Source organism: Chitinophaga niastensis (genome assembly GCF_003014755.1).
Taxonomy (GTDB): Bacteria; Bacteroidota; Bacteroidia; order Chitinophagales; family Chitinophagaceae; genus Chitinophaga; species Chitinophaga niastensis.
Window position 1 is genome coordinate 345,559 of sequence record NZ_PYAW01000002.1, and the last position, 115,343, is coordinate 460,901.

Annotated in this window: 85 protein-coding genes, 9 tRNA genes and 1 other RNA gene (2 of these 95 only partly in view); 72 read left to right on the top strand and 23 right to left on the bottom strand. The window is 43.0% G+C overall.

The window, feature by feature from the left end:
- Nucleotides 1–1,664: the 5' portion of a translocation and assembly module lipoprotein TamL gene (gene tamL / locus CLV51_RS09995; RefSeq protein WP_158266968.1), read on the bottom strand. 718 nt of this gene lie to the left of the window's left edge; the window shows 1,664 of its 2,382 coding nt (coding positions 1–1,664); the start codon lies at nt 1,662–1,664; the stop codon falls past the left edge of the window.
- A gap of 153 nt (nt 1,665–1,817) precedes the next feature.
- Between tamL and CLV51_RS10000 the strand changes: the two genes are divergently transcribed.
- From CLV51_RS10000 to CLV51_RS10010, 3 genes are read left to right on the top strand one after another with little or no spacing between them, the layout of a single operon-like run.
- Nucleotides 1,818–2,558 carry a TrmH family RNA methyltransferase gene (locus tag CLV51_RS10000; RefSeq protein ID WP_106527899.1) on the top strand — a complete coding sequence of 247 codons (741 nt, stop codon included), beginning with the start codon at nt 1,818–1,820 and terminating at the stop codon, nt 2,556–2,558.
- A gap of 6 nt (nt 2,559–2,564) precedes the next feature.
- Nucleotides 2,565–3,593 (top strand): hypothetical protein, encoded by a 1,029-nt coding sequence (locus tag CLV51_RS10005; RefSeq protein WP_106527900.1) that lies wholly within the window; start codon nt 2,565–2,567, stop codon nt 3,591–3,593.
- The gene (locus CLV51_RS10010; RefSeq protein ID WP_106527901.1) at nt 3,559–5,874 is read left to right on the top strand and encodes a hypothetical protein; all 2,316 of its coding nucleotides are present in this window, start codon (nt 3,559–3,561) and stop codon (nt 5,872–5,874) included. The genes CLV51_RS10005 and CLV51_RS10010 overlap by 35 nt, the downstream gene beginning before the upstream one ends.
- On the opposite strand, the gene CLV51_RS10015 is transcribed toward CLV51_RS10010, so the two are convergent.
- On the bottom strand, nt 5,875–7,110 hold the full coding sequence (locus CLV51_RS10015; RefSeq protein WP_106527902.1) for an ABC transporter permease: 1,236 nt from the start codon (nt 7,108–7,110) through the stop codon (nt 5,875–5,877).
- A gap of 90 nt (nt 7,111–7,200) precedes the next feature.
- On the opposite strand from CLV51_RS10015, the gene CLV51_RS10020 reads away from it, so the two are divergent.
- Nucleotides 7,201–8,493: a type IX secretion system plug protein gene (locus CLV51_RS10020; RefSeq protein WP_106527903.1), complete on the top strand. Its 1,293-nt coding sequence runs from the start codon at nt 7,201–7,203 to the stop codon at nt 8,491–8,493.
- 81 nt (nt 8,494–8,574) lie between these two features.
- Here CLV51_RS10020 and CLV51_RS10025 read toward each other — a convergent pair whose 3' ends face one another.
- The 5 genes from CLV51_RS10025 to ffs all read right to left on the bottom strand — a co-directional run bounded on the left by CLV51_RS10025 (nt 8,575) and on the right by ffs (nt 13,765).
- Nucleotides 8,575–9,888: an NAD(P)/FAD-dependent oxidoreductase gene (locus CLV51_RS10025; protein ID WP_106527904.1), complete on the bottom strand. Its 1,314-nt coding sequence runs from the start codon at nt 9,886–9,888 to the stop codon at nt 8,575–8,577.
- A gap of 591 nt (nt 9,889–10,479) precedes the next feature.
- On the bottom strand, nt 10,480–11,190 hold the full coding sequence (locus CLV51_RS10030; protein ID WP_106527905.1) for an MIP/aquaporin family protein: 711 nt from the start codon (nt 11,188–11,190) through the stop codon (nt 10,480–10,482).
- A 37-nt stretch (nt 11,191–11,227) separates the two neighbouring features.
- Complete coding sequence (glpK, locus tag CLV51_RS10035; RefSeq protein WP_106527906.1) at nt 11,228–12,721, bottom strand: glycerol kinase GlpK; 1,494 nt, start codon at nt 12,719–12,721, stop codon at nt 11,228–11,230.
- A gap of 153 nt (nt 12,722–12,874) precedes the next feature.
- Nucleotides 12,875–13,525: a fructose-6-phosphate aldolase gene (fsa, locus tag CLV51_RS10040; protein ID WP_106527907.1), complete on the bottom strand. Its 651-nt coding sequence runs from the start codon at nt 13,523–13,525 to the stop codon at nt 12,875–12,877.
- Nucleotides 13,526–13,665: 140 nt separating this feature from the next.
- Nucleotides 13,666–13,765, bottom strand: an RNA gene (ffs, locus tag CLV51_RS10045) — signal recognition particle sRNA small type.
- A gap of 252 nt (nt 13,766–14,017) precedes the next feature.
- Between ffs and CLV51_RS10050 the strand changes: the two genes are divergently transcribed.
- Entirely contained in the window at nt 14,018–14,458 is a 441-nt protein-coding gene (locus CLV51_RS10050; protein ID WP_106527908.1) for an RDD family protein, read from the top strand.
- A gap of 37 nt (nt 14,459–14,495) precedes the next feature.
- Here CLV51_RS10050 and CLV51_RS10055 read toward each other — a convergent pair whose 3' ends face one another.
- Nucleotides 14,496–15,239 carry an RDD family protein gene (locus CLV51_RS10055; RefSeq protein WP_106527909.1) on the bottom strand — a complete coding sequence of 248 codons (744 nt, stop codon included), beginning with the start codon at nt 15,237–15,239 and terminating at the stop codon, nt 14,496–14,498.
- Nucleotides 15,240–15,362: 123 nt separating this feature from the next.
- Between CLV51_RS10055 and CLV51_RS10060 the strand changes: the two genes are divergently transcribed.
- From CLV51_RS10060 to CLV51_RS10080, 5 genes are all read left to right on the top strand, one after another.
- Nucleotides 15,363–16,358: a stage II sporulation protein M gene (locus CLV51_RS10060; protein ID WP_106527910.1), complete on the top strand. Its 996-nt coding sequence runs from the start codon at nt 15,363–15,365 to the stop codon at nt 16,356–16,358.
- Between the two features lie 2 nt (nt 16,359–16,360).
- Nucleotides 16,361–17,152 (top strand): hypothetical protein, encoded by a 792-nt coding sequence (locus tag CLV51_RS10065; protein ID WP_106527911.1) that lies wholly within the window; start codon nt 16,361–16,363, stop codon nt 17,150–17,152.
- Nucleotides 17,149–18,375 carry a DUF4350 domain-containing protein gene (locus CLV51_RS10070; protein WP_146151264.1) on the top strand — a complete coding sequence of 409 codons (1,227 nt, stop codon included), beginning with the start codon at nt 17,149–17,151 and terminating at the stop codon, nt 18,373–18,375. The genes CLV51_RS10065 and CLV51_RS10070 overlap by 4 nt, the downstream gene beginning before the upstream one ends.
- A 3-nt stretch (nt 18,376–18,378) precedes the next feature.
- Complete coding sequence (locus tag CLV51_RS10075) at nt 18,379–19,359, top strand: AAA family ATPase (protein WP_106527913.1); 981 nt, start codon at nt 18,379–18,381, stop codon at nt 19,357–19,359.
- Between the two features lie 113 nt (nt 19,360–19,472).
- Nucleotides 19,473–20,825, top strand: coding sequence for a DUF58 domain-containing protein (locus CLV51_RS10080; RefSeq protein WP_106527914.1), 1,353 nt, complete (start codon nt 19,473–19,475; stop codon nt 20,823–20,825).
- Here the strand turns inward: CLV51_RS10080 and CLV51_RS10085 are convergent, their stop codons facing one another.
- The 6 genes from CLV51_RS10085 to gatC form a co-directional block, all read right to left on the bottom strand.
- Nucleotides 20,826–21,512: a hypothetical protein gene (locus CLV51_RS10085; protein ID WP_106527915.1), complete on the bottom strand. Its 687-nt coding sequence runs from the start codon at nt 21,510–21,512 to the stop codon at nt 20,826–20,828.
- Between the two features lie 39 nt (nt 21,513–21,551).
- Entirely contained in the window at nt 21,552–22,547 is a 996-nt protein-coding gene (locus CLV51_RS10090) for an NAD(P)H-dependent flavin oxidoreductase (protein ID WP_106527916.1), read from the bottom strand.
- A gap of 69 nt (nt 22,548–22,616) precedes the next feature.
- Nucleotides 22,617–23,207 (bottom strand): riboflavin synthase, encoded by a 591-nt coding sequence (locus CLV51_RS10095; protein ID WP_106527917.1) that lies wholly within the window; start codon nt 23,205–23,207, stop codon nt 22,617–22,619.
- A 21-nt stretch (nt 23,208–23,228) separates the two neighbouring features.
- Nucleotides 23,229–23,789, bottom strand: coding sequence for a cob(I)yrinic acid a,c-diamide adenosyltransferase (locus tag CLV51_RS10100; protein WP_106527918.1), 561 nt, complete (start codon nt 23,787–23,789; stop codon nt 23,229–23,231).
- A 64-nt stretch (nt 23,790–23,853) separates the two neighbouring features.
- Nucleotides 23,854–24,561, bottom strand: a complete 708-nt coding sequence (locus CLV51_RS10105; protein ID WP_106527919.1) for an ABC transporter ATP-binding protein — start codon at nt 24,559–24,561, stop codon at nt 23,854–23,856.
- A gap of 5 nt (nt 24,562–24,566) precedes the next feature.
- Nucleotides 24,567–24,857 carry an Asp-tRNA(Asn)/Glu-tRNA(Gln) amidotransferase subunit GatC gene (gene gatC / locus CLV51_RS10110; RefSeq protein ID WP_106527920.1) on the bottom strand — a complete coding sequence of 97 codons (291 nt, stop codon included), beginning with the start codon at nt 24,855–24,857 and terminating at the stop codon, nt 24,567–24,569.
- Nucleotides 24,858–25,052: 195 nt separating this feature from the next.
- On the opposite strand from gatC, the gene trpS reads away from it, so the two are divergent.
- The 10 genes from trpS (at nt 25,053) to CLV51_RS10160 (ending at nt 38,624) form a co-directional block, all read left to right on the top strand.
- Nucleotides 25,053–26,057 (top strand): tryptophan--tRNA ligase, encoded by a 1,005-nt coding sequence (gene trpS, locus CLV51_RS10115; RefSeq protein WP_106527921.1) that lies wholly within the window; start codon nt 25,053–25,055, stop codon nt 26,055–26,057.
- A 48-nt stretch (nt 26,058–26,105) separates the two neighbouring features.
- Nucleotides 26,106–26,741 (top strand): deoxynucleoside kinase, encoded by a 636-nt coding sequence (locus CLV51_RS10120; protein WP_079470695.1) that lies wholly within the window; start codon nt 26,106–26,108, stop codon nt 26,739–26,741.
- 167 nt (nt 26,742–26,908) lie between these two features.
- Nucleotides 26,909–27,706, top strand: a complete 798-nt coding sequence (locus CLV51_RS10125) for a hypothetical protein (protein ID WP_106527922.1) — start codon at nt 26,909–26,911, stop codon at nt 27,704–27,706.
- Entirely contained in the window at nt 27,673–29,739 is a 2,067-nt protein-coding gene (locus tag CLV51_RS10130) for a ComEA family DNA-binding protein (protein WP_106527923.1), read from the top strand. Before CLV51_RS10125 ends, CLV51_RS10130 begins: the two co-directional genes overlap by 34 nt.
- Before the next feature lie 751 nt (nt 29,740–30,490).
- A complete protein-coding gene (locus CLV51_RS10135; RefSeq protein ID WP_106527924.1) occupies nt 30,491–33,697 on the top strand; it encodes a SusC/RagA family TonB-linked outer membrane protein in 3,207 nt (1,068 codons plus the stop codon).
- A gap of 20 nt (nt 33,698–33,717) precedes the next feature.
- The gene (locus tag CLV51_RS10140) at nt 33,718–35,208 is read left to right on the top strand and encodes a SusD/RagB family nutrient-binding outer membrane lipoprotein (RefSeq protein ID WP_106527925.1); all 1,491 of its coding nucleotides are present in this window, start codon (nt 33,718–33,720) and stop codon (nt 35,206–35,208) included.
- Between the two features lie 26 nt (nt 35,209–35,234).
- A complete protein-coding gene (locus CLV51_RS10145) occupies nt 35,235–35,741 on the top strand; it encodes a lipid-binding protein (protein WP_106527926.1) in 507 nt (168 codons plus the stop codon).
- Nucleotides 35,742–35,823: 82 nt separating this feature from the next.
- Entirely contained in the window at nt 35,824–36,138 is a 315-nt protein-coding gene (locus tag CLV51_RS10150) for a DUF3467 domain-containing protein (protein ID WP_106527927.1), read from the top strand.
- 11 nt (nt 36,139–36,149) lie between these two features.
- Nucleotides 36,150–37,223: an Ldh family oxidoreductase gene (locus tag CLV51_RS10155; RefSeq protein WP_106527928.1), complete on the top strand. Its 1,074-nt coding sequence runs from the start codon at nt 36,150–36,152 to the stop codon at nt 37,221–37,223.
- Nucleotides 37,224–37,301: 78 nt separating this feature from the next.
- Nucleotides 37,302–38,624 (top strand): aspartate kinase, encoded by a 1,323-nt coding sequence (locus CLV51_RS10160; RefSeq protein ID WP_106527929.1) that lies wholly within the window; start codon nt 37,302–37,304, stop codon nt 38,622–38,624.
- Between the two features lie 123 nt (nt 38,625–38,747).
- Here CLV51_RS10160 and CLV51_RS10165 read toward each other — a convergent pair whose 3' ends face one another.
- The 4 genes from CLV51_RS10165 to dinB form a co-directional block, all read right to left on the bottom strand.
- Nucleotides 38,748–39,206, bottom strand: a complete 459-nt coding sequence (locus tag CLV51_RS10165) for an RES family NAD+ phosphorylase (RefSeq protein ID WP_106527930.1) — start codon at nt 39,204–39,206, stop codon at nt 38,748–38,750.
- 21 nt (nt 39,207–39,227) lie between these two features.
- Nucleotides 39,228–39,680, bottom strand: coding sequence for a type II RES/Xre toxin-antitoxin system antitoxin (parS, locus tag CLV51_RS10170; RefSeq protein ID WP_106527931.1), 453 nt, complete (start codon nt 39,678–39,680; stop codon nt 39,228–39,230).
- A 45-nt stretch (nt 39,681–39,725) separates the two neighbouring features.
- The gene (locus CLV51_RS10175) at nt 39,726–42,677 is read right to left on the bottom strand and encodes a DNA polymerase III subunit alpha (protein WP_106527932.1); all 2,952 of its coding nucleotides are present in this window, start codon (nt 42,675–42,677) and stop codon (nt 39,726–39,728) included.
- A gap of 70 nt (nt 42,678–42,747) precedes the next feature.
- Complete coding sequence (gene dinB, locus CLV51_RS10180; RefSeq protein ID WP_106527933.1) at nt 42,748–43,962, bottom strand: DNA polymerase IV; 1,215 nt, start codon at nt 43,960–43,962, stop codon at nt 42,748–42,750.
- Nucleotides 43,963–44,277: 315 nt separating this feature from the next.
- Between dinB and CLV51_RS10185 the strand changes: the two genes are divergently transcribed.
- Nucleotides 44,278–44,955, top strand: a complete 678-nt coding sequence (locus tag CLV51_RS10185) for an SdpI family protein (protein WP_106527934.1) — start codon at nt 44,278–44,280, stop codon at nt 44,953–44,955.
- Nucleotides 44,956–45,054: 99 nt separating this feature from the next.
- Here the strand turns inward: CLV51_RS10185 and CLV51_RS10190 are convergent, their stop codons facing one another.
- Complete coding sequence (locus tag CLV51_RS10190) at nt 45,055–45,510, bottom strand: hypothetical protein (protein ID WP_106527935.1); 456 nt, start codon at nt 45,508–45,510, stop codon at nt 45,055–45,057.
- A gap of 108 nt (nt 45,511–45,618) precedes the next feature.
- On the opposite strand from CLV51_RS10190, the gene CLV51_RS10195 reads away from it, so the two are divergent.
- The 20 genes from CLV51_RS10195 to rpoC all read left to right on the top strand — a co-directional run bounded on the left by CLV51_RS10195 (nt 45,619) and on the right by rpoC (nt 63,200).
- Nucleotides 45,619–46,374, top strand: a complete 756-nt coding sequence (locus tag CLV51_RS10195; protein WP_106527936.1) for an XRE family transcriptional regulator — start codon at nt 45,619–45,621, stop codon at nt 46,372–46,374.
- 262 nt (nt 46,375–46,636) lie between these two features.
- Nucleotides 46,637–46,963 carry a cupin domain-containing protein gene (locus CLV51_RS10200; protein ID WP_106527937.1) on the top strand — a complete coding sequence of 109 codons (327 nt, stop codon included), beginning with the start codon at nt 46,637–46,639 and terminating at the stop codon, nt 46,961–46,963.
- Nucleotides 46,964–47,033: 70 nt separating this feature from the next.
- Nucleotides 47,034–47,231, top strand: a complete 198-nt coding sequence (gene rpsU / locus CLV51_RS10205; RefSeq protein WP_079470678.1) for a 30S ribosomal protein S21 — start codon at nt 47,034–47,036, stop codon at nt 47,229–47,231.
- A 90-nt stretch (nt 47,232–47,321) separates the two neighbouring features.
- Nucleotides 47,322–48,260 carry a tyrosine-type recombinase/integrase gene (locus CLV51_RS10210; protein ID WP_245898676.1) on the top strand — a complete coding sequence of 313 codons (939 nt, stop codon included), beginning with the start codon at nt 47,322–47,324 and terminating at the stop codon, nt 48,258–48,260.
- A 161-nt stretch (nt 48,261–48,421) separates the two neighbouring features.
- Nucleotides 48,422–48,721, top strand: coding sequence for a ribosome hibernation-promoting factor, HPF/YfiA family (gene hpf, locus CLV51_RS10215; RefSeq protein WP_106527939.1), 300 nt, complete (start codon nt 48,422–48,424; stop codon nt 48,719–48,721).
- 234 nt (nt 48,722–48,955) lie between these two features.
- A tRNA-Thr gene (locus CLV51_RS10220) sits at nt 48,956–49,029 on the top strand.
- Nucleotides 49,030–49,114: 85 nt separating this feature from the next.
- Nucleotides 49,115–49,199, top strand: a tRNA-Tyr gene (locus CLV51_RS10225).
- Between the two features lie 191 nt (nt 49,200–49,390).
- Nucleotides 49,391–49,463, top strand: a tRNA-Gly gene (locus CLV51_RS10230).
- 22 nt (nt 49,464–49,485) lie between these two features.
- Nucleotides 49,486–49,557 (top strand) — tRNA-Thr (locus CLV51_RS10235).
- A 113-nt stretch (nt 49,558–49,670) separates the two neighbouring features.
- A tRNA-Lys gene (locus CLV51_RS10240) sits at nt 49,671–49,745 on the top strand.
- 72 nt (nt 49,746–49,817) lie between these two features.
- A complete protein-coding gene (gene tuf / locus CLV51_RS10245) occupies nt 49,818–51,005 on the top strand; it encodes an elongation factor Tu (protein ID WP_106527940.1) in 1,188 nt (395 codons plus the stop codon).
- A gap of 101 nt (nt 51,006–51,106) precedes the next feature.
- Nucleotides 51,107–51,177, top strand: a tRNA-Trp gene (locus tag CLV51_RS10250).
- Nucleotides 51,178–51,287: 110 nt separating this feature from the next.
- Entirely contained in the window at nt 51,288–51,488 is a 201-nt protein-coding gene (gene secE / locus CLV51_RS10255; protein WP_106527941.1) for a preprotein translocase subunit SecE, read from the top strand.
- Nucleotides 51,489–52,055 carry a transcription termination/antitermination protein NusG gene (gene nusG / locus CLV51_RS10260; RefSeq protein ID WP_106527942.1) on the top strand — a complete coding sequence of 189 codons (567 nt, stop codon included), beginning with the start codon at nt 51,489–51,491 and terminating at the stop codon, nt 52,053–52,055.
- A gap of 417 nt (nt 52,056–52,472) precedes the next feature.
- Entirely contained in the window at nt 52,473–52,916 is a 444-nt protein-coding gene (rplK, locus tag CLV51_RS10265; RefSeq protein ID WP_106527943.1) for a 50S ribosomal protein L11, read from the top strand.
- A 44-nt stretch (nt 52,917–52,960) separates the two neighbouring features.
- Nucleotides 52,961–53,650, top strand: coding sequence for a 50S ribosomal protein L1 (rplA, locus tag CLV51_RS10270; RefSeq protein ID WP_106527944.1), 690 nt, complete (start codon nt 52,961–52,963; stop codon nt 53,648–53,650).
- Between the two features lie 58 nt (nt 53,651–53,708).
- Nucleotides 53,709–54,236 (top strand): 50S ribosomal protein L10, encoded by a 528-nt coding sequence (gene rplJ, locus CLV51_RS10275; protein ID WP_106527945.1) that lies wholly within the window; start codon nt 53,709–53,711, stop codon nt 54,234–54,236.
- Between the two features lie 136 nt (nt 54,237–54,372).
- On the top strand, nt 54,373–54,744 hold the full coding sequence (gene rplL, locus CLV51_RS10280; RefSeq protein ID WP_106527946.1) for a 50S ribosomal protein L7/L12: 372 nt from the start codon (nt 54,373–54,375) through the stop codon (nt 54,742–54,744).
- A gap of 221 nt (nt 54,745–54,965) precedes the next feature.
- Nucleotides 54,966–58,775 (top strand): DNA-directed RNA polymerase subunit beta, encoded by a 3,810-nt coding sequence (gene rpoB, locus CLV51_RS10285; RefSeq protein WP_106527947.1) that lies wholly within the window; start codon nt 54,966–54,968, stop codon nt 58,773–58,775.
- A 129-nt stretch (nt 58,776–58,904) separates the two neighbouring features.
- On the top strand, nt 58,905–63,200 hold the full coding sequence (rpoC, locus tag CLV51_RS10290; protein WP_106527948.1) for a DNA-directed RNA polymerase subunit beta': 4,296 nt from the start codon (nt 58,905–58,907) through the stop codon (nt 63,198–63,200).
- Between the two features lie 135 nt (nt 63,201–63,335).
- Here rpoC and CLV51_RS10295 read toward each other — a convergent pair whose 3' ends face one another.
- On the bottom strand, nt 63,336–63,935 hold the full coding sequence (locus tag CLV51_RS10295; RefSeq protein WP_106527949.1) for a hypothetical protein: 600 nt from the start codon (nt 63,933–63,935) through the stop codon (nt 63,336–63,338).
- Between the two features lie 133 nt (nt 63,936–64,068).
- On the opposite strand from CLV51_RS10295, the gene CLV51_RS10300 reads away from it, so the two are divergent.
- The 11 genes from CLV51_RS10300 to CLV51_RS10350 all read left to right on the top strand — a co-directional run bounded on the left by CLV51_RS10300 (nt 64,069) and on the right by CLV51_RS10350 (nt 73,916).
- Nucleotides 64,069–64,764 carry a DUF4397 domain-containing protein gene (locus CLV51_RS10300; protein ID WP_106527950.1) on the top strand — a complete coding sequence of 232 codons (696 nt, stop codon included), beginning with the start codon at nt 64,069–64,071 and terminating at the stop codon, nt 64,762–64,764.
- 233 nt (nt 64,765–64,997) lie between these two features.
- Nucleotides 64,998–65,609 carry an OmpH/Skp family outer membrane protein gene (locus tag CLV51_RS10305; protein WP_106527951.1) on the top strand — a complete coding sequence of 204 codons (612 nt, stop codon included), beginning with the start codon at nt 64,998–65,000 and terminating at the stop codon, nt 65,607–65,609.
- 78 nt (nt 65,610–65,687) lie between these two features.
- Nucleotides 65,688–67,112: an APC family permease gene (locus tag CLV51_RS10310; protein WP_106527952.1), complete on the top strand. Its 1,425-nt coding sequence runs from the start codon at nt 65,688–65,690 to the stop codon at nt 67,110–67,112.
- Between the two features lie 635 nt (nt 67,113–67,747).
- A complete protein-coding gene (locus tag CLV51_RS10315; RefSeq protein WP_106527953.1) occupies nt 67,748–68,353 on the top strand; it encodes a DUF4254 domain-containing protein in 606 nt (201 codons plus the stop codon).
- A gap of 11 nt (nt 68,354–68,364) precedes the next feature.
- On the top strand, nt 68,365–69,402 hold the full coding sequence (locus CLV51_RS10320; RefSeq protein WP_211301981.1) for a glycosyltransferase family 9 protein: 1,038 nt from the start codon (nt 68,365–68,367) through the stop codon (nt 69,400–69,402).
- A 109-nt stretch (nt 69,403–69,511) separates the two neighbouring features.
- Nucleotides 69,512–69,585 (top strand) — tRNA-Gln (locus tag CLV51_RS10325).
- Nucleotides 69,586–69,814: 229 nt separating this feature from the next.
- Nucleotides 69,815–72,487, top strand: coding sequence for a T9SS type B sorting domain-containing protein (locus CLV51_RS10330; protein WP_106527955.1), 2,673 nt, complete (start codon nt 69,815–69,817; stop codon nt 72,485–72,487).
- A 68-nt stretch (nt 72,488–72,555) separates the two neighbouring features.
- The gene (locus tag CLV51_RS10335) at nt 72,556–72,897 is read left to right on the top strand and encodes a TfoX/Sxy family protein (RefSeq protein WP_106527956.1); all 342 of its coding nucleotides are present in this window, start codon (nt 72,556–72,558) and stop codon (nt 72,895–72,897) included.
- 167 nt (nt 72,898–73,064) lie between these two features.
- Nucleotides 73,065–73,457, top strand: a complete 393-nt coding sequence (locus CLV51_RS10340; RefSeq protein ID WP_106527957.1) for an acyl-CoA thioesterase — start codon at nt 73,065–73,067, stop codon at nt 73,455–73,457.
- A gap of 52 nt (nt 73,458–73,509) precedes the next feature.
- A complete protein-coding gene (locus CLV51_RS10345; RefSeq protein ID WP_106527958.1) occupies nt 73,510–73,713 on the top strand; it encodes a hypothetical protein in 204 nt (67 codons plus the stop codon).
- A 132-nt stretch (nt 73,714–73,845) separates the two neighbouring features.
- Nucleotides 73,846–73,916: transfer RNA gene (locus tag CLV51_RS10350), tRNA-Gln, on the top strand.
- 77 nt (nt 73,917–73,993) lie between these two features.
- Here the strand turns inward: CLV51_RS10350 and CLV51_RS10355 are convergent.
- Nucleotides 73,994–75,595, bottom strand: a complete 1,602-nt coding sequence (locus CLV51_RS10355; protein ID WP_106527959.1) for an NAD(P)/FAD-dependent oxidoreductase — start codon at nt 75,593–75,595, stop codon at nt 73,994–73,996.
- Between the two features lie 314 nt (nt 75,596–75,909).
- The gene (locus tag CLV51_RS10360) at nt 75,910–76,761 is read right to left on the bottom strand and encodes a hypothetical protein (protein WP_106527960.1); all 852 of its coding nucleotides are present in this window, start codon (nt 76,759–76,761) and stop codon (nt 75,910–75,912) included.
- A gap of 121 nt (nt 76,762–76,882) precedes the next feature.
- Here CLV51_RS10360 and CLV51_RS10365 point away from each other — a divergent pair.
- The 3 genes from CLV51_RS10365 (at nt 76,883) to CLV51_RS10375 (ending at nt 79,173) form a co-directional block, all read left to right on the top strand.
- A tRNA-Gln gene (locus tag CLV51_RS10365) sits at nt 76,883–76,953 on the top strand.
- 386 nt (nt 76,954–77,339) lie between these two features.
- Nucleotides 77,340–78,656 (top strand): hypothetical protein, encoded by a 1,317-nt coding sequence (locus CLV51_RS29085; protein ID WP_106527961.1) that lies wholly within the window; start codon nt 77,340–77,342, stop codon nt 78,654–78,656.
- Between the two features lie 16 nt (nt 78,657–78,672).
- Nucleotides 78,673–79,173, top strand: a complete 501-nt coding sequence (locus CLV51_RS10375; RefSeq protein ID WP_106527962.1) for a hypothetical protein — start codon at nt 78,673–78,675, stop codon at nt 79,171–79,173.
- 237 nt (nt 79,174–79,410) lie between these two features.
- On the opposite strand, the gene CLV51_RS10380 is transcribed toward CLV51_RS10375, so the two are convergent.
- Entirely contained in the window at nt 79,411–81,786 is a 2,376-nt protein-coding gene (locus CLV51_RS10380) for a discoidin domain-containing protein (RefSeq protein WP_106527963.1), read from the bottom strand.
- Between the two features lie 200 nt (nt 81,787–81,986).
- On the opposite strand from CLV51_RS10380, the gene CLV51_RS10385 reads away from it, so the two are divergent.
- The 17 genes from CLV51_RS10385 to CLV51_RS10465 form a co-directional block, all read left to right on the top strand.
- On the top strand, nt 81,987–82,556 hold the full coding sequence (locus CLV51_RS10385) for a Crp/Fnr family transcriptional regulator (RefSeq protein WP_158266969.1): 570 nt from the start codon (nt 81,987–81,989) through the stop codon (nt 82,554–82,556).
- 75 nt (nt 82,557–82,631) lie between these two features.
- Nucleotides 82,632–83,369, top strand: coding sequence for an SDR family oxidoreductase (locus tag CLV51_RS10390; protein WP_106527965.1), 738 nt, complete (start codon nt 82,632–82,634; stop codon nt 83,367–83,369).
- Nucleotides 83,370–83,557: 188 nt separating this feature from the next.
- Nucleotides 83,558–84,109, top strand: coding sequence for an RNA polymerase sigma factor (locus tag CLV51_RS10395; RefSeq protein WP_106527966.1), 552 nt, complete (start codon nt 83,558–83,560; stop codon nt 84,107–84,109).
- Nucleotides 84,110–84,188: 79 nt separating this feature from the next.
- The gene (locus tag CLV51_RS10400; RefSeq protein WP_106527967.1) at nt 84,189–85,259 is read left to right on the top strand and encodes a FecR family protein; all 1,071 of its coding nucleotides are present in this window, start codon (nt 84,189–84,191) and stop codon (nt 85,257–85,259) included.
- Nucleotides 85,260–85,382: 123 nt separating this feature from the next.
- Complete coding sequence (locus tag CLV51_RS10405; protein WP_211301982.1) at nt 85,383–88,739, top strand: SusC/RagA family TonB-linked outer membrane protein; 3,357 nt, start codon at nt 85,383–85,385, stop codon at nt 88,737–88,739.
- A 12-nt stretch (nt 88,740–88,751) separates the two neighbouring features.
- The gene (locus CLV51_RS10410; protein WP_106527968.1) at nt 88,752–90,155 is read left to right on the top strand and encodes a RagB/SusD family nutrient uptake outer membrane protein; all 1,404 of its coding nucleotides are present in this window, start codon (nt 88,752–88,754) and stop codon (nt 90,153–90,155) included.
- Nucleotides 90,156–90,192: 37 nt separating this feature from the next.
- A complete protein-coding gene (locus CLV51_RS10415) occupies nt 90,193–91,233 on the top strand; it encodes a cyanophycinase (protein WP_158266970.1) in 1,041 nt (346 codons plus the stop codon).
- A 25-nt stretch (nt 91,234–91,258) separates the two neighbouring features.
- The gene (locus tag CLV51_RS10420; RefSeq protein WP_106527970.1) at nt 91,259–92,299 is read left to right on the top strand and encodes an isoaspartyl peptidase/L-asparaginase family protein; all 1,041 of its coding nucleotides are present in this window, start codon (nt 91,259–91,261) and stop codon (nt 92,297–92,299) included.
- A gap of 429 nt (nt 92,300–92,728) precedes the next feature.
- Nucleotides 92,729–93,328: an RNA polymerase sigma factor gene (locus tag CLV51_RS10425; protein WP_106527971.1), complete on the top strand. Its 600-nt coding sequence runs from the start codon at nt 92,729–92,731 to the stop codon at nt 93,326–93,328.
- Nucleotides 93,329–93,432: 104 nt separating this feature from the next.
- On the top strand, nt 93,433–94,440 hold the full coding sequence (locus tag CLV51_RS10430) for a FecR family protein (RefSeq protein ID WP_106527972.1): 1,008 nt from the start codon (nt 93,433–93,435) through the stop codon (nt 94,438–94,440).
- A 413-nt stretch (nt 94,441–94,853) separates the two neighbouring features.
- Nucleotides 94,854–98,498 (top strand): SusC/RagA family TonB-linked outer membrane protein, encoded by a 3,645-nt coding sequence (locus tag CLV51_RS10435; protein WP_106527973.1) that lies wholly within the window; start codon nt 94,854–94,856, stop codon nt 98,496–98,498.
- An 11-nt stretch (nt 98,499–98,509) separates the two neighbouring features.
- Complete coding sequence (locus CLV51_RS10440; RefSeq protein ID WP_106527974.1) at nt 98,510–99,997, top strand: RagB/SusD family nutrient uptake outer membrane protein; 1,488 nt, start codon at nt 98,510–98,512, stop codon at nt 99,995–99,997.
- 46 nt (nt 99,998–100,043) lie between these two features.
- Entirely contained in the window at nt 100,044–100,943 is a 900-nt protein-coding gene (locus CLV51_RS10445) for a zinc-binding metallopeptidase (protein WP_106527975.1), read from the top strand.
- A 35-nt stretch (nt 100,944–100,978) separates the two neighbouring features.
- Nucleotides 100,979–102,277, top strand: coding sequence for a DUF4302 domain-containing protein (locus CLV51_RS10450; RefSeq protein ID WP_106527976.1), 1,299 nt, complete (start codon nt 100,979–100,981; stop codon nt 102,275–102,277).
- Nucleotides 102,278–102,309: 32 nt separating this feature from the next.
- Nucleotides 102,310–111,252: an Ig-like domain-containing protein gene (locus tag CLV51_RS10455; RefSeq protein WP_106527977.1), complete on the top strand. Its 8,943-nt coding sequence runs from the start codon at nt 102,310–102,312 to the stop codon at nt 111,250–111,252.
- Nucleotides 111,253–111,270: 18 nt separating this feature from the next.
- On the top strand, nt 111,271–111,624 hold the full coding sequence (locus CLV51_RS10460; RefSeq protein WP_106527978.1) for a T9SS type A sorting domain-containing protein: 354 nt from the start codon (nt 111,271–111,273) through the stop codon (nt 111,622–111,624).
- A 28-nt stretch (nt 111,625–111,652) separates the two neighbouring features.
- A protein-coding gene (locus CLV51_RS10465) for a PKD domain-containing protein (protein WP_106527979.1) crosses the window boundary here: on the top strand, nt 111,653–115,343 show its 5' portion. 443 nt of this gene lie beyond the right edge of the window; 3,691 of the gene's 4,134 nt are visible here — the first part of the coding sequence; the start codon lies at nt 111,653–111,655; its stop codon lies off the right edge, out of view.

Sequence of the window (115,343 nt, forward strand, 5' to 3'; positions counted from 1 at the left end):
ATCCTGAAATAGCTATAGTGGCGCTGATGCAGTAAATCCTGGTTGCTGTAGATATAAGACACACTCTCACCACCTATCAACGCAGGTTCAAAGCTGCGTTTAAGGTATGGATTGGTATTTACTACCGAATCTCTGAATTCCTGGTTCAGAATAACGCCTACATAGTTAAGGGTGAAAGGCCTTACTATCCAACGTTTGTACAGGCTCTCATTCCAATCGTATCCATAGGACATATTGATGCTGGTGATATCAAATTTGTCTATACGTGAAAGGTAATTGGCACCCAGTGTTAATCGTGTTTTTACATTTGATCTGCTGGATTGCCGGATATTAAAGGGCAATGCAAACCGTGGCCAGGTAAGACTTACCTCTCCTCCAAATTGTTTGGATTGCAGTTCCCAGCCACTGCTCTGAGGGCGAATCAACTCAATACCGGTATTGAGGGCCATTCCAAACTGGGCAGCCGTATTATTCAGATTAATATGCCGGTAGTTGAGTGTAATACCCGAACCCAGCAGATAGTCGCTACTGTTGCTCACCTCAAAACTTAGTCCCAGCTCCTGTTTACGGCGTGGCGTAAGGAACAGGTAAGCATCGAGCGCATTAGCAGTATCCTTGCGCTCTTTATATTGCAGCGTAACAAACTGCCATATACCGATATCATACAATTTGTTAACCGTGTTATTATACTGTTGCAGGGAATAAGTTTCTCCGGGTCTTAGCAGGATAGACTTAGACAGGATCTTGGGTTTGAGCATTTCCTGGTGAAAGCGGATAGTAATATATTTCCGGGCATCCTGTTTAAGGGAGCTGTCATTAGGATTACCATTCAGCGAAAAATCAGGGTATGCATATATTTTACTGATGTGATATAATTGCCAGTTGCTGGTGGAGTCTTCCGGATTTTTGATACGCACTTCCACGTCCATGGTCAGTTTTTCCCGGCCTTTGTTTTCATTAAAGATATTAACAAATCCTTCAAAGGGGTTGAGGCTATTACGGAACAGGGCTTTGTTAAGCGTGTCCACACTGTATTCTATCGCATCGCGGGTAAATTTGTAGTAGCCGGCATCTTTGATGACGCGGGTGAGCCTTTCTCTTTCGCCAGACAGGGTAGCTGATTTAAAGGCAACACCTTTTTTAATCAGTGATAATTTTTCGTTGTTTTTTACAACATTCAGTATCGCGGTATCCGGTATATCGTAGGTGATTTTATCTATCACAAAATTTCTGCCTGTATTCACGTTGTAGGTAACGCTTGTTTTACGGCGCTTTGTTTTAGCCGTGTAACCTACTGTAGCATAAAAGAATCCCTGGTTGCGCAGGTAGCTGGTCATGCGGTCTACAGATTCTTTTGATTTGGTAGAATCATATACCACTGCTTCCTCCAGGTTTCTTTTGGACAGGAAGATATTCCAGAACCAGTTTGATTTTTCTTCATTATACTTCTGGTTATAGAGCCATACTTTTATGCGGGAGTTGAGCAGCTTTTTATTGGGTTGCTGCGTCATCAGTGATTTGGAAGAGAGTGAACTGCGGAGATCCTGTTTTTCTGAGTTAAGGATTTCCCCGGTTACAGCTACCTTGCTACTGGTGTATAATGTTTGGTCCTTTTGCAGGTACCTGGTGTTGGAACAGGCGCCCAATGTTAGTACTACAGCCAATAGCAGCAAGTATTTCAGCAGTAGAGTAATAGAATTGGGAAGCAGCTGCATCACGGGCGAAAACGTTATTTATATTTTAAAAGCTAATTCTGAACAGACTGGATACCACGCCTCTTCTTGGCTGATTAAAAGAAATCGTGTAGGTTTGGCCCCATGTTGTCAAAGGCGCAAATTAAATATATTCAATCATTACAGCACAAAAAAAACAGGCAAAAATCCAGCCAGTATATAGCAGAGGGTGATAAGATTGTGCAGGAGCTGCTACAGGCGGGCATGCCCGTGAAAGCAATTTATGCTACACATGATTGGTTGGAGCAGCATACTCCATTGCCAGGTAGTTTACCGGCAGATGCGGTGGTGGAGGTAGATGCGTCTGTACTCAAACAATTATCTTCTCTTACTACACCCAACAGGGCCATGGCTTTGCTGGATATGCCTTCAGGCGCGGATCAGTTGCCGGCTGCAGGTACAGTGGCACTGGCGTTGGAAGCTATTCAGGACCCCGGCAATATGGGTACACTTATTCGTATAGCCGACTGGTTTGGTATTCCTCAGATCATTTGCTCCCCGGATTGCGTGGATGTTTACAATCCTAAAACTATACAAGCCACCATGGGCAGCATTGCACGGGTACGTATAGCCGAACACGATATAAAAGAGTTGTTACAGCAAACAAAGCTACCATCATATGCTGCTACCTTACATGGTAAGAATATCGCCGGCTTTCCAATGATGAAAGAGGGCATTATTCTTATTGGCAATGAAGGCAGAGGATTAACAGAAGAAGTAATAGCGCTGGCTACCCATCGGATCACCATTCCCCGCATTGGCGGTGCTGAATCATTAAATGCCGCTGTGGCCGCCGGCATCATTTGCGGCCGCCTGCTTATTTAATTAATTATGACTCCCCGCATCCTGCTTATTTGTTTGTTATTGTTATGTGCTGCCTGTAATACTCATGTACAGCGAAAAGTAACGCCTGCATTTTATTACTGGAAACAAACATGGACCGGCAATACTACCGAACTGCAATATGTGCAACAGCTGCCGGCAAAGCGGCTATACATCAAAATGTTTGATGTAGACCTTGATGAGATAACAAAGGAACCTGTGCCAGTAGCCATTTTCCGGCAACGTGCGCCCTTCCCGGACAGTGTGGATATAGTGCCGGTTGTTTTTGTGATGAATGAAGTATGGGAAAAAGCGGATAGCAACCTGGCGCCGAAGATAGCCCGGCTGCTTCAACAGCTGTGCGACAGCATTCCGGCTGCCCGTATGCCGGAAATACAGTTGGATTGCGACTGGACTAAAACTACCCGCGCTAACTACTTCTCTTTTATACAACAGATCAAAAAACAACCATTTTTTCAGCATCGCCAGTTATCTGCCACCATCCGCATGTACCAGCTGAAATATCTGACCAGTAGCGGTGTTCCACCAGTTGATAAAGGGTTGCTGATGTGTTATAATATGGGGGATCTGCATAAGCCTGGTGATCATAATTCTATTTTGGATGTGGCTACTATGACCAGCTACATAGGAAACGACCGCATAGCAGGATATCCCCTACCTTTGGATATTGCTTTACCACTGTTTGAATGGAGCGTGTTATTCCGAAATGGCCAGTATATAGGTATTTTAAGAAATGTGGGAGAGAAGGAGTTGCGTAATACCCTTCTTTTTACCCACAGCGGCGAACGTTTATATACGGTGCAAAAAGACACTTTAATAAGCGGTTATCCACTACAGAAAGGTAATGTGGTACGGCGCGAAACCAGTGACCATAAGGCTTTGGAAGCATCGGCACGTTTAGTGGCGCAACAGCGGCAGGCGTATGACCCGATCATTATTTTTTATCATCTTGATTCAGTAACCCTTCATAATTATCCCCTGGATGAACTACAGAAAATTTACCGTCTTTTTAATTAGTGTTTGTGTGTTGTTCTTTGGGAACGCCATTTACACATTTTCCTGCGGCGGCGGCGATTTTGACCCTTACGATTATTATGTGTCATTTTTCAAACCTGGTTTGAGCACGCCAGGATATGAGCCATTTTATTACACGCAGGTTGCTCCCTTTTATGAGGACCCTACTCCGTCAGAGGAAACTGCTAATGTGGCCGATTGGCAAAGGTTTACCGGAGATAAGGTAACGGCAGCGGATATACGCGAATGTATTTACGAATACAGCCATGATCAGCTGGCAGTTATTGCAGCCGGGAGTACCATATTACCGGATAGCGTAAAACGGAATACTTTTGTACAGTTTTTATTGAAAGATAAAAACCAGGAAGTGAGCAGGTATTTATTGTTTGCCAAAAGCTGTGAACCGGCTGCAACCAATATAGATAGATGGTCTCCGCCGAATCAGACCTATTCTTTTCTCGACAGTTTACAAAGAGAGGGAGAAGCGTTGTATAATAAAACAAAGGATAAAGAAATCCGTGAACGTTATGCTTTTCAGTTAGTAAGACTGCAGCATTACAGTAAAGAATACGCGGAAGCAATCAAGTCTTTCGATAAATACTTTACTCACAAGAGTACGCCATCATTGGTGTATTATAAAGCGCTGTCGCTTAAAGCCGGTGCTATGTTGCGTTTGAAAGACAGTGTGCAGAGTGCGTATATTTTTTCGCGTGTTTTTGAAAAAGCACCATCCCTGCGTATCAGCAGCTTTACAGGGGTGATGTGGGGCAACACAACGGAAGCAGCTATTTATCCGTTATGTAAGGATAACCACGAAAAGGCCATCGTAGCTGCTATCTACGGGTTTTCTTCTCTGGAAATAGGTCCGGGATCGTTGAATGCAGTATGTACATTGGACCCCGCCTCTCCTGCATTGAGTATATTATTATCCAGGCAGATAAATATTCTGGAAGATAAATACCTCAATCCGTATATCACTGACAGTCTGTATTACGGGAAGGTAGGACGCATATCTGACTTTCATCTGCCGGTGCAGCAGGAAGTAAAATCATTGCAATCATGGGTGGATAGTATTATCGATAGAGGAAAGATTAAAGACGTGGACTTATGGCGTGTTTCCTCTGCTTACTTATCCTACATGCAACGAAACTATCCGGCAGCAATAGCACAGCTGAATAAATCAGCAGGCGTAAAAGACCCGGGTATAAAAGACCAGTGGGAAATCGTAAATCTGCTGGTAAGTATCAATCAACAAAAGACCATTGATAGTGCATTTGAATCCAGGCTGCTGGCCTCTTTCAAATGGCTCGACAGCAAACAGGGCAAACGAGGCAGGGAAGATAACTGGCAGTCGCCCGACAGTGTATTTTTCTTCAATAAAACCTATCGTAACCTGTTGTTTGCTATTCTGGCTCCACGCTACAAGCAGCAGGGGGATATGGTAAAAGAAGCATTGATCAGGGCGCGCGCTGATGTGTTGGATATGAGCCTTTATACCGGATCAACAGCTGTTTCACTTATCAAAGATGATATGAAATCAGCGGAGCTACTTCAACTGAACAGCTTTCTGAAGAAATCTTCCAAAACCCCGTATGAGTCTTATCTGTCAAGGTTTTTCCCGAAAAAAGTAAATTTAGACAGAGTGATAGGCGAGAGTTATATGCGGGTACATGATTTTAATAATGCGTGTACCTGGTTGAAAAAAGTACCTACCGCCAGCCAGGCCGCTTCTTACCTCGTGTTCCAGGAGCAGCTGCAGGATTTTGGGCAGGATACCAGTGAAGAGGATTATAAGACAACTATTACCGAGTATCAGTTTTGCAACCGTATGGTACAATTACAGGCGAAGATGAAGATCACGCCGGTACCTGCAAAAGTATATTACGATTATGCGTCTGCCTTATTCAGTATTTCTTACTATGGCAAAACATGGTACTTTGTAAAAGACGCCCGTCCAACAACAGCCTGGTATAGTTCTTCCTGTGATAAAGACCCGTTTGAGAAACAGTATTTTGGTTGCTACGAAGCAGAAAGTTATTATCTGAAGGCCGCGCAGGCGAGCACAGACAGGGAGTTTAGGGCAAAATGCGCATTTATGGCAGCACGTTGTTCACAAAAACATATTCCAGACACTAAGAATAATGATATGTACATGTCTGCGTTGATCCATAACCGTTACTTTCCACTGCTGACCAATAATTTTGGACAAACACAGTTTTACCAGGAGGTATATGGCCAGTGCAGCTATCTGCGTGACTATGTGAGAAGTACCCGGAAAAAGTAATCACTTAAACTGGATAGCCTTTACCGGTGTAATCCGCCGGATGATCAAAGAAGGCACCAGCAATATGACGGTGCAGATGGCAAACGTACCAATGTTAATCAGCAGTATCTCTACCCAGTGTATGGATACTGCTGCTACTGACATGTAATAGGATTCTTCCGGTAGCTTGAACAATCCTGTGCTTTGCTGCAGGAAAGCGAGTCCCAGCCCAAAGAAATCACCAATCAGTACACCCAGCAGGATAATGTAGCCTGCCTGATAAACAAATATTTTCTGAATAGCCCAGTTGCGCATACCCAGTGCTTTGGAGATGCCTATCATGTTGGTACGTTCCAGTATCAGTATCAGTATGGCTGTAATCATGTTGATGATGGCCACTATTGTCATGATGGCAATAATAATTATTTCGTTCTGGTTCTGTAATTGCAGCCAGTCAAAGATGTTGGGATAGATATCACGGATAGTGCGTGTAAACAATTGATCCGGCAATAGGTGGTTATCGATATACCGGCTTATGGAATCCATATTATGGTAATCATTAAGGGTAATCTCGTAACCGCCTACCTGTGTGGGTTCCCAGTCGTTGAGCTTTCGTACCAGGTTGAGGTCACCGATCACGAAGGTTTTATCGTATTCTTCGATGCCGGTTTTAAATATGCCCGTTACCGTTAGCTTGCGTGCGCGGGGAGGTAATCCGCCGCCTTGTATAAAATAGATGATCGTTTTATCATTCACTTTTACCTGCAGCTCTTTGGACATATATTCGGAGATCATTATTCCCGGTGCATAGCTGGTATCGTTAAAGGAGAGCAGCTTTCCTGATTGCATGAAACGCTGCAGCTGAGGCCAGTCGTAGTTTTTATCTACTCCTTTAAAAATAATACCGTCTATTTCCTTATCAGATTTAATGATAGCAGATTTGGTAGCGTAGTTGCTGATGGTTTTGATGCCGGGTACCAGCTTAATGCTATCCAGCAGGGTGGGGCTGCTGGTAAATGGAAGCTCTTCTGTTAAGGGGCCGGCATTGGGTTGATATTGATTGATATGAATATGACCCCAGAAGCTGAATATTTTTTCCTGTATTACTTGTTGAAAACCGTTTACCAGTGCAGTTGCCAGTATCATTACCGCTACGCTCACCGCGGTAGCGGCTACTGCTATATTGATAATGAATTTGGAAAAAGAAGATGCTTTGTTGAAAGCAATCCGTCTGGCGATAAAAAATGATAAACGCATGTCGCAAATATAGTAATTGCTTTTATCTTCGCCCTGATGGCTTTATGCTTTCAGCTTTAAATCGTAACTTGAATACATCAATCACCTCATATGCGTACAGCAGCATTATTTCTTATGGTGGCCCTCTTTTCTGGTCTGATCAGTGGCAGGGTAACAGCCCAGGTAAACTCCATCACCCCGGACCATGTTTATTACAATAATATCAAATCAGTAAAATTTAACCAGGCAGGTGATCCGCTTAGTATGCCGATGTATACCATAGGTGGCGGGGAGAAACTGGAATTATCTTTTGATGATATGGATAATGATGTAAAAAACTATTATTATTCGTTTATCTTATGTAATGCAGACTGGACGCCGGCGCAGGTGAATCAGTTTGATTACATGCGCGGGTTTTCGGAAACAAGAATACTTGATTACCGGTTGTCGAGTGTGTCTTTACAGCGGTATACGCATTACAGTGTGCAGTTGCCGGGCACCAATAGTTACCCGGTAAAATCAGGCAACTATCTGCTTAAAGTTTACCTGGACAGCGACACCTCTCAACTGGCATTTACACGCCGCATGTTTGTGGTGGAAAATAAGGCCGGATTAGCCGGATATATCCAGCAGCCTATCACTCCTAAATTATTCCGCACTCACCAGAAGATCAATTTTGAAGTAAATACAGGATCATTAAATATCCAGAATCCTTTTGATCAGTTAAAAGTGGTGATCCTGCAAAACTATCGCTGGGATAATGCCATCACTAATCTGAAACCACAATTTATTAATGGAAATGTTATCAAATACAATGCAGAACAGGATTGTATTATGCCGGCCGGAAAAGAGTACCGGTGGATAGATCTGCGCAGTTTCCGTTTGCAAACAGAAAGAGTACAGCGATCGGAATATAAAAGAAACAGCACGGATGTATTTGCAGTAATGGACTATGAAAGAGCGGATAAGGTATACCAGTTTATTAAAGATGTGAATGGCAGATATTACCTCGCCACACTGGATGATTACAATCCCAATTTTGAAGGTGATTATGCTGCTGTGCATTTTTCTTTTGCCTCGCCGGAACCATATGCAGGATATGATATGTACATATATGGAGAGCTCACCAACTACGAATGCAACGATAAAAATAAGCTCACATATAATGGTGCCAGTCGCGCTTATGAAGGCACCCTTTTCTTAAAGCAGGGATATTATAACTACATCTATGGCACGGTAGATAAAACAAAGCCCAATGCTAAATTCAGTACAGAGTTAACAGAAGGGGATTATTGGGAAACAGAGAACAACTATACCATTTTGCTGTATTACCGCGCGTTGGGAGGGAGGTCTGATGAGTTGGTATCGAGTATAACATTGAATTCTATATTGAATAGAAAATAGAACTATGATTTTTGTGATTAGTATGATTATCCTGAAATCTCCGCTCATCAGGATAATCATACTAATCACAAAAATCATAGTTCAGACACCTACACTTTGCCGCAGCTTCACAATATTTGCCGCGCCACGTTTAATGATAATCCGCGTACCTCTTTCATAAGTAAAGTAGCGATAGAACCAGTTGATAAATACCACCAGTTTATTTCTGAATCCGAGTAGACTCATGAGGTGTACAATCATCCATACGATCCAGGCGAAGTAGCCGTTGAGGCGCATGCCTGCAAATTCGGCTACTGCCCTGTTACGGCCTATAGTGGCCATACTGCCAAGGTCTTTATAATAGAAGTCTTTCATGGGTTTATTTTCCAGGGCAAGGCGTATGTTGTGAGCTACGTTTTTACCTTGTTGTATGGCTACCTGTGCTACCATGGGGTAGCCTTTAGGGAAACGGGGATCGTTTGTCATCTGTGCGATGTCGCCGATAGCAAGAACGTTGGTGTATCCTTTCACCTGGTTAAATTCATTTACAAGTATACGACCGTTGGGCAGGAGTATTTCCGGTGGTAAACCTGCTACCGGTACGCCTTTTACGCCGGCAGACCAGAGGAGCGATTGTGTTTTGATATGTTCACCCGTACTGAGGGTAATGGTTTGTCCGTCGTATTCTTTTACACCGGTATTGATCATTACACGCACGCCCAGGTGGTGTAATGCTTCCAGCGTTTTTTTAGATGTTTGTTCACTGAAGGAAGCGAGTAATTTAGGGCCTGCTTCAATGAGGTATACATTCATTAATTCCTGAGGAAGATCAGGATAATCTTTGGGCATGATATATTTGCGCAACTCTGCAAAAGCGCCGGCCAGCTCTACACCTGTAGGGCCGCCACCTACCATTACAAAATTGAGTTTAGGTTTTATTTCTTCCGGATCTTTTAGCAATAAACTTTCTTCAAACTGTTTTATTACATAGTTCCGGATCTGCACTGCTTCTATAAGGGATTTCATACCAATGGCATTTTCTTCGATGCCTTTGTTTCCGAAAAAGTTAGTGTTACTACCTGTTGCAAAAACGAGGTGGTCATATCGGATTTCACCGATACCTGTTTCCAGGATATTTTCTGAAGTACGGATACCGGTAACCTCTGCCATGCGAAATACCAGGTTATGTTGTTTTTTGAAAATACCGCGCAGTGGAAAGGCAATACTATCAGGCTCCAGGCCGGCAGTAGATACCTGGTATAGCAAAGGTTGGAAGAGGTGATAGTTGTTTCTGTCCAGTAAAACTACCTGAACGGGTGCATGTTTGAGCTGTTTGGCAAGATTTACGCCGCCGAATCCGCCGCCTACTATAACTACGCGCGGTTTCGTGGTTTCCGGGATGTTGGGCTGAATCATAATTCGTCTTTTTATATTGTACAGCAAGCTGCAGATGATATGATAATCCTTTTACTTTAACACATTCGCCGGTTAGCTGTTCGATAAACGGTGTACCAGTGTTTAATATTATCAAAGTTACGAAACTTTCAGAAAAAAATGAAAGTTTTGAAATGTCTTTCACAGGATTAGGCTGATTATACTGATTACCCTGATTTTCTTTTGCTGATTTTGAAAGATTTAAAAAGATTGGCGGAGATTTCAGCGGGTATTTTACTTTTTTTTGATTTTAAAAGATTAGCGAAGATTTCAGCGGATATTGTCTGAACCAGGATTTAACGGATTGAATGGATTACCATGATGGATGCCGAAGATCATAGCGAAGATATTCGCATATATCTTCCAGATAAAACAATATAACATCCATCAAGGTAATCCATTCAATCCGTTAAATCCTGGTTCAGACAATATCCGCTGAAATCTTCGTTAATCTTTTAAAATCAAAAAAAATAAAATACCCGCTGAAATCTCCACTAATCTTTTTAAATCTTTCAAAATCAGCAAAATAAAATCAGGGTAATCAGTATAATCAGCCTAATCATGAGAAAGACATTACTGTAAACAATATTTAAAGATCAGCGTCGCCGCCGCAGCACCTGTCAATGGCCCAAGAATGGGTATCCATGCGTAGCTCCAATCGCTGTCGCGTTTACCGGGGATGGGCAGGAGAAAGTGCATCAGCCGTGGGCCCAGATCCCTGGCGGGGTTGATGGCATAACCCGTAGGACCGCCCAGCGATAAACCAATAGACAGCACCACAAAAGCCACCGGCAATGCGTCTAATGAACCAATGCCTGCAGTAGGACCAGTGAGATAAAATATAGCCAGAATAAATACCAGCGTAGCAACAAATTCAGTGAGGAAATTATACCGGTTGTTTCGTATAGCTGGCATGGTACAGAATACGCCCAGCTTGGTTTCTGCGTCTGTGGTGGCATCAAACTGTTTTTTGTAACAGAGCCATACCAGCAATGCTCCCAGCATAGCGCCAGCCATTTGAGCGGCTACATATCCGGGTACTTTTTCCCAGGGAAAATCTCCCATCATGGCTTTTGCCAACGTAACAGCAGGATTAAGATGGGCGCCACTGTATTTTCCGGCGCAATACACGCCTATAAACACTGCCATGGCCCAGCCCATAGTGATGACAATCCATCCGCCCTGGTTGCCCTTGGATTTGTTGAGAATTACATTGGCTACTACACCATCTCCCAGGGCAATGAGAAATGCAGTTCCAACTATTTCGGCTAAATAAGGTGACATAAGTTGAAGGAATGAATATTGATGAATGAAGGAAAAATTATTCTTCAGTCCAGGCTTGTGCCGCTCTGATAGCACGTTTCCAGTCGCCGCACAATTTATTCCGTTGTGAAGCTTCCATAGTGGCATCAAAGGTGGCATCTATTTTCCATTGCTGTGCAATCGTTTCAATGCTGTCCCAATAGCCTACCGCCAGTCCTGCGAGGTAAGCTGCACCGAGTGCCGTGGTTTCCGTAATAACGGGACGGACTACACGAACATTCAGCAGATCAGCCTGGAACTGCATGAGCAGATTATTTTTTGTTGCACCACCATCTACCCGTAATTCGGTGATAGGCATGCCTGCATCGGCTTCCATGGATTTAAGTACATCCATTGTCTGAAAGGCAATGCTGTCTAATGCTGCCCGTGCAATGTGTGCAGCGCTTGATCCGCGGGTAAGTCCTACCATAGTGCCGCGTGCGTGTTGATTCCAGTAAGGGGCTCCTAAACCGGCAAAGGCGGGTACCAGGTAAACACCGTCGCTGTCGGCAACAGTAGCAGCGAGTTTTTCCACATCGGCAGAATGGCGGATGATGCCGAGGCCGTCACGGAGCCATTGTACCACAGCGCCACCAATGAAGATGCTGCCTTCCAGTGCATAATTCGTTTTTCCATTGATTTGCCACGCTACGGTAGTCAGCAAATTATTTTTAGAGGGGATCGGTTTTTCGCCGGTATTGAGCACCATGAAACAACCGGTACCATAAGTGTTTTTGATCATACCCGGTTGCGTACACATTTGCCCGAAGAGGGCCGCCTGCTGGTCGCCGGCAATGCCTGCAATGGGAATACGATAGGGTGTAAGATTGGCTTCCGAGTAGCCGTACACTTCGCTCGATTGTTTTACTTCCGGTAACAGGGAAGCTGGTATTTCAAAGAGAGACAATAATTCGTTGTCCCATTTCATATCGTGGATATTAAACAGCAAAGTGCGGGAGGCATTGCTCACATCGGTAATGTGTAGTTTGCCGTTGGAGAAGTTCCATGCCAGCCAGCTGTCAACCGTACCAAAGGCGAGTTCGCCGTTATCCGCTTTTTTGCGGGCATCGGGTACATTGTCCAGGATCCATTTTATTTTGGTAGCGGAAAAGTAGGCGTCTATTCTGAGACCGGTCTTTTCTTTTACGAATGGTTCTTTACCTTCTTTTATCAGTGCATCGCAGAAGGCGGCGGTGCGGCGGTCCTGCCATACGATGGCATTGTGAATAGGTTTACCTGTTTTTCTATCCCATATGATGGTTGTTTCCCTTTGATTGGTAATGCCAATAGCGGCAATATTTTCACCGGAGGTACGTGCTTTCAGGATGACTTCTGCTGCCACACTCGCCTGTGAAGTCCATATTTCCATGGCATCGTGTTCTACCCATCCGGGTTGCGGAAATATTTGTTTGAATTCTTTTTGGGCGATTGCTTTGATACTGCCTTGATGATCAAAAATAATAGCGCGGGAGCTGGTAGTGCCTTGATCTAATGAAAGAATATATTTTCCCATCGGGTTTTCTTTTTTGCGTGGATATTATGATTGAATTTAATTCTTTTATCCAACAAAACACAATCATCTCCCAAAGGGATGGGCATCTGCAAAAAAAAATCCCCGGCGCAATAACTGCACCGGGGACACACCATCTAAAAAATATCTTAAAGACTACATTTTCTTTGCATCTTCCAGGAATTTCGCCAGGCCGATATCCGTTAACGGATGTTTTAACAATCCAAGGATAGACTCTAACGGGCAGGTACATACGTCAGCACCAACTTCAGCACATTTTACAATGTGGAGTGCACTACGGATAGATGCTGCGAGAATTTCAGTTTTGTAACCCTGTAAGCTGTAGATCTGTGCAATTTGTGCGATCAGTTCTACGCCATCCCAGTTGGTGTCATCAATACGACCAATAAAAGGAGATACGTAAGCAGCGCCGGCTTTAGCTGCCAGGATAGCCTGACCAGCAGAAAATACCAGTGTACAGTTTGTTCTGATGCCGTTGTCTGTAAACCATTTGATGGCTTTCACACCGTCTTTGATCATCGGAACTTTCACCACAATATTTGGGTGAATAGCTGCCAGTTTCTTGCCTTCTTCGATAATAGATTTGAAATCTGTAGAAAGTACTTCCGCACTTACATCACCATCTACGATAGCGCAGATATCTTTGTAATGTTGCGTAATAGCTGCTTCGCCTTTAATACCTTCTTTGGCCATCAGGGTAGGATTGGTGGTTACACCGTCCAGTACGCCAAGATCATGAGCTTCCTGTATTTGCGCCAGATTAGCTGTATCGATAAAGAATTTCATACTATACTAGAATTAGTTTGTCAGGAATAATGTGTCACGTGAGTCACTTAGTGGAGTACGCTGTCATTAGTGAAAGAGGTGGAGAAAATAGCAACCAGATACTATTGACAAGCAACTAATGACCTTTGGAAAAAAGAAAAAAAAGGCAAGTTACTTATATCGCACCGCTACAACCACTTACCCTTGCTACATTCCTGTCCTGGGGGAGTTCAGTAGGAGCTGGTCGTATAAGACTTGCCGGTTGCAAAGGTAATATAATGTGTTGAATCTCCAAATATTATGAGAGAAAAATTTCAAAAAAGATTTCAGAACGTATTTACACGCACACTTTTTATGTTAGGAATGTAGGAACTATGTATATACAACGGAAAAATATATATTTGTATATACAGTGGCCCCGCCGGTGATCTAACCCACCTATATGATGATGTGAATACAATCGGCAAAACCATCTGATGAAGTTAATTATTAAACCTATACACACTTTCACTTATGGAATCATTTAAACAAACTACCCCTGATGACTTGCTGGGAGATTTGCAGGATGGAACCGTTCAGGAACCAGCCACTAAATCACAGCGGTTCGGAAATTTTATTATTGATTATGTTATTGCAATGGCTGTATTAATGGCTATTGCATTCATGCTTGGTTTACAGCAGATTGTATTAGCAGAATACGAATATCAGCTGATCTTTGTTTTGCTGTATGTTGGCTATTGTTTTATTATGGAAGCCTTTGCAAATGGCCGTACTATTGGTAAAATGATCACTAAAACCCGTGTGGTAAGGTATGACGGGCAACCACTGAGTCCCTTAACCGTTTTAGGCCGCTCGTTTTCACGGATAGTACCGTTTGAGGCCTTCTCTGGTTTGGGGGATGCTCCGTGGCATGATAAATGGACAAATACTGAAGTTATTAAGGATAAGAAATAATTTAAAGAGGCGTCCCGGTTAAAGGACGCCTCTTTTTTTAATTATCTTTTGTCGTATAATAATTATAATCATTGAGCACTGTTTCGAGGAAACTGGTATGTGGCATATCTGTTTGTATCTGTAATACTTCTTTCACCCGGAACGCCACCCTGGCCGCCAGTTCTTCATCCCTGGCCTTTAATGCGCGATCCAGCAGGTCCTTTACCTTGTTCATATCCCTGTCAGATAATTTCATAATCTGTGGAAATTGCGGCTGGTAGCCAATGTTAGACATGTCTCTGAATATGGTTTCTTCTATACTGCCTTTCCTTTTGGTACTGATCACAATCGTACCGGCAATCAGATCACCCAACCGCTGACTGTAAGATGTGCGCATAATGGCTACTATCGGGATGATCACCGGTATAAAGAATATGTAAAACAGCAGCGGAGATTCTACCATCCGGAATATCCATCTTATCAAGTGTTGACTGATGCTTGGACGATTACCCACCATACTTACTACTTTCACATGCATTACTTTTTTTCCGGGTGTTTGCCCACCCATTGCTATTTCTGCAATAGGAAAATAAAACAGGATCGGTAACACGATAAGAAACATATAAATGATCAGATTGTCTGTATACTCCATCCGGAAAGAAGTTAATACCAGGTATCCCATCAGGAAATAACATAAACGCACAGCTAAATCAATCAGCCAGGCAATGAACCGTTTCATTATATCTGCTGATTCAAACTCAAGGTCTATGTTAAAGGAAGTTGGTATTTTTATCTCTGCCATACTCAAATTTACATATTAGTTTATATATTGTTTATCGATTTAGTATGTTTGCCGATATTTTCCCCATAAGTAACCCCGTTACTGTAGGTAATTATCTGTATTTTAAAAGGGAAAGAACTCGCTATGAGAGAATCGCTGTTTATCAAGAAAAATTTGTCCCGCTGGAAACAATACCAGGAGGAACAAACAGATGACCCTGATGAGATGGCAGAAAGATTTGTATCTGTATTAGATGATCTGTCTTATGCCAAAACCTTTTACAGTTTTAGTAAAGTAACCCATTATATAAATGGCCTTGCTGCCGGCATCTATCAACGTATTTATCAGAACCGCAAGGATGATGTAGGTCGCTTTCAGTTGTTTTTCAAATATGAGCTACCCTTGTTGTTCAGGAGGTATCACCGGTTGTTGCTGTTTACGCTGTGTTTCTTCCTGCTCTTCTGTATTATTGGTGCTTTTTCCTCGGCGCACGATGAAACTTTTGTGCGCGGGGTACTGGGAGATGAGTATGTAAATATGACGGAGCGTAACATTGCCAACAATGATCCTTTTGGCGTGTATAAAGAAGGCAACCCGCTCCTGATGTTTGTAATGATCGCTTATAATAATATCAAGGTTTCTTTCTATTGTTATGTAGGCGGTATTTTCCTGGGTATAGGTTCGCTTTATCTGTTGATCCGCAATGGTGTAATGTTGGGTGTATTTCAATATCTTTTCTTTACACATGGTCTTGGCTGGAAATCTATACTGGTGATATGGATACATGGTACACTGGAAATATCCAGCATCGTAATTGCTGCCTGTGCAGGCATTATTCTGGGTAACAGTATACTATTCCCCGGCACGCGTAAGCGCGTGGATTCATTGCGTAAAGGCGCAAAAGACGGCATCAAAATCATGATAACGTTAATGCCTATATTTATTGTAGCTGCTTTCCTGGAAAGCTTTGTTACCAGGCATACGGGCATGCCATTGTGGTTAAGTCTTTTTATTCTCCTCGTTTCGCTGAGCTTTATACTGGGCTATTTTATTTTTTATCCCATCTATCTGTATCGCAAAGGATATCGTTTGAGTGCGGAAGGAAAGGTATTAACGCCGTTTACCGTTTCAAAGCAGTAACCATGAAATTTTTTGAACTGAAAATGTATCTGATAAAAGGGTGGTTGCTACTATTACTCTGTTTGCCTTTAACAGGTATTGCACAGGAGCAGGTGGATACTGCCATTGATACGATAGCAGTGGATAGTACGTCTTCCGCCGCAGTGCAGGGTAATAGCACTGCGCAGCATGGTGAAGAGCAGGATATCACTGTGTATGAAATGAGAAAAATACCTGGTGCTATGGTGAAAGAGTTGCAGGAAGATAAAAGACTGCAATACCGTGATAAAGAAGAGAAAAAACCAGTTGATAACACCTGGGCAGCACGTTTTATCCTTGGATTGATCCAATTTATCTTTACCATTCGCTATGTGCTGATGGCTTTACTCCTGCTTGGTTTAGGGTTTATGCTCTATATTTTTATGAAGAACAACGGGATGAGCATTTTTCGTAAACCACAGCTCATAGGTGGTTTGGAAGAAATACAGGAAGAAGAACTACACAGTGCGGAAGAATATGAAGGAAAGATCAATGCAGCTATTAAATCTGGCGACATCCGGCAGGCGATCCGCTGGTGGTATTTGTATACACTGTTTCAACTGGCCAGCCGGCAGCTGATTATAGCGGGCAGAGAAAAAACGAATAACGATTATCTCCGTAGTATGCGGGAGTCTCCTTACTATAAAAAATTTGCAACACTGACATTGGACTATGAATATATCTGGTATGGTGGATTTGAAGTGAGCGAGGAAAACTTCAGGGATATTAATCAGCAGTTCAGAGATTTTAATAACACATTAGGAAAAGCTTCGTGAAGACCAGAATAATTTATATCGTCTCAGCTGTAGTACTGTTGCTGGTCATATTATTGATCGCTGGTGGTAATCTCTCCCGTAATATGGGAGATCAGTCCACCGAAATGAGCAAGTCTACTTTTTCCAATAAAGATAAAAAGGCAGGCGGCGTATATGCGGCGTTTAAACTGCTGCCCCGGCTATTTTACAAGAATTCACTACAGGTGGTTACCAAACCTTTTGCCCGCACCTATGAAAGGGAAAAGGAACTGAAGTATACCGGCAATGCTTACATACTGGTAGCAGATGAATTGTTTACCACCGAAAAAGATATTGAGGCGATGCTGGATTATGTATCGCCCGGGAATGAATTATTTATTGCGGTGAATACGCCCGATCCTGCGCTGGCAAAGCAGTTGAACTTCACCACTGTTGATGGTACAAATTTGCAGAAACAGAAAGTGGGATATGTACAACAATATGTAGATAAAACAGTACCGATAGATACCAGCTTCAATTATGACGGCATGATCAGCGGCAGCTATTTTTCCCATATTGATAGTGCCAACACCACTGTACTGGGTGCCAATTACAAGAACAAGCCGAATTTTATCCGTGTTTCACATAACAGTGGCTACTTTTATATTTTATTAAATCCTTACACTTTCACCAACTATTTTGTACTGCATAAAAATAATGTGGCGGCACTGGAAACACAGCTGTCATATCTGCAGTATGATGCCAACAATGTATACTGGGACGATTTTTACAACAGCCAGGATGGCCCACAGTCGGGCGACTTCAGCGAGTGGCAGGTATTAATGCGTTATCCGGCAATGCGTTGGGCACTCTGGCTGGCGGCGGCATTAGTACTGCTGTATGTTATTTTTGAAAGTAAGCGCAGGCAGAGAATTATTCCTGATAAACCAGCACTCACCAATACCTCACTCGAATTTGTAGATGCAATAGGACAGTTGTATTATCAACAACATAATAACTTCAACCTGGCGCATAAAATGATTACGCATCTGCTGGAGTATATACGTACCCGTTATTACATCAATACCAACCTGCTGAATGAAGAGTTTATCGCAAAATTGTCTAAGAAGTCTGCCGTATCTGAAACAGATATACGCGAGCTCTTACAGATGATGCATCATATACAGCTGGAAGGAAATATAAGTGATGATTATCTCAAAGAATTTTACAAACGCATTCAACTATTTTATCTAAATACGAAATAAGTAATGGACAGCAATGCATTTCAACCCAGAACTGATTTTTCTGCCTTGCATGAAGGTGTAGAGGCTATCAGGGCGCAAATAGGAAAAGTAATTGTAGGACAGCATCAGATGGTAGACCTGCTGATAGCGGGGGTACTTACCCAGGGCCATGTGCTGATAGAAGGGGTGCCGGGTGTAGCTAAAACGCTTACCGCCAAACTGCTGGCGCAATGCGTGGATGCTGACTTTAGCCGTATTCAGTTCACGCCGGATCTGATGCCGGCAGATGTATTGGGTACTTCTGTTTTTAATCCGCAAACGAGAGAGTTTGAATATAAAAAAGGACCAATTTTCAGCAACCTCGTACTGATTGATGAAATAAACCGTGCCCCTGCAAAAACACAGTCGGCTTTGTTTGAGGTGATGGAAGAAAGGCAGATTACCAATGATGGTGTTACCTATAAACTGGATCGCCCTTTTATGGTAATTGCTACCCAGAACCCTATTGAGCAGGAAGGAACTTACCGTTTGCCGGAAGCGCAGCTGGATCGTTTTCTTTTTAAGATAGAAGTTAAATATCCGGATCTCAAGGAAGAAGTAACCTTGCTGCAAAGCATTCATCAGTTTAATGGTGAAACAGATCTTACTAAAATGGTAAGCCGGGTAGTTACTGCCACGCAGATCATTGAATTTCAGAACCTGGTACGCGAGGTACGTATTGATGAGAAATTGCTGCATTATATAGCGGCTATTATTAATGAAACACGTATGAACGCATCGCTTTACCTGGGCGCTTCTCCGCGTGCATCCATTGCCGTTATGAATTGCTCCAAAGCTATTGCGGCTATGCGCAACCGGGATTTTGTGATTCCTGATGACGTAGTGGAAATGGTGCCGCATGTATTGCGTCATCGTATTATGCTGACTCCTGAAAAAGAAATGGAAGGTATCAGAACAGATGATGTGATTGCACAGATCATCAAGATGGTGGAAGTACCGAGATAAGCTGTTATAAGCTATTAGCCTTTAGCTATTAGCTTTTAGCAAGTTTGTTCCAAAAAGATATCTGAATTTTTAGTAGCTAAGAGCTAACTGCTAAGAGCTAAAAGCTAGAATAAATGTCTGCAACTGTAAAGAACAATTTATACCAATTACTTTTTTTCACAAACAGGTTGTACCTGTTGTTGAGCGTGAATGTGCTGTTATTTATAATTGCCTTTTTCTTCCCGCGCATGTACAACATCGCTATCATTTCTTTTATAGTAATGATAGCGTTGTTATTACTGGATATGGTATTGGTATTGCTGCGTCCATCAAGTATTATATCATTGGAACGTAAAGCCAGCGTGCGTTTCAGTAATGGTGATCAAAATGAAGTAGTACTGACATTGCATAACCAGTATCCTTTTCCTGTATTTGTATCTATTATTGATGAGTTACCTTTTCAGTTCCAGGAACGTGATTTTTCTTTGAAAGGTAAGGTGGGCACAGGTGAGCAGCAACGATTTCATTATAATTTACGACCTGTTGAAAGAGGTGTGTATCAGTTTGGCTACAGCAATGTATTTATAAAAAGTGCATTGGGTATGGTGAGCCGCCGTTTTGTTTTCGACAATGAACAAACGGTGAGCGTGTATCCCAGCTTTCATCAGCTGCGGCATTATGCATTGTATTCCTACATGAACCGGTTAAATGAAATAGGCGTGCACAAACGCCGTGTAATTGGGCATAGTATGGAGTTTGATCATATCAAGCCATATACAAAAGGAGATGATGTGCGTATGCTCAACTGGAAAGCTACTGCCCGTACAGGTAACCTGATGGTAAATAACTATGTAGAAGAAAAATCGCAGCAGGTATACTGTGTAATTGATAAGGGCCGCACTATGAAGATGCCCTTCAATGGCCTGTCATTGCTGGATTACGCCATTAATGCTTCGTTGGTATTCAGCAATGTAGCGGTGAATAAAGGAGATAAAGCAGGGTTAGTTACTTTTACAGAAAAAAAGATTGACGTACTGGCTGCCAGTAATAAAAAAGTGCAGCTAAATAAAATACTGGAAACATTGTATTCGCAGGAAACGCAGTGGCAGGAAAGTGATTACGAAGCGTTGAGTGTGCAGTTGCGCAGCAGCTTATCCACACGTTCTTTACTGATGTTGTTTACCAATTTTGAGTCGATGTCCAGTTTGCAGCGGCAGCTACCTTTTTTGCGTCGCCTGGCGCGTTATCATTTGGTACTGGTAGTATTTTTTGAGAATACGGAATTGAAGAAAGTAACAGAACAACCGGCTTACGATATAGAAGGTATTTACAAACAAACCATTGCACAAAAATTTGCGTACGATAAAAAGCTGATCGTAAAAGAGCTGGCGAAATATGGCATTATGTCGTTGTTAAGTCCACCTGAGCATTTAACGCTGAATGTGGTGAATAAGTACTTGGAGTTGAAAGCGCGGATGCTGATATAATTAATGTTTACCTCTCTTTTTATACAGATCCCTGGTGTCATTGATAATTTTGGAATCATCATCCGGGGCTTGTTTCACAGGTATTACAGAGCGGAGGTACATATTGGGATTGTGTTTATACCAGGCTTCTACCGTTACTGTCTTTGATGTATCTGCTTTATCCAGTAATAGGTCCTGCCCTATAATTTTTCCGGTAGAAGTACCAAACCGGAGCACTGATGTGTCCAGCGGAAATATCTTACCACTACTGAATTTTCCTTCTACATTTAAGTAATACCGGATATCGCGTTTAATGCTATCTGCATAGTGATTGAATCTTATGCCAATCACATGCGGCAGGGTTAGTGACGTTTGTATAGGTGTATTATCCGGGAGTGTAACGGTGAAGGTAATACGATGATGTTCTTTTTCCAGCTGTTGCCTGTTGAAATGTAAAACACCATTTTGTATACTGCCGTTGCTGGTGCTGATATTTATTTTATTCCAGCGGTAATCGCCGTGTAAGAGGCCTGTTGTTTGTGCGGTGCTGCTGTCACTATAGATGAGCTGTAAACCAATAGCCACGCGGTTATACAATTCTGCCACTGCAGTAGTATCATAGCTGGTGATTATCCTTACTACTTTTGCCTGCTGGGCATTTGCCATCAGGGAGGTGAATAAAGCGAAGATGACAAGGTGTAATTTCAAGCTATTGTTTTTTATGACAGCAGAAAAAATCGTTCCGGGTTAAATTTTCCAGGCAGCTACTGACTGGATTTCTGCCTGTAATTCGCGTATCAGGCGTTGTACAATATCATCGATGCTGCTGATGTCGTGTACCATTTCCACACTTTGACCGGCCCCCCACAATTGTTGATAGGAGCCAGGTTTGATGGCTTGCTCCAGCTTTTTCATGCCACGCAGCTGTACCAGCATTTTAAAATATTTGCGGGTACGGGCATTGTTGCTCAACATTTTTTCTATCCAGTTTTGTCGATATCCCATTTTTTGGGCAACAGGTGTATTGATGATATTGCTGGGAGTACCGGATAATCTTTCCGTGAGTACGATGTCTTCCATGCCGTAATCCACAATCGCCTGTTTATATTCATTACTCACAGCCGCTTCTTTGCTGGCAATAAAACGTGTGCCAATAGAAACACCGCGGGCGCCCAGTACCATTGCGCTGGCTATTTGCTGACCGGTGGCAATGCCTCCTGCGGCTACAATTGATTTACCGGGAAATTCTTTTTGCAGGGCAGGTACCAGGATGTGCATGGGATAAGGACCTGCATGTCCGCCGGCGCCGGTGGTAACAGCAATGAAGCCATCGCAGCCTTCTTTAGCAGCTTTAGCAGCGTGTGCTATGTTGGTTACATCGCACAATACTTTGGCGCCGTAGCTATGTGCTGCCTGGATCACTTCCCGCGGATTGCCGAGGGACGTGATATAAAAAGGTACTTGTGCTTCCACACATTCCTGCAATTGTTTTACGTACAGTGGATTTGTTTTTTGTACGATAAGATTTACACCGTAGTTACCCTGTTTGCCGTTGAGCTGTGCTTTATGTGCATTCAGATTGGCCAGTACAGTTTTTAGCTCTCCTTCCTTCCTGTAATTCAGCGTAGGAAAAGTACCTGCTATTTCATTGTCCATACCAGCTTTCACCATAGCTTCATTGCTCACGAGGAACATGGGTGCCATAATGATGGGATAGCGTATCTGTAGATCAGCTTTTAGCATGAGGCTTTTAGCTTTTAGGAATTAAATAAATCAGAGGAGATAAAAATTGATAAAGCTAAAAGCTAACGGTTAATTTCTAACAGCTAACTGCCTGGCTACATATTTACCAAGAATATCAAATTCCAGGTTGACCAGGTAGCCGGGTTTTATTTTTGATACATTGGTATGCTCGTAAGTGTAAGGAATGATAGCTACCGAAAACTCATTAGCGGTAACATCAAAAACCGTGAGACTGATACCATTCATGCAGATGCTTCCTTTTTCCACAATAAGGGCTGCAAATTCCTTCGGGTAACGAAAACGGTATAACCAGCTGCCACTTTGTTCCTGGCAGGAAATACATTCTCCTACGCTATCTATATGGCCCTGTACGAGGTGGCCGTCGATGCGCCCGTTGAATACCATGGCTCTTTCCAGGTTTACGTATTGTGTGGGGGAGAGTTGACCGAGGTTGGTTTTTTGCAGGGTTTCCGCTACCGCAACGGTTTCATAGGTATTGCCCTGTATATTGGTAACAGTCAGACATACCCCGTTGTGTGCTACACTCTGGTCTATTTTTAATTCGCCTGCAAGGGCTGTTTGTATCGTTATTACCAGGTTTCCGCCTTCCTTCCTGGTAGATACTACTTCTGCTAGTGTTTCTATGATTCCTGTGAACATACGGCTAATTTAAGAAAATTTCTATACCCTCGGCTTCCAGGGAATTTCATCTACACCTAATTTGTGCCCTACCCAGCGGGCCAGTACAAATAAATAATCACTGAGCCGGTTAATATATTTCAGTACCAGTGGCTCAATGAACATATGTTGCTCCTGCATGCCTACACAAAGACGTTCCGTACGGCGGCATATACAACGGGCAATGTGGCAGGTAGATACAGCTACGTGGCCTCCGGGCAATATAAATGACTTCATCACGGGAAGATCTTCATCCATCTGATCCATACTCTTTTCCAGCAGCGTAATATCTGCTTCGTGGAGATCCGGGATCTTCAGTTTCGTTTCTTTATCCGGATCACAGGCCAGTGCGGCGCCAATGGTGAAGAGGCGGTCCTGTATTTCTTTAAGCAGATTTTTTGTATCTGGATCGGCGATATGATCATTGACGAGGCCAATGTAGGAGTTCAGCTCATCTACAGTGCCATAGGCATCAATACGGATATCGCTTTTGGGAACTTTGGTGCCTCCGATCAGGGATGTTTTCCCTTTGTCGCCTGTTTTGGTATATATTTTAAAAGACATTTGTTAGCGGGTTGTTCTGTTGCAAATTACGAATTTGCAGGGAGAGAGGGGAGGCCCTTACTCACTAACTATAGGAGGTTACTTTTGCGTTGACAAGGTCAGATTCAATGACACCATCGCGCAAACGTATCACCCGTCTGGCATGATCGGCAATATCTTCTTCGTGTGTAACCAATACTACGGTGTTACCGGAATCATGGATACTCCCGAATATTTCCATAATTTCTATAGATGTTTTCGAGTCCAGGTTACCGGTGGGTTCATCCGCCAGTATCAGGGAGGGATTATTGACCAGGGCACGGGCAATGGCCACGCGCTGGCACTGTCCGCCGGAAAGCTCGTTGGGTTTATGTTTAGCGCGATCGCTCAATCTCACTCTTTCCAACATGGCGTGAGCCCTTTCTTCTCTTTCTTTTTTACTGACGCCGGCATAAATCAGTGGGATAGCTACATTTTCCAGGGCTGTCAGGCGCGGCATCAGGTTAAACTGCTGGAATACAAACCCGATCTCCTTTCCGCGCACGGTGGCCAGGGAATTGTCATCCATTTTACTCACATCGTGTCCGCTCAGGATATACCTGCCATCGGTGGGCGTATCCAGGCATCCCAGGATATTCATCAGCGTAGATTTTCCGGAGCCGGAAGGCCCCATGAGGGCCACATATTCGTTCTTAAAAATGTCCAGCGTTACCCCTTTGAGTACTGGCAGTTCATTTTTTCCGAGAAAATAACTTTTCCTGATTTCTTCCAGGTGGATAACAGACTTTTGCATGTGGGTTATTTCTTTATAATTTTCGGCACTTTGAAATATTCCTTTGTTGCTGCAGGTGCATTCTGCAGGGCTTCTTCCCGGCTGATGGAAGGGATCACCTTATCTTCCCGGAAAACATTATAGTCAACTGTCAGGTGTAGCAGCGGCTTCACATGCGTAGTATCCAGTTCATTCAGTTTCTCTACAAAGGTGATCATCCGTTGAAGATCTCCGCGTATTTCAACTTTTTCCTGCTCGTTAAACTCCAGTCTTGCCAGATCCGCTAACTGTTGCACCATGGCGTCGTTCACTTCCATAATCAAATTAAATCAAAAGATAATGAAATATAAATGGTAAATATGATAGTAAATCAAAATTAGGGATAAACGGCCAGAAATTCAGCTTTTAGCCTTTAGCGATCAGCTTTTAGGCATTATGTTAGAAATTTCTTACAAAAACACTAAAGGCTAAAGGCTAAAAGCTAACAGCTATTCTTTAAATTGCGCCCTGTTATGGCTATTCAAAAAGAAATTGTGGTAAGCGGAATCCGCCCCACCGGGAATTTGCACTTAGGCAACTATTTTGGCGCCATCCGTAATTATATCCGGATGCAGGAAGATTTTAACTGCTACTTTTTTGTGGCAGACTGGCATTCATTGACCACTCACCCGGATCCTAAGGATCTGCCGGGCAATGTAATGAGTGTGCTGGCGGAGAATATTGCGTCAGGGCTGGACCCGGAAAAGGTGTCGCTGTACGTACAAAGCGATGTGCCTGAGATAGCAGAATTATATCTGCTGATGAATATGCTGGCCTATGTGGGTGAGTTGGAAAAAGTGCCCACCTTCAAGGATAAAGTACGTTTACAGCCGGAAAACGTGAATGCAGGATTGCTCACCTACCCGGTGTTGATGAGCGTGGATATATTGATCCAGCGTGCAGCAAAAGTGCCTGTGGGTAAAGATCAGGGGCAACATCTGGAGATGGCCCGCAACTTTGCACAGCGTTTTAACCACCGTTATGGCGATTTGTTCCCGGAACCGGAAGCCTTTAACTATGGTGATAACCTGGTACGCATTCCCAGCCTGGATGGTAAAGGAAAGATGAGTAAAAGTGAAAATGAGATGGCTACTATATACCTGGCCGATGAAGATGACAAGATCCTCAGTAAAATAAAGAAGGCTAAAACGGATACAGGCGCAGGTGAACCCGGCGCACCTATACCGGAATCAGTACAAAATCTGCTGGACCTGATGAAACTGGTGTCTGCTCCGGATGTAGTACCATTCTATGAAGCGGCTTATCATAATCAGTCTATCCGCTACGGTGATCTGAAAAAACAGCTGGGCGAAGACATGGTGAACTTCGTTGCCCCTATTCGTGAAAGGGCGAAAGCGTTGCAGCAGGACACCGAATATTTAAAGAAAATAATGAAAGCCGGTGCAGAGAAGGCCAGGGCAAATGCGGCACAAACTTTGCAACAGGCGAAAAAACTAATCGGGATAAATTATTATTGAAAAAGTCATCAACTGTAGCTATTTTCAGTATTAACCACCTATCATCGCATGGCAAAACAGAATAAGATCAAACATATAGCCATCGCCGGTAATATCGGCGCAGGCAAAACTACACTCACGGAAATGCTTTGCAGGCACTACAAATGGCACCCGCAGTATGAAGATGTAGAACATAACCCATATCTGAACGATTTTTATGAAGATATGCCCCGCTGGTCTTTTAACCTGCAGGTATATTTCCTCAACGGCCGGTTAAAGCAGCTGCTGGAAGTACAGAACGGCAAAGAAACGGTGATTCAGGATCGTACCATCTACGAAGATGCACACATCTTCGCTCCCAACCTGTATGAAATGGGGTTGATGACCAAACGGGACTTTGATAATTATTTCAATTTTTTTGAAACGCTGAAAAGCATGGTGAAACCTCCGGACCTGCTGATCTATTTGCAGGCATCCGTTCCTACACTGGTAGCGCAAATTCAGAAGAGAGGAAGAGAATATGAAGAAAATATCCGCCTGGACTACCTCAAACGCCTGAACGAATATTATAACAACTGGATCGAGAAATATAAAGAAGGTCCGTTGCTCATTATTGATATCGATAAAAATAAATTTCCTGAAAGCGACGAAGACCTGGGTGAGATTATCTCCAGGATTGATTCGCAGCTATACGGTCTTTTTTAGCAGATACAAAGCCTTCAGCAAACGCTGAAGGCTTTTTTTATTTCGTTTATGTTTCATTAACATTTCCCCGATCTCCACTTCCTACATTTGTTATTATTGGTAGCGTTTTGTTGACCCAATCACATCGACTATCAGCCTGATCTTTTATTGTTAAACCCGATCTTCAGATGAAACAGTACTTGTTGACCTTTGTTGCTATGCTGTTGATAGCTATGCTATCCGCGCAACCCTTCATCGTGCCCATTGGAAGAAACCCGGGCATCGGTACCTATAGTCGTCATTTCCAGGATGTAATGACCGCCTGGACAAACCCCGCCGGGTTATCCTGTTTGCCGCTGCTCACCGCAGGTATTTATGCAGAAAACAGGTTCCTTTTAAAGGCTACTCCGCTGTATGTTGCCATGATTGCAGTTCCTGTACACACAGGTGCTTTTGGTTTGAGCCTTGCACGCTTTGGCAATACGGCCTATCACCAGCAAAAAATCAGTGCTGCTTACGGGCTCCCCTTAGGACGGAAAATAGGTATCGGACTGCAGCTTAATTATGAGGCAATCGCTGTACAGGGATTCGGTACATCCGGTATGCCCGGCTTTGATGCCGGATTGTTATGGCATATGAATGAAAAGCTGCACACCGGATTACATGTGCTCCGATCCGCCTATATGCCGGTAGTATACAGTGCCGGCGTGGGTTTTGAAGCCTCTCCTGATTTTTTACTGACTGCAGAAGTGATGGGTACAGGTACAAATGACATTTATATTAAAGCGGCTACTTATTACAGGATCGTACAGTCGTTGGCGTTACAGCTGGGTGTGGCTTCCAGACCACCGTATAATAATGCAGCTGTCATCTTTCATGTACATGCCCTGCAAATAGCTGTAGCAGCCAGTTTTCATCCGCAATTAGGTATCACGCCTTCAACTACACTCATATGGCAACTATCTTCACAGCCGGTAGCAGAATAATTTGTTGTGCCCTGTTGTTGTGCATATGCCTGGAAACAAAGGCCCGACAGCAGGAGGAGCCGCTGCCGGCTATTATGGAAAGTAACCTGGAAAATGAAACAGCCGGTACGGATGTCGTGTCAGAAGATGATGCGCAATGGCAGCGGTTAAATGCATTGGCGCGACATAAAATTCCGCTGAATGTGGCTGATGAAGCCACATTGCAGTCGCTCGGTTTATTAACGCCTTTACAGATCAGCAGCTTTATGAGCTACCGCCGTTTATTGGGCGATTTGCTCAGTATCTATGAATTGCAGGCCGTGCCTGGCTTTGAGCCGGAAGTGATCCGGCGTATTTTGCCTTATGTAAGCGTAGGCAACGACCTGGAGCCGCATTATACGCTGCACGATTACCTGTATAAAGGAGATCATGTGTTACTCCTGCGTTATGGGCAACCACTGGAAAAGGCCAGGGGATATTTGCACACAGACAGCACCTTACCTTACTACCACGGGAGCCCGGGAAAACTGTTTATGCGTTACCGTTATAGTTTTCCCCGTTATGCCAGTTGGGGCGTGGTGATGGAAAAAGATGCAGGTGAATCTTTTTTTAAAGGTGCGCAAAAGCAGGGATTTGATTTTTATAGTGCGCATGTTTTTATAAAAAATTACAGGAAGATAAAAGCCTTCGCCCTGGGCGATTACACGATTAACTTTGGTCAGGGCTTACTCAACTGGCAATCACAAGCTTATGGAAAAGGAGCAGCGGTGATGCAGATAAAAAGGGAAGGAGAGGTGTTGCGGCCGTATACTTCCGCCGGCGAATTTTATTTTTACAGAGGCGGTGCTATCACACTGCAGCAGGAAGCCTGGCAATTAACTGCGTTTGCATCATACCGTAAACTGGATGGCAGCGCAGATACCTTAATGGATGAAGTTACTGCTACGTCACTGATCAGCAGCGGTTATCATCGTACTACCGGTGAAATAGCAAAACGCGGTATCATACAACAGCTGAGTGCCGGCAGTAATATTCGCTACATCGCCCGCCGCTGGCAGCTTGGCGGCAATGTTATCTATCATCATTTTTTTCCGGTTATTCAAAAAGTAGTGGTGCCCTATAATCAATTTGATTTTAACGGAACGCAGTTACTGGGTGCCAGTATTGATTATGCAGGTAGCTGGAAAAATGTACATTTATTTGGAGAAGCAGCTGTCAGCAATAATGGTAAACCAGCTATTGTGCAGGGATTGCTCACCAGTGTAGCCCCTGCAGTAGATATAGCTATCGTATATCGTTATTACGATATGGCCTATCAGTCGCTGTACGCTAAAGGTTTTGGAGATAGTTACCGCACGGCAAACGAAAGTGGTTTTTATACTGCATTCACAGCAAAACTAAATGCCCGTCTGAGGCTGGATGCATATGCAGATATTTTTCATTTCCCCTGGCTGAAATACCGTACCAATGCACCGGCAGACGGAAAAGAATTTTTTTTGCAAAGCACTTATTCACCAAACAAAAAAACAACTGTATTGCTGCGATACAATTATCGTCAAAGCAGTGAAAATACATTGTTGCCGGAAAATCCTGTAAAAGTATTGATGCCGGTATCGTTAACGCATATACGAATACAGTGGAGTTTACAGGTAAATAAGCAGTTCGGCGCTAAAACAAGGTTGGAATACAGCAGGTCCCGGAAAGTAGCAGGGGTGCAGTATGGCTGGATGATATACCAGGATGTGAATTACCGGTTTAAGCGTATACCCTTTACCGTGAATGGCCGAATTGCCTGTTTCCGGACCGGTGGTTATGATGCGCGTATCTATGCGTATGAAAGTAGTGTGTTGTATGAAAATTCAGTAGCGCAGTTGTATGGCAGTGGATGGCAGTATTTTGCAAATATAAAATGGAAAGTGAATCACCGGCTTTCTTGCTGGCTTCGTGTGCATCAGACACTTTATACAGGTGTAAAGCATATTGGAAGCGGGGCTGAGGCTATTGATGGGAATAGAAAAACGCTATTTCAGTTGCAGGTACAACATTTTTTTTAAGGGAATTATGCAATTAAACTTTACAAGTGATTATTATTTTAAAAATTAAAATGTTGATTGTCACTTGATTGATTCTTAAATGCAACATCCTGTTAAAATAATGTTAAGCGGAAATGATTTAGCATTCTTTTTTTTTCTAACTTGTGGTTATCAACCGAAATCTAAATTTATATTGCTTTATGAGGGAGTCGCTTCTACAAGGCCATGAGCCTGGGATGTTGGCCCGAAAACCCGCTAATGATTTTTTACAAGGAATAGTTTTTATTGTTAGTACTGCTTGTATAGCGTAAGTGCTGACTCAATCAGTATTTAATTTTACCAGACCCTGGTTGCTGATATTATTTGCCAATTGAATGATGTAGACAGCCGACAGTTGCCTATTGATGATTAGCCTGATTTGTTACTAAAATAAATTTATTATTTCTTCTACCGAAACCTGAATTTGTTTATGAAAAAAGAGTTACTCCTTTTTGCCATGCTTCCTGATGTGGTAACCTAGTGCCAGGATTGATTCTAACAGCGGAAGGTTACACGCGCTGTAAATGAATGATCATTATATGTTTTTATTGTTTGTATCATACGTGTGCTGGAGCTAATGTTAGTAATCCAAACAATATTGCTGTGCCATAAATTTCGCGGGCTATATCAACAGTAGAAGATAGCGCAATACACCTGCCTGTCAATACTGAACTATGCATATTAGCGTAACTAATTTTTATTTATTTTTTTTCAACCAAAATCTGAAACTTTTATGAAAAAGGTGCTACTCCTTTTTGCCATGCCTATGGCAGTTGTCAGCCTTGCCTACTCGCAGCAGCGGCAGGTTACAGGCACTGTAAAGGGAAGTGACGGCAACACAATCTCGTTTGCCACCATTCAAATCAAGGGAACCTCTACAGGTACCACCGCTAATGCCAGCGGCTTTTTTCAACTGGGTATTCCTGGCGACAAAACTATTCTTATAGTGAGAAGTGTTGGGTACAAAACCCAGGAAATTAGTGTAGGAGGTAATTCCACGCTGTCGGTATTACTTGTTTCAGATAATACGAATCTGCAGGAAGTAGTAGTAACGGGGTTAGGTTTATCAAGAGAAAAGAAAACTGTTGGTTATGCCACTACTAATTTTGCGACAGAGCAAATTAACAGAGTAGCGCCTGTGAGTATGATGGATGGCTTGTCCGGTAAAATTGCCGGAGCAGAAATATCTACTACCAGCGGTGCTCCCGGAGCTTCCAATAAGGTTATCCTTCGTGGTTATTCTTCTCTGCAGGGAAGCAACCAGCCATTGTATGTAGTGGATGGCGTACCGTTGAATAATGATCGTCCCGGATCCACAGACATCAAAGGATCTAATGTCATGGGTGGCTATGATTTTGGTAACAATGCCAATGATATCAATCCCAATGATATAGAAGCTATCAGCATACTGAAAGGAGCCGCTGCTACCGCTATCTATGGTTCCAGGGCTGCGAGTGGTGTGGTATTGATTACTACAAAGAAAGGTAAAAGTGGTAAACTGAAAGTTGATGTGGCATCTTCTGCTAACTATTCTAAAGTAGGAATGCTGCCTACTATGCAGGATCAATTTGGTCAGGGCTGGGGTGGAACTTTCATCCTCTCAGAAAATGGCAGCTGGGGTCCGCGTTTAACTGGTGAAGACAAGAAATGGGGTTCCATCGTAAATGGAGAGCAGCAATCAAAGCCATTTTCTTTTGTGAAAAATAATGTGCGCAACTATTTTACTACAGGAAAAGAGTATAATAACACTGTTTCTGTGAGTGGTGGCAATGAAACCTCCACCTTCCTGCTTTCTTATGGAAATGTTTATAGCGATGGCGTATTACCAACAGATGCAGATTCGTATAAACGTAATACTTTCTCTGTAAGGGCTACTACAAAGTATAATAAATTTTCTGCTTCCGCGTCTTTCAACTACGTAAATAAAGTTGCAAAAGCAGCGTCTACCCGCAGTGAGGCCGGATTGGGATCTTCATTGTTTGAAGATATCATACAGATCCCGGTAGATATGGATATCTCTAAATTCAAGGATTACAAAGGGAAGTTTTATAATGTAGATAACTATTTTACACCGTATGCGGAAAACCCTTATTACTCGCTTTATGAAAACGGTAATAATCTTAGAAGCAATCGTGTATTTGGTAATATTGGTTTAAAATATGCTATCAATGATTGGTTAAATGCAGAATGGCGTGTTGGTGCAGACATCACCAATAGTGGTTCTAAAACCTACAAAGCTAAAAACAGACCTAGCGCCGGAAGCTGGAATGATGGTGCGAACGTAGAAGGTCAGACAAGACAGGAAGATGTAGGCTATGTACGTGAGAATAGCGATTACAGGGGAGAGTACAACTCCGACCTTATGCTCACCTTAAATAAAAAATTAAATGCTGATTTTACCCTTGACGGAGTAGCAGGTTTTAACTTAAACCAACGTGAAGGAAAAATATTTAATTCTTCGGTGAAAGGACTGACCATCCCGGGATTCTACGTTATCTCCAATTCCCCTAACACACCAATTTCAAGCACACAGGAATTTGTCCGCAGATTATACGGACTTTATGCACAGGCTACATTCGGCTTTCGGGAGTACCTGTTCGTAACCTTAAATGCACGTAACGACTGGTCCTCTACCTTGCCAGATAAAAGTAATAGCTACTTCTATCCGGCGGTGAATGCTGCATTTATTTTATCTCAGGCACTGAAATTGGATCCAAGTGTGATTTCTTATGCCAAACTACGCGCCAGCTGGGGCAAAACGGGTAATGATGCATTACCGTACCTGACCAAAACAGTGCTGAATACCGGACAAGTTGTAAGAATTCCTTTTGGAACATTGGATTTCCCTTTTAATGGTATACCCGGGTATACTGTAGGGGATAATATTGGTAATCCTGATCTCAAACCTGAAATCAGTTCTGAATATGAAGTAGGGGGTGAATTAAAACTTTTCCATAACAGATTGGGTTTTGATGTGGCATTCTACAACAAACTAACCAACGGTCAGATCCTGGCGGTGCCTATTACACCCAGCTCTGGTTATTCAAGCATTACCCAGAATTTTGGTAAAGTAAGAAACAAAGGAATAGAGCTCTCTGCTATGGTAGTACCGGTTGAAACAACCAATTTTTCCTGGAATATCAACTATACGTTTGCACGTAACAAAAACATTGTAGAAGAATTACCGGCAGGTTTAGACCAGGTGGTATTGAATAGTGTTTATGATGCAAAATTTGTAGCCCGCAAAGGACAACCATTAGGTGTTTTTTATGCACCGGTAGCTGCTACTACACCAGATGGGAAAACAATTGTGGATGCAAAAGGGTTGCCGATAGCAGCACAGACTGACGGCTACTATGGCACATCACAACGCGATTTTACGATGGGCCTTGTGAATACTTTCCGATATAAAGATTTCACACTGGGCTTTTCTATTGACTGGAGAAAAGGGGGAGTATTTTATTCCGGTACTGCTGATCTTACTTATTTCGTAGGAAACGCTTATCAAACCACCTTTAATGACAGAAGAGCTTTTGTGATACCCAACTCTGTTCAGCAGATAGGTACAGATGCGCAGGCTAAACCCGTTTATGGAGAAAATACGATCCCGATAACAGATGATAATTATGATGCTTATTGGTATCACACTACCAACAAGGGAGATGCTTACAAACAAAGGATCATCGATAAAACTTTCCTGAAACTTCGTGATATCACGCTTTCATATAATCTGCCAACTTCTGCAGCCAGAAGGATTGCCGCCAATAACCTCTCGCTTACTGTATTTGCACGCAATCTTTTTATATGGACGCCATCAGGCAATACTTTCATTGATCCGGAAGTATCCAACTATGGTAATGATCTGAACAGTGAATTGGGTGAATTCAGGTCCATGCCTAGTACTAAATCCTATGGTGTTTCCCTGAAGGTATCATTCTAATCTTCTAAATTTTTGATATCATGAAAACGAACAGTAATAAATATATACTTATCATTCTTTCAGTGGTAGCTGTTTTTAGCTTCTCCTGTAAAAAAGCACTGGATATAAACGAAGATCCCAATAACGCACCGTTGGATAAAGCCACACCTTACGTATTGTTTCCTCCTGCAACCTTGTCTACTGTAGGCCGCATTGGTACTGATGGAGCGGTAATAGGTGGTATCTGGGGACAATACTGGACACAGAGTAATGCTTCCAACCAGTATAAAACAATTGATGCCTATAATATTCAGCGCGGAGATTACAATGACTTGTATACACAGTTGTTCTCCGGTGCACTGCAGGATTATAGCCTGATGTTGAAGTTGTGTGACAGTTTACACGATAATAACTTCGGCCTGATGGGAACGGTTATGAAAGCCTATACTTACCAGGTATTGGTAGATCTCTATGATCAGGTGCCTTATAAGGAAGCATTTGGAGGACTGAATCAGCTACAACCCAAATTTGATGACGGCTACAGTATCTACGAGTGGCTGCTGGCTGATTTGAATAAAGCATTGGCAAAAGACCTGACAGTACCTATTTTAGCGGAAAACCAGCCGCTTGATATGGTCTATCGGGGCGATATGACCAAATGGGTGAAGTTCGCCAATACCCTGAAGTTAAAAATGTACCTGCGTATGGTCAACGCAAAACCAGCGGAGGCAACAGATAGTATCAAAAGCCTGATTAGTAGCGGAGCAGCCTTTCTTACAGACGTGGACGCTTCGGTAAGTAATTTTAAAAATGCCCCGGGTCAGGATAATCCTTTGTATGAATCCAATATAAGGGATCTGAATACTACTACAAACATCCGTGCCAGCAATACCATGCTGCTATGGTTGCAGAAAAATAAAGATACCCGGATACCGAAAATTTTTAGAGCCGGATCCGGATCAGGCGGTGTTTATTATGGTATTAACCAGGGAGATTATACCAGTATCTCACAAACCTATAACGTAGCGGCCACTTACAGACAATCGCCGTTAGATACTGTCTACATTATATCCAGGGCAGAAACTTATTTCATGCTGGCAGAAGTAAATGAACGCTATTATGCAGGCGCAAATGCCAAGGCGATGTATGACAATGGTGTGTTGGCGGCCTTTCAGCAACTTAAACTGAATGGCTCCGCTTTCATTGCTGCCGGGGGTGCTTATGAATATCCATCAGGCGGCACTTTCGACAAAAAACTGGAAGCCATCATTACACAAAAGTGGGCCTCTTTCCCAGGATGTCATGCGCTGGAAGGTTATCTGGAACAAAACAGGACCGGCTACCCTAAATTTAGCCCGGTATATTCTACTGATCCTGCTTATGTGCCTGGTCAGTGGGTGTATTCCCGCAACGGCGTTACCGGTGCAGGTAAGTTCCCCAAAAGGATGGTTTTCCCGGATGTAGAAAGAAGTCGCAATAAGAACACACCGGCGGAAGTTCCTATTTATCAGAAAGTTTGGTGGTCTTTATAATGTAAACGGACTTAAAATTATTTGCTATGATAACAATAATGCATAAACGATATCTCACAGGAATATTAATGGCAGCTGCTTTCGTCTTCTCTTTTTCTTCCTGCAAAAAAGAATTGCCTGTAGTTGGAAATACAGCTGTAGTAAAGATGGCAGGTACCTGGTGGGTAACCATGAGCCTGAATGGTGCGCCACAATTGGCAGGGAAACATGCTAAAATAAATACCTTTAATGCTACTGCTGATGACGGAAAAGAATTGTGGATACAGGATACAGGTGATCTGGGCTTCGGTTTCCAATCCAAGGCAAATGTAAACCTGGCTGATCTTACTTTTACGGCTACCAATGCAAAGGATGTTAACAGTGCTGCTACTGTTACTATTACTGCTGGTAAGGTTTTCACCGGGCAGGGTAAGTCAAAGGGAGGACATGTAACAGACAGTATCTACATGGAATTGCAGATATCTTCTAACCCTGGAAATAAGTATGTGGTGTCCGGTATTTTGCGTACAAAATTTGATGAAGACGACTACTAATTTCATTTAATATCCTGTTTCTAAAAAAAGAGGGCTCATTTGAGCCCTCTTTTTCTATTTTTGTACCGTTAAATCATATAACATGGAAAATCAGCATGAAGAACAGAATCAGCTTAATATAGAGTTGAATGAAGAAATCGCCGAAGGACAATACGCGAATCTTGCTATCATCACCCATTCTAACGCAGAGTTTGTAGTGGATTTTGTGAATGTGATGCCCGGTCTGCCTAAAGCAAAAGTCAAATCCCGCATAATACTTACCCCACAGCATGCCAAGCGCTTCATGAAGGCTATGCTCGATAATATCAAGAAATACGAATCTGTACACGGTGCCATCCAGGATCAGGAGCAGGTTTCTTTGCCGTTGAATTTTGGCGGTCCAACTGCTCAGGCCTAACTAAATACCAGATGGAACATATTTATTCTTATCACCATTTAAGGGAATTTACCCATGAGGTATTTATTCACATGGGTTGCAGCCTGGTGCATGCTGCATTAGCCAGCGAGGTGCTGGTATCAGCGGATTTACGCGGTATAGATTCACATGGCATAGCCCGGCTATCGGGATATGTGCGTTTATGGGAGGCTAAGCGTATCAATGCACGCCCCAACATCCGCATTGTCCACGAAACCCCCAGCACGGCTGTAGTAGATGGAGATGCTGGCTTGGGTCTTATAGTGGCGCCTTTTGCCATGGAATTAGCCATGCAAAAAGCTGCGGCAGTAGGCACTGGCTGGGTAAGTGTGAAAAATTCCAATCACTTTGGGATTGCAGGTTATCATGCCATGAAAGCGCTTGATCAGGATATGATAGGCATGGCTATGACCAACGCCAGCCCGCTGGTAGCGCCTACTTTTTCTACAGAACGCATGCTGGGTACCAATCCTATCGCAGTGGCGATTCCTGCAAAGGAGCAACCGGCTTTTGTTGCCGACTTCGCCACCACTACGGCTGCTAACGGTAAACTCGAAATTTTACAGCGTAAAAACGAGGAAGCCCCCTACGGCTGGATTCAGGATAAAGAAGGTAACCCAAGTAACAACCCTCATGAACTCAAGACTGGCGGGGCTTTGCTGCCTTTAGGCGGCGATCGTGAACACGGAAGTCATAAAGGGTATTGTTTGGGAGCAATTGTTGATATATTTTCGGCCGTTCTTTCAGGAGCCAACTACGGACCGTGGGCGCCTCCTTTTGTAAGTTTTCTGCCTTTGGCACCTGATCCGGTAGGAGAGGGACTGGGACATTTCTTCGGCGCTATGCGTGTAGATGCGTTCAGGCCGGCAGATGAGTTTAAAACAAACATGGACACCTGGATCAGCCGCTTCAGAGCCGCTACACCAGTAGCCGGCAAAAAAGTACTGATACCCGGAGATCCGGAAAGAGAAATGCAGCATCACCGGCTGGAAAACGGTATTCCCGTGATAGCCGCTGTGGTAAAAGATATGCAGGAAGTAGCTGCTAAATTTAAATTGAATTTTTAAATCTCAATCGTTCATATAAATCGCCGGGAATAAGGCCAGTGCTGGATTTCAGGTGCAAAGCAAAAACAAAACATTCAGATGAAAGTGTTAAAATTTGGTGGAACCTCCGTGGGAAAACCAGAGCGTATGCAGTCGGTATCGCAACTGATCACAGCAGATAATGATCAGAAAATTGTGGTGCTGTCCGCACTGTCGGGCACCACAAATTCTCTTGTGGAAATTAGTCAGTCACTGTCAGAAGGTAAGAAGGAACAGGCTAAACAGCAGATAGATAAGCTGGAAAATCATTACCGTACCTTTTGTGATGAGCTGGTGAAGCAGGAAGCCGGTCGTGCAAGTGCCAAGGCTGTTGTGGATGAACACTTTGAATTTCTGAATATCATACTCAAGATATCTTTCAACGAAGCGCTAAATAAAGATATTCTCGCACAGGGTGAATTATTATCTACCCGCCTGTTCTGCGTTTATCTCGAAGAAGCGGGTATTCCTGCAGTACTCATTCCTGCACTGGATTTCATGAGCATTGATGAATTTGAAGAACCTGAAATTCCAAAAATAAAAATCAAACTGGCTACCCTGATTGATCAGCATAAAGGTCAGTATATCTTCATCACCCAGGGTTATATCTGCCGCAACGCAAGGGGCGAAGTAGATAACCTGAAACGTGGTGGCAGCGACTATTCCGCGTCATTGATCGGTGCTGCTATCCAGGCTTCTGAAGTGCAGATCTGGACAGACATCGATGGTATGCACAACAACGACCCCCGTGTGGTGAAAAAAACTTTCCCCATTGAGCAGTTGTCTTTTGATGAAGCAGCGGAACTGGCTTACTTTGGAGCCAAGATCCTTCATCCTGCTTCTATCTGGCCTGCACAGCATTTCAACATCCCGGTGAAATTGCTGAACACTATGCAGCCGGAAGCAAGAGGTACCATCATCACAGAAATGCCTAATGGCAATGGCGTAAAAGCAATTGCTGCAAAAGATGGTATTATCGCTATCAAAATCAAGTCCAGCCGCATGTTGCTGGCATATGGTTTCCTGCGTAAGATTTTTGAAATATTCGAGAAATACCGCACTCCTATTGATATGATCACTACTTCTGAAGTAGCGGTATCTATCACGATCGACAACCAGCAATACCTGGATCAGATACTGAAAGAATTACAACCATTTGGTACCGTAGAACTGGATCATCATCAAACCATCGTATCTATTGTAGGTAACGAGGTGGCCGCTACTCCTTCTATCATTACCAAATTATTTGCTGCCATGGAAGAAATTCCGTTGCGCATGATTTCTTATGGTGGTAGCAGACATAATATCTCTATCCTGATCAATGGTCAGTTTAAAGAAAGAACCCTGCAGGTGCTGAATAAAGGATTGTTTGGATTAGAATAGCTATTAGCCTTTAGTCATTAGCTTTTAGTAAAATGCAGCGGAGATATAAGTAAAGCCTTCATTAAAGACTACGCTTATATCTCCGCTGCATTTTACTAAAAGCTAATGACTAAAAGCTAAAAGCTATTTCTTCAGCCGCTGGTCAAATAAAAACGGCTGCGTATTTATGATAGTAATATTTTCTGCATCCGGATGTAGCGGATTAAAGAGGTAGTTATATTCGTCTGCAATCACTACAGACGGGATTCTTAGCACCGCATATTTGGCGGTATCTATCCATTCATCACCTATGCATTGCAGCTCCGGTTCGGGGGCAAGGGATTGCCAGCCGGATGGCAGATCGTATTTTGTTAATACTTTGATGGCAATGTTATCCGGTATATGAATAGTAGCAATACAGAAATCCTGTACTATATTTTTCAACGGAATATGCACCAGTACTTCCAGCGCTGATAGCGCCCTGCTGCCGGCAGTGTACACAATGGAGTGTCCCGGACTATTCCAGCGGCCTCCGTAAAGACGCGCACCTGTTCCACTCAGATCATTGATGTAAGCGCACTTACTGATCCTGTATACTTCCATGTCTGGCGATTCGTTTATTTTTTATGCAAATAGGCCATGCTCAATTCGTCCCAGCTCATCTTGAATAAGCTGAAACCCAAAGGTGGTGTCTAAAAGCGAAATAGGAGTTTGATAGTTGAAGGCAGGTAATGGTGTTCTCATCCATTCCTTGAAGTTTTCGAGCTGACCGAATACTTCTGTGCCCCGTTGGTAAAGCTGGGATAGCAAAATGGCCCGCTCTGACGTGTCGGCAGAGAGTTTGGCATCATCTGCATAACGCTGTAAAGTTCTTTCTGAAACGTGCAGCACTTGCGCGAGTTCTGACAAAGAAAAAGAAAGCTGACGGCTCAGATTTAATAAAGCCGTTTTAATGATCCCACTACGGGAAAGCTTTATAAAATCGAAGTAGCCACTCCCTATAATATAAGCAGCACCCGGCTCTTCTACTATCATCAATGCATTTTCCTGCACGCGGTATCCTTTTATATGTTTCATAAAAATCCCGACATTTGTCGCAAAAATACAACATTTTGTCTTAAATCAGAACTTTTTATCTTCAAAATACCCGATTTTACGCATTTGGTTGATTTCCAGCGATAAAACATCATACTCGGAAGCCACCTTGCCTTGTAAAATATAAAATCCATCCTTTTGAAAGGGATATTGCCGCAGACTGTCAGGAAAATGAACGGTATCTATAAAGGTGCCATCCTTATCCAGAAAAGTGCCGAAACACATTGGTTCTCCTTTACTGCTACGCAAAAATTTAGTGGTAACCAGGTAACCCAGCGTGGTAACGGAGTGGCCAACATGTTTCCCGAACTCACAGGCAGGCATATACGTACTTTGATCATGCTGTAATACGCTGAAAGGCGAATCCAGCGGAAAGCCCAACAGATCTATCTCATCAAAAGCATCTTCATGCGCATGGTAAGCCAGTTGGGGCAATTCACAGTCAACCGTTGCCGGCGCAAATAACGGGATCGCATGTACGCTGTTAGGGTCCTTGTTTTTTACCAGCAAACTGCTTTTCCACAATAATTCTTTTTTAGTGTGGCCGGTAAAGTTGAAACAACCAATACGGATCAGTAGTTCCAGTTGTTCCGGTCCGGGTGCTATCCTGGCAGTAAAATCTTCCAGGTGCAGAAATGGGCCGTAGTTTTTCCGTTCTTCCAGGATCTTCTCTGCCAGTAATTGTTCCAATCCCTCTACGTGGATGAGCCCTACATATACATCCCGTCCTTTAATTTTCGTAGGGTAGTCACTGTTATTAATACAGGGAGGATGCAGCTGCACGCCGGTTTTTTGTAGTTCCCGGAAATATAACTCCCTGTTGTAAAATCCGCCGAAGTTATTGATCACCGCTACCATAAATTCAGCGGGGAAATAAGTTTTCAGGTACAAACTCTGGTAGCTCTCTACCGCAAAACTGGCAGAATGTGCTTTGGAAAAAGAGAAATTGGCGAAGCTGGCTATTTGTCGCCATACCTCCATACTCACGTGTTCGGGATGTCCCTTTTCTTTGCAATTGGTGAAGAACCTTTTTTCTATCTGCTGAAAATCATTCGATCCTCTGTATTTGCCTGCCATAGCGCGACGTAGACTATCAGCATCTGCCAGTTCCATATTAGCATACTGGTGTGCTACTTTAATTACATCTTCCTGGTATACCATAATACCAAAGGTTTCTTTCAGTAATTCTTCGATAACCGGGTGCAGGTAGGTTACCTCGTTAGGTTTCCTGTATCGTTGTATGTATTGTTTCATCATGCCGGATTGTGCTACACCCGGGCGTATAATAGAGCTGGCAGCTACCAGCGAGAGGTAATTATCACATTCCAGCTTTAGCAGCAACTGCCGCATGGCAGGGGATTCTATGTAAAAGCAACCAATGGTATTTACAGTTTTCAGGTTGTGTTTTACACGGGTATCTATTTGAAATGCTTTTACATTATGGATATCAATGTCCACGTGCCTGTTTTCCTTAATGATATCAATGGCATCACGGATATGTCCCAGGCCGCGTTGACTCAGGATATCAAATTTATATAGCCCTATATCTTCTGCCTGGAACATGTCCAGTTGCGCTGTGCTGAAGCCTTTGGGTGGTAAGTGGGTAGTGCAGTAATGATGTATGGGTTCTTCACTGATGAGTATTCCGCCGGCATGTATGCTCAGGTGATTGGGGAATGATTTTTCGGTATCCATCAGTTTACTGAAATGCAATATTTTCTGTTGGATGTTGTCTCCGTCCAGTTTAATATTAAAGCCGTTTTCCAGTATTTTATCAATTTCTTTTTTAGGGAGTCCGTACACTTTTCCCAGTTCCCGTATAATAGCATTGGTTTGAAAGGTGGTTACCGTTCCAAGCAATGCTGTATGGGCTTTGCCGTATTGTTGAAAAACATATGCTATGATTTCATCGCGGTCGCGCCAGGAAAAATCAATATCAAAATCCGGTGGAGAGGAGCGATGGAGATTCAGAAAACGTTCGAAGTACAGATCTAACGCTATCGGATCTACGTCGGTTATTTTTAAACAATAGGCGATGATGGAATTGGCGCCACTGCCGCGCCCTACATAAAAGAAGCCGCGTTCCTGTGCATACCGGATAATATCCCAGGTGATGAGAAAATAGGCTTCAAAATTCAGTTGTGCTACAACGGCCAGTTCTTTTTCTATGCGGCTAAGTGCTGTTGTGTTATCATCTCCATAACGGTATTGCATACCTGCTAATGCCAGCTGTCGCAGCTTTTGCCGGTCTTCTTCCACACTACCCGTGAAAGTTTTTTTGTTACGGGAGATATGAAGATCCATTTCCACATTACATGCTTCCATTATTGTTAGCGTGTTTTGCACAATATGTGGATAAGCTTCAAAATGTTCCACGAGTTTTGCCGGAGGAATAAATTTTTCATCCGGAGAAGCGGTGGTAGTGGGTTGTAGCTGAGAGATGAGTATGTTTTGATCTACTGCACACAGCAAACGATGCAGTTCATAATGTTCATCATCCTGGAAGGTAACCGGATGCATGATCACCAGTTTGTCTTTAATAGCCAGGGTATCTACACGAAATAATTTATTGATATCGCGCGGCTTTATGCCGAGTAGCTCATGTGGTGCTAAGGTAGTGGCGGCGCGGCTTCCCCAGGCATATACTACAAATGTATCAGGCAGGTGCGGGGCCTGATCCGGGAATGGAATTTTCTCATGCAGGTATTCGGAGAGAAAGCAGTTGATGTGGTACCATCCTGCCTGGTTGCGTGCCAGTAAAATGTATTTAAAGTCAGACTCATTCCTGCATTCCACTCCCAGTATGGGTTTGATAAGATGTTGCCTGCACCGGTTTACAAAGTCCCATGCGTCGGAAGTCATATTGATATTGGTCAGTGCCATGCTGGTAACACCCATTTCGTGTGCTTGCTGCAGCAGGGTTTCCGCAGGCATGGTGCCGTAACGCAGACTGAAAAAAGTTTTGCAGTTGAGATACATAATATATAATAAGTAATACAAAGAATGATGCCTGACGGGCATTTGCTGGTAATAGCCGTTGCTATGAATACTATACTTTAAAATAAGGCATGATATCCTTTTTAGGTGCTTCGCGGCCCTTTCTGTCAGGAGGTATTACATTGGTGCCTTTCATCAGGTATTCCCAGCCAAAGCGGTTTTTGATCTGGTCAATGGCCTGATACAGGGCAATCATTTCCTGGCTGTCGTCGAAAATGCTGATCTGGTAATTGCCTTGTACGAGATGGCTGAAACGCACACCTATCAGGCGTACCAGCAACCGGCGGTCATATAGTTTTTTAAACAGTTCTTTCGCTTTTTCCAGCAGCACATGGTCGGAACAGGAATAGGGAATGGACATCTGTTTGGTAACGGTTTCAAAATCTGAATAGCGGAGTTTTAAAATAACGCAGCCGGTAAGTTTGTTTTGTTGTCGTAGTTCAAAAGCTATTTTTTCTGTCATACGCACCAGTTCTGCATGGAGAAATTCCATATCAATGGTATCTGTCGGAAAAGTACTTTCAGTAGAGATGGATTTTTGTTCATAGAAAGGCACTACGGGTGATTCGTCGATGCCATTGGCTTTTTTCCAGAGAGCAATACCGTTTTTTCCCATCCATGCTTCCAGCAGGGAGATGGGCACTTCACTGAGTGTTTTCACGGTTTCCACGCCCCGGCGTCTTAGGAGCGCCCCGGTTTCACGACCTACCATCGGGATCTTTTCTACGGCCAGCGGCGCTAAAAATGATTTCTCTTCACCAAAGAGTATTTCCAGTTGTCCGTTGGGTTTGGCTTCATCTGTGGCCACTTTGGAAATCAGTTTATTAGAGGCCAGTCCAAATGAAATAGGCAACCCGGATTCTTTCATGATGGCCTTTCTCAGCTCGGACGTCCATTTCAGCGAACCAAAATATTTATCCATGCCGGACAGATCGAGATAGAATTCATCGATGGATGATTTTTCATACAGAGGAGCTTTACTGGCAATGATATCGGTTACTTCCCGTGACTTCTCGCTGTACTTGTCCATGTCGCCGCTGCGCACAATAGCATGTGGACAAAGCCGCAGTGCCGTTTTCATAGGCATAGCGGAATGAATACCATAGCGCCTGGCCTCATAGCTACAGGCGGCTACCACCGCACGATCGCTGCTGCCGCCCACGAGTAGCGGTTTGCCTTTCAATCCGCTATCCTGCTGGCATTCCACTGACACAAAAAAACAATCCAGGTCAAAATGCGCAATAGTACGCTGTTGTAAAGCAATCATAAATACGTTGGTTTATGGATAAACAAAGGACGGAACAAACAAGCCGGTATAAAAGCGATACGGATGGCAGGCCGGGCGTAGGCAGGATAGTAAGCAGCAGGGTCTGCCAGCCGGAATCACTTTGCTTTTCGACTACTAAGGTACTAATAAATTTAGTATTACTAATAAATTTAGCAATTTTTATGTTGATTTATCTCTTTTTCAATTTTCGTAACTTTAACACAACATATCGGGCATACAATCTGTAGTAGATAAGAGAATGGAAATGAATTGAAAAGGGAATTAGTGAGCGATTACATTTAAACTATCTTCCCCATGAAACAACCGGATTATACCAAAGAATTACTTATCCTGGCTTTGTTGCTTGTTCCAATGGTATATTTGGCCATTATCTGGAATTATTTACCAGCCGTTATTCCAACAAATTTTAATGCAACGGGTGTACCTGAGCGGGTGGGGGCTAAGAGCGACTTCCTGTTGCTGATGATCTTTCTGTTCTTCACCAATGCCCTGATCTATTTTCTGTTTCGTTATATCCCCAAAGTGGATGAAACACAGGTAGTACCAGCCTCAACAGAAGCGGAGCTGAACAAGGAATATTACCGTATCCGTTTTCTGATTCATTCCTACCAGGCTGTATTTACCTGTATCATCATCTTTATGGTAAGTAAGGGGCAACCTTTTGTAATGGAGCATTGGGCGTTTGTTGGAGTAGGGTTGTTGATTGTTGGTATTGGTTATTATCTCCGCAAACTTAAACCCAATAACTATGTAGGGGTAAGAACGCCATGGACCCTTCAGAGCAGTGAAGTATGGACAGAAACGCATCGTATGGCCAGTAATTTATGGATCAGTGCGGGCGCGGTGATTATCGTAGCGGGCTTTTTTCTATCGCTGATAACAGGGGTTTTCATCATCTTCTTTGTGGCCATAGTGTTGGCAGCATTGCCTTATATTTATTCGTTCCGGTTGTATAATAAGGATAAAGGTTAACCCGGAGTTTAGCTTATTCAGTGGTCAATCAATACATAAAAAAAATGGCGGCACTAAAAGGGCCGCCATTGGTTTTTAGCTAATAGCTAAATGTTTTATTTAAAACCATCCTTTACCCAACGCTTCGCGGAAAGGCCATGGAATAAGTACAAATATCAGTACGAGTGCAATACCGAAAAATATCAGCGCCAGTTTGTGTTTTTGCGCATCAGTAGCAGCTTTCTTTACTTTGGATTTACCAATGTGCACCAGTGCAATGGCAATAACCGCCATGAATTCATGTTCCACTGTAAAGAATCTTAATGTCGGATTCTTCATCGCCGCCGCCATATCAGACATCCCGGCTTTTGCCAGGGGGCTGATAAACAAAAGGATAAGACCTACGAGTAACTGCAGATCACAAAAGATCATAAAAAAAAGTCCTGCCTTACTATCTGCACCGGTAAATGGTGTTTTGCCGGTAACGCCTTTTAATGCGCGGATAACTGCCCAGATCCCTGTCAGTACTATTGCCCATCTTAAAATTGAGTGAACATGTATTACGAAATCGTTCATATCGAGTTGGATTTTACCGGGCAAAAATAAGGAAGCAACACGAATATATTTTTTAATTCATAAAAATATTTGCTAATTTTGTTAGCAAGGTACTAAATTATTTAGGTTATGTCCGTAGTATGCCAGAATTTGAAATATCTGCGTAAGCAAAAAGCCTGGACGCAGCAAGAGTTTGCCGATAAACTCGGTATCAAACGTTCCCTGCTGGGTGCATATGAGGAAGAACGCGCAGAGCCACGTACAGAAATACTGGAACAGGTCAGTGACATGTTCCGGGTATCTATTGATGATCTGCTCCGTCGTGATCTTGGCTCCCAGAAAGATAATTTCCTTGAAAAGCGCCGCCAGCTAAAGCTGGGAAGCGCCCGCCAGTCTGCTATCCAGTTTGTGCCGGTAAAAGCTGCTGCGGGTTATCTCGCCGGCTATAATGATGAGGAATTTATTGAAGAGTTAAATACGTTTACACTGCCTATGCTGGGCGCAGGTGATTACCGTGCTTTTGAAATTGCCGGAGACTCCATGCTACCGGTTACTTCCGGGTCTGTTATTGTTTGCCATAAGGTAGATGGCTGGGAGGAAATAAAGAACAATGAAACCTACGTGGTGATTACTTCCCGGGAGGGTATTGTTTTTAAACGTATCCTCAAAAACAACCGCACGAAGGCTAAGATCACACTTGTGTCAGATAATCCACAGTTTGAACCCTACGGCGTAGAAATGGAAGAAGTGCTGGAATTATGGCAGTCAGACGCGGTTATCAGTAAAGCCGGCCAGCAAAGCCGTATGAGTGTGAACCACCTGGCAGACATGGTGAGTCACCTGCAGGACCAGGTAAGCCTGTTGAAGAAGAAGCTGAAGGACTAATAGCACATATTTATATGATAAATGATGATTGACGGTTATAAGCGGGGCGCTTCGGGCCGTCAATCATCATTTGCTATATGTAATTAACCCCTTAACTGCTCATTGCGTCATTCTTTATTCGCAATGTTTAATGAGATTCCCCCTACCCATTACCTGTTTATAGCCATTGTACGCCATTCACTACTCGTTATGGGTGGTTGTTGTCCATTAACTGTAAAAACGCTAATTTAGGGTATCTCAGACACGTAAATCAATCATCAGGATGAGGTTTCATGTTACTCTTACCGAGGCATTAAGACAACTGCAGAAAAGCGACGACGACTTTGCAGTATTGTTTGAACACGGTTCCATGCGGGGAATTATATTCGGTCCGGATGAGCTGGATGCACAGGAACCACATATTCAGGATGAGATTTACCTGGTTATGCGTGGAGGCGGAGAATTTGTAATGGAAGATAAAATTGTGACAGTAGGGATGGGAGATTTCCTGTTTGTCCCTGCTGGCGCGGAACACCACTTCCGAAACTTTACTCCCGACCTGTTATTATGGGTGATATTCTATGGTCAGGAAGGAGGAGAGAAAGAATAATTGGCACTGTATTTTGTTTTTCTGAAATCTTGTTTTATCTTTGCGATCCTAAAAATAAGAGGCAAAAATTATGTTGATCATTGATTCTAAAGATTGCGAAAACATAGACAAGGCGCTTAAAAAGTATAAAAAGAAATTTGAGAAAGCTCGCATATTATTGCAGCTGAGAACGCGCCAGTCTTTTACTAAACCTTCTGTTAAACGTCGTAACCAGGTGTTGAAAGCCGTTTACAAGCAACAGTTGGCTACCGGTAAATTTGAAGATTAATATTGTATTTAGCAATTAGCTAATTACGACTCAAAATATTTGATGATTGTAAGGTTATTTGATAACTTTACAATCATCAATCTTTTTGCGTTGAACGAACCATTATATTCCTTAGCAGAGCGGTTTATCTCCTATATTCAGCTCGAAAAGCGATACTCAGGACATACCTGTACGGCCTATCGCAATGATCTCTTCCAGTTTATAGACTATGTTACCCTTAGTTACAGCAGCATGCCTGTTGAAGATCTTACGCATGTAATGATCCGCAGCTGGTTATCCAGGCTAATGGAAGACGCCATGACGGCCAAAAGTGTAAACCGGAAAATCTCCACACTAAAATCCTTTTTCAAATATTGTCTGCGACAGGGGCTGATCAAACAATCGCCCATGATCAAAGTAATTGCGCCCAAGATAAGCCGGCGACTGCCCGGATACATTGAGGAAAAGGGTATGCGTGCCATTGAGGACAACGTAAGTCCGGTATCTGTTACGTCGCTCCACATATTTGCAGACGATTTTGAAGGCGCCACACATCGTCTCATCTTCGAAATCTTTTACCAGACGGGCATCCGGCTGTCGGAACTGATCTCTTTACTGGAATTCAGGGTAGACAAGAGTAACCTGTCTATAAAAGTAATGGGTAAGGGTGGGAAGGAACGGATTATCCCCATTAGTGCGGAGCTGAGTGCCCAAATAAGCAGCTATATGGACCAGAAGCGCAGTAACCTGGAAGAATTTGAAGGGGGCGTATTGCTGGTACACCCGCATAGCGGACAACGTTTGTATCCAAAATATGTGTACTTAACGGTGCGCAAATACCTCACTGAACATCAAATCACTACTTTAAAAAAGAAAAGCCCGCATATTTTGCGTCACACTTTTGCTACTCATCTGGCTAACAATGGAGCAGACCTGAATGCTATCAAAGAATTGTTGGGGCACTCCAGTCTCGCGGCCACACAGGTTTACACGCATAATACGATAGAGCAGTTGAAGAAGGTTTATAAACAGGCGCACCCAAAGGCGTAGTAGTATTTGGGCCTTTTAACAAAATATTACGCGCTGAAATAGTATTGCATTGCAAAAGTGACTATATTAGTAATCAAGTTCTTTCACACTAAACGAGAATGCCTATGACCGTAGTTTACGAACTAGAACCTAGATTGTTAAATATTTAAAAAAATAGTGCTATGAACGTACAAATCCAAACTGTGCATTTTGATGCTGATTCAAAATTGATTGATCACGTGAACAAAAAAATTCAAAAACTCAACACTTTTTATGATCGTATTGTCAGTGTAGATGTATTTCTCAAGTTGGACAATTTTGCGCATCAGGTCAAAGATAAAATAGCCGAGATAAGAGTACGAATACCCCGCCAGGATCTCTTTGTGAAGCACGAATCCAAGTCGTTCGAAGAGTCCTTTGACTTAGCTTTTGACTCCCTTGTTAGCCAGGTTAAAAAGCAGAAGGAAAAGAAATTTCAATAATTTTCTAAAATAATTTTGGAAATATTAATCTCTTTGCTACCTTTGCCATCCCGATTCAAAAAGAGGGTCGGTAAAGGTAGCAAAGTTCTTTATGGTAGGGCGTTTTAGGGGAAACAAATAAATTTTTAAATATTTGTAACAAACTGAAAAAAAGATTTTGAGAATTGAAAAAATCTCTTAATTTTGCGCTCTCTTTCAACGAGTTACTTTTTGAGAGAATGTTTTTTGAAAGATGCCAGCATAGCTCAGTTGGCCAGAGCTACTGATTTGTAATCAGTGGGTCGGGGGTTCGAATCCCTCTGCTGGCTCATCGATTTAGATTTGTTGTTTTGAGATGCAGGTATTGCATATTTGGATCTCAAAATAACAATATCAGGAAATCAAAAAATGTTAGGGCAGGTTCCAGAGCGGCCAAATGGGGCGGACTGTAAATCCGCTGACTACGTCTTCATAGGTTCGAATCCTATCCTGCCCACCAAAACAGCGTGTTCCGCTTTTGCCCTTCGCAGAGGCGGAACATAGTTGTTGAGAGGAGGTGAGTAATTCAGAAGTTTTAGCAGATTACCCTAGCCCTGTGGTACAACAGCCTTTTAAGTTCTTATTTTTATTCTGATAATTCTTAAGTGGAAAGTTTCAGTATTGTTTCTGGAAGCTTAATGAATTAAACATGCGGGAGTAGCTCAGTTGGTAGAGCGACAGCCTTCCAAGCTGTAGGTCGCGGGTTCGAACCTCGTCTCCCGCTCGTATTAAATGCAATTTTTCAAGCTGTTGTAGCTCAGGGGTAGAGCACTTCCTTGGTAAGGAAGAGGTCGTGAGTTCAATTCTCATCAACAGCTCAAGAATTTTAGAAGAATAGTTGTCGTGAGTAGTTATATCGCATCAACAAACTCCATAAAATTCGAATTTCGGAATTCGAATTTGTAAATTCCGCACTCCGAAATTAAAACTTAGCGTTGTAGCTCAATGGATGAGCAACCCATTTTTATTTAGGGGAAGGGCATGAGTTCAATTCTCATCAACGGTACAAGTTTGTAAAACCGTTTTTAAAAAACAACTATCAATACAATCTTTACAAACCATCTAAAAAGAAAATACAATGGCAAAAGAAACCTTCAAGCGGGATAAACCCCACGTAAACATTGGTACCATCGGCCACGTGGATCATGGTAAAACTACTTTGACTGCTGCCATTACCATGATTTTGGCAAATAAAGGTCTGGCAGAGAAGAGAGGATATGATGAGATCGATGCTGCTCCTGAAGAAAAAGAAAGAGGTATTACTATCAATACAGCTCACGTTGAGTATTCGACAGTTGCTCGTCACTACGCTCACGTTGACTGTCCTGGTCACGCGGATTATGTGAAGAATATGATCACCGGTGCTGCTCAGATGGACGGTGCTATCCTCGTGGTGGCAGCTACAGATGGTCCTATGCCGCAAACAAGAGAGCACATCCTGCTGGCTCGCCAGGTAGGTGTACCTCGTATCGTGGTATTCATGAACAAAGTTGATCTGGTAGACGATCCTGAACTGCTGGAACTGGTAGAAATCGAAATTCGTGATCTGCTGTCTTCTAACGGTTTTGATGGTGATAACGTTCCTGTAATCCAGGGTTCTGCAACTGGCGCTCTCGCTGGTGACGAAAAATGGGTGGCTGCTATCGACCAACTGATGGACGCTGTAGATTCTTACATTCCACTGCCTCCACGTCCGGTTGATCAACCGTTCCTGATGTCTGTAGAGGATGTATTCTCTATCACAGGTCGTGGTACTGTAGCAACTGGTCGTATCGAACGCGGTCGCATCAAAGTTGGTGAGAACGTTGAGATCGTAGGTCTGCTGGACGAACCACTGAAATCTACTTGTACTGGTGTTGAAATGTTCAAGAAATTGCTCGACGCTGGTGAAGCAGGTGATAACGCTGGTCTGTTGCTGCGTGGTATTGAAAAGACTCAGATCCGTCGTGGTATGGTTATCTGTCAGCCAGGTACCATCACTCCGCACACTGAATTCAAATGTGAAGTATACGTACTGAGCAAAGAAGAAGGTGGCCGTCACACTCCGTTCTTCAACAAATACCGTCCTCAGTTCTACTTCCGTACTACTGACGTAACAGGTGAAGTTGAATTACCAGCTGGTGTTGAAATGGTTATGCCAGGTGATAATGTTGGTCTGCAGGTTAAACTGATCCAACCAATCGCAATGGATAAAGGTCTGAAGTTCGCTATCCGTGAGGGTGGTCGTACAGTAGGTGCTGGTCAGGTTACTGAAATTCTGAAATAAGCAGCTATATAATATTAAAAGCCATTAGCTTTGGCCATTAAAAATCAGCTTTTATTAATATATTTGCTGACTGCTGAAAGCTTAAGCTAATGGCTTTATACACGGGTATGGTGCAACGGTAGCATACGGGTCTCCAAAACCTTTGATCTGGGTTCGAATCCTAGTACCCGTGCAAGGTTGAATAAATAATTAAATGGTTGAATTGTTGTTTTTTACAAAATAAAACAACTCAACCATTTTTTAGGCTTTAAACAATTGACCATAAAAAGTTAACTTTATATAATGAATAAGATCAGAAACTACTTCCGCGAGTCTTATCATGAATTGGTTTACAAGGTGTCCTGGCCTACCTGGCAAGAGCTCCAGTCATCTACCATGATTGTGCTGATAGCAACAATTTTTGTTACTGCGCTGGTTTGGGGCATGGATGCCGCTTCCAACTTCGTGTTAACACACTATTACGAAATATTCAAAGCTAAATAAATGGATGCAGCCAATATTCCTGCTCAGGAAACAAAGTGGTATGTACTCCGCGTTGTTAGTGGCAAGGAAAAAAAAGTGAAGGAATACCTGGATATTGAAGTGCGCCGCTCTGATTGGGGTAACGTAATCAGCCAGATTTTCCTGCCGGTAGAGAAAGTTTATAAAGTGGTGGCTGGTAAAAAGGTGATGCGCGAGAAAAACTTCTACCCCGGTTATGTGATGATTGAAGCCGTTGACGGTAAAATGACTGATGAAGTAATACAGGCTATACGTAATGTATCCGGTGTTATTCACTTCCTCGGAAAAGATAAACCTATCGCACTCCGTAAAGTTGAAGTAAACAAAATGTTAGGTAAGGTGGATGAACTGAGCGATCAGGGAATGACCATGAGCGAGCCTTTCATTGTTGGCGAAACCATTAAGATCATTGATGGTCCGTTCAACGACTTTAACGGTGTGATCGAAGAAGTAATTGAAGACAAGAAAAAACTGAAAGTAACTGTAAAGATCTTTGGTCGTGCTACCCCGGTAGAGCTGAATTTCATGCAGGTAGAGAAACTTTCGTAAGCCGTTATAAATTTTTTGTAAGAACCGTTCTGATCTTCAGAATGGTTCTTTTTCATTTTATTCCTTATTGCATTATGTATGAAACATGGCCTGATGGCCGGAGATAAAGGAGGAGTACGCTTTTATTATTAAATAGATCAGGGCAGGAAGGCTGTTTCAGAAAGCATTATGTAAGAAACTTGTATTTTAGATGTACCTTTGCGTACTCCGAATAATAAGGAAAATTTCCGGGAAATGCAATGAATTTGTAAAAAAAAGATGATCCAGAGCAAAAAGGATGCCCAATTTCAAATACTTTTTGACAATTTCATAATAATATATACCTTTGCATCCCCTTTAAAAGGTTATTTTAGTTCCTTTTAGTTTTGGGAGTCCTCTGTTTTGCAGCGGGCGTTTAACCAAATTAAATCAAAAAACATGGCAAAAGAGATTTCAACGTACGTGAAATTGCAGGTTAAAGGCGGCCAGGCCAACCCTGCACCTCCAATTGGTCCCGCACTGGGTTCCAAAGGTGTGAACATCATGGAGTTCTGCAAACAATTCAATGCCCGTACCCAGGATAAAATGGGTAAAGTATTGCCTGTGTTGCTGACTGTTTACACCGACAAATCTTTCGACTTCGTAATTAAGACTCCTCCTGCTGCTGTACAGTTGCTGGAAGCTGCTAAATTGCAAAGTGGTTCCAAAGAACCAAACCGTAACAAGGTGGGTAAAGTTTCCTGGAATCAGGTAGAAGCTATCGCACAAGATAAAATGGCTGACCTGAATTGCTTCACAATGGACAGCGCTATGAAAATGGTTGCCGGTACTGCACGTAGCATGGGTATTACTGTTGATGGTAAAGCCCCTTGGGAAAACTAATTGTTTCACCCTGTTGAGGCAGGATCTTAAAATCATTTTGACAAATGGCAACTAAAAAGAGAAAAGTCGCTGAAGCTAAGCTGGACAAAAACAAAGTGTACAGCCTGAAAGAAGCTTCTAACTTAGTTAAAGATATTAACTGTACTAAATTCGACAGTTCTGTCGATTTACATATCCGCTTAGGCGTTGATCCTAAGAAAGCTGACCAGGCTATCCGTGGTTCCGTTACGCTTCCGCACGGTACTGGTAAAACTAAAAAAGTTTTGGTGCTTTGCACACCAGATAAAGAAGCTTCTGCAAGAGAAGCGGGTGCTGATTTCGTTGGTCTGGATGAATTTATCCAGAAGATCGAAGCTGGCTGGACTGATATCGATGTAATCGTAGCTACTCCTGCTGTAATGCCGAAAATCGGTAAACTGGGTAAGATCTTAGGTCCACGTAACCTGATGCCGAACCCTAAGACTGGTACCGTTACTAACGATGTAGCAGCTGCAGTGAATGAAGTAAAAGGTGGTAAAATTACCTTCAAGGTTGATAAAGCTGGTATCATCCATGCTTCTATCGGTCGTGTATCTTTTGCTTCCGATAAAATTGAACAGAATTCTCTGGAGCTGATCAATGCTATTATCAGGCTGAAACCAGCTACTGCAAAAGGCGTATACCTGAAAGGTCTGTCTATGGCAAGCACTATGAGTCCTGGTATCGTAATCGACACTAAAACTGTTCAAAACTAATTGATCACGAGTTGTAGCCGTTATCTGTAAAGATGGGGCTTGCTACAAACGTTTTAATATGAATAAAGATCAAAAATCTGAAGCGATCGAACTGTTGAAAAGCAAGTTCGCTCAATATAGCAACTTTTACATCACCAACACTGAGTCATTAAGTGTTGCGCAGGTGAATGATTTAAGAAAGATTTGCTTTGATAAGAAAGTGGAAATGAAGGTGGCTAAAAACACCCTGATCCGCAAAGCATTGGAATCACTGGATAGCGAAAAATATGCTGGTGTTTTTGATGCCCTGAGTGGTGTAACTGCCCTGATGTTCTCTGACAGCCCGAAAGAGCCGGCTTTGATCATCTCCTCTTTCCGTAAAGCGAACAACAAACTGGAAAAACCTGTATTGAAAGCTGCATTTGTAGCTGATGAAATATATGTAGGCGACAACCAGTTAGTAGCGCTGACTAACATCAAGACCAAGAACGAGCTCATTGGCGAAGTTATCGGTCTGTTGCAATCTCCTGCAAAACGCGTTATCGCTGCTTTGCTGGAAAAAGGCAAGAAAGAAGAAGCTGCAGTGGAAGCACCAGCAGCAGAATAAAGCTTTTAGCCTTTGGCCATTAGCTTTTAGTTTAACTAACTGCTAAAAGCTAACCGCTAAGTGCTCTCAAAAATTTGGCTTCCAAGTCACAATATAATTAACAAACATTACAAACATTACATTAAAACATTATAAAATGGCAGACGTAAAAGCATTAGCTGAACAATTAGTAGGTTTAACTGTTAAGGAAGTACAGGAACTCGCAGATGTACTGAAATCTGAATATGGTATCGAACCAGCTGCTGCTGCAGTTGTAGTTTCTGCAGGTGGTGGCGAAGCTGCTGCTGTTGAAGAAAAAACCGCATTCAACGTAGTTCTGAAAGCTGCTGGAGCAAGCAAACTGAATGTTGTAAAGATCGTTAAAGATCTGACCGGCTTAGGTCTGAAAGAAGCGAAAGAACTGGTTGACGGTGCGCCAAAATCTATCAAAGAAGGCGTAAGCAAAGCTGAGGCAGAAGACCTGAAAGCTAAGCTGACTGAAGCTGGTGCTGATGTTGAAATTCAGTAATTCTTTGCTTAAGTATACATCTTTTACAAGGTCAAAAGTGCTTTTGCACTTTTGGCCTTATTCCCTTTGGGAAAGTGTCTTTTTCAGAGAGTCAAAATGGGGAATCACTAAATAAGGTGACTTTGACAATGTGCAGAAGGCATAAATAAATTAGGATGGTATTGGCAAAGAAATCTTAATTTCCCTAATTCTTACAAGTCATATAACTGCTAACTTCGAATATGTCTCTAAAAAAAGCCCAAACAAACGAAAGAGTAAATTTTGGAAAGATCAAACAAGTTACTGAGACACCGGATCTGTTGGCTATCCAAATCCAATCTTTCAAGGATTTCTTCCAATTAGAAACCACACCAGACAAGCGGAATAACGAAGGCCTTTTTAAAGTATTTAAAGAGAACTTCCCGATTACAGATACCAGAAATATCTTTAATCTGGAATTCCTGGATTATTTCGTGGATCCTCCACGTTATACTATCGAGGAATGTATTGAGCGTGGGCTTACTTATTCCGTACCGTTGAAGGCTAAACTTCGTCTCAGCTGTAATGACGAGGAGCATGTGGATTTCCAGACGATTGTTCAGGATGTGTTCTTAGGTAACATTCCTTACATGACTCCAAGAGGTACTTTCGTTATTAATGGTGCTGAGCGCGTAGTTGTATCACAACTGCATCGTTCACCTGGTGTTTTCTTTGGTCAATCTGTACATCCGAATGGAACCAAGATCTACTCTGCAAGGGTGATCCCATTCAAGGGTGCATGGATGGAGTTTGCAACGGACATCAACAACGTGATGTACGCTTACATCGACCGTAAGAAGAAGTTTCCGGTTACCACTCTGTTACGTGCCATCGGCTATGAAACAGATAAGGATATCCTGCAGCTGTTTGGCATGGCAGATGAAGTAAAAGCAGACAAAAAGAGTCTTGATAAATATGCCGGCAAAAAGCTGGCTGCCCGTGTTTTAAGAAGCTGGGTAGAAGACTTTGTGGATGAAGATACCGGTGAGGTGGTGAGCATCGAGCGTAATGAAATTATGCTGGAGCGTGATAGCATTCTGGATGAAGCGAATATCGAGACCATCGTAGACATGGGCCTGAAAAGCGTTTTCGTACAGAAAGAAGAGGTGAGCGGCGATTTCTCCATCATCTACAATACATTAAATAAGGATACATCTAACTCCGAGCTGGAAGCTGTTCAGCACATCTACCGCCAACTGCGCGGTGCGGATGCGCCGGATGATGAAACGGCAAGGGGTATCATCGATAAATTATTCTTCTCCGACAAGCGTTATGATCTCGGGGACGTTGGTCGTTATAAGATCAACAGAAAATTAGGTCTTCCTACGCCGTTAGACATGAAAGTGTTAACGAAGGATGACATCATTTCCATCATCAAGTACCTGGTACAACTGACCAACGGTAAAGCGGAGATCGATGATATTGATCACTTAAGTAACCGTCGTGTCCGTACTGTAGGCGAGCAGTTATATGCTCAGTTTGGTGTTGGTTTGGCACGTATGGCCCGTACCATCCGTGAAAGAATGAACGTACGTGACAATGAGGTATTTACTCCGGTGGATCTGATTAATGCGAGGACGCTGTCTTCCGTAATCAACTCCTTCTTCGGTACTTCCCAGTTGTCGCAGTTCCTGGATCAAACGAACCCACTGTCTGAAATCACCCACAAACGTCGTATCTCCGCACTCGGACCCGGCGGTTTGAGTCGTGAAAGAGCAGGCTTTGAGGTACGTGACGTTCACTATAGCCACTATGGCCGTTTGTGTACCATTGAAACACCGGAAGGACCAAACATCGGTCTGATTTCTACCCTTTGCGTACACGCTAAGGTGAATGAAATGGGCTTCATTGAAACACCTTACCGTAAAGTAAGAGATGGTAAAGTGGATATGCATAAAGTGGAGTTCCTGAGTGCTGAAGAAGAAGATTCTGTGAAGATTGCACAGGCGAACGCCCCACTGGATGAAAAAGGACATTTCTTAAACGAAAAAGTAAAATCCCGCGAAACCGGTGACTTCCCGATTCTCGACAGAGAAGATGTGGAATTCATGGACGTGGCGCCTAACCAGATCGTAGGTTTGAGTGCTTCGCTGATTCCGTTCCTGGAACACGATGATGCCAACCGTGCGTTGATGGGATCAAACATGCAACGTCAGGCGGTGCCTTTGCTGAACCCTGAAGTGCCTATCGTTGGTACTGGTTTGGAAGGTAAAGCTGCGCGTGACTCCCGTTTGCAGATTACTGCTGATGGTAATGGTGTGATCGAATTTGTGGATGCAAATGAAATTCATGTTCGTTACGAGCGTGATGAAATGCAGAAACTGGTGAGCTTTGAAGACGATCTGATCGTTTACACACTGACCAAATTCGTTAAAACCAACCAGAGCACCTGTATTAACCTGAGACCTTGCGTGAAGAAAGGCCAGCGTGTTAAGGACGGCGACTTCCTCACAGAAGGTTATGCTACCCGCGGTGGTGAACTGGCACTGGGACGCAACCTGAAGGTAGCGTTCATGCCATGGAAAGGTTACAACTTTGAGGATGCGATCGTAATCTCTGAGCGTGTTGCACGTGAGGATCTGTTTACATCTATCCACATCGATGAATACGAACTGGAAGTACGTGATACTAAACTGGGTGAAGAAGAACTGACACCAGATATTCCTAACGTGAGCGAAGAGGCTACAAAAGACCTCGACCAGAACGGTATCATCCGTGTTGGTGCGCACATTAAAGAAGGGGATATCCTGATCGGTAAAATCACACCACGTGGTGAGTCTGATCCTTCTCCTGAAGAAAAACTGTTAAGAGCGATCTTCGGTGATAAGGCTTCTGATGCGAAAGATGCTTCTCTGAAAGCGCCTCCGTCAACAGAAGGTGTGGTGATCGACAAAAAACTGTTTAGCCGCGCTAAGAAAGATAAGAATTCTAAAACCCGCGAGAAAGCAGCTATCGAGAAACTGGAGAAAATTCACCAGAAGAATGCGGAAGATGTGCTGGAAGTGTTGATGAGCAAGTTGCTGGTATTACTGAAGGATAAAACCTCTCAGGGTATTACCAACACTTACGGTGAAGTACTGATCTCTAAGGGTTCCAAGTTCTCTCCGAAGAACCTGGTAAATGTTGATTTCATGAACGTGAACCCACTGGGCTGGACTACAGACGAGGTGGTAAACGATCAGATCAATACCCTGTTGCATAACTATAACATCAAGTTCAACGAAGAGCTGGGTCGTTACAAACGTGAGAAGTTCAACATCTCTATTGGTGATGAGCTGCCAGCGGGCGTACTGAAACTGGCGAAGGTTTACCTGGCCAGCAAGCGTAAGTTGAAAGTGGGTGATAAGATGGCGGGACGTCACGGTAACAAGGGTATCGTTGCCAAGATTGTGCGTGATGAAGACATGCCTTTCTTGTCTGATGGTACACCACTGGATATCGTACTGAACCCACTTGGGGTACCTTCCCGTATGAACCTTGGACAGATCTACGAAACCGTATTAGGTTGGGCTGGTCTGAAACTGGGTGTACGTTTTGCTACTCCGATCTTTGACGGTGCTACTACAGATGAAATTGCTGATTATATCAAGGAAGCAGGATTACCTAGTTTTGGTCACGCTTACCTGCATGATGGTGAAACGGGAGATCGTTTCCACCAGAAAGCAACCGTAGGTGTTATCTATATGCTTAAACTGAGCCACATGGTGGATGATAAGATGCACGCCCGTTCAATCGGACCGTACAGCTTGATCACACAACAACCATTGGGTGGTAAAGCACAGTTTGGTGGTCAGCGTTTTGGTGAGATGGAGGTATGGGCACTTGAAGCATACGGTGCATCCAATATCCTGCAGGAACTGCTTACAATTAAATCTGATGATATCGTGGGTCGTGCCAAAGCATATGAATCTATCGTGAAAGGTGACAACATACCTAAAGCGGGTGTGCCTGAATCCTTCAACGTATTGATCCATGAATTGCGTGGTCTGGGTCTGGATCTGAAATTTGACTAAAGCTATTAGCCATTAGTTGTTAGCATTTAGCTAACAGCTAATGGTTTACAAGATTAAATTTCATCTCGTCTCAAACTAATTTTGCCAATAGCTAATAACTAACGGCTAACCGCTAAAAGCTAATTACAGATGGCTATCAAAAAAGAAAATCGTCCTAAATCAAATTTTAATAGCATTACCATCAGTCTGGCTTCTCCGGATGTTATCCTGGAGCGTTCATACGGTGAAGTGCTGAAACCAGAAACTATCAACTACCGTACTTACAAGCCGGAACGTGATGGTTTATTCTGCGAAAGAATATTCGGGCCTGTAAAGGATTACGAATGTTATTGCGGAAAGTATAAGCGTATCCGTTATAAGGGTATTGTGTGCGATCGTTGCGGTGTTGAAGTAACGGAGAAGAAAGTACGTCGCGAAAGAATGGGCCATATTCGTTTAGTGGTTCCCGTTGTACACATATGGTATTTCAAATCCTTGCCAAATAAGATCGGTTACCTGTTGGGAATGTCTTCCAAAAAACTGGAAACCATCGTTTATTACGAGAGATACGTAATTATTCAGGCAGGTATGAAGCAGGAGAAAGGTATGAACTATGGTGATTTGCTCACTGAAGAAGAATATCTGGATATCCTGGATACCTTACCAAAAGACAATCAGCTGTTGCCGGATGAAGATCCCAACAAGTTTATTGCCAAGATGGGTGCTGAAGCGGTAGAAATGATGCTGGCCCGTATTGATCTGGACAGTCTTTCCTATCAGCTGCGTAACCAGGCTGCTACTGAAACTTCCCAGCAACGTAAAGCGGAAGCGCTGAAACGTTTGAGTGTAGTGGAAGCTTTCCGTGAAGCTAACGGTCGTGTAGAAAACCGTCCTGAATGGATGGTGATGCAATATATTCCTGTGGTACCTCCGGAACTGCGTCCGTTAGTTCCTTTGGATGGTGGCCGTTTCGCGTCTTCTGACCTGAACGATCTTTACCGCAGGGTGATCATCCGTAACAATCGCCTGAAACGTTTGATCGAAATTAAGGCACCTGAGGTGATCCTGCGTAACGAAAAACGTATGCTGCAGGAAGCGGTAGATTCCCTGTTCGACAATTCCCGTAAATCCAATGCGGTGAAAGCGGAAGGTGGTCGTGCGCTGAAATCACTGTCAGATGTACTGAAAGGTAAGCAAGGTCGTTTCCGTCAAAACTTGTTAGGTAAACGTGTGGATTACTCCGGTCGTTCTGTTATCGTGGTAGGTCCTGAACTGAAACTGCATGAGTGTGGTTTACCTAAAGACATGGCGGCTGAGCTGTTTAAACCGTTCATTATCCGTAAACTGATTGAAAGAGGCATCGTTAAAACCGTGAAATCAGCTAAGAAGCTGGTAGATCGTAAAGAAGCGGTGGTTTGGGATATCCTGGAAAACGTATTGAAAGGTCACCCGGTTATGTTAAACCGTGCTCCGACCCTTCACCGTTTGTCCATTCAGGCTTTCCAGCCTAAACTGGTGGAAGGTAAAGCGATTCAGTTGCACCCACTCGTGTGTTCTGCGTTTAACGCGGATTTCGATGGTGACCAGATGGCGGTACACGTACCGTTAAGCAATGCTGCTGTTCTGGAAGCCCAACTTTTGATGCTGTCATCTCATAACATCCTTAACCCGCAGAATGGTACGCCAATCACCCTGCCTTCACAGGACATGGTTCTTGGTTTGTATTACATTACCAAGGGTAAGAAAACGATGGATGGCGTAGTAGTAAGAGGAGAAGGTAAAGCTTTCTATTCTGCTGAAGAAGTAATCATCGCACTGAATGAAGATCGTATTGATCTGCACGCACACATCCGTGTAAAAGCTGATGTAAGAAATGCAGATGGTAGCCTGGAAAGAAAACTGATCGAAACCACTGTAGGCCGCGTACTGTTTAATCAGCACGTTCCTAAAGCGGCCGGTTATGTAAATGCCCTGCTGACCAAGAAATCACTGCGTGAAATCATTGGTGATATCATCAAAGCAACTGACATTCCAAAGACTGCGAAGTTCCTGGATGACATCAAACAATTAGGTTTCCGCATGGCGTTCCGCGGTGGTCTGTCATTTAACATTAATGACCTGATCATTCCGGATGTTAAGCAGGACATGATTGATGGTGCGGCCGGTGAAGTAGAAGAAGTTTGGGAGAACTATAATATGGGTCTGATTACCAACAACGAGCGCTATAACCAGATCATTGATATCTGGTCACGTGTGGATACGAAGGTAACAGAAACACTGATCCGTGAGCTGGCGGCCGACAAGCAAGGGTTCAACTCTGTATATATGATGTTGGATTCCGGTGCGCGTGGTTCCAAGCAGCAGATCAAACAGCTGGCTGGTATCAGAGGTCTGATGGCCAAGCCGCGTAAGAGTGGATCTACCGGTTCTGAGATCATTGAAAACCCGGTATTGTCCAACTTTAAGGATGGTTTGAACGTATTGGAATACTTCATCTCTACGCACGGTGCCCGTAAGGGTCTTGCGGATACGGCGTTGAAAACAGCAGATGCGGGTTATCTGACCCGTCGTCTGGTAGACGTTGCGCAGGATGTGGTAATTAACGAAGAAGATTGCGGCACTCTCCGTGGTATTGCAACTTCAGCGTTGAAAGATAACGAGGAAGTGATCGAAACATTATACGATCGTATCCTTGGCCGTACTTCTCTGCATGATGTATACGATCCTATCAGTGAAGAACTGATTGTTGCTGCTGGTCAACAGATCACAGAAGAGATCGGACACATAATTGAAGAAAGTTCTATTGAAGCTGTAGAAATCCGCTCCGTACTGACTTGCGAAAGCCGTCGTGGTGTGTGTGTGAGATGCTATGGTAAAAACCTGGCGAGCGGTTATACTGCACAAAGAGGTGATGCTGTAGGTATCATCGCTGCGCAGTCTATCGGTGAGCCTGGTACACAGTTGACACTGCGTACCTTCCACGTGGGTGGTGTGGCCGGTTCTACTTCCGTTGAATCCGGTATGCCAGCTAAGTTTGATGGTACCGTACAGTTTGATGGTTTGCGTACAACCACCTATGAAAATAACCAGGGTGAAAAAGTACAGATCGTTATTGGCCGTACAGGTGAGCTGCGTATCATGGATGTGAAGAACGACCGTTTGCTGGTAACCAACAACATTCCTTACGGTTCTACCTTACTGGTAAAAGACGGACAGAAAGTTGCGAAAGGTGATTTGATCTGCACATGGGATCCGTTCAATGCCGTGATCGTGTCTGAAATACCTGGTACTATTCGTTTCGATAGCATCATAGAAGGTATCACCTTCCGTGAAGAAGCGGATGAACAAACAGGTCACCGTGAGAAAGTAGTAATTGAAACAAAAGATAAAAATAAGATTCCGTCTATCCTGGTAGAAGGTAACAAAGAGGTGAAATCATACAACTTACCGGTTGGTTCTCATATCGTGATCACTGAAGGTGACAAGGTTAGATCCGGTCAGGTAATCGTGAAGATCCCACGTGTTATCGGTAAACTGCGGGATATCACGGGTGGTCTGCCACGTGTAACCGAGCTGTTTGAAGCCCGTAACCCAAGCAACCCTGCTATCGTTTCTGAAATTGATGGTGTGGTAGCATTTGGTAACATTAAACGTGGTAACCGCGAAATCATTATCGAAAGCCGTGAAGGTCAGATCAAGAAATACCTGGTGCCTTTAACACGTCATATCCTGGTACAGGACGGTGACTTTGTGAAAGCCGGTACTTCCCTGTCTGATGGTTCTACTACTCCGGCGGATATCCTGTCCATTAAAGGACCGTTTGCCGTACAGGAATACCTGGTAAATGAAATCCAGGAAGTATACCGTTTACAGGGTGTGAAGATCAACGATAAGCACATTGAGGTGATTGTTCGCCAGATGATGCGTAAGGTTAACATTGAGGATCCCGGAGACACCCGCTTCCTCGAAGGTGATACCGAAGATAAATTTGAGTTCTTCGAAGAAAACGATATGATCTACGATAAGAAGGTTGTAACGGAAGCAGGCGAATCTACTAACCTGAAACCAGGTCAGATAGTTACACTGCGTCAGGTTCGTGAAGAAAACTCACTGTTACGTCGTTCAGATAAGAAACTGGTTGAATTCCGTGATGCAAGTCCGGCTACATCCAGCCCGCTGTTGCAAGGTATTACCAAAGCGTCTTTGGGTACCCGCAGCTGGATCTCTGCTGCTTCGTTCCAGGAAACCACCAAAGTACTGTCACAGGCAGCTATCAACGGTAAGACCGATGATATGATGGGTCTGAAGGAGAATGTGATCACAGGTCATCTGATCCCTGCAGGTACTGGTTTACGTGAGTTTGAAAACATGATCGTAGGTTCTAAAGAAGAATACGATATCCTGGCATCTTCTAAAGAAGTGTTCCAGTTTGATGAAGAAGAATAGTGCTGTAAAGCATCTTCAAGATATAAAAGCCCTTCTGTGTAAACAGAAGGGCTTTTTGTTTTGTATCAAATAAAAAAGGATCGCAAATAATTGCGATCCCGTTTCTGTTCTTAAAGTAATCTCACGTCAAAAAAATTATTGCTTGCCAGCATCTTGTTGAACGTCTTTTTTATCGTGTTGCAGATCTTTTTTATCGTGCTGTAAATCCTTTACATCATGTTGTTTGTCTTTTCTTTCCCGGTTCAACTGGCGTTTATCCTGTTGAACGTCTTTATTGTCGCGGTTCCTGTCTTTTCTATCTGCGCTTAGATCTTTATTATCATGATTCAGATCTTTTCTATCGTGATTAATATCCTTGCGATCATTTTTCAGATCTGCCTTGTCTTTTGCCAGGTCTGCTTTATCACCGTTCTTTATGTCTTTTGCGATGTCTTGTTTGTCTTTTGATACGTCGCTGTAGTCATGATGAAGATCTTTACGATCGTTGTTGGCATCTTTTTTATCATGATTGATGTCGTTGTTATCTTTTTTTACATCGTTGCGATCCTGCTGAATATCTTTTTTGGTGTTGTTTATCTTCCCGTTGTCGTGTTGGATATCTTTACGATCATGCTGAATGTCTTTACGATCATGGTGAATGTCTGCACGGTCGTGTTTGACGTGTTGCTGGGCGTTAGCAGATAATGAAGAAAGGCCTAAAACGATGACGGGTAGAAGGATAGTTGTAAGTTTCATGTGCTCGTTGTTTTATTATATGATAAATAAATTGTTTGTAATGAATAGACGGGCGAAGAGAATATTTGTTTAATGGGGATAATTAAAAAGTAATTAAAACCTATTTTTGGGTTTGTAAAACGTACCGGATTTCATGAAACAACTGATTCTTCCAGTTATTATAGTATTGGCTTTGCTGGCTGCCTGTAAAAAGAACAGTGATAGTTCTATCCCTGTTACCCAATCGAACTTTATGTTCTTTAATGCTGTGCCGGGCAATGCGCAATTTAATATATTGCTGGATTCGTTACCAGTAGCCACTAACGTGGGTTATGGCGTTGGAACCGGCTATAAACAGTTCAGGGCACAGAATTATAACCTTTATATATATGATACCCGTACTCCCAATAACCTGATGTATGGTGGGCAGATCAATCTGCGTAATAAACGTTTTTATTCTGCTTACTTGGGTGCAGACAGCACCGGATTACAACTGGCGCTGAGGATAACAGAAGATGACCTGTCATCTCCGGGAGCAGGTACGGCCAAATTCAGGGTAGTGGACCTCAGTCAGGCTTTTACCCCTAACAGATCGGTGTTGGGCATCGATGTATATTCTGATACTTTTCCACGCTTTTTCAGGGGGATTACTTTCACTGCCTTAACGCCATTTGCGACTGTATATGGGGACAGCAATTATACCAAGCTGAATTTTAGATGGACAGATTCTACAAAAGTGCTGCAGCAGTATCATCTTTCCACACAAGCCGGGAAGGTGTATACCCTTGTTACCACCCGTTATCCGCTGGATTCTCTTAACTTTAAGATATTCACTATACAACATAATTGATGCCGGCTGGCATCATAAAAGAGCTAACGTATATACATTTACGTTAGCTCTTTTTTATGTAAATAAATAATTAGCATGTTATTATGAAGGGAATGTTGTTGTAGAAAGGGAAGAAATAATATTAGTTAAAACCGAGCTAAAAATCATAAATCAAATTTGAAAATCCGCTAAAAACCTTATTTTAGCCCTTCCATTTTTAAAATGTACTAAAAGGAGCAATCCACCTATTAAACATGCGCACTCGTAAACAATTCGTGACAAAAGGATTATTAGCAGTATCAGCAGCCGCTTTATTTATGTCTTGCCAGGGAAATAAAGCTGGTAGCAGCACACCTGCCACCACTCCCACAGCTACCAATAGTACCCCGGCTGCAGCCAGTTTCAAAATTGCTTACGTAGACCTGGATTCACTGGAAGCGCATTTTGAGTATTTTAAAGAGAAAAGAGGACTGCTGGAACAGAAACAGCAGCAGATGGACAATCAGCTGAAAGGCAAGGCCCGTGCATTACAGGCTGAATACGAAGATCTGCAACGTAAAGCATCTACGCTTACACAGGAGCAGGGTGAAGTAGCTCAACGTAGCCTGATGACCAAACAGCAACAGCTGGAACAGGAAGCTCAGAACCTGCGTGCTTCTTATACTGAGCAGGAAACTAAATTTAATGAAGAGCTACAGAAAAAGCTGGATGATTTCCTGAAATCTTTCAATGCTGACAAACGTTTTGCCTTTATATTCTCTTACCGTAGTGCTGCCAGCAACATCCTTTATAAGGATCCTGCTTATGATGTAACTGCGGAAGTTACTAAGGGTATGAATGAGAAAGGTGGGGTGTCGGCTAAATAAGCATATAAACCTTGAAATTTTTTTCTACCTTATAGTCCCGGTTCCATTTGTGAGCCGGGATTTTTTATAAATAATAATATGGATATCAACCAACCTAAATCGTTCAAACCCAGCCTGGGTTTGCTGGACGCCACCATGATAGTAGCCGGTTCCATGATTGGCTCCGGGATTTTTATTGTAACCGCTGAAATTGCGCGTAGTGTGGGCGGCGCAGGCTGGATCACAGCTATGTGGGTGCTCGCAGGCATCGTTACACTGATTGCCGCACTCAGTTACGGAGAATTGTCCGGTATGTTTCCCAAAGCCGGCGGGCAATATGTATATCTCCGGGAGGCTTACAATCCTTTTATCGCATTTTTATTTGGCTGGACGCAGTTCGGTGTTATCCAAACGGGTACCATTGCGGCAGTGGCAGTGGCTTTTGCCAAATTCACTGCCTATCTTATACCGGCTTTCAGTGAAAAAAATATATTGCTGGATGCGGGTATTGTACAGATTTCTGCGGCACAGATAGTAGCCATCATTTCTATTGTATTACTAACGTTAATCAATACACGTGGTGTACAGCATGGTAAGGTGATACAAACGGTGTTTACGCTGGCCAAGCTGTTGTCTTTATTCGGCCTGATTATTTTCGGGTTTTTACTGGGTGCAAAACAGGAGATCTGGCATGCCAACTGGCAACATGCCTGGGATGCTTCTGCTGTAAATATGGTGAATGGAGAGGTGATTACCTCCGCATTGGCGGGATTGGCACTATTTGGCGCCATAGCGGTATCTATGAAGGGGTCATTGTTTTCCAGTGATGCCTGGAACAATGTTACTTTCATTGCCGGCGAAATCAAGAACCCTGCAAAGAATATCGGTCGTTCTCTTTTCCTGGGTACCCTGATTGTGACCATCATTTATGTGAGCTGTAACCTGATGTACCTGGCTGTACTGCCTTTACACGACATTGCCTTTGCGGCAAATGACAGGGTAGGTGTGGCGGCTGCGGCAAAGATCTTTGGGGCTTCCGGCGCCTATATTATTGCAGTGATGATCATGATCTCCACTTTTGGCTGTAATAACGGCCTGATCTTATCCGGTGCACGTATTTATTACACGATGGCAGAAGATAAGTTGTTCTTCAAAAAAGCAGGGGAGCTGAACAAAAACAGCGTGCCTGCTTATGGTTTATGGATACAATGCGCCTGGGCGTCTATGTTATGTTTAACGGGCAGGTATAACGACTTGCTGGCACTGGTGATATTTGGGGTGTTGATATTTTATGTGCTCACCATTCTGGGGATTTTCATCTTAAGAAAAAAACGTCCGGAGATAGAAAGGCCTTACAAAGCCTTTGGTTATCCTGTATTGCCAATGATTTACATTATTGTGGCATTGTCGCTGGCAACACTGCTCCTGATCTTTGAAAGTAACTATACATTACCTGGTTTGGGCATCATTTTACTGGGTATTCCGCTGTACTATATTGCTATGGCGAGGCAGCCGAAGGCATAGTTCAGCTAAAACGGACAAAAAAATCGACGAATTCACACAAACGTTGTATAAAAAAACGGGGCCACTGCAATCTATACTGCAGTGGCCCCGCTTAATTTGCATCAAGACATCCGAACATACACAAGTGAAATTTGACCCTGATTTTTTAGAAAACCCGTTTAATATTTGAGTAGTATAACACAAGGATATTTGTCAACTTAGCCAAGGAATTAATACGTTACTATAGCGGTAAGAGACCGCATTTGTTTACGAATATTAAAGTCTGTGATCCGGCTGTAATTTGTGACTAGAAATACTTTGTCAGCGATTAAAAAATTTTAGAAACCCTCAAAACGTTTAGCCATTCAAGTGAGTTATATAATTCTACAATTCAAGCAATCAATTACCAATAAAAATATTATTGCCAACATATGATGTTATGATTACATCATTTTATAGAGTATAAAATCATCAGGTGGTAAACCTTGACGGCATCTCAACCCCAAGATAACCATTACAAGCCTACACGATTTGCATTCTCGAACATTCACATGACAATCTTTTACAATAAGCGTATGGTTTCCACCATGCGCTTCTTTGTTTTAATACATGAGAGATTTTTACTTTATTGATATGGGTTTACTTATTTTTGCGCCATGTTTACACAACTGTGCAATAAGATATTTAATCAGAGTATCCTGGATTACCACCGGGAAAATGATGTGCATCAGGCCATCTCCAATCCTTATGAGAAAAGCAGCATAGCGCATTTGCTATTCCTGAAAAACTGGATAGACACGGTGCAGTGGCACCTGGAGGATATTATCCGGGATCCTAAAATTGATCCTATGGAAGCATTGGGTATTAAGCGTTGGATAGACCGCTCCAACCAGGAACGTACGGATGTGGTGGAATATATTGACAGCTATTTTCTGGAAAAATATAATACAGTAAAGCCTTCGGCAGATGTCAGTATTAATACCGAAAGTCCTGCCTGGGCCATAGATCGTTTATCTATCCTTGCGCTGAAGATTTTCCACATGCAGGAAGAAGCAACACGTGCGGACGCTACCCCGGAGCATCGGGCGGCCTGTCAGCTTAAACTGAACATTTTACTGGAACAGCAAAAAGACCTGAGCACTGCTATAGAAACGCTGCTGGCCGATATTGCAGCCGGTAAAAAAGTGATGAAAGTATATAAGCAGATGAAGATGTATAATGATCCTTCTTTGAATCCTGTTTTATACAAGGGCGAAAAATAAACCTGCAATCATTGGGCACAACTAAAACTATACTGGCTACAAGATTGTCTGCCATGGGCGATGTAGCCATGACGATACCTGTGATGAAACAGGTGTTGGAAGATAACCCGGATGTGGAGATTGTTTTTGTGACCAACAAAAACTGGGGAGCCTTATGTGCAGGTATTCCGCGGCTGACGTTCTTCCCGGCAGATATAAAGGGCGTTCATAAAGGCGTAAAGGGATTATACGGTTTGTTCCGGGCTATCAAAAAAGCGCATAATATCGATGCTGTAGCCGATTTGCACGATGTATTAAGATCAAAGATACTACGTACATTTTTCCGTTTAAGTGGTACACCGGTGGCTTCCATAGATAAGGGCCGGGCAGGGAAGAAGGCGTTGACCCGCAAGGAGAACAAGATAATGCAGCCGCTTACCAGTACTATTGAGCGTTATGCTATCGTATTCCGGCAATTGGGGCTTCATTGCAAAATGGGCCATAAAGCCGTTTTTCAGCCTCAACCTTTGCACGATTCCATCATTGCTGTTACTGGTCTTAAAGAGGGGAGAAAGTGGATAGGATTGGCTCCTTTTGCTACTTACCGCGAAAAGATGTACCCTTTGGAAAAGATCACTATCGTGCTGGAGATGCTGGTAGCACAGCCGGGTCAGCAGGTGTTGCTTTTTGGTGGGGGCCATCAGGAAGTAGCATTGCTTGCCATGCTGGCAGCCAAATATCCATCTGCCATCATGGTGGCAGGACGTTTTTCCCTGTCGGATGAAATGGCGATCATTAGTCAGCTGGATGTCATGATTAGCATGGATTCCGCCAATATGCACCTGGCATCGCTGTTTGGTGTGCCGGTGGTATCCGTTTGGGGCGCTACACACCCTTTTGCCGGTTTTATGGGTTATGCACAGTTGCCGGAAAATGCTGTACAGATCGGGGATCTGACTTGCAGGCCTTGCTCTGTATTTGGCAATAAGCCCTGTTTCAGAGGGGATCATGCCTGTATGGAGTGGATAAAACCGGAGCAGATAGTAACAAAGGTAAAAGGAGCACTTTAATAATATCCTTATCTGACAAGGGTTTACAGAGATATTTGAAAAATATTGCAACTTTTTTTTGCAGGAATAAAAAAAGTTATACTTTTGCCATCCCAAACAACAAGGGTATTGCCCAATAGTATAATGGTAGTACGACAGATTTTGGTTCTGTTTGTCTAGGTTCGAATCCTGGTTGGGCAACCAGAGAGGAGAAGATCTTAAAGGTCTTCTCCTTTTTTATTTTCCCGTCAATTGCTTTTCAGTTTTGTCTGCTGAACAATATTGAATTTGTTACCTACATTCAGCCTTGTTAATAATATAAGATGATTTTTTTGGAAAGCCATTACAAAAGACGCTATCGTCAGTTGTATTTGTATTATTTGAAATAGATAGTTAATTTACTGGTTGAAGAGAAGCATAATCCATTATTAGAATGCGTAGATCCCTATTAATACTTTGTACAGTACTGTGTTGTTTAACCCATAGTCGTTTATTTAGCCAGGCCAGTTTTACAGCACCGGATACAGTATGTGTGAATACACCGGTTCCCATTAACAATACATCTGTTGGTGGTTCTTCTTTTTTTTGGAATTTTTGTTCAGGCGGTCTGTATAATCCGCCACAGGTCACTAATTTGGGTAATGTAGGTGGTTTAATGAGTCTTCCGGTATTTTTAGTTACTGCCAAAGAAGGAGGTAATTATTATGCATTTTTCACTAACAATACAGGTAACCTGGTAAGACTTACTTTTGGCAATAACCTGTTGAATATGCCAACCGCGGAGGATCTGGGAACTTTTAACGGAATGTTATCAAATACTACAGAAGGTTTGCAGTTAGTAAAGGACGTAAATGGATGGCATTTAATAGTAGTAGGTGGAAATGACCCCAGCACCGCCCGTATTGTAAGGATAGATTTTGGTGCTTCGTTATCAAATCCTGCGACAGGATCTATAAATTGGGGGAACATCGGTAATCTGGACTACCCTGTTGATTTGTATGTTACACAGGAAAACAATCAATGGTATGGATTTACGGTTAATTACTATAACAATACCATTACCCGTTTTGATTTTGGTGCCTCATTCAGTAACCCACCTATTGCTACAAATCTGGGTAATCTTGGTAATCTGAATCATCCCACCGGAATATTTGCTTTACAGGAAAAAGGTAATTGGCATATTTTCATCACGAATGAGTCTTCCAGTACTATATCCAGACTTGATTTAGGTAATTCACTCGCAAATACTCCTACAGGTGTAAACCTGGGTAATCCAGGCGGCGCTTTGAACGGGCCAAGAGATTTATGTCTGATACATGATTGCGGAAATATATTCGGGCTGGTAGCAAACGGTTCTTCTAATGATTTGGCAAGGATAGATTTTAAAGATGGTATTACGAGTGTAGTACCGGGGTTATCCGGTACTACACTGGCGACAGGAGGAGGGTTGAATTTTCCACATTCTATTTCCACTATCTTCAGAGAAGGCAATAGTTTGTATGCTTTTATTACCAATGTCCGCAACAATACTTTATCCAGGCTCGTATTTAGTAATTGTAATAATGCCAGCCTGCCTTCCTCTAATCAGCAACAACCGCCGGTTTTTTCATATAACCAACCTGGTAAATACACTATTAATTTGTTGATGAATGAATTATTGATGACAGAAAGCGCTTTTTGTAAAAATGTAGTAGTGCTACCTCTGCCAAAAGTAGATCTGGGGGCTGATACAACCATTTGCAATGGGGTAAGCTTAGCATTGGATGCCGGGCCGGGTTTCAATTCGTATAAATGGAGCAGTAACGCAACAACACAAAAAATTACAGTTAATCAATCAGGCACCTATGCCGTGGAAGTAAGTAATGGAGGCTGCACTGCTACTGACGCTATACAGGTGAATGTAACCACGCTGGTGCAAGATCCTGTTATTACAGATATTGATTGTAATCATTCCCTGGGTAAAATTGAGTTGAATACCAGTGGTGGAACCCAACCTTATCATTATTATCTGAATGGAACAAGTCAGGGCACCAATAATGTTTATGATAAACTACCGGCTGGTAGCTATGCATGGAAAGTACAGGATCAATCCGGCTGTGAGTTGTCTGATGCGCTGACAGTGAAGGTAGATAAAGACAAGATGATTAATACATCGGCCATTACAACACCTCCTACTTGTAATGGTTTGCAGGATGGTATCATTGATGTGCAGGTGCAGAAAGGAGTACCCCCTTTTGAATTTGCGCTTAAAGGACAACCTTATCAAACAACATCCACCTTTAGCAATCTTCCTTCAGGTACTTATACTGTTTATACACGTAATGCAGTTTGTTTAGATAGTTTGTTACTAAAACTGATAGCCCCATCAGTAATGGATATGCAAATAACGAAAGAAGATGAGTTATGTAGCCGCATGGATGGCAAGGTGTCAGTAACGGTTACAGGTGGTAAGCCTCCATATAATTTTTACTGGAATAATATTTTAGCACCATCTTCAACGTTTGAAAAGTTGGGAGCGGGTTCATATGATCTGAAAATTGTAGATGTCAATGGCTGTAATATAGGAACAGCACTTACTATCAGCAATCTTACGCTACCACCTGTTAGAATATTAAATAATGATGTCACTATTAATATCGGTGAAACATTACAGCTAACAGCCATTAATGCTCCGGATTATTTATGGACACCATCAGAAGGGTTAAGCTGTATAAATTGCGCAAATCCTCTTGCAAAGCCTTTACAGCCTACCTCTTATATTGTTACCACTATTACTGGTAAGAATTGTATCAAATCAGATACAATAAATATCAAACTATCTTATGATCAATCTTTATACGTGCCGAATGCTTTTACGCCCAACAACGATGGGAGAAACGATGTGTTCAGAGCAAAAGTGAAAGGAGTGGCTACATATAAATTATTGATTTTTAACCGCTGGGGTGAACTGCTTTTTGAAACAAATGATATGGCAACAGGCTGGGACGGGCGCTTTAAAGGTCAGGTGCAGCCATTTGGGACTTATGTTTATCTCATTAAGTACGCTTATTTTGGTAAAGAAGAACAGGTGTTCCAACAAAAAGGAACGTTTATGCTTTTAAATTAGCATTTTAATACTCACCCAAAGAACAAAACGAGTCTGTCCCTGTTAATTTTATACATAATTTTGTCACCATGAATAAAACGGAAGAACAGCTGATAGACTGGATAAAAAAATCATTGCAGCCCATGGGTGAAGTTACCAGTCATGCTATGATGGATGGAAAAACACTTTATTGCGATGGTATCCTGTTTGCCTTTTTAGATAAAGGCGTTATCTGGTTTAAATCAGATGATGAGAGTGACCTGGTATGGGATGCTGCCGGTAGCGATTCATTGACATCTACCCGTAAAGATGGAACAGTGATACATCAGCATTACCGCAGTGCACCGGAAGATGTGTATGAAGATGCAAAGGCTATGCGTAAATGGGCCAAACAAGGTATAGCAGCCGGCAGACGTGCAACAGGTAAATAAATTTATATATACCATCCGGTTGATACTGCTTACAGTATCAACCGGATCTTTTAATTATCGTATAACGGAGAAGGCTATACGTGTTTACTGCTCTCCGGGAAAAGTTGTCTATTGTATGCAGGAATGGAATAGCTTTGCAGCTTTGTCATGGTAAAAATTAACGAGTCATGAACTTTTACACACGGAAATGGGTAAAGCCGGAGGATCTGAATGCACACGGGACTTTATTTGGCGGCAGTTTACTCCGCTGGATCGATGAAGAAGCTGCTATTTATACTATCATTCAGTTGGGTACCAACCGGTGTGTAACGAAGTATATGTCTGAAATAAATTTTATCAACTCTGCCCGCCAGGGCGATATTGTGGAACTGGGAATAAAGGCCATTCAATTTGGCAGAACCTCACTTACATTGGCTTGCGAAGTAAGAAACAAGATCACACATAAAAGCATTCTTACGATAGACAGGATTGTATTTGTATGTGTAGATGAACATGGTAAGCCTGCAGCACATGGTAAAACAGCTATCACTTATACAGATGAACGTTTAAGAGAGGAATAGCCCTATATTCAACCCACCGAACATACTAAAGAGCAGAGCGCTTTCCGGTGCATTGGTAGGCGCTACTTTATACCAGGCAAAAGGTGATAAGGCGTGGCGTGGTGCTTTGATAGGTACGCTGGCAGCTGTTGCTGCTACCTACACATTTTTTTATTTGCGTAAGGATGTAGGCAAAAGATATAAGGTGAAAGATGCAGCTGTAGGTGGTATGGAGGATGCCATGGCTATTGGTATTGCAGCCGGTTCGGTGAAATAGTTATCATTATCAGTATGCTGATGTAGTTCATCAGGGCTGTGTAAACAGCTTATTCTACTGCTGTTTCGAAGTTTTTTTAAACAGTAGTTGTTTTGTTTTAAAAAAAAACTACATTTGCATCCCGTTAAACAATGCCTAATAGTATAATGGTAGTACGACAGATTTTGGTTCTGTTTGTCTAGGTTCGAATCCTGGTTGGGCAACACCAGAAAGGAGAAGATCTTCAAAGATCTTCTCCTTTTTTATATCCTGAAAAATCTCAAATATCCTTGCCCCGCAGTTATTTTTTCTCCTCATGATATTCCTGTTCCGTATTAATAGACCAGATATTTGATTTGGTAACAATGCCATTGGAAATATTATCCACGGCCACCATGGCGGTGAGCATGGAGTGATCAGAGTTGTTGTATTTGTGCATGCCATTGCGGCCTACCAGGAAAAGATTTTCGAAGGAATCGATATAATTTCTTACTTCATCGAAGCGGTTATAGGTGCCGAAATAAGCGGGATAGGTTTTTTCCATTCTCAGTACAGTAGCGTCCAGTACATCTTCCTGGCGGGCAAGACCAATTTTACAGAGTTCGTGTATAGCTGTTTGTCTGATTTCTTCATCAGACAGTTCCCAGAAATCATCTCCTTTATTGCAGAAGTATTCCATACCTACCCAGGTAGTGTCGGGATCCTTTACCATATAGGGACTCCAGTTATTGAACAATTGTAGCCGGCCTACTTTTACATCTTTTTCCTGGATATAGATCCAGGTATCTTTTAGTGCGAGCGGTTTTTGTTCGCCTGTTTTTTTATCTTCAAAACTGAGATTTTTTAGTAAGATACCGATGGTGATGAAGTCGCGGTATTGCAGTCCTGCTGCTACTTCCCGTACATCTGCGGGGATATCTGCATCCATGCCGGCAATTAATTCCTGCACAGGCATTGTGGAAAAGAAAAAATCTCCTTCCAGCAGGATTGTTTCGCCGGTAGTGCGATCCAGCGCTTCAATAGCGGTAATGAGATTGCCGGCAGTGTGGATCTTTTTTACATCATGCTGCATCAGGATGGTAGCGCCTTTGTCGGTTACCTGGTGGGCTACTTCTTCCCAAAGCTGACCAGGCCCGTGTTTGGGATAAAGGAACTGTTCAATGAGACTTGTTTCTACATTTTTTTGTGAGAGATTTTTCGGCCTGCCTGCTTCCCAGGTAGATTTTATTGCGTGTGCAATAGCTTTACCGATAGATATTCCTTTGATACGTTGGGCGCCCCATTCCGCAGAAATAGATTTGCAGGAAACACCCCATACTTTTTCTGTATAGTCTTTGAAGAAGAGGTTATACAGGGTTTTACCGAAGCGGTTGACCATAAAATCTTCCAGTGTATTTTCTTCTTTTCTTGGGAATAGTTGTGCCTGGAGATAAGAGAACATGATACTAACGGTAGTGGGTATACCGAGTTTCCGGAGTGTATCAATAGATAGTTGAATGGGGTAAGTAAAAAATTTATGCAGGAAGTAGATGCGGGACAGGCGTTTCCTTACAAGCATGACCAGATCGGGATTCCGGGCTACCAGTGTATCCGTATCAGTGTTGCTGCGGGATGCTTTTACCTCCCGTGTTTTTTGTTGGTAACTGATAGAGAATATTTCTGCTGCTTCTTTATCCAGCGGCATCATGTTCATCCACCATTCCATTACGCGGTCGGATTTGGAGAAGAACCGGTGTCCGCCAATATCAATGCGGTTACCTTTGTAGTTAACTGTTTTTGATATGCCCCCGATGTCGGTGCTTTTTTCCAGTATCAGCGGGATGATAGAGGTGCGTTGGAGTAACTCATAGGCGGCGGTCAGACCCGCAGGGCCGGCGCCAATGATAATAGCTTTCTTTTGCATGAGAAGAATGAGGTTGTTGAAGAAAAGATTTTTTTGAGGTGTAACCCGGAGGGTCACGTTCGATCAATACAATTGTCTGAAATGATGTAGCGGAGTGGAGTTCCCCGCATCCGGGAATGGTGGAAATTACTAGGCGTTGGCATATCGTAATGGTTTATGACAGGTTATCCCGGCAATGAGACCACCTGTTTTGAGGGTATTGCTGATCAGTGGGTTAGCAGCATACGGTGAAGACTGCCTGCACTATACAAGTATAAAGGATACTACTGAAATGGGACGTCAGCAGAAGGGAGTATTAAGCAGGGTGAAATTCCTCAGAATTTCCATTTGTAGTAGTATACCGGGGTGTTTTCACCTTCACTGATAGTAACATATCCGTCATTATCCGGTGTAATAGTGATGCCTTCTCCCTGTTTTTCGATTACGTAAGGTAATTCCTTTGCAGGCTTAGCCATGGCTTGTTCTACACTTTCGTTATTGTTGCGGTGCCAGTAATAAACGGTTGTTAGCGTTTTGATCACAATATGATGACCATCTTTAGAAATATCTCCCGCTGTAACCCAGGTGTAAGGTAGTTTGATGAGTTTCTCCAGGATTGTTTCATCGCCATCTTTAAAAAACAACCGATCGGTTTTATACAAACTTACCTGTCGTTCTCTTTTGCTGATGATATATATCTGTTTGCTGATAGGATCTATCATCAGCGATTCTGCGTCGCGTGCACCGTTAGGGAAGGAGAGGGTTAGTATATCGGGTGTGATGTGCACTTTCTCTGCCGGCATTTTTTCCGGCTCTGCAAAACGATAGATGCGTATATGTTTCCGGATGCCGTAGTTGTCGCCTATATCTCCAACATAAACATAATATTTACCTTTTACGGGGCCTATGCCTTCTGCAATGTCTTCCCAGTCGCGGTTGCTCACGCCATCGAGTTTAATGGTGCTGATTAATGCTGCTTTGCTATTGATTAGAAATACTTCCGGTTTATTGCCGCTATCATTATGCGTCCAGTAGCATCCACGCAGTGTAGTGCTGGAAGCGATTCCTGAGGCTTCTGTGAGCTTATCTGATACTACGTTGCCCAGCAGCTGCGGTTTGGGCGATTGCGCCAAAGAAGGGGCTGTAAAGAGAAAAAAGATGCTGATGAGTAGAATGAGCGCACGCATAGCTTGTAATTTACAGAAAAGTGCGGCGCTACAGGTGCTCTGATGGCCTTTTTTGATTTTTTTTGCTAAAACTCTTGTTTGTTTCGTAAAATGTTATAATTTCGCGGTCCTGATTTAACAATGCCTGATAGTATAACGGTAGTACGACAGACTCTGACTCTGTTTGTCTTGGTTCGAATCCAGGTCAGGCAACTTTGAATGAAACTCGCTCTGGTAGCGAGTTTTTCTTTTTTACTCCCTCTCCATTTTGACTGATTTTCGAAAAAGTTTTCGAAAAAGTTATAAGATAGACAGAGCGGTGGTCCACAACCACTCGTTGTATGCACGAATTACCAATGGGTGCTCGCGGTCTGAAATAACTGTATTTCCTCCTGACTGGAATGACCCAGGTGTATTTAAAAATGTTACCTGGTATATTAGCTTTATTAATTTTTCAGGAAATCAAAAAAATCATTATATTCCAATCGTTAATCGTTAATCCGAGTTTTCCTATATTCTCTTATGGTTAGCTTATGGAAACTTCCCGAGAGTAACATCATTCAATTGATAATTATTATTGACCTCTAATGATGTCGAGTATGCAGAAGAAATTAATTGTGTTTACTGCAATTCTTGCAGTTTGTGTAATTACCTTTTACGCTTGTAAAAAACAAGAATCCCCACCACAGAAAACGGATTTGATAACAGAAGCCAAAAAATATTTTGATAATAATGTGGTAAATCAACAAAAAACACTGGGTGCCATTGAAAGTAATGGATTTTCACTAGATAAGAAAACAGATTGGAATAGCCCTAATATTGAGAAGGTCCAGTCTTACGAACTGGTTAAAGTACCATTGTTGTTTCCACATAAAATTTACTACTCCACAGATGGTGGTAAAACGAAGAAAACATTTATTTCTCAGTCTTTCTTATCCATGTTTAAAAATACTGCCGGAAAAATGGTAGCTGAGGTAGTCTATAAGATACCATCAGGTAAATCCATGGCAGGTCGATTTGATGGAAGAATTTTGGTTACTGATTGGAATGGAAATATTAAACGGAGTTATATCTACAACAATGGGATTTCGACAAGATCCCAAACATCTGTAAGTATTCGAAAGACAGGGGTAAAAACAGAAGGTTTTTCCTGTACAGATACGGATTTCTACCAGGATGTTTATTATGGTGGGGAATATCAAGGGACCACCTACTTATATACAAAAACTGAATGTGCTTTGGATATGTCGGGCGGTGGTGCCAGTGGTGGTGGTGGTGGAACTGATGGTACAGGTGGTGATGGCCCCGATTATAGTGGTGGAGGTGGTGGAGGTGGTGGTGCTAGTGGCAACTACAGCGTTAAGGACATTAATGATAAATTTAAGACGCCTTGTTTTAGTTCTACGCTTGCTGAGGTGCGAAATGATGCATTACAAAATACAGTAAGTAAAATACTTAATAATATATTTGGAAGTTCAGATAAACTAAATTTAGATTTTGTTGAAGCAAATTTAAAACCTGGAGAAGATGGCGAAACTGATGGGGGAAGTGTTTCAGGAGATTATAGGAATTTAACGATAACTCTCAATACAACTGATTTAAAGAATTCATCTAAAGAATATGTAGCAGCAACAATTTTGCACGAGGTGATTCACGGTTACTTTAGAGCTGTAAACGAAAATAAACTACTTGATCATAATGACATGGGTCTATTCTATATTGATAAAATGGCCGCCGGGATAAAAGAAGTCTACCCTACAATCTCAAATGACGATGCTACTGCATTAGCTTGGGGAGGCGTGCATGAATCTTATGCATGGTCTGAATTAGTGAGAAAAGATCCTGCAGCCGCTAAAAAAATACTTGATACCAATACTAAATATAAAGCAGGGACATCTGGTATAAAATGTAATTAACAATAAATTATTAGCAATGAAAGGATATATCTTTTTAATATTTTTTGCCTGTTTATTTAGCAATAGGCTGTCTGCCCAGAGTAATGAATCCTATAAGCAAGAATTTGATTCATTAACCAAAAAAGTAGTACATAATATAAATTTTTCAAGAGAATTGAGGGAAGAATGCAAATCTTCCTCCATTTCGTTTATAATCTCTTTCAATAAAAAAGGGAAGAAAAAAGATATTATCTTTTCAAAAAATTTCCCAGTCGATTTAAAAAATGATATCATAAATAAGGTATGGGTTTTTGAGTCCATTAAGTGGGAGAGATTCTTTCCAGTAGTAAAGAATAATAGCTATTACTCTATTCTCATCCCGGTTGTTTATTATTTTGATGTTGATTGTATGGAGAAAATAAGATCTGAAGAATTTGCTAATATTATAAATGACGGATTGACCTTTGATAGCTATCCTCTTAATCACTTATTTCTTCTAAAACCTTTAATTATTCGAATCGGGAAGCCTATACGATAATTAATTTTAATGTGGGTTTAGATACTTTACTTACAAATATAATTGGTAGGAGACTGTATTATCTCCTCCCAATTATATTTATAAGTATCTTCTTTTTCTTGCCATCTATATTTTAATTTCATCCAGTAGTTCCTTCAACCTTAATAATCTTATATAAATCGGGTCATGAATGGTAGCAGATTTTGGCTTTTTTATTTCTTTTCCTCTAAAGGCATATTCCCCTGATGAAATGCTATTTTATTTTACATAACTGCCATATACTTTAAGTGCATACACATTCGCTAATGCCTTATCAGCAGTGGGTGTAAGGGTAATACGAATCCATCTTCCCATTACTTTGTTATTATCAACGGAACATGGATATAACACCTGTTTGTTATTCCTTTTATCTGCAAACACTTGCCAGTTCACATTGTCGTTGGAATACTCCAGTATATAACTGCAGGCCTTATCCGAAAAATTTGTGAACGTTTCACAGCGGGTGATCCGGCAATTTCGTCCAAGATCTACTTTCAACCACGGTGGGGTATCAGCATTTGCGGCAGACCACCTGGAGAGTGAGTTGCCGTCAAAAGCATTCACGGCTTCTAATCCTACTAATTCAGAGGAAGCAGTGGCTGATTTCCAATCAGACAATAACTGACCTTTTATTGGGGTGTATTTAATACTTGTATTGTCGAATTTGGCGTAATTAAAGCCAGCAACAAATCCTGCTGCTCCCAATAAATAAGTATTGTCCCGGACATCAGCTACCTGTTGATTATCAATGAATGCCTGTATGGAACCATCTTTACATATAAGTTTGAGACGATGCCAGGTACTGGCATCTATATTGCCATGGGCCAGCGTATCTGTTTTTGTCAGCAATTTCCATGTTCCATCTTTATAGATGTTCAGTCTGTACCCCAGTGGAATTTTGGCTTGTGAAGATTTATCATAAGATGCTCTTGCAATAATGCCGGCATATCCTGTTCCGTTAAAAGCATTTTCTTCTACTATTACATCAGCAGATACTTCACCGTTTTCCCATTCAGTATGCTGTGCAACATAGGTAAATGCGCATTCATTCGGTATCCAGGGAGTGATATCATTTCTGAGTACCTGTCTCAGGCACTTATTCCCGTCCGGGCCCTGGTAAATTTCAAAGGCGCCGGAGTTATCGTAGAAATAATTGGGCGACATCGGAGCGCGATCCAGGGCATATTTTTCAAAATCGTCTGTGTATGATGTGGGGAAGGCTGCTTCCTGCGGTATGGTATGTACGCCCTTTTGCTGACCGGTAGTAGTAGTGATGGAATAAATGCTTTCGGCCTCCAGTGGTAAGGTAAATAAACCATTCACCGGTTTGATATCCGCCTGTTTTATAAACTGATTTTTGCTATCAGATTTCCACACATGCAATATTCCTTTGGAGAGGTCGGATACCTTGAAGGTGAGTGTTTGTGGAACATGGCCGCTTACGGCTACAATGCTGTAATCGCCCTGGGTACCCGGACTTTTATAAGTGCAATAAGCGCCATTTCCGGGTAATAATCCGCAGCCGCTGTCGAGGAACTGCCATCCTGGTTGCACAAACTGGTTGAAATGCGCCACGGCCCATACTGTAGGCCATACCTCATAATAACCGGACCATGGAGTAACACCTTTCATGATGCCTACGCTGGAAAAGCAGACGTTATCGGGCATGGAGGCAATGGGACACCACATATTTACTTTTACTATTTTTTGCCTGATATAACACTTCAATATGTTTTTAGCGAGATAGGTAGTGTTTTTCCAGGAATTTCCCCCTAAGGAAAAATCTTCTCCTGACCATAAGGGTAAGCCGCAATTAAAAGCATTTTCACCGGCCGGAGAGGTACCTTCCCGCCACATATAAGAATCCGGGTAATGATAACTCACAGCGCCAAGTGCTTTTGTTAATGCCGGATCCTTCATCAACTGGTCACATATGGCCCATGATTCTCCAGCTCCTTCCGGCGCAACGATTTTCATATGTGATAAACCATTTTTGTCCAGAAGGGGGCGTAATGTGTTTACTATCCAATCCCTGTTGTATTCACGTTCATTCCAGCAACCACCAATATATTTCATATTCAATCCCCAATGCTTCGCACCTGCTATAAATTTAAGAAGGTACGCAGCGTTATCAGCAGACCATAAGCCATTGAACCATCCTGGCATCGTCCATTCCAGGGCATCCAGTTCAATAGCTGGGTTTCTTTTTGCCGCTTCTTTCATCAGCCAGTACTCATAACCCCTGTTATAATTAGGGGTTGCCATTTCCTCCCTTGTCCTTGCAAAGCTGGGCTCAGCACCACAGGTAGAATTTCCATCTCCGCCAATTTCTGTTTTGAGATAAGTAAACCCTGCACCAAATTTGGGTGTAAACAAATAGTCCAGGATATCGTTCCTGTAACGTTCCGGGTAATCGATGAGCATCCTGGAAGAGGCGCCTGCACTAACGGCACCTATACCTTCAAATATGCGACCCGCATCCTTCCCGTTGATTGGGATGGTGTCGGTGCATGTAATTTTTATTGCGTTTATACTGTAAGTCTTTATCGCGATTGTGTGGAACAGACAGCATACTATCATTAGCCTTTTAAACATAGGTACAAAATAAGGTTTCTATTATCCTGTACTGTGTGATAATTTACCGATGTATAATGCTATTTGAATAGATGGCAGACATAAATGACGCCTGATCAGATCAGGTTATCTTGCAGCTGATAACAGATGACTGTGTAATTAAGCGCCCGGAATTGCTACATTAGCGTAATTATATTCGTCTTTTATAATTCATTTCAGCATTGGATAAACTCACCGATTTCATTACTTACTATTGCGAATTATCAACCGAATTGCTGGAAAGCGTTCAACAGAAATTTGTGTTCCGGACCGTGGCGGCAGATACCATATTGCTGAAGAAAGGACAAGTATGTGGTGAGCTGGCCATTAACCTACACGGTGCTTTCCGCTTATTTGCATTAGATGAAAGCGGCAAGGATACCACTACCTGGCTGGCTTTTGAAGATACGCTGGTGATAGAACCTGCCAGTTTTCTTACCCGGCAACCTTCCCGGTATTATATACAGGCACTGGAGAAAAGTGAGATGGCCATCATTAAGCATGAGGATTTGCAGCAGTTATATACAGCTATTCCGGGATTTCAGGCCTTTGGCCGTAAGCTGATGGAAGAAGTACTGGTAGGTATCATGTGCAGGGCCACCTCTCTCTTGCTGGATACACCGCAGCAACGATATGATCGTTTACTGGAGAGCCCTATGTATATGCAACGGGTACCACTTAAATACCTGGCCTCCTTTATCGGTATTACGCCTACTTCTCTTAGCCGGTTGCGCGGCCGTAAACGTTTATAAAATTGTATTAATTGTCTTAGGGCAATTAATGGAAGCCTGTTGTGGGTGAGATTTGTATCACAAAACATTTCTCATATGCAACATACAAAAATTGCGCTCATCACTGGTGCTAACCGGGGATTAGGATTAGAAACAGCCAGACAATTATTACAGAAAGGTATACAGGTGATTGTATCATCCCGTGATGCTGATAAAGGACAGGAAGCTGTCCGTCAATTACAACAGGAAGGTTTAACACCTGTATTTCTGCCGTTGGATATCAGTGATGCCAGGCAAGTGGAAAACGCTCACGACTGGATTGCGGCAAAGTATGGTCAACTGGATATCCTCATAAATAATGCGGCTATTACCGGTGAAAGGGCCGGTAGAATATCCAATACTTTATTGGATACAGATGTTCAGCAGTTCAAAAATATTTTCGATGTGAACGTCTGGGGCACTATCCAATTAACACAAGCCCTGCTGCCTTTATTGCGGAAGAGCGCTCAGGGCCGCATCATTAACCTGAGTAGCGAATTAGGTAGTCTGCAATTACATGCTGACAGTAATTCTCCATTATACCATATTAAAAAGTTTGGTTACAATAGTTCCAAAACAATGGTTAACCTGTTTACTATTTATTTGCAGGAAGCTTTACAAGACACCAACATAACAGCAAATGTGATCAGCCCGGGTTGGGTGAAAACAGACATGGGCACACAACATGCGTACCTGGAAGTACCTGAAGGTGCCGCTATTATTACCAGAACAGCATTAGAAGAAGTACCTGTTGGCAGCTTTTTTACACATGATAATAAACTGATTCCGTGGTAGCTTTCTGCCAGTATAAGGCTGGTACTCAAAAGCGAAAACAATGTATATATTGTTTTCGCTTTTGAGTATGTAGTATATATTTTATACACTCCCCATAAAAAGATTACTTATTTTGTTGCGAATGATAGCAACATTAACGCAACACGCTGCGGAAGCCGCACCCATCAAAACTATAACGACCTGTATCTATGTCTTATGAAGAAGACAACTGTATTCATTGGGAGCGCCTGAGAAGTGGCGACAAACAGGCGTTTTTTGCACTGTATAATAATACCTATGCGCATCTGCTGAGATTTGGATTGAAAATATGTGGCAATGATGAACTGGTGAAAGATTGTATCACGCAGCTGTTTTTGCAGCTGTGGAGCAAACAGCAAACCCTGCGACCAGTAAGTAATGTGCAGGCCTATTTATTTACCGCCCTGAAAAGGCACCTGATTGACCAGCTAACCTACCAGTCGAAAATTCATGCAGCTGTTAACAGGATGACCGATGAAGCGTCGGAACGTGAGTTGTCTTATGAAGAAATCATCATCCAGGTGCAGCAGGATGAAGAATTGAAGCAACGGCTTCACCGGGCTATGAAAGCGCTGACACCCCGGCAAACCGAACTTATACGGTTGAAATTTTTTGAGGGACTGACCTACGAACAAATTGCAGCGCAAACCTCTCAAAGCATGAAGACGGCCTATAACACCGTTTATGACGCCATCAAAACACTACGAAGGCTGCTAAAATAATATCTCCCCAAAAAAAATTTCAGGATCTCTTAGGAAATGTGCCCGTTTATGCTGTCTGTATACTAAAGGCGCTATCTACATGAACTTTCAGGATTACGAAGCGGTTGATTTTGCATGTGATGAATCTTTCCAGCGCTATTGCCTGGAAGAAGATGATGCAGCTATATTGTTTTGGGAAGACTGGATCAGCCAGTATCCTGGAAAAAAAGCGGTTATACAGGAAGCCAGGCATATGGTGGAGCTGTTGTCTGCAAAGCAGGGCAACCGCCTGGAACAGCTACGGCATCTGAAAGATGGAATAGCGCAATATGATCTGTTGCAGCATGCTTTGGTAGCTGCACCCGAAAATGAAACCATCTCTCTCCGGCGTGTATTGCCGTATGCAGCTATATTGGCGGGTATAGTACTGCTGGCAACAACTGCCTATCTCTTCTACCAAAAGCAGTTACCACATAGTGCGGATCGTATGCTGATCAGCGCAGGCAATGAACTTCGGAAAACGGTGGTGCTGCCGGACGGATCATCCATTATACTGCGTAAAAACAGTACAGTGGAGCTGGCAGCAGGATTTAACCAGGTTAACAGGGACCTTACGTTAACAGGAGAAGCTTTTTTTGATGTAACACATGATGCGCAGCACCCGTTTATGGTGCATACCGCTCTGGTGGATATAAAAGTATTGGGAACTGTTTTTAACGTGAGCGCCTATACGGGCAACGGGCAAATGGAAACGGCTTTATTCAAAGGGAAGGTGGAAGTGGCCTGGAAGGCAATGCCGGAGCGGAAAATTACGTTGCAACCCAATCAGAAACTAATTATCAATGCTGCTACTGTACAAGCCCCGACGGCAGCAGGAGCACAAACATATAAAGTAATGCCGCTGGATGCCGACCCGGTGGATCATAAAGCCAAAGAGATAGCGTGGGTGCGTAACCGGTTGGAAATTGAAAATGAACCACTGGTAGAAATAGCTGCCAAACTGGAGAAGTGGTATGGTATCCCTGTAACGTTTGCGGATGATGAGGTGAAAAATTACCGGTATTCCGGCACATTTGAAAGTGAAACAATCATGAAAGCACTGGATGCATTGCAACTGTCTTATCCTTTCAGCTTCAGGATGGTAAACGGTGTTATTATCATCAGTAAGTAATCTGTGTAAAGAAAAATAAAAGATCATCAACCAGAATAAAAAAGGGAAGTGCTGTGAACACTTCCCTGCAATTAGGCTAGGAAATGTCCTGAATGAATCATTAACTAAACCAAGATCAAAGGTATGTTAAAACTTGTATTCCTGGAATGGAAGGGGAAAGCTGTTCCCGCCAGCAAACTGCTGTTAACTATGAAATTGACCATCTTTCTTTTTTTAACCTGCCTTCAGGTGCAGGCTATTTGTTTTGCGCAGGAAACGATTACCCTGCAGGTAAAAGAAACAAGTATCAGGCAGTTGCTGAAAAAGGTAGAGCAACAAACAGCTTACCGCTTTGTGTTTCATGATAAAACATTACCTGAAAATAAAAAGGTAACGGTAACCGTAAAGGAAGCTACGCTGGATGCTGTGCTGACACAGGCTTTTACAGGCACTAACCTGGCTTATTCCCTGAAAGAAAACGGGCTGGTGGTTGTTTATGCAAATACAACAACTATGGTAGTGGCGGATATTATCATCAAGGGAAAAGTAAAAGGGGTAGATAATTTACCGCTACCCGGTGTAACAGTGCGTGCTACTGGTACCACAGCCGGTACACTTACTAATTCAGATGGCACTTATACCCTGCGCGCGCCGGACAATGCAACAGCCATACAGTTTTCGCTGGTAGGGTATACCAGTCAGCAAATTGAAATAGGCAATAAGCGGGAGGTGAATGTTACACTGGAAGAAGATATCAAGACGCTGAATGCAGTAACGGTTACCGGCTATACGAATTATGCCAGGAATAAATCTACTGCAGCGGCAGCGGTGGTAGGAGCCGATAAAATTACACAGGTACCCATGGCTACCTTTGATCAGATATTGCAGGGACGTGTACCCGGACTGGTGGTTGCTGCCGGCTCTGGTCAGCCAGGCACCAGTGCCACCGTTACATTAAGGGGTGTTGGTACCATTAACGGAAATGCATCTGTATTGTATGTAATGGATGGTATACCCATTGAAGCGGGGCAGTTTCAGGGCATTAACCCTTCTGACATTGCATCGGTTACGGTGTTAAAAGACGCTTCTGCCAAAGCTATGTACGGATCACGTGGCTCAAATGGGGTGATAGTTATTACTACCAAAAAAGGGAAATCAGGAAAAATAGCGGTAGACTATAAATCGCAATATGGATTTTCCAATATGACTAATCCTAAGTTTCATATGATGAATACTGCGGAACGTTTGCAGTTTGAAGAGGAGATAGGACTGGAAACCGGTAATAGTCTTGGGCCTGGATGGGACAACTCTAAAAAAAATCCTGACTACGCTACTAAAACACCGCAGGAGCAACAACAGTCCGATCATATACTGGATAGTTTGCGTGGAATAAATACCAACTGGAAAAAACTCTTCCTGCAAACAGGTAAATTCCAGGAGCATCAGTTGAGTGCCAGTGGTGGTAATGATAATATCAGGTTCTATACTTCCTTAAATTATTTTGATCAGCAGGGTATTGCCAGACGATCTGAGTTAAAGCGGTACAGCTTTAAAAATAATATAGATTTTAATGCAGGCAGATTATCTGCTAATATCAATGTAGGCCTGGCTTATTCCCAATCTTCTTTTATTGAGAGAGAGGCTACTGCCAAAGCCACCAATACGCTGGCAGCCGTGTATTATGCGCTGCCATACGAATATCCTTATGCAGCTGATGGTACACTGGTGCCCACCCGTGATAATCCGCTTTATCCTGTATTGGATCAGCGCGAAGGCAGCGCTGCACTGGAAGCGATGTTAAATACTTCCAGCAAAGACAACCAGCTAAAGAGTGTTATTGGTACCTCACTGAACTATATACTTGCAAAAGGACTGGTAGCTAAAACAAGACTGGGGCTCGATTTCAGGGAAACTACCACAGAGCATTATATTAACCCTGATTCCTTTTCCGGTACTAACGTAGACAATGGCGCAAAAGGAAGTTTTGGAGAAGGTGTAACCAGGAATTTTACATTGATCTCTACTTCAGGTTTAACCTATTCAAAAGTAGTGGCAACACGACATGATTTTGAAGTGTCCGGGTATTTTGAATTTACAAAAAACAACTACCGGGCATTTGATTATACCGGTTATGATATAGATGGCCGCCTGCCGGGAACTCCTGCCGGCATTACACCTGGTTCTCCATTCAGCCCATTGCTGGGAGGAGGACGCATGAAGAGTGCATTAGCATCTTACATCGGAGTAGGCCGGTATACATTGGATGGCAAATACACGGTGAATGCCAGTTATCGCTATGATGGTGCTTCTACAGTGCCGCAAAATAACAGGTGGCATGGATTTTATTCCGTTGGTGTTGGTTGGGAAATCAAAAAAGAAAATTTCCTGAAAGAAGTGAGTGTTGTTAATGACCTGCGGTTAAGGGCCAGCTATGGTACCTCTGCGAGTCCTTTTTCTACCACCGCGCCGTTTGGTTACTTCCGGACTTATGGTACCGGCCAGTATGGTGGTAATCCTGCTATTATTCCTACGCAGCCCGGCAATCCTGCTTACGACTGGGAGTATGCTAAAGAATTTAATGTTGGCTTTGACCTCGGTTTATGGAACAACCGCATCCGGTTGATAACAGATGTGTACAATAAAGTGACGAACAACCTGTTTATTGATCAGCCATTATCAATTACTTCCGGCTTCTACACACAGTCTCTCAACTCCGGTGCTATGCGCAACAGGGGTATAGAAATGGATCTGCAGACAGATGTATTGCGGAAAAAAGATTTCACCTGGACGGTAGGGTTCAATTTTGCCTATAACAAAAATGTGATCACAGATCTGGGAGGTGCAGATGAATTTACACAACGGAATTCACAGATCGTACGGGTAGGATTACCATACGGTTCTCATTATGCACCTAAATGGGCCGGTGTAGATCCGCAAACCGGTAATGGGCTTTATTATGACCGGCAGGGTAAAAAAACAAGTGATTACAATGAAACTACTTTAAGTGTAGCAGAATTCGGTACCTATATTCCTCCTTTTACCGGTGGATTTAATACTGCTTTTACCTGGAAAACTTTTTATGTAAATGCATTATTCACTTTTGCGGATAAAACAATGCGTTATCTCAACGAGGATTATTATAATGAAAATCCCGATTTCGCAACCAGCAACCAATCCGTGCGCATGTTGTACGACAGGTGGAAGAAACCCGGCGATAATGCTATACTCCCCAGCTTTAATGCCGGCAGGAGATTCTCTTCCAGAGATATTCAGGATGCTTCTTACCTGCGGTTGAGGAATGTGAATATCGGTTATAACTTTTCTAAAAAATTGTTGGCCAACATAAAATTTGTACAAGGCATACAGGTGTTTGTACAAGCGCAAAACCTGTACACCTGGACTAAATGGAAAAGTTTTGATCCGGAAAATAACAATGGTGAAGGGATGTTTGACTATCCCAGTGCCAGAACCTACACTATTGGTCTGAACGTTAATTTTTAAAACATTGACATCATGATGATCCGCTATTTCAAGCATAAAATAAATTACCTGGCGTTATTACTGCCGTTGTGTATACTCTCCTGTAACAAGCAGCTGGATCTTTCTCCTACTGATAATATCATAGATCCGGGCAATAGTTTTCGTAATGTGGCAGACCTGAACAGTGGACTGCTGGGCGCTTATTCCGGATTGACCTATAATACTATTTACAACGTATCATTGGTAACGGATGAATGCACATTGCCTGCTGAGAATAACACCGGTGGCGGCGTAGCTACCTACAGGTGGAAGATAGACCCCAGCAGCACTACTATTACCAGCTCTTTCGGAGAAAATTATATAGCGATAAACAGCGCCAACCTGGTACTGTCGGCTATTAACCGCGTAACTGCCAAAGGAGATGACATTGCATTAAAAGCGCAATACAGGGGCGAATTGTTAGCGCTTCGTGCTTACTGTCATTTTGAATTGCTGCAGAGTTATGCCGAAGCATATGCACCTGCTGCTATGGGGATTGCTTATATGGATAGTTCCATTAATGGTAAACCTGCCAGGAATACTTTTGCAGAAGTAATGACTAAAATAGAAGCAGACTTACAACTCGCGAAAACATTGATTCCTGCGTCTTTTGACGATAATACCAGGATTACCCATGCTGCGGTATCTGCTATCCAGGCGAGAGTAGCTTTGTATAACAAACAATGGAATGATGCCGTTACTTATGCCACCGAAGTTATTAATGCGATGCCACTGGCAACTGCAGCTGATTTTCCGGGTATCTGGAAAGACACAAAAAATGCAGAAGTAGTATGGAAAGTGAAGAAGGTAGCTGGTGTGGATGACCTGATTGGCAGACTTTATTTCAGAAGAAGTAAAGCCTTGTATGTTCCATCTTTTAAACTGATCAATTTGTTTGATCAGACCAATGATGTTCGTTATCCTGCATACATAACATTTGATGATTCCAGGGGAGATGGTACCTCTAAATACTTGGTGAATAAATATACCGGAACAAGTGGTAATCCCGGTTTGGCAGATATCAAACTTTTCAGGACAGGTGAAATGTACCTGATCAGGGCAGAAGCACTGGCGGAGCAAAACAAGCTGCCGGCTGCCGCTACTGATCTGAATGATTTGCGTAAGGCCCGCATCGCAGGCTACACACTGGAATCGTTTGCTGGTAAAGACACGCTGATTGCCGCTATATATACAGAACGTTTTAAAGAGCTGGCTTTTGAAGGTCATCGTATTTTTGATTTGAGAAGAAGAAGTTTACCGGTAACGCGGGACCCTGCGGATGCAACTACTGCCCTGGGTGCGGTGTTGCTGAAGCCAGGCGATAAAGGATATGTATTCCCTATTCCTGATGCAGAAACGAAGGCCAATAAAAATATGCAACAGAACCCCGGGTATTGAGATAATAGCCGCGTATTTTAAATATAATTATTTTCAGATGATGGGTATTGATCATTTTAAGCTATTAATAACGGTTACGGCTATATGTTTTTTGAGTTGTCATCAGGCAGCGCAGAAACGTGTTATTCCGGGGCGCCCCGGATCTATTGGTATCATTGGGGATACAGCAGATGTGCAAACACCGGTGAAAGGTGGTGTGGTATTGATTGGTGGCGGTGGTAATGTAAACGGCGCTTTCCAATGGATGCTGGAACGTAGTGGCGGCGGAGATGTGGTGATATTAACAGCATCCGGCAATGCCGGTTATAATGCAGATATAGATTCGCTGGGTAAGGTGAATTCTGTGGAGACTTTAAATATTACAACGCGGGAATTAGCTGATAATGATACAGTGGCACATATTATCCGTCAGGCGGAAATGCTGTTCATTGCCGGTGGTGATCAATCCCGTTACATGCAGCAATGGAGAGGCACAAAAGTGAATGCTGCTATTAATTATCTCCTGCAGGAAAAGAAAGTGCCTGTAGGTGGTACCAGTGCGGGTTGCGCCATCCTGAGCGGATTGTATTACAGTGGAGAAGGCGGCAGCGCCGTAGCGGATTCTGTATTGGCCAATCCTTATGACCCGCTGGTAACCTTGTATAATAACGATTTCCTGCACGCACCGTATCTGCAACAGGTGATCAGTGATCAACATTATCTGACACGTAAAAGGGAGGGGCGGCACGTTACTTTTATGAGCCGGATTATACAAGACTGGCGTATCTTTCCAAAAGGAATAGCACCTGATGAAAAAACGGCTGTATGCATTGATGAGCATGGAACAGCCAAAGTATTTGGTGTAAGCAAGGCGTATTTTATTTGTACGGATACATTAAAGAAACCGGAGCTTTGTGAGAAAGGGCAGCCATTGCAATGGAATAATAACGGGCAGGCGATGAAAGTATATGAGATTCCCGCTACCGCTACAGGTAATGGCAGTTTCCAGGTGTCTGATTTTGATCCCGCTAAGGCCAGCGGAGGAACATGGTATTGGTGGTGGGTAGAAAACGGTCAGCTGAAGAAAAAGGCAATTTGATTATTCGTTAAAATAGATTTGATATATGAAAGGAAGATTTTGTTATTTATTCTTTTTTATTTTTTTAATGCAATGGATGCAGCCGGTGGTGGCGCAAAAGGCAGCACCTTCTTATGTGTTGGTTATTCATGGTGGTGCGGGTACTATTCTTAAAAAGAATATGAGCCCGGAAAAAGAAGCGGCTTACAGGGCTTCGCTTAAAAAAGCGCTGGAAACAGGTTATAAGATTTTGCAATCGGGAGGTAGCAGCCTGGATGCTGTAGAATCTACTGTGCGGGTACTGGAAGACGATTCTCTTTTTAATGCAGGCAAGGGCGCGGTATTTACCCATGAGGGCCGTAATGAGCTGGATGCTGCCATTATGAATGGTAAAACAAAGGCTGCTGGAGCGGTAGCAGGTGTAACAGTGGTACGCAATCCTGTAAGTGCAGCACGGGCAGTAATGGAAAAGTCTGAACATGTGATGCTGGTAGGACCAGGTGCAGATAAATTTGCTAAAGAAGCAGGACTGGAAATAGTGGATCCTTCTTATTTCAGAACGGAATCGCGTTGGAACGACCTGCAAAAAGCATTAAAGGAAGACTCCATTGCAGCTACTAAATCCAACGCATATACGAATCCGGAAAAACTGGGTATCAAAAACAGGGATTATAAATTTGGTACTGTAGGAGCTGTGGCACTAGATAAGCAGGGCAATCTGGCTGCGGCTACTTCCACCGGTGGTATGACCGACAAAAAATTCGGTCGCATAGGCGACTCTCCTATCATTGGTGCGGGTACCTATGCTAATAATAAAACCGCTGCCATTTCCTGTACTGGCTGGGGAGAATTTTATATCCGTAATGTAGTAGCATACGATCTTTCGGCGTTGATGGAGTATAAAGGGCTGTCTGTTCAGCAGGCAGGAAACACCGTTATTAAGAAAGTGGGTGATATGGGTGGTGATGGTGGCCTGATTGCGTTGGATAAACAAGGCAACATGACCATGTCTTTCAACACAGAAGGGATGTATCGCGGTACGGTAACGAAGGACGGAAAAATTGAAGTATTTATTTATAAGAATTAAGTCGGCATATTATATTTTTAGATAAAGGCTAAAACTTGCACTGGTGCTGGTTTTAGCCTTTGTTTTTATGTGCAGACAGGTACTTAGTCACGCTAATGGATGTACGAATCCGGTTCCCTGACTTTCACCTTTCTTCTTTCGTGAAGGCTGTTTAACAACCTGATGCGTAAAAAAAAGGACACCTATATTTTTAAAGGGGTACTATTACACCTGTTGTTGTGTTAACAATATGCTGCTGACATCATCTTATTTGCTCTTTATATGTATATAATAATTTATAATTATAGTTAATACGAATTTATTTATTAAATAATAAGATTTGTTACTAATTTATACAGCAGAACTGATGGCCATTGCCTTTGGGAGACCTGGCTTTTTTCTAGCCATATAAATTGTATTCCACGGTATGATTTATATAAAAGAAGTGATATGAATATATTAGATGCAGAATTGGTATTGCGGTTACATAATGATGAAGTAAGCGCTTTTGATAGTTTGTACTGGAAGTATCACCAGGCAGTGTACCGGAATATTTTCAAGTTTGTAAAAGATGCCGTCACAACGGAAGATATTTTACAGGAAGTATTTGCGCGCCTTTGGGAAAAACGACAGGACATTAACGCAGAACAATCTGTGAGTGGCTGGTTGTTTGTTATCAGCTTCAATATGTGTGTCACCTACGTGCGTAAAAAACTGCGTGAACAAACCCTGCATAAAAATATCTTCCTGTCTGATACAGACGACGAAGTAGCACTGGAGCGGAAGAACATGGATGAAGAACAATATCATCTGCTCGAAAAAGCGATTGCAACTTTATCTCCCAAAAAAAGAACGATTGTTACCCGCTGTAAACTGGAAGGTAAAACCTATGATGAGGTGGCCAAAGAATTAAATATATCCCGTAATACCGTAAAAGAGCACTTGTCTGCTGCCATGATCAAGTTGAACGACTATATGCAGCGCAACGGCGATCACAAGTATATTGTTCTTTTATTATTGTTTCTTAATTATCATGACGGACCACATTAACGCTAACCCCTATTTACATTAGTATTAAATAAATATGATTTTTTTTGAAAAAGCACCCACCCATTTTTTCCAATCAGGCGTATTTAGATTAAACCGTCACGATAGTGCTCAACAGAAAGGAATATCTCAAACAACTGCTAAATACTGATAAATGGTCTGCTACCGAGCAGGAATGGATATTACAGTATTTAGACAGCAACGATCTGTCGGAACTGGAAACGGTAGCTGCGGAGGATTTTCAATCTGATCTGAGTACGGTGAAGGATATATTGGATAAACGTTTATCTGAAAGAATGCTGAAAAACATTCATCAGCGTATAGGCGTCTCCGAAAGATCTTTCAAAGGCATTTTTCCACTGTATCGTCGCAGAATTGCAGCAGCAGCTATTGTATTGCTGTTGGCAGGAGCGGCCTGGTATACGCTGTTGCATCAACAGGTGAAGGAGCTGGTAATGACTACCAATACCGAAAGGCTCACCGTGAAATTACCGGATGGCTCCATGGTATATCTTGAAAAAGGCTCCAGTATTACTTATCCCAAGGTTTTTGATAAACAGGCACGTGAGGTGGCATTAACAGGAGAAGCTTTTTTTGAAGTTAACCATGATGCAAAACATCCTTTTATTATCACTTCATCGCTGATTAACACTACAGTATTGGGTACCTCTTTTAATATGGAAGTGCATGAAGGAAGCGCCGCTAAAGTGGTAGTGGTATCCGGCATGGTGCAGGTAAATACAAAAGGAGGAAAGCAATACAAACATGAACAGCTGGTGCTCACGGCCAATAAAAGCGCTGTATACAACCAGGCTTCGCAGGACCTGCAATTGCAGGATGCAACAGATGATGCAAGATTTTTTGCACAGAAAAGGAACGGTAAGTTTGTTTATAAAGGAGAGCCATTATCCAAAGTGGCGAGCGACCTGCAAAGATATTATAATGTACAGGTAATAACTGATCAAAAGTCCGCACAGTGTAACTTTTACGGATCTTTTAATACAGATGATGATTTAGATAAAGCACTTACGTTAATCGCGATTTCATTAGATGCTAAAGTTAGAAAAAACAGTAACAGCAACGGATACACGATAGTTGGTGGTAACTGTAAATAAAATAAACTGCTTATATCGTTAACCAAACTTTTGTTCAAAATGGAAAACTATTTTCGACTAAGCTAAACCAAAAATTAAGGGAAAAATAGCGCTGTATTGCTGGTATACTATCCTGGTGGCCTATAGCCTGAAATGACATTCATGCTTGATTAAATACGTGATTGAATACACCTGTATCCAATCACCAGGCGACCTATTGCCAACGCGTACCGATAACCGTAGAGCTGATTTCAACCGAACTAAATCGCAACAACACAATGACACAGTTAGCATCATTTCTGTCAGGTTAACACACTGATAGTTTATTACTGATTAAATCCAAACTGCCATGCAGAAGGCCCTTTATTGCCCGGTTTTGTCCAAAAACCGGAATGGGGATCCTATTACCCGGAACGAACCAATAAAAAAATCATATGCTTAGAAAGGTCCAATGTTTTATTTATTCCTTATTCCTACTGCTAACGGTACTGGAAGTCCGTGCTGAAAGAGACGGCACACAGGATGCACTCGACAAAAAAATTACGATCCAGCTGAGAAATGTAGTACTCAAAGATGCACTGGAGAAAATCAGCAACCTGGCGGAGGTATCCTTTGTTTATGTAGGCAGCGAGGTGCTGGATGCCAACAAAGTGAGCATCAGCGCGCACAATGAAAAAGTAGGCGACCTGCTCAACAAACTGCTTACGCCTTACTCATTATCCTTTAGTGTGATCTACGATCGTATCGTGATTAAACATGAGAATGGAAAGAAATTGATTTCACTAACGGAATCGAATACACTAAGACAAATCGCCCTGCGTATTACAGATGTAAAAGGAGTGGTGACGAATGAAAAGAAAGAACCTTTGCCCGGTGTGGCCATCATTATTAAGGGCACTTCACGCGGTGTTACCACCAATGATAAAGGCGCATTTGAAATGAAGCGGATTGCCAACGACGCCATCCTGGTTTTCAATTTCACCGGTTATAAAACAGAAGAAATCAGTGTAAGCGAATTCCTGAATGGCCCGCTGAATATTGTACTGAAAGAAAAACCCACCCGCCTGCAGGAAGTAGTGGTGACGGGCTTTCAGAGCATCGACAAAAGTAAATTTTCCGGCGCCGCCACACGTCTTAAAGCAGAAGACGTAAAAATAGATGGGATGACCGATGTCAGCCGCATGCTGGAAGGGCGTGTAGCCGGCGTGTCTATACAAAATGTATCCGGCACTTTTGGTACTGCACCTAAAGTCCGCATCCGCGGTGCTACCTCTATTAATGGTGATAACAAACCATTATGGGTAGTAGATGGGGTAGTACTGGAAGATGTGGTAAATATCTCTAACGACCAGCTCTCCAGCGGCGACCCTACTACCTTATTAGGCTCCGCTGTGGCCGGTTTGAACGTAAACGATATTGAAAGTTTTGATATCCTGAAAGATGCTGCTGCTACTGCTTTGTATGGCGCACGCGCTATGAATGGCGTAGTAGTTATCACCACCAAGAAAGGCCGTGTAGGCAAACCCGTTATAGCCTATAGCGGCAATTTCAGTACACAGCTGAAACCTGATTACCGCAACTTCAATATCATGAATTCCGGTCAGCAGATGTCTGTGCTGGCAGAACTGGAAAGAAAAGGTATTCTCAACTCCGACATACTTTCGCAGGGAGATATAGGCGTATTCGGTAAATTATATGACCAACTGAATGCAGATCCAAATGGTAACTTCCCGGTAGAAAATGATCCTGCCAAAAAGAAAGCATTTTTACTGCGTTATGCAAAAGCAAACACCAATTGGTTTGGACTGCTTTTCCGTAATAATTTTGTACAGGATCATTCCCTCAGCATTTCATCCGGTACAGACAAATCACAGTCATATTTCTCTACCAGCTTTTTCAGTGATAATGGTTGGACACTGGCCGATAAAGTAACGCGCTATACACTTAACTACCGTAATAACTATAAGCTATCAGACAGATTGACTGCCGGCTTTTCCACATTAGCATCCGTGCGCCGCCAGCAAGCGCCAGGGGCGCTAACGCGGAGCAGTAACCCGGTAGAAGGACGGTATGACCGCGATTTCGATATCAACCCTTTCAGCTATTCACTCAATACCAGCCGCACTTTAACTGCATACGACGAACAAGGAGGCCTGGAATATTTCAGAAGAAATTTCGCACCGTTCAATATCATTAATGAACTGCGGAACAACTATCTGAACCTGAATATGATGGACCTCCGCCTGCAGGCAGATCTGGGCTGGAAGCTGACAAAAAATATCCGCTATGAATTTACCGGTGCTATCAGGTATGTAAAATCTTCGCGTGAACATCAGATCACAGAAAACGCCAACATGGCCAATGCATACCGTTCAGCAGGTAATTCAACGATTGCACAGAATAATAAATTTTTGTACCGCGACCCGGATAACCCGGATGCAATGCCTGTGATAGTGCTGCCAGCCGGTGGTTTTTATAACCGTACAGAAGACCAGTTACTGAATTATGATTTTCGTAATGGCCTTAACTATAGCGACACATTCGCACAAAAACATAATATCAACGTGCTGATAGGTCAGCAGGTAAAATATGCTGATCGCCAGAATGCTTCCAATACAGGTTACGGCTATCAGTATGAAAATGGCGGCGCCACTTTTACGGACTATCACATTCTTAAACAAACCATTGAAAGCAATTTTCCATACTATGCCATGGGCAGAGATTATGATCGCTTTGCCGCATTTTATGCTACCAGTACCTATGCTTATAACAATAAGTATAACCTCACTGGTACGGTCAGGTATGATGGTTCAAACCGCCTGGGACAATCCAGCAAAGCACGGTGGTTGCCTACCTGGAGCGTGGCCGGTTCCTGGAATATAGACAGGGAGCCATTTGCGGAGCGCATCAAACAACTGGATTATCTCACGTTGCGCGCCAGCTACGGACTTACTGCCAGCATGGGGCCTGCTACTAATTCCAATATTGTTTACCAGACAATTAATACCAACAGGCCACACCTGAATGAAGTAGAGTCAGTAATCCGGTTGTCGCATTTACAGAATGATGATCTCACCTGGGAGAAATTATACACCACCAACATTGGGCTGGATGGGGGCTTTTTCAATAACCGGCTCAATTTCAGTATTGATGCCTACACGCGTAAAAGCTTTGACCTGATCAGTATCATTAAAACTTCCGGTATCGGTGGTGAAATGTATAAGGCTGCCAACTATGCGGATATGAATTCAAAAGGAATAGAAGTAATGGTAGGTGGTGATGTAATACGTAGTAAGGTTTGGGGCTGGAAATCAAATGTCACTTTTGGTTATAGTGTTAACAAGATCACTAATGCTAAAAATATCCCCGGCATTTTTGACCTGGTAGTAGCAGAAGGTGGCAGCAAAGAAGGGTACCCGGTACACAGCTTGTTTTCCCTGCAATACACCGGGTTAGATCCTAAGTCGGGCGTGCCTTCTTTTATTAACCAGGATGGTGTTAACAGCTCAGATGTAAATCTGCAGTCACTTATTACAAAAAACCTGGTATATGAAGGCGCGGTAGATCCGCCTGTTACCGGTGGGTTCTCCAATACATTCCGCTATAAAGCTTTATCACTGAATATATTTTTTACTTATCAGTTTGGCAATAAGATCCGCTTATATCCTGCATTCAAAACAACTTACTCTGATCTGGATGCAATGCCGAAAGAGTTTTATGACAGATGGGTAATGCCCGGAGATGAAGCCAGGACGCATGTGCCTTCTATACTCGATGCCTTTGAAAAAGTACTGATCAGTGGTGCGCATCCTTATAACAACTATAATTTCTCTACCGAAAGAGTTGCCAAGGGCGATTTTATCCGCCTGAAAACAGTCTCCCTTACTTATCAGCTTCCGGCGGGATTAACAAAACGCGCGGGACTGAATAATGTGTCTGTAAGCGCTGCTGCTATTAACCCCTGGCTGATCTATGCTGATAGCAAACTGCAAGGCCAGGACCCTGAATTTTTTAACTCAGGTGGGGTAGCACAACCTATTCAAAAGCAATTCACTCTTTCATTAAAAGTAGGTATTTAAAAAAGGAAAATATGCCATCATACTATATAACGTCAACCAATAAACGAAAAATAAGACCGCTTGCCATTGCGGCCTTCGCAGTGGTAGCACTCCTGGCAGCCGGATGCAAAAAGTACCTGGAACAGGTGCCGGACAGTACCTGGACGGATCTGAGTACGCCCGCCAAAGTAAGTAAACTATTGGGCACCGCTTATCCGCAATCCAGCTACATCGCTATGTGTGAAGCCATGACAGATAACGTGGGAGATAAAGGTGTAGGTATATACGACCGGCCCAACCAGGATGCTTATTTATTCCGTGATATACAATCCATTGAACAGGATTCTCCTGAATCATACTGGACGGCCTGTTATACGGCCATTGCTGCTGCCAACCAGGCATTGCAGGCATGTAATAATGCTGTTGATAAGGCAGCCTATCAACACCAGAAAGGCGAAGCCCTGGTAGCAAGAGCTTACGCACATTTTATGCTGGTGAATATTTTTGCTAAAGTTTATGATGCCGGTACAGCCGCCACTGATGCCGGTATCCCTTATGTAACTGAACCGGAAACAGTAGTGATGAAACAGTATGACCGGAAAACAGTGGCTTATGTGTATGACATGGTTGAAAAGGACTTGCTGGAAGGATTACCATTGATCAGTGACGAAGCGTATAGTGTACCCCGTTATCATTTTAATCGTAGCGCTGCCTATGTATTTGCTACGCGTTTTTATCTGTATAAAAAAGATTACGCTAAAGTAGTAGCCTATGCCAATCAGACTTTTGCCAATAACGATATAGCTACCAACATGCGGCAGTGGAATAGCACTTATAGCTCCTTGTCGCCCGCACAGATCTATGATCTGTATGCCAATGCAAAAGAAAATGCTAACCTGCTGATTGTGGAAACGCCGTCTTTATGGGGCCGTAACGTTGGGCGGTATCGCTATGACCTGGACTATGCACACCAGGTACAGATTCTGAGATACAATGTAACCGGCGGTGACTGGGTTTATCCGGTGTACTACTTTGGTTCACAGGACTATTTTGTACCAAAGCTCACAGAGTATTTTGTAAAGTCATCTGTTAACGCCACTATCGGTCAGCCTTATGTAATGGTGCCTTTGCTCACTACTGAAGAAGTATTGTTTAACAGGGCAGAAGCCAATGCATACCTGAATAAGACCAGTGCTGCATTAAAAGACCTCAACCTTTTTGCCAGCAAGCGTATCAGGAATTACGATGCATCATTGCATGGCATTACATTATCCACCATCCAGAATTTTTATGGCATCAGTGATGCACGCACAGGACTGATACACACTATCCTCGATTTTAAACGTGCGGAATATGTACAGGAAGGTATGCGTTGGTTCGATATGCAACGATATAAAATGCCGGTAGTACATCATACCAGGGAAGGACAGATACTTGAATTAAAAGCAGATGATAACCGTCGTGTATTTCAGATCCCGGAATCGGCTACTACATCAGGTATTACATTGAATCCGAGATAATATCCGGCGTAAAAACAACCAAATATCAACATTAAAAAATACTCAAATGAAAGCATTACTTCTCATCACCACCTTATGCTTACTCATGGCCTGCAGTAAAAAAGATGACCTGGGTAACGTGGAAGAAATTCCTGGTCTGGGTGGCGACACATGGGTAAAAGGGCCACTGGACCAATGGTTGTACGACACACTCACCGTGCCTTATAACATCGCGGTGAAATATAAATGGGATCAGTTTGAATATGAACTGAATAAAACACTGGTGCCGCCTAAAGAAGAAAAAGTTATACCAGTGATGAGTGCGATTAAAAAAGTATGGATGAATACTTATGTAGCAGAAGCAGGCACCTTATTTTTTAAGAAGTACTGCCCCAAGTATTTTATTCTCTCCGGAAGTGCCAGCTGGAACGAGAACGGCACCATCACACTGGGTACTGCTGAAGGAGGCCGTAAAGTAGTACTGTACCTGCTGAATGATTTTTTAACGAAAGATATGCCGGGCTATCAGCCAGCTGATTCTGGTGTTGTAAAACAAATGTTTCATGTAATAGAACATGAGTTTGGACATATCCTGCATCAGACAACCATGTACCCGGTTGAGTTTAAACGTATCTGCGCTGGTTTTTATACCGGTAACTGGAATAATATTTCTGATGAGAATGCCCACCGTGATGGTTTTGTTACCCCTTATGCTATGTCGGCATTTGATGAAGATTTTGTGGAGATGATTTCCACGATGTTGGTAGAAGGCAGAACAGGATTTGATATGATCGTGAATAGTATTCCTGAAGGTACCAGTATCAACGGTGTTTCAAAAGCAGAAGCACAGGCGCGTTTGCGCAGGAAAGAAGCTATTGTGGTAAGCTATTTCCAGACAGTGTGGCATATAGATTTTTACAGCCTGCAAAATCGTACGAGGAAAGAAATTGTTCAATTACTCTATTAAAAAATATTGCTCTGCAAGAGCATAAAAATATAAGTATGAGAAAGAATCTAGTCTGCTTATTACTCATCATTACAGGAATATACGCCTGTAAAAAAGAAACGGATCCCGTTTTTGATAAGTCGCCCGATGAACGCATTAACGATACCCTCCGGCATTACCAGGAAGTGCTTACCAGCGCTACTTATGGCTGGAAAGGACTGGTATATCCTGCTGGTGTGCCAGGGAGTGTTTTTGGTTTTTACTTTCATTTTACTGCAAGTAACCGGGTGGAGATGTTTTCTGATTTTGAAGCCGGCAGCACCAGCACGGTGCATGAAAGCAGCTGGCGTTTAAAGGCCTTACAACAACCTTCCCTGTTGTTTGACACCTACTCCTACCTGCATGTATTATGTGACCCTGATGCGGCTCATAATGGCGGCAGCTACGGGCAGGGGCTGGGCTCTGATTTCGAGTTTGCTATCAACGGTCTGCATGGAGATACATTGTTATTAACCGGACGTTTTCATGGAAGCAAAGCCGTGCTGATAAGGGCCACACAACCGGAACAGGATGCTTATTACCAGCATCATATTAACCGGGCTATTGATAGCGTATCCCTTATTCTCACTTATTTCCGGCAGATGAATATTGGTGCAAACAAGTATGACGTGAGCATAAATAAAGACCTGCACCAGATAACTTTTACCTGGATAGTGAATGGTAAAGTAAAACAGGTGACTACCGGTTACTACTATACGTCAAATGGGATTGCCTTGTCGCCGGCATTTAACGACAGTACCACTATCATCAGCAGTTTTGAAAATGTGAAATGGGATGGTAGCGCCATCACAGGCAGCATCAATGGCAGTAATGCCGGTATTACTGAAACGGCCAGGCCGGTAGCTGTAGATGGCAGCGCACCTAAAAGATGGTACCAGCACGTAGCGGATCAGGGCTCTTATTGGGCTTCCTATTATGGGTTTCATGTAAATGGTGTAGACGATGCCTATCACATTATCGGTTTGCCGGCTTACGTTGGCGTTACCTACTGGCCAAATATCAATGGCCCCGGCAGTTTTGATCTCCTCGGATTTGTGCTGCGGCAGGGTAGTGAACGTCCAAGCGTTACCTATGGCCCCGGTTATGATGCGCCCACTTTTACAACTGATGGCAGGATCATTTTTAATGATAATGGTCTTTATGGATCTCTGCCCGCCAATATACAGCCTGTTCTGAAAACAAGGGCAGCCATGGCCGATCCACAGGGATTTTTCCTGGTACAAAAAAGTAGCACCACTTATGATATGGTGAGTGCAAGCGATGGGAAATCGTGGATCAACTGGTCAGGTAATTGAATCACAGTAACTATCAATTCAAATAACCTCATATGAGAAATTGTACTGTTCATTATTTATACAAAACATTACTTGTAGGAGTACTGCTGCTGCTGGCATGCCGGCTGTCGGCACAAACGGATATCAGTATTGGTAATAGTACCACTGGTAATACCAGCACCGGGTATCCGTGTCCGTTACAAGACTACTATGAAGGCAGCAGGGCACAGTTCCTGTATCGTGCCTCGGAACTCAATGCAGCGGGGATGTCTACCGGTGTTATCAGTGCGCTGAAATTCATGGTAACGAATCTTAATAATGCCGATACCGCTGAGCAATACACCGTCAAAATAGGAACTACCACGGATACCTCGCTGGACCAAAATAGCTGGATAACAGTTGGTAACCAGGTATACGGGCCTATTGATTATGCATTCAAAACCGGCGTAAATGCTTTCACTTTCTCTTCCGGTTTTTTCTGGAACGGATCAGATAATATCGTGATAGAAATATGTAACGGCGCACTTAATTCGGATTCAAGGGTTACGTATACGTATAATCCTACAGTGCCCTTTACTACGAACCTTTCCTTTAACGGTTCACATACTTACAGAGTAGATAATCAAAATTATTTGTGTGGCACCACCAGCACCAGCAATTCAGGTGATATGACCACACGGCCGGATATAAAATTTTCGTGGACTGCAGCTGCACCCTGCACAGGAACACCTGCCGCAGGCACCGCCACTGCCAGTACCACCAATGCTTGTCTGAACAGTGCTTTCAGTGTTAGTTTATCCGGTACCACTATTGCGTCAGGACTAACGTATCAATGGCAATCATCTGCCAACAATACTACCTGGACAGATATCATCGGCGCCACTTCAAACAGGCTTACTACTACGCAAACAGTTACCAGCTATTACCGTTGTAAGGTAACGTGTACTACCAGTAGTACGCAGGTATTTTCCAATAGTGTGGCGGTGAGCTCTCCGCTTCCTGTATCCGGTACGTTCACTATCAATAAAGCAATACCCACAGGCGCCGGCAATTTTGCCTCTTTTAATGATGCCTATAACTATATGAAATGCGGCATCAGCGGTCCCATAATATTCAATGTAGTGGCAGGTAGCGGGCTATATAATGAGCAACTGGTATTACAACCGGTGCCAGGGGCCTCTGCTGCTAATACCATCACCTTTAACGGTAATGGGGATACGCTTGCATTTGCCGGCACTTCCGCTGCACGTGCGGTGATAAAACTGGATGATGCAGATTATTTTACTTTTAATAATCTTGTTATCAAAAACCGCAGCACCAGTTCTTCTTCCTATGGTTGGGGCGTACACCTCACTAATAATGCGGATTACAACACTTTCAGCAACTGTACTTTTTTGCTGGATACCACGGCCTCCGCTTCCAATTATGCAGGTATTGTTATCAGTAGTTCCAGCACTTCGCCCACCAGTAGTGGTGATGCAAGGTGTGATTTTAATACGTTTACAGGAAATACGATCAACGGTGGCTACTATGGTATTGTGATGGCGGGCAGTATCACCATGGCCAATGGTAATAACAAAATTACCAACAATAAAATCAGCAACTTCTATAACTATGGTATTTATATCACCGGCTCTTTTAATACACTGATAGAAAATAATATAATCAGCAGACCCACACGTAGTAATGTAACTACCTTCTATGGTATTTACTTTACCAGCTTAAGTACCAAAGCAAATATTACCCGTAACATTATCCGCGATCCTTTTGGCGGTGCACCCAATAGCACCAGCAGTACTTATGGTATTTACTTCAGCAGTACTGATGCCTTATCGCAATTGGAAAATGTTGTCAGCAATAACCTCCTGTATAATTTTTCCGGTAAGGGAGATGCTTATGGTATTTATAATTCAAGTTCTGATAATGTTTGGTATTATCACAATACCATTGCGCTGGACGGTGCTGCTACAAACTCCACAAGTTATACTTCGCGTGGGTTTTATCAAACATCAAAAGCGGATGGAGTTGAATTTTTAAATAACCTGATTGCTGTAACACGCGCCGGTGGAGGTAGTAAGTTCTGCGTTTATTTTGGCGCAACCGATGGAACTATTCATGCCAACAGAAATGACTATTACCTGTCTACTGCTACAGGTACCAATAATATCGGATACTATGGTACTGCCGGCACAGCGAGTTTACTGGATTGGCAAACGGCTTCCAAACAGGATTCCAACTCAGTTAGCTCTAATCCTTTATTTGTAGCACCGGCTTCCGGAAATTATACGCCAGCCAATGCTTCTATCGATAACAAAGGAACACCGGTAAATATCCTGGTAGATCTTAATAATGCGCCGAGAAGTACCAGCACACCGGATATTGGTGCTATCGAATTTACACCTGGTCCTTGTATTACACCACCGATAGGAGGTAATGCACATGTGAGTCCTGCGGCGATATGTGTAAACAGGAAGGTATCGTTATCGCTAACGGATAATACAATCGGTTTGGGGCAAACGTACCAGTGGCAAACAGCTGCTACTGCTACCGGCACCTATACTCCGATAGGTGGCGTGCTAACTAATCCGGATACAGCAGTCACGGCTATCGCTACTACTTATTATCGTGTAGCCGTTACATGTAGTGGTAATACTTCCTATTCCGCTCCTGTATTGTTGACCGTAAATCCTGCTTTCCCTGCAGGTACCTACACCATTAATAAGGGTGCGCCAGCCAGTGCTACCAACTTCGTCAGCTTTAATGCTGCCAAAGCAGCGATGGAATGTGGTATACAAGGCCCCATTGTACTCAATGTGGTAGCCGGTTCCGGGCCATACCTGGAACAATTGGTGCTGGATTCCATTGCAGGTACTTCTGCCGTTAATACCATTACGTTTAACGGTAACGGCAATACGATAAAATTTGCGCCTACAGAAAGTAATGAACGTGCCGTGATAAAACTGCGCACCGCAGATCATATCACGTTCGACAGCCTTACTATAGATGCTACCAGTGTAGACTATGGTTATGCTATACATATTCTGAATAATGCAGATAGCAACACTATCAGCCGCTGTAATATTATCGCTGATTTGGATAATAGTTATCAGGACTATGCCGGTATCGTTATTAATGGCAGCGACTCCTACGCCACCACAGGCGCCAATAATAACTGTGATGGTAATACTATTGTGAAAAACACAATTACCGGTGGTTATTATGGTATTGTTATTTACAGTACTGCAAGCAGCCCGGTTAGTGGAAATACGATCCTGAATAATACGGTGAAAGATTTTTATGCTACTGGTATAATGGCCACTGGTACCACTAAAACGCTGATTGATCACAATGATGTTTTCAGACCAGCCCGTACATCCAGCAGCTATTCATTGCATGGTATCAGTGTGGGAGATAAGGGGACGGATGTAGTGGTAAGTAATAACCGTATACACAACCTGATTGGTGGCGACCCTACCAGCGGCTCTTCTATTTACGGTATAGAACATTCTTATGCAGATGCCACTGCTGCCAGCCCTTCAAAAGTTTTCAACAATATCATTTATGATATACGTGGTTCCGGCTACCAGTATGGCTTCTCCAACTATAGCGCTGATTACGTGTATTATTATCATAACACGGTTGTGCTGAATGATAATAAGAATACATCAAATGTGGATGCTACCGCATTTGATCAGTCGAGCAGTGCAGCGGGGCTTCAGTTCTTTGATAATATTGTGGATGTAAGCAGAACCGGTAATGGTGACAGGGTGGGTCTGGATATTTATACCAGCTCTACTATTGCTTCCAATTACAACGATATCTATGTAAAAAGTAGTAATAACACTGCTTATGTGGGTAGGATGAATGGAGCTTCGCCTACACTTGCAGCGTGGAGAACTGCTACCAAACTGGATAGTAACTCTCTCTCCATACAACCTGTATTTGCAGATCCGGCGAATGGGAATTATGCACCGGTTATTTCTCCGTTAGATAATTCGGGTAAAGCAGTGGGTATCACCAATGATATTCTTGGTGTTGTAAGAAGCACCACCAAACCGGATATGGGCGCGTATGAAGTAAACATTCCGCTTTGTGCCAAACCTGTGGTACCTGGTACATCTACTGTTGATCCGCTTACGCCTGTTTGTATGGGTACGCAGATTAAACTGGATCTCACAGGCAACAGCGCCGGTGGTACACAAACTTACCATTGGCAACGCGCCGTGAGCGTAAACGGACCATGGGAATTTGCCAGCGATACACAATATGTAAGTACATTCAACACCATCATTGGTGTACAGAATTACTACCGCTGCCTCATTGTATGCGGTGGCACTGATACGGCTTATGCTGTACCTGTAAAGGCTAATCTGAATCCGCCTTTGCTGGCAGGAACGTATACAATTGATCCTTCCAAACCTTCCAGCGTTACCAACTTCCAGTCGTTCAGCAGTGCTGCTTCCAAACTGGAATGTGGTATAGCCGGTCCTGTTACCTTCCTGGCAAAAGCCGGTACTTATAATGAGCAGGTAGCTATGCATCATATTCCGGGTGCATCAGCGGTGAACAGGGTGACCTTCAGCAGTGAAACAAATACAGCTGCTGCTGTAACGCTTACCTATGCAGGTACTTCAGCGTTGAACTACGTGTTGCTGCTGGATAGTGTGGATTATGTTACCTGGAAAGCCATTACCATCAAACCAGCCGATACTGTTAATGCCAGGGGAGTGGTATATGCTAAATCATCTTCCTATGACAGCATTGTTAATTGTGGAGTTACCTTACCGGTTACTACCAGTACAGGAAATACTATCTCCGGTGTATATGCAAATCAATGTGTGGGATTGGGTAATGTGATCACCGGAAACACTATCACTAACGGCTCCAATGGTATTTACTGGGAAGGCAGCTACAGCAATGTTACGCCTGGGCTGGTACTGGATAGTAATATCCTGAACGGTGCATATACAAATGGTATTTATGCCAACTACATTGATAGCCTGATAGCTACGCGTAACCAGGTGAATTTAAGCGGTGCGCTTGCATTTACTGCGTATGGTATCTATGTGAGCAACTGTAGTAACGGTTTCGCCCTGCCAAATAACAAGATCAATATTACCAATGTAACGAGCAAGGTATATGGTATTTACCTGAGCTACTGTTCAGCCAGCGCTGGTATTAGAAGTATGGTGACAGGCAACAAGGTTGTTGCCAGAGGAGGTAATACCAATGATGTGTATGGCCTGGCGCTCTATTCTGATGGTTATAGTAACGTATTGAATAATGTGATCAGTGTACAAACTACGGGTAGCAATGCTTACGGTCTTTACAGTGAAAGCAATAACAACATCAGCTACTATAATAACTCCGTGCTGAATAGTGCTACTGCTACTGTGGATAACTATGCTGCTTATTTCATGCATGATTATTCCAGCAGCGGAAATATCAAGATAAAGAACAACATTTTTGCGCATGACACTTCAGGTAGCGCCATGTATATTTCCAAGCCTGATTATCTGAAGAGTGATTACAATACACTGTATACAAAAGGTACTGTTTTGGTGAGTCAACTTACGCCGGCAGGTACTTTTGCCACATTACAGCAGTATAAAGATGCAGATACACTGGATGTGAATTCCATTGTTTATAAACCGGCATTCGTGAATAATACAGAGCTGAAACCTGATATTACCAATCCGGAAGTATGGGCTATTCATGGCCGTGGTGTGCAGATAGAAGGTAATGATAAAGATATCAACGGTGCCTTCAGAGCTGTTAAATTAACACAAGGTGTACCTGATATGGGCGCCTACGCATTCCTGCCAACATCAGTGCCTCCTGTACTGCCGGCGTTTCCGGCTGTTCCGGCACCAGGCATTACGCAAACATTTATGTTTGGTACAGATACCGTAACAAAAATTACGTGGAATGCAGGGGCACCTGTTCCTGGTAATATCGCTGTGAGACGCTACTCCGGCGTTAAGCCACCTAACCTGGCCAACGGTACGGATTTTATGTATTTCTATACTGATATAGACGTAACACCAGCTACCGGTACGTATAATTTTAATATTGATCAGTTTTATATAGATCCATGGCAGGGCTTTATTCCACGCCAGCGGGATATCAGGATGGGACGTACAGACAGTTCCAATACCTGGATAGTAGATTCACTGAGCAGGGTAAATGATATTACCAATGTGATCAGGGATAGCAGCCTGCATTACCTGGATAAATTTACCGGGCTGAATGGCGGTAACACTGCAGGGCAGCTGTTACAACCGGCAGATAGTTCCAACAGGGGTACACGCTTCTGGGTAGGTTATGGTCACCACCAGTTTTTCTCCGGAGATAATTCCCAGAACATGGTGCTGTACCTGAATGCAAAGGACTCTTCCAATGTAACAGTGCGTATCAATGGTACCAGCTGGGAACGTGTGTATCATATTCCTGCGAACAAAACCATTACCACTGAAATAATACCTAAAACAGGACTGAATGATGCCCGCTTCCTGGATGAAGGCTTCTCCGACAGGGCTATCAGTATTGAAAGTGATGTGCCTATTGTAGCTTATGCACATATTTATGGCAGTGCATCTTCCGGCGCTACTATGTTGTTGCCGGTGGGTACCTATGGCTATGACTACGCTACGTTATCATCCCGTCAATACTACAGCGACAATACTTATTCCTGGTTCTATGTAGTGGCAGATTATGATAATACAACAGTAGAGATTACTCCTTCTGTACCAACGCTTGCAGGAAAAGCTGCCAATAAAACGTTTACGGTTACACTGAATAAAGGGGAAGCGTACCAGGTGTTGGGTGCACTGATACCAGGCACTTTCAGTGAAGGGTATGATTTATCCGGTAGCCATGTAAGATCTGTTGTAAATGGAGATGGCAAATGCTGGCCGATGGCTGTTTTCTCTGGTAGTAGCCGTACAGGCCTTGGTTGTGGCGGATCTCCCGGTAGCTCAGGAGATAACTTTATCCAGCAAAACTTCCCGTCGCAGGCATGGGGTAAAAAATATCTCACTGCGCCTACTTCCAACAGCAGAGCTGCTAACTCTTTCATGACTAATATTTACCGGGTACTGGTAAAAGATACAGCTACCAAAGTAAAAATAAACGGAGGGCTTGTTACAGGATTAATTAATAGCCGCTTCTACCAATACGAAAGCAATTCAGCTGATTTTATAGAAGCTGATCAGCCGATCATGGTTGCGCAGTACATGTCATCTGCCGGAGGCTGTCCTAATACCGGTGGTGATGGTGATCCTGAAATGATTTACCTGAGTCCTGTTGAACAGGGAATTAAACAGGTAGGACTTTATCGTACTACGAGAGAATCTATTAATGTAAACTATCTGACCCTCATAATACCTACAGCAGGTGTGGCTTCCCTGCGGATTGACGGTAGTGCCGCAGTGGACCATACTTATCCGCATCCTAACGCTAATGGATATACGGTTGTGGTAAAACGTTGGGCAGCAGCCAATACGCAGTGCGCTGTAGTCAGTGATTCGGCCTTTACCGCCATCACTTATGGTCTGGGCAGTGTGGAAAGTTATGGTTATAACGCAGGTACGCTGGTGAAGAACCTGAATATTCTTCCTTCTTTCAACAACGTACTGAATAATAGCGGCGTGAGTAACACATACACCTGTGCTAAAACACCATTCCGCTTCTCCATGCTGATACCGGTGAAACCAACGGTGCTCACCTGGAAACTCAGTAAGGTAGCCAATTTGTCGCCTAAAGCAGATGTAGTGCAGAACAATCCGGTGCCGAAAGACTCGCTGACAGCAAATGACAGAAAATACTACCGCTTTGAATTACCGGATGATTATGTGTTTACAGTGCCGGGTAAGTATTATGTACCTATTGTGCTTACACATCCTGATATCGAAAGCTGTAGTAATAGTTTTGAAAGTATCCTGGAAGTGAAAGTGATTCCTGCGCCGGTAGTAGATTTCAGTGTAGCCTATTCCGGTTGTCTGATTGATGGTGCACAGTTCAAGGGCATTGCTGCTACCAGTAATGGTGTGGGCATCAATACCTGGAAATGGAATTTCGCAGATTCTACTTTCTCATCTGCAAAAGATACCGTTAAGTATTTCAAATATCCGGGTATTCACCAGGTGAAACTGAGCATTGTCGCAGCTGAAGGTTGTGTGGGTGATACGACTAAAGAAGTAGACGTATATGCAGCTGCTGTTGCCTTCCTGGTAAAAGATTCCATGACAGTATGTAGTGGAACAGATGTGACTTTGGCCGTGAAGAACCCTGAACCGGGTGTGTTGTACAATTGGTATGATGCTCCTGTTGCAGGTAATTTATTACATACCGGTAACGACTATACGCTTCCGGCAATTACCAACAGCGGTGTATTTTATGTAGAAACAATCACGCACGGATGTCCGGGGCTGACCCGCGCTAAAGCCGTAGTGAATGTATTGCCGGTACTGGCAACACCTGTAGTAACAGTAGATAGCACAGGTGTGAATATGCTGCGGTTCAAATGGAATGCCATTGCCAATGCAACGGGTTATGAAGTGTCTGTTGATGGTGGCACCACCTGGACTTTGCCATCTTCCGGCAGAGAAGGATTGGTACATGTTATTAACGGATTGCAACCAACACAGACAGTGAAACTGCTCGTACGTGCAAAAGGTTGTGAAGACAAGATGTCGCAGCCGGCTGAAGGTAAAACATTGCCTGACGGCGTATATATCCCCAATACGTTTACGCCTAACAACGATGGAAAGAATGATGTCTTGCTGGTGTATGGTTATATCATCAAAGACCTGCACATGGCCATTTTTGATCAGTGGGGCGAAAAAGTATTTGAATCCAATAGCCAGACAACGGGCTGGGATGGCATCTACAAAGGAAAGGCATTGCCTTCCGGCGTATACATCTATGTATGTCACCTCACGCTCACTGACGGAACCAAAGTAGAAAAGAAAGGTGTGATTAACCTGATCCGCTAAAGAGTAAAAATCTGCAGTATGAAAAAGATGAAGAAGAAAATTTTGCTGCTGATAATTGGATGCGCGCTGTTGCATTGGCCTCGTGCCAATGCAACAACGTACGTCTGCCGGCAGGGAATAGACAGTTTGTTAAACAGCGCACGCGCCGTAGTAGTATATCCTAACCCGGTAGTGAATGCACTGCATGTGCGGTCCGGCAAAGGGATACAGGAACTGGTGCTGTACGCCATGGATGGCAGGATGGTAAAAAAAGTAACAAGCACCGGAAAGAGTAACCAGTTATATCTATCAGATCTGCAATGCGGTGCTTATATGCTGAATGCCATTTTTGAAGATGGTACAAAGACGTCGAAGATGATCATAAAACAATAATCATTTCAATATGAAAAATTGAAAAAAGATGTCAACCCAATTAACATATCATGCCGTTGGCCCGGTCATTAAGAAAGCTTGCATTGCCATATCTGTGATACTGTTGCAATTCGTAGCCCTTGTTGCATATGCCCAGAATCTTTCCAATAAAGGGAAAGATTTCTGGGTGGGCTACGGACACCATCAGTTCATGGAGATAGGGCAGAGTAACAGCCAGGAAATGATCCTGTACCTGAGTGCGGAACAGCCGGCCACTGTTACCGTTACTATTACCGGCACAAGCTGGACCCGGACGTATACCATTCCGGCCAATACGGTTATTGCTTCCGATCTGATCCCGAAAACAGGCGCTAATGACGCCCGGTTGTATTCACTGCCACCCTCTTACGGTGGTACTGGCGGAGAAGGTATTTTTGCCAATAAGGCTATTCATATTCAGAGCAATGTACCTATTGTAGCGTATGCACATATTTATGGCAGCGCCTCTTCCGGTGCTACTATGCTGATGCCGGAAGAAACATGGGGCTATTCCTACATCTCTGTAAACAGTCAGCAGAATTATGCCGACGATTGTTTTTCCTGGATGTATGTGGTGGCTAACCAGAATAATACAGTGATCCAGATTACGCCTTCTGCATTAACCCGTAATGGTCGTGCAGCTGGTGTGCCTTTTACAGCCACCCTTAACAGGGGTGAAATTTATCAGCTGGTAGGCGCTTCGCTCGGCAATGGTTTGGGCAGGCAGCTAACCGGTACTACCGTAAAATCCATTGCCAACAGTAATGGTGAGTGTTATCCGGTAGCTGTATTTTCAGGTAGTAGTCGCACTTCCATTACCTGTAACAATTTCGGTAGCAGCGGAGATAATAATATTCAGCAGATTTTTCCTTTTCAGGCGTGGGGTAAACGTTATCTGACATCCCCTACTTCTGAAGATAATACCCCTTCTTCGCTGAATTATGATATTTATAAAGTGGTGGTAAAAGATCCTGCCACGGTGGTAAAGAAAAATGGCGTGGTGTTGAATCCAACAACGCTGATTGGTAATTCCTATTACGAGTATGTTAGTAATACGGCTGATTATATAGAGTCCGATAAACCGGTACTGGTAGCACAGTTTATGACTTCTGCCGGTGCCTGTGGTAATAATTATGGGTTGGGTGATCCGGAAATGGTATACCTCAGCCCTATAGAGCAGGCCATCAAAAGAGTAGGATTTTACCGGAACACCCGGGAGTTTATAGAAGTGAATTATCTCACGTTGATCATTCCCACCGCCGGTGTAAATTCTTTATTGATAGATGGCAGCCCTACATTCGATTTCTCTTACGTGCACCCTAACCTGAACGGATACACGGTAGTGATCAAACGATGGCCCGCTGCGGCAGCGCAATGTCTTGTTTCCAGTGATTCTGCCTTTACAGCTGTTACCTACGGTTTGGGTAGTGTGGAGAGTTACGGTTACAACGCCGGAACAATGATTAACAACCTGAATGCGGTAGGATCTATTCACAATACTTACGATACTTCTAAAACATCCAATGATTTTACCTGTACAAATACACCTGTGCAACTGTCCATTTTAATGGCGTATAAGCCTACCAAAATGGTATGGAAGCTCAGTACACTCGGTACCAATGTTACGCCAAATGCAGACGTTACTGATAATGCACCGGTAAGTACCGGTACCGTGGTGGTAAACGGTATAACCTATTACAAGTATACTTTGCCCGGCACTTATATGTTTAGTACAATAGGCGAATATGATGTGCCGGTAATGACTACACATCCCAGTATTGAAAATTGTAACAATACAGAAAAGGTAGGGTTTATAGTGTCTGTTAAGGGCAAGCCCAGAGCAGTGATGAGTTATATACATAATGGTTGTACACTGGATACTGTTTATTTTAAAGGAGATAGCAGCCTTAAAAATCCTGTGATAGACAGATGGAAATGGGACTTCCCGGGCGCCGTGAAAGATAGTGGTGTGCAGGTGGGGAAGGTGTTTCCTGTTGGCACTTCCGCTGTAAATCTGACGGTTATTTCCAAAGATGGATGCGTAGGAGATACTGCTTTCCAGGTGACTACCGTTGCCAAACCGGTAGCTTCCTTTACCACAGATGTGGCTGCATTATGTGAGACGGGTACTTTAAAACTAACAGATAATTCTACTTATGGCGGCACCGCAGTATTAAAAGCATGGTACTGGAATTTTGGTAATGATACCATACGTAATGCTACCACAGGTGCGGCACAAACGATCGTTTATAAAGATCATAATACCTATACCATCAAGCATATGGTAAAAGTAAGTGATCTGTGTATCAGTGATACTGTTACAAAACAGTTCACCGTATATGCTAACCCTACTACGTTATTTGCTTATCCTGGTAATTGTTTGCCGGTTAATGGTGTTGTACAGTTTACCAGCGCAGCCGCAGTGCCGGATGTACAAACACTAACAGCGCACGCCTGGGATTTTGGTGATGCCGGTGCTACGCCAGCAAATCCAAATACAGCTGCAATAAAAGATCCCACACACGCCTATACGAAGTTTGGTACTTATACCATCAGGTATAGTGTAACTACCGATAAAGGCTGTAAGAAAGATACCGTTGTAACAGCCACCTTTAAGCTGAAACCGCAGCTGGCCTACGCCGCATTAACAGGTAGCTGCGTTAACGTAAAAGGCAGTGTGGCAGTGGCTAAAGCGGTGGTGCAGAACGGCGTTACCGGTATCGGCTATTACCGCGGACCGGCTACTGATTCGGCAGGTAATTTTACGCCTGCTATAGCCGGTGTAGGTACCCATACGATCTGGTATGTGTTTAATACCACCAGCGGTTGCGCAGATTCTATCTCTGCCAGTATGGTTGTATATCCCAAACCGGCAGCAGCTTTTGTAGCAACCGCGGATTTGTGCCTGGGACAAAATGCAACTTTCACAGATCAGTCGGCCATCAGTGCGGGCGCTATTACCAACTGGAAATGGGACATGGCTAACGGTACACAAACAAATAACACCAACAACAATCCTTTTACTATAGCCTATCTGAAAGATTCCAGCTACCTCGTGAAACTGGTGGCGGTGAGTGATCATAATTGTATCAGTGATACAGCCAGTGCTACGGTGTCTGTACATCCTTTACCGGTACCGGATTTCAACCTGCCGGACAAGGTGTGTATGCCGGATGGTACAGCCGCATTTGTGAACCTGACTACGGTGAAAGATAAATCGGTGCTGACGTACCAATGGAATTTTGGTGATGGCAGTGCGGGATCAGCGGCAAAAGATCCAACGTATCAATACAAGGCGTATGGCCCGTTTGATGTAAAGCTGGCAGCTACTACCGCATACGGCTGTACGAATTTTACTACTAAAACATTGAGTGCATTCTTTGGTCAGCCGGTAGCTGCTTTTAAAGTATCTCCGGATACACTTTGCCAGGGCACCGACAATGTATTTACAGATCAGAGTACAGATGCAACAGACCGTATTAATAAGTGGGAGTGGAGCTTTGGCGATGGTACTACTTCAACGGATCAGAACCCTGTGAAGAAGTACACCCAGCCACAGGATTATACGGTGGAACTGAAGGTGTCGAATAAGTCGGGATGCGCTTCTGCTATGTATAGCAGTAAGGTGGTAGTATACCTGCAACCGGTTATCGATGCGGGTCCTTCTTTCATTGTACCACAAGGCACGAAGATCAGTTTTT

Excerpts from the sequence above, each read along its gene's own strand:
- CLV51_RS10000 (WP_106527899.1), top strand. The coding sequence starts at position 1,818 with ATGTTGTCAAAGGCGCAAATTAAATATATTCAATCATTACAGCACAAA.
- CLV51_RS10005 (WP_106527900.1), top strand. The coding sequence starts at position 2,565 with ATGACTCCCCGCATCCTGCTTATTTGTTTGTTATTGTTATGTGCTGCC.
- CLV51_RS10010 (WP_106527901.1), top strand. The coding sequence starts at position 3,559 with ATGAACTACAGAAAATTTACCGTCTTTTTAATTAGTGTTTGTGTGTTG.
- CLV51_RS10015 (WP_106527902.1), bottom strand. The coding sequence starts at position 7,110 with ATGCGTTTATCATTTTTTATCGCCAGACGGATTGCTTTCAACAAAGCA.
- CLV51_RS10020 (WP_106527903.1), top strand. The coding sequence starts at position 7,201 with ATGCGTACAGCAGCATTATTTCTTATGGTGGCCCTCTTTTCTGGTCTG.
- CLV51_RS10025 (WP_106527904.1), bottom strand. The coding sequence starts at position 9,888 with ATGATTCAGCCCAACATCCCGGAAACCACGAAACCGCGCGTAGTTATA.
- CLV51_RS10030 (WP_106527905.1), bottom strand. The coding sequence starts at position 11,190 with ATGTCACCTTATTTAGCCGAAATAGTTGGAACTGCATTTCTCATTGCC.
- glpK (WP_106527906.1), bottom strand. The coding sequence starts at position 12,721 with ATGGGAAAATATATTCTTTCATTAGATCAAGGCACTACCAGCTCCCGC.
- fsa (WP_106527907.1), bottom strand. The coding sequence starts at position 13,525 with ATGAAATTCTTTATCGATACAGCTAATCTGGCGCAAATACAGGAAGCT.
- CLV51_RS10050 (WP_106527908.1), top strand. The coding sequence starts at position 14,018 with ATGGAATCATTTAAACAAACTACCCCTGATGACTTGCTGGGAGATTTG.
- CLV51_RS10055 (WP_106527909.1), bottom strand. The coding sequence starts at position 15,239 with ATGGCAGAGATAAAAATACCAACTTCCTTTAACATAGACCTTGAGTTT.
- CLV51_RS10060 (WP_106527910.1), top strand. The coding sequence starts at position 15,363 with ATGAGAGAATCGCTGTTTATCAAGAAAAATTTGTCCCGCTGGAAACAA.
- CLV51_RS10065 (WP_106527911.1), top strand. The coding sequence starts at position 16,361 with ATGAAATTTTTTGAACTGAAAATGTATCTGATAAAAGGGTGGTTGCTA.
- CLV51_RS10075 (WP_106527913.1), top strand. The coding sequence starts at position 18,379 with ATGGACAGCAATGCATTTCAACCCAGAACTGATTTTTCTGCCTTGCAT.
- CLV51_RS10080 (WP_106527914.1), top strand. The coding sequence starts at position 19,473 with ATGTCTGCAACTGTAAAGAACAATTTATACCAATTACTTTTTTTCACA.
- CLV51_RS10090 (WP_106527916.1), bottom strand. The coding sequence starts at position 22,547 with ATGCTAAAAGCTGATCTACAGATACGCTATCCCATCATTATGGCACCC.
- CLV51_RS10095 (WP_106527917.1), bottom strand. The coding sequence starts at position 23,207 with ATGTTCACAGGAATCATAGAAACACTAGCAGAAGTAGTATCTACCAGG.
- CLV51_RS10100 (WP_106527918.1), bottom strand. The coding sequence starts at position 23,789 with ATGTCTTTTAAAATATATACCAAAACAGGCGACAAAGGGAAAACATCC.
- CLV51_RS10105 (WP_106527919.1), bottom strand. The coding sequence starts at position 24,561 with ATGCAAAAGTCTGTTATCCACCTGGAAGAAATCAGGAAAAGTTATTTT.
- gatC (WP_106527920.1), bottom strand. The coding sequence starts at position 24,857 with ATGGAAGTGAACGACGCCATGGTGCAACAGTTAGCGGATCTGGCAAGA.
- trpS (WP_106527921.1), top strand. The coding sequence starts at position 25,053 with ATGGCTATTCAAAAAGAAATTGTGGTAAGCGGAATCCGCCCCACCGGG.
- CLV51_RS10120 (WP_079470695.1), top strand. The coding sequence starts at position 26,106 with ATGGCAAAACAGAATAAGATCAAACATATAGCCATCGCCGGTAATATC.
- CLV51_RS10125 (WP_106527922.1), top strand. The coding sequence starts at position 26,909 with ATGAAACAGTACTTGTTGACCTTTGTTGCTATGCTGTTGATAGCTATG.
- CLV51_RS10130 (WP_106527923.1), top strand. The coding sequence starts at position 27,673 with ATGGCAACTATCTTCACAGCCGGTAGCAGAATAATTTGTTGTGCCCTG.
- CLV51_RS10135 (WP_106527924.1), top strand. The coding sequence starts at position 30,491 with ATGAAAAAGGTGCTACTCCTTTTTGCCATGCCTATGGCAGTTGTCAGC.
- CLV51_RS10140 (WP_106527925.1), top strand. The coding sequence starts at position 33,718 with ATGAAAACGAACAGTAATAAATATATACTTATCATTCTTTCAGTGGTA.
- CLV51_RS10145 (WP_106527926.1), top strand. The coding sequence starts at position 35,235 with ATGATAACAATAATGCATAAACGATATCTCACAGGAATATTAATGGCA.
- CLV51_RS10150 (WP_106527927.1), top strand. The coding sequence starts at position 35,824 with ATGGAAAATCAGCATGAAGAACAGAATCAGCTTAATATAGAGTTGAAT.
- CLV51_RS10155 (WP_106527928.1), top strand. The coding sequence starts at position 36,150 with ATGGAACATATTTATTCTTATCACCATTTAAGGGAATTTACCCATGAG.
- CLV51_RS10160 (WP_106527929.1), top strand. The coding sequence starts at position 37,302 with ATGAAAGTGTTAAAATTTGGTGGAACCTCCGTGGGAAAACCAGAGCGT.
- CLV51_RS10165 (WP_106527930.1), bottom strand. The coding sequence starts at position 39,206 with ATGGAAGTATACAGGATCAGTAAGTGCGCTTACATCAATGATCTGAGT.
- parS (WP_106527931.1), bottom strand. The coding sequence starts at position 39,680 with ATGAAACATATAAAAGGATACCGCGTGCAGGAAAATGCATTGATGATA.
- CLV51_RS10175 (WP_106527932.1), bottom strand. The coding sequence starts at position 42,677 with ATGTATCTCAACTGCAAAACTTTTTTCAGTCTGCGTTACGGCACCATG.
- dinB (WP_106527933.1), bottom strand. The coding sequence starts at position 43,962 with ATGATTGCTTTACAACAGCGTACTATTGCGCATTTTGACCTGGATTGT.
- CLV51_RS10185 (WP_106527934.1), top strand. The coding sequence starts at position 44,278 with ATGAAACAACCGGATTATACCAAAGAATTACTTATCCTGGCTTTGTTG.
- CLV51_RS10190 (WP_106527935.1), bottom strand. The coding sequence starts at position 45,510 with ATGAACGATTTCGTAATACATGTTCACTCAATTTTAAGATGGGCAATA.
- CLV51_RS10195 (WP_106527936.1), top strand. The coding sequence starts at position 45,619 with ATGTCCGTAGTATGCCAGAATTTGAAATATCTGCGTAAGCAAAAAGCC.
- CLV51_RS10200 (WP_106527937.1), top strand. The coding sequence starts at position 46,637 with ATGAGGTTTCATGTTACTCTTACCGAGGCATTAAGACAACTGCAGAAA.
- rpsU (WP_079470678.1), top strand. The coding sequence starts at position 47,034 with ATGTTGATCATTGATTCTAAAGATTGCGAAAACATAGACAAGGCGCTT.
- hpf (WP_106527939.1), top strand. The coding sequence starts at position 48,422 with ATGAACGTACAAATCCAAACTGTGCATTTTGATGCTGATTCAAAATTG.
- tuf (WP_106527940.1), top strand. The coding sequence starts at position 49,818 with ATGGCAAAAGAAACCTTCAAGCGGGATAAACCCCACGTAAACATTGGT.
- secE (WP_106527941.1), top strand. The coding sequence starts at position 51,288 with ATGAATAAGATCAGAAACTACTTCCGCGAGTCTTATCATGAATTGGTT.
- nusG (WP_106527942.1), top strand. The coding sequence starts at position 51,489 with ATGGATGCAGCCAATATTCCTGCTCAGGAAACAAAGTGGTATGTACTC.
- rplK (WP_106527943.1), top strand. The coding sequence starts at position 52,473 with ATGGCAAAAGAGATTTCAACGTACGTGAAATTGCAGGTTAAAGGCGGC.
- rplA (WP_106527944.1), top strand. The coding sequence starts at position 52,961 with ATGGCAACTAAAAAGAGAAAAGTCGCTGAAGCTAAGCTGGACAAAAAC.
- rplJ (WP_106527945.1), top strand. The coding sequence starts at position 53,709 with ATGAATAAAGATCAAAAATCTGAAGCGATCGAACTGTTGAAAAGCAAG.
- rplL (WP_106527946.1), top strand. The coding sequence starts at position 54,373 with ATGGCAGACGTAAAAGCATTAGCTGAACAATTAGTAGGTTTAACTGTT.
- rpoB (WP_106527947.1), top strand. The coding sequence starts at position 54,966 with ATGTCTCTAAAAAAAGCCCAAACAAACGAAAGAGTAAATTTTGGAAAG.
- rpoC (WP_106527948.1), top strand. The coding sequence starts at position 58,905 with ATGGCTATCAAAAAAGAAAATCGTCCTAAATCAAATTTTAATAGCATT.
- CLV51_RS10295 (WP_106527949.1), bottom strand. The coding sequence starts at position 63,935 with ATGAAACTTACAACTATCCTTCTACCCGTCATCGTTTTAGGCCTTTCT.
- CLV51_RS10300 (WP_106527950.1), top strand. The coding sequence starts at position 64,069 with ATGAAACAACTGATTCTTCCAGTTATTATAGTATTGGCTTTGCTGGCT.
- CLV51_RS10305 (WP_106527951.1), top strand. The coding sequence starts at position 64,998 with ATGCGCACTCGTAAACAATTCGTGACAAAAGGATTATTAGCAGTATCA.
- CLV51_RS10310 (WP_106527952.1), top strand. The coding sequence starts at position 65,688 with ATGGATATCAACCAACCTAAATCGTTCAAACCCAGCCTGGGTTTGCTG.
- CLV51_RS10315 (WP_106527953.1), top strand. The coding sequence starts at position 67,748 with ATGTTTACACAACTGTGCAATAAGATATTTAATCAGAGTATCCTGGAT.
- CLV51_RS10330 (WP_106527955.1), top strand. The coding sequence starts at position 69,815 with ATGCGTAGATCCCTATTAATACTTTGTACAGTACTGTGTTGTTTAACC.
- CLV51_RS10335 (WP_106527956.1), top strand. The coding sequence starts at position 72,556 with ATGAATAAAACGGAAGAACAGCTGATAGACTGGATAAAAAAATCATTG.
- CLV51_RS10340 (WP_106527957.1), top strand. The coding sequence starts at position 73,065 with ATGAACTTTTACACACGGAAATGGGTAAAGCCGGAGGATCTGAATGCA.
- CLV51_RS10355 (WP_106527959.1), bottom strand. The coding sequence starts at position 75,595 with ATGCAAAAGAAAGCTATTATCATTGGCGCCGGCCCTGCGGGTCTGACC.
- CLV51_RS10360 (WP_106527960.1), bottom strand. The coding sequence starts at position 76,761 with ATGCGTGCGCTCATTCTACTCATCAGCATCTTTTTTCTCTTTACAGCC.
- CLV51_RS29085 (WP_106527961.1), top strand. The coding sequence starts at position 77,340 with ATGCAGAAGAAATTAATTGTGTTTACTGCAATTCTTGCAGTTTGTGTA.
- CLV51_RS10375 (WP_106527962.1), top strand. The coding sequence starts at position 78,673 with ATGAAAGGATATATCTTTTTAATATTTTTTGCCTGTTTATTTAGCAAT.
- CLV51_RS10380 (WP_106527963.1), bottom strand. The coding sequence starts at position 81,786 with ATGTTTAAAAGGCTAATGATAGTATGCTGTCTGTTCCACACAATCGCG.
- CLV51_RS10390 (WP_106527965.1), top strand. The coding sequence starts at position 82,632 with ATGCAACATACAAAAATTGCGCTCATCACTGGTGCTAACCGGGGATTA.
- CLV51_RS10395 (WP_106527966.1), top strand. The coding sequence starts at position 83,558 with ATGTCTTATGAAGAAGACAACTGTATTCATTGGGAGCGCCTGAGAAGT.
- CLV51_RS10400 (WP_106527967.1), top strand. The coding sequence starts at position 84,189 with ATGAACTTTCAGGATTACGAAGCGGTTGATTTTGCATGTGATGAATCT.
- CLV51_RS10405 (WP_211301982.1), top strand. The coding sequence starts at position 85,383 with ATGTTAAAACTTGTATTCCTGGAATGGAAGGGGAAAGCTGTTCCCGCC.
- CLV51_RS10410 (WP_106527968.1), top strand. The coding sequence starts at position 88,752 with ATGATGATCCGCTATTTCAAGCATAAAATAAATTACCTGGCGTTATTA.
- CLV51_RS10415 (WP_158266970.1), top strand. The coding sequence starts at position 90,193 with ATGATGGGTATTGATCATTTTAAGCTATTAATAACGGTTACGGCTATA.
- CLV51_RS10420 (WP_106527970.1), top strand. The coding sequence starts at position 91,259 with ATGAAAGGAAGATTTTGTTATTTATTCTTTTTTATTTTTTTAATGCAA.
- CLV51_RS10425 (WP_106527971.1), top strand. The coding sequence starts at position 92,729 with ATGAATATATTAGATGCAGAATTGGTATTGCGGTTACATAATGATGAA.
- CLV51_RS10435 (WP_106527973.1), top strand. The coding sequence starts at position 94,854 with ATGCTTAGAAAGGTCCAATGTTTTATTTATTCCTTATTCCTACTGCTA.
- CLV51_RS10440 (WP_106527974.1), top strand. The coding sequence starts at position 98,510 with ATGCCATCATACTATATAACGTCAACCAATAAACGAAAAATAAGACCG.
- CLV51_RS10445 (WP_106527975.1), top strand. The coding sequence starts at position 100,044 with ATGAAAGCATTACTTCTCATCACCACCTTATGCTTACTCATGGCCTGC.
- CLV51_RS10450 (WP_106527976.1), top strand. The coding sequence starts at position 100,979 with ATGAGAAAGAATCTAGTCTGCTTATTACTCATCATTACAGGAATATAC.
- CLV51_RS10455 (WP_106527977.1), top strand. The coding sequence starts at position 102,310 with ATGAGAAATTGTACTGTTCATTATTTATACAAAACATTACTTGTAGGA.
- CLV51_RS10460 (WP_106527978.1), top strand. The coding sequence starts at position 111,271 with ATGAAAAAGATGAAGAAGAAAATTTTGCTGCTGATAATTGGATGCGCG.